Origin of the sequence: Salinisphaera sp. C84B14, from assembly GCF_040361435.1 — a bacterium.
Taxonomy (GTDB): Bacteria; Pseudomonadota; Gammaproteobacteria; order Nevskiales; family Salinisphaeraceae; genus Salinisphaera.
The window spans coordinates 1-105,874 of record NZ_APNL01000015.1 but is presented as its reverse complement, the minus strand read 5'-3'; the positions used below and the strand labels follow the sequence as shown (position 1 = coordinate 105,874).

General features: G+C 63.5%; 94 protein-coding genes, 3 tRNA genes and 1 pseudogene. 64 read left to right on the top strand and 34 right to left on the bottom strand.

The genetic code is table 11. The features are described from left to right. Window positions 1-109 precede the first annotated feature (109 nt). The 7 genes from C84B14_RS13610 (at window position 110) to C84B14_RS13580 (ending at window position 6,924) form a co-directional block, all read left to right on the top strand. A tRNA-Thr gene (locus tag C84B14_RS13610) sits at window positions 110-185 on the top strand. A 168-nt stretch (window positions 186-353) separates the two neighbouring features. Beyond that, window positions 354-884: a GspH/FimT family pseudopilin gene (locus C84B14_RS13605; RefSeq protein ID WP_353224889.1), complete on the top strand. Its 531-nt coding sequence runs from the start codon at window positions 354-356 to the stop codon at window positions 882-884. Further along, window positions 884-1,396 carry a type IV pilus modification protein PilV gene (pilV, locus tag C84B14_RS13600; protein WP_353224887.1) on the top strand — a complete coding sequence of 171 codons (513 nt, stop codon included), beginning with the start codon at window positions 884-886 and terminating at the stop codon, window positions 1,394-1,396. The genes C84B14_RS13605 and pilV overlap by 1 nt, the downstream gene beginning before the upstream one ends. Beyond that, a complete protein-coding gene (locus C84B14_RS13595; protein ID WP_348765404.1) occupies window positions 1,393-2,154 on the top strand; it encodes a PilW family protein in 762 nt (253 codons plus the stop codon). Before pilV ends, C84B14_RS13595 begins: the two co-directional genes overlap by 4 nt. After that, on the top strand, window positions 2,151-2,768 hold the full coding sequence (locus C84B14_RS13590; protein WP_353224885.1) for a pilus assembly PilX family protein: 618 nt from the start codon (window positions 2,151-2,153) through the stop codon (window positions 2,766-2,768). The genes C84B14_RS13595 and C84B14_RS13590 overlap by 4 nt, the downstream gene beginning before the upstream one ends. 14 nt (window positions 2,769-2,782) lie before the next feature. Next, complete coding sequence (locus C84B14_RS13585) at window positions 2,783-6,496, top strand: pilus assembly protein (RefSeq protein WP_353224883.1); 3,714 nt, start codon at window positions 2,783-2,785, stop codon at window positions 6,494-6,496. Window positions 6,497-6,552: 56 nt separating this feature from the next. Next, window positions 6,553-6,924 carry a type IV pilin protein gene (locus C84B14_RS13580; protein ID WP_502949911.1) on the top strand — a complete coding sequence of 124 codons (372 nt, stop codon included), beginning with the start codon at window positions 6,553-6,555 and terminating at the stop codon, window positions 6,922-6,924. A 415-nt stretch (window positions 6,925-7,339) separates the two neighbouring features. Here the strand turns inward: C84B14_RS13580 and lspA are convergent, their stop codons facing one another. The 3 genes from lspA to murJ are packed head-to-tail and all read right to left on the bottom strand — an operon-like array spanning window position 7,340 to window position 10,352. Then, window positions 7,340-7,849, bottom strand: coding sequence for a signal peptidase II (gene lspA, locus C84B14_RS13575; RefSeq protein WP_348765400.1), 510 nt, complete (start codon window positions 7,847-7,849; stop codon window positions 7,340-7,342). Then, on the bottom strand, window positions 7,846-8,784 hold the full coding sequence (locus C84B14_RS13570; protein ID WP_353224880.1) for a bifunctional riboflavin kinase/FAD synthetase: 939 nt from the start codon (window positions 8,782-8,784) through the stop codon (window positions 7,846-7,848). Before C84B14_RS13570 ends, lspA begins: the two co-directional genes overlap by 4 nt. A gap of 2 nt (window positions 8,785-8,786) precedes the next feature. After that, the gene (gene murJ / locus C84B14_RS13565; protein WP_353224879.1) at window positions 8,787-10,352 is read right to left on the bottom strand and encodes a murein biosynthesis integral membrane protein MurJ; all 1,566 of its coding nucleotides are present in this window, start codon (window positions 10,350-10,352) and stop codon (window positions 8,787-8,789) included. A 240-nt stretch (window positions 10,353-10,592) separates the two neighbouring features. Here murJ and rpsT point away from each other — a divergent pair, with 240 nt between their 5' ends. Then, the gene (rpsT, locus tag C84B14_RS13560) at window positions 10,593-10,862 is read left to right on the top strand and encodes a 30S ribosomal protein S20 (protein WP_293626427.1); all 270 of its coding nucleotides are present in this window, start codon (window positions 10,593-10,595) and stop codon (window positions 10,860-10,862) included. A 113-nt stretch (window positions 10,863-10,975) separates the two neighbouring features. On the opposite strand, the gene proB is transcribed toward rpsT, so the two are convergent. The 4 genes from proB to rplU form a co-directional block, all read right to left on the bottom strand. Then, window positions 10,976-12,115, bottom strand: coding sequence for a glutamate 5-kinase (gene proB / locus C84B14_RS13555; RefSeq protein WP_353224877.1), 1,140 nt, complete (start codon window positions 12,113-12,115; stop codon window positions 10,976-10,978). After that, window positions 12,099-13,184 (bottom strand): Obg family GTPase CgtA, encoded by a 1,086-nt coding sequence (gene cgtA / locus C84B14_RS13550; RefSeq protein WP_353224875.1) that lies wholly within the window; start codon window positions 13,182-13,184, stop codon window positions 12,099-12,101. Before cgtA ends, proB begins: the two co-directional genes overlap by 17 nt. 123 nt (window positions 13,185-13,307) lie before the next feature. Further along, window positions 13,308-13,568, bottom strand: a complete 261-nt coding sequence (gene rpmA / locus C84B14_RS13545) for a 50S ribosomal protein L27 (RefSeq protein ID WP_293626432.1) — start codon at window positions 13,566-13,568, stop codon at window positions 13,308-13,310. A gap of 64 nt (window positions 13,569-13,632) precedes the next feature. Further along, the gene (gene rplU, locus C84B14_RS13540) at window positions 13,633-13,947 is read right to left on the bottom strand and encodes a 50S ribosomal protein L21 (protein WP_293626433.1); all 315 of its coding nucleotides are present in this window, start codon (window positions 13,945-13,947) and stop codon (window positions 13,633-13,635) included. A 163-nt stretch (window positions 13,948-14,110) separates the two neighbouring features. On the opposite strand from rplU, the gene C84B14_RS13535 reads away from it, so the two are divergent. Together C84B14_RS13535 and C84B14_RS13530 are read left to right on the top strand one after the other, a co-directional pair. Further along, window positions 14,111-15,079, top strand: coding sequence for a polyprenyl synthetase family protein (locus tag C84B14_RS13535; RefSeq protein WP_353224872.1), 969 nt, complete (start codon window positions 14,111-14,113; stop codon window positions 15,077-15,079). A 2-nt stretch (window positions 15,080-15,081) separates the two neighbouring features. Next, window positions 15,082-15,158 (top strand) — tRNA-Pro (locus C84B14_RS13530). Window positions 15,159-15,307: 149 nt separating this feature from the next. Here the strand turns inward: C84B14_RS13530 and C84B14_RS13525 are convergent. Next, window positions 15,308-15,751: a hemerythrin domain-containing protein gene (locus C84B14_RS13525; RefSeq protein ID WP_353224870.1), complete on the bottom strand. Its 444-nt coding sequence runs from the start codon at window positions 15,749-15,751 to the stop codon at window positions 15,308-15,310. 154 nt (window positions 15,752-15,905) lie between these two features. Between C84B14_RS13525 and pilB the strand changes: the two genes are divergently transcribed. Further along, the gene (gene pilB, locus C84B14_RS13520; RefSeq protein WP_353224869.1) at window positions 15,906-17,639 is read left to right on the top strand and encodes a type IV-A pilus assembly ATPase PilB; all 1,734 of its coding nucleotides are present in this window, start codon (window positions 15,906-15,908) and stop codon (window positions 17,637-17,639) included. A gap of 31 nt (window positions 17,640-17,670) precedes the next feature. Here the strand turns inward: pilB and C84B14_RS13515 are convergent, their stop codons facing one another. The 4 genes from C84B14_RS13515 to C84B14_RS13500 form a co-directional block, all read right to left on the bottom strand. Next, a complete protein-coding gene (locus C84B14_RS13515) occupies window positions 17,671-18,087 on the bottom strand; it encodes a VOC family protein (protein ID WP_353224867.1) in 417 nt (138 codons plus the stop codon). 329 nt (window positions 18,088-18,416) lie between these two features. Further along, window positions 18,417-19,028, bottom strand: coding sequence for a DUF2845 domain-containing protein (locus tag C84B14_RS13510; RefSeq protein WP_353224866.1), 612 nt, complete (start codon window positions 19,026-19,028; stop codon window positions 18,417-18,419). Beyond that, window positions 19,028-19,852, bottom strand: a complete 825-nt coding sequence (locus C84B14_RS13505) for a general secretion pathway protein GspB (protein ID WP_353224864.1) — start codon at window positions 19,850-19,852, stop codon at window positions 19,028-19,030. Before C84B14_RS13505 ends, C84B14_RS13510 begins: the two co-directional genes overlap by 1 nt. A gap of 3 nt (window positions 19,853-19,855) precedes the next feature. Beyond that, window positions 19,856-21,676, bottom strand: a complete 1,821-nt coding sequence (locus C84B14_RS13500) for an AAA family ATPase (RefSeq protein WP_353224862.1) — start codon at window positions 21,674-21,676, stop codon at window positions 19,856-19,858. A 132-nt stretch (window positions 21,677-21,808) separates the two neighbouring features. Between C84B14_RS13500 and gspC the strand changes: the two genes are divergently transcribed. From gspC to C84B14_RS13435, 13 genes are all read left to right on the top strand, one after another. Beyond that, a complete protein-coding gene (gene gspC, locus C84B14_RS13495; RefSeq protein ID WP_353224860.1) occupies window positions 21,809-22,666 on the top strand; it encodes a type II secretion system protein GspC in 858 nt (285 codons plus the stop codon). Beyond that, window positions 22,667-24,751, top strand: a complete 2,085-nt coding sequence (gene gspD, locus C84B14_RS13490; protein ID WP_353224858.1) for a type II secretion system secretin GspD — start codon at window positions 22,667-22,669, stop codon at window positions 24,749-24,751. It begins immediately after the preceding gene. 287 nt (window positions 24,752-25,038) lie between these two features. Continuing rightward, on the top strand, window positions 25,039-26,589 hold the full coding sequence (gspE, locus tag C84B14_RS13485; protein WP_348767486.1) for a type II secretion system ATPase GspE: 1,551 nt from the start codon (window positions 25,039-25,041) through the stop codon (window positions 26,587-26,589). Continuing rightward, window positions 26,589-27,803 carry a type II secretion system inner membrane protein GspF gene (gene gspF / locus C84B14_RS13480; RefSeq protein ID WP_353224856.1) on the top strand — a complete coding sequence of 405 codons (1,215 nt, stop codon included), beginning with the start codon at window positions 26,589-26,591 and terminating at the stop codon, window positions 27,801-27,803. The genes gspE and gspF overlap by 1 nt, the downstream gene beginning before the upstream one ends. Before the next feature lie 88 nt (window positions 27,804-27,891). Beyond that, entirely contained in the window at window positions 27,892-28,350 is a 459-nt protein-coding gene (gspG, locus tag C84B14_RS13475; RefSeq protein ID WP_348767488.1) for a type II secretion system major pseudopilin GspG, read from the top strand. An 18-nt stretch (window positions 28,351-28,368) separates the two neighbouring features. After that, window positions 28,369-28,908, top strand: coding sequence for a type II secretion system minor pseudopilin GspH (gene gspH, locus C84B14_RS13470; protein ID WP_353224854.1), 540 nt, complete (start codon window positions 28,369-28,371; stop codon window positions 28,906-28,908). Next, entirely contained in the window at window positions 28,905-29,372 is a 468-nt protein-coding gene (gene gspI, locus C84B14_RS13465) for a type II secretion system minor pseudopilin GspI (protein WP_353224852.1), read from the top strand. Before gspH ends, gspI begins: the two co-directional genes overlap by 4 nt. A gap of 5 nt (window positions 29,373-29,377) precedes the next feature. Then, on the top strand, window positions 29,378-30,028 hold the full coding sequence (gene gspJ / locus C84B14_RS13460) for a type II secretion system minor pseudopilin GspJ (protein ID WP_353224850.1): 651 nt from the start codon (window positions 29,378-29,380) through the stop codon (window positions 30,026-30,028). Continuing rightward, window positions 30,025-30,969 carry a type II secretion system minor pseudopilin GspK gene (gspK, locus tag C84B14_RS13455; protein ID WP_353224848.1) on the top strand — a complete coding sequence of 315 codons (945 nt, stop codon included), beginning with the start codon at window positions 30,025-30,027 and terminating at the stop codon, window positions 30,967-30,969. Before gspJ ends, gspK begins: the two co-directional genes overlap by 4 nt. Before the next feature lie 215 nt (window positions 30,970-31,184). After that, window positions 31,185-32,396 carry a type II secretion system protein GspL gene (gene gspL / locus C84B14_RS13450; protein ID WP_353224846.1) on the top strand — a complete coding sequence of 404 codons (1,212 nt, stop codon included), beginning with the start codon at window positions 31,185-31,187 and terminating at the stop codon, window positions 32,394-32,396. Beyond that, on the top strand, window positions 32,393-32,893 hold the full coding sequence (locus C84B14_RS13445; RefSeq protein ID WP_353224844.1) for a type II secretion system protein M: 501 nt from the start codon (window positions 32,393-32,395) through the stop codon (window positions 32,891-32,893). Before gspL ends, C84B14_RS13445 begins: the two co-directional genes overlap by 4 nt. Further along, window positions 32,890-33,642, top strand: coding sequence for a type II secretion system protein N (locus C84B14_RS13440; protein ID WP_353224842.1), 753 nt, complete (start codon window positions 32,890-32,892; stop codon window positions 33,640-33,642). The genes C84B14_RS13445 and C84B14_RS13440 overlap by 4 nt, the downstream gene beginning before the upstream one ends. 41 nt (window positions 33,643-33,683) lie before the next feature. Further along, window positions 33,684-35,111 (top strand): Na+/proline symporter, encoded by a 1,428-nt coding sequence (locus C84B14_RS13435; RefSeq protein WP_353224841.1) that lies wholly within the window; start codon window positions 33,684-33,686, stop codon window positions 35,109-35,111. Here the strand turns inward: C84B14_RS13435 and C84B14_RS13430 are convergent. Continuing rightward, complete coding sequence (locus C84B14_RS13430) at window positions 35,081-36,322, bottom strand: class I SAM-dependent methyltransferase (RefSeq protein WP_353224839.1); 1,242 nt, start codon at window positions 36,320-36,322, stop codon at window positions 35,081-35,083. The genes C84B14_RS13435 and C84B14_RS13430 overlap by 31 nt on opposite strands. 196 nt (window positions 36,323-36,518) lie before the next feature. Here C84B14_RS13430 and C84B14_RS13425 point away from each other — a divergent pair, with 196 nt between their 5' ends. Further along, the gene (locus C84B14_RS13425; protein WP_353224838.1) at window positions 36,519-36,959 is read left to right on the top strand and encodes a universal stress protein; all 441 of its coding nucleotides are present in this window, start codon (window positions 36,519-36,521) and stop codon (window positions 36,957-36,959) included. Window positions 36,960-37,073: 114 nt separating this feature from the next. Here C84B14_RS13425 and C84B14_RS13420 read toward each other — a convergent pair whose 3' ends face one another. Next, entirely contained in the window at window positions 37,074-37,844 is a 771-nt protein-coding gene (locus C84B14_RS13420) for a CDP-alcohol phosphatidyltransferase family protein (protein ID WP_353224836.1), read from the bottom strand. A gap of 201 nt (window positions 37,845-38,045) precedes the next feature. Here C84B14_RS13420 and C84B14_RS13415 point away from each other — a divergent pair, with 201 nt between their 5' ends. The 5 genes from C84B14_RS13415 to C84B14_RS13395 are packed head-to-tail and all read left to right on the top strand — an operon-like array spanning window position 38,046 to window position 42,319. Then, window positions 38,046-39,026 (top strand): zinc-dependent alcohol dehydrogenase, encoded by a 981-nt coding sequence (locus tag C84B14_RS13415; RefSeq protein ID WP_353224834.1) that lies wholly within the window; start codon window positions 38,046-38,048, stop codon window positions 39,024-39,026. 38 nt (window positions 39,027-39,064) lie between these two features. Continuing rightward, window positions 39,065-39,463 (top strand): 6-pyruvoyl trahydropterin synthase family protein, encoded by a 399-nt coding sequence (locus tag C84B14_RS13410; RefSeq protein ID WP_348765985.1) that lies wholly within the window; start codon window positions 39,065-39,067, stop codon window positions 39,461-39,463. Further along, window positions 39,460-40,503 carry a glycosyltransferase family 4 protein gene (locus C84B14_RS13405; protein ID WP_353224832.1) on the top strand — a complete coding sequence of 348 codons (1,044 nt, stop codon included), beginning with the start codon at window positions 39,460-39,462 and terminating at the stop codon, window positions 40,501-40,503. Before C84B14_RS13410 ends, C84B14_RS13405 begins: the two co-directional genes overlap by 4 nt. Next, entirely contained in the window at window positions 40,500-41,345 is an 846-nt protein-coding gene (locus C84B14_RS13400) for a class I SAM-dependent methyltransferase (protein ID WP_353224830.1), read from the top strand. The genes C84B14_RS13405 and C84B14_RS13400 overlap by 4 nt, the downstream gene beginning before the upstream one ends. Next, window positions 41,342-42,319, top strand: coding sequence for a lysylphosphatidylglycerol synthase transmembrane domain-containing protein (locus C84B14_RS13395; RefSeq protein WP_353224829.1), 978 nt, complete (start codon window positions 41,342-41,344; stop codon window positions 42,317-42,319). Before C84B14_RS13400 ends, C84B14_RS13395 begins: the two co-directional genes overlap by 4 nt. 308 nt (window positions 42,320-42,627) lie before the next feature. On the opposite strand, the gene C84B14_RS13390 is transcribed toward C84B14_RS13395, so the two are convergent. Continuing rightward, on the bottom strand, window positions 42,628-43,467 hold the full coding sequence (locus tag C84B14_RS13390; RefSeq protein WP_353224827.1) for a RibD family protein: 840 nt from the start codon (window positions 43,465-43,467) through the stop codon (window positions 42,628-42,630). A 174-nt stretch (window positions 43,468-43,641) separates the two neighbouring features. Here C84B14_RS13390 and ribA point away from each other — a divergent pair, with 174 nt between their 5' ends. Then, entirely contained in the window at window positions 43,642-44,790 is a 1,149-nt protein-coding gene (gene ribA / locus C84B14_RS13385; RefSeq protein ID WP_348765980.1) for a GTP cyclohydrolase II RibA, read from the top strand. 100 nt (window positions 44,791-44,890) lie between these two features. On the opposite strand, the gene C84B14_RS13380 is transcribed toward ribA, so the two are convergent. Together C84B14_RS13380 and C84B14_RS13375 are read right to left on the bottom strand one after the other, a co-directional pair. Further along, the gene (locus C84B14_RS13380; RefSeq protein ID WP_353224825.1) at window positions 44,891-45,691 is read right to left on the bottom strand and encodes a creatininase family protein; all 801 of its coding nucleotides are present in this window, start codon (window positions 45,689-45,691) and stop codon (window positions 44,891-44,893) included. Window positions 45,692-45,787: 96 nt separating this feature from the next. Beyond that, window positions 45,788-46,381: a DUF2946 family protein gene (locus C84B14_RS13375; protein WP_353224823.1), complete on the bottom strand. Its 594-nt coding sequence runs from the start codon at window positions 46,379-46,381 to the stop codon at window positions 45,788-45,790. A gap of 124 nt (window positions 46,382-46,505) precedes the next feature. On the opposite strand from C84B14_RS13375, the gene lhgD reads away from it, so the two are divergent. Together lhgD and C84B14_RS13365 are read left to right on the top strand one after the other, a co-directional pair. Beyond that, complete coding sequence (lhgD, locus tag C84B14_RS13370; RefSeq protein WP_353224822.1) at window positions 46,506-47,696, top strand: L-2-hydroxyglutarate dehydrogenase; 1,191 nt, start codon at window positions 46,506-46,508, stop codon at window positions 47,694-47,696. Window positions 47,697-47,767: 71 nt separating this feature from the next. Then, window positions 47,768-48,394, top strand: coding sequence for a flavin reductase family protein (locus C84B14_RS13365; protein ID WP_353224820.1), 627 nt, complete (start codon window positions 47,768-47,770; stop codon window positions 48,392-48,394). 8 nt (window positions 48,395-48,402) lie between these two features. Here C84B14_RS13365 and C84B14_RS13360 read toward each other — a convergent pair whose 3' ends face one another. Continuing rightward, window positions 48,403-50,475 carry an AsmA family protein gene (locus C84B14_RS13360; RefSeq protein ID WP_353224818.1) on the bottom strand — a complete coding sequence of 691 codons (2,073 nt, stop codon included), beginning with the start codon at window positions 50,473-50,475 and terminating at the stop codon, window positions 48,403-48,405. Window positions 50,476-50,741: 266 nt separating this feature from the next. Here C84B14_RS13360 and C84B14_RS13355 point away from each other — a divergent pair, with 266 nt between their 5' ends. Further along, a complete protein-coding gene (locus C84B14_RS13355) occupies window positions 50,742-51,119 on the top strand; it encodes an MliC family protein (RefSeq protein ID WP_353224816.1) in 378 nt (125 codons plus the stop codon). A gap of 127 nt (window positions 51,120-51,246) precedes the next feature. On the opposite strand, the gene C84B14_RS13350 is transcribed toward C84B14_RS13355, so the two are convergent. Beyond that, window positions 51,247-52,389, bottom strand: a complete 1,143-nt coding sequence (locus C84B14_RS13350; RefSeq protein WP_353224813.1) for a tetratricopeptide repeat protein — start codon at window positions 52,387-52,389, stop codon at window positions 51,247-51,249. A gap of 279 nt (window positions 52,390-52,668) precedes the next feature. Between C84B14_RS13350 and C84B14_RS13345 the strand changes: the two genes are divergently transcribed. The 7 genes from C84B14_RS13345 (at window position 52,669) to C84B14_RS13315 (ending at window position 58,966) form a co-directional block, all read left to right on the top strand. Beyond that, complete coding sequence (locus tag C84B14_RS13345) at window positions 52,669-53,760, top strand: M42 family metallopeptidase (RefSeq protein ID WP_348765972.1); 1,092 nt, start codon at window positions 52,669-52,671, stop codon at window positions 53,758-53,760. A gap of 121 nt (window positions 53,761-53,881) precedes the next feature. Then, on the top strand, window positions 53,882-54,241 hold the full coding sequence (locus tag C84B14_RS13340; RefSeq protein ID WP_353224811.1) for a hypothetical protein: 360 nt from the start codon (window positions 53,882-53,884) through the stop codon (window positions 54,239-54,241). A gap of 27 nt (window positions 54,242-54,268) precedes the next feature. Next, window positions 54,269-54,613 (top strand): CidA/LrgA family protein, encoded by a 345-nt coding sequence (locus tag C84B14_RS13335; RefSeq protein ID WP_348765970.1) that lies wholly within the window; start codon window positions 54,269-54,271, stop codon window positions 54,611-54,613. Window position 54,614: 1 nt separating this feature from the next. Further along, on the top strand, window positions 54,615-55,334 hold the full coding sequence (locus tag C84B14_RS13330; protein WP_348765969.1) for an LrgB family protein: 720 nt from the start codon (window positions 54,615-54,617) through the stop codon (window positions 55,332-55,334). Window positions 55,335-55,516: 182 nt separating this feature from the next. Then, window positions 55,517-57,943 carry an endopeptidase La gene (gene lon / locus C84B14_RS13325; protein ID WP_353224809.1) on the top strand — a complete coding sequence of 809 codons (2,427 nt, stop codon included), beginning with the start codon at window positions 55,517-55,519 and terminating at the stop codon, window positions 57,941-57,943. Between the two features lie 142 nt (window positions 57,944-58,085). Continuing rightward, the gene (locus tag C84B14_RS13320) at window positions 58,086-58,427 is read left to right on the top strand and encodes a winged helix-turn-helix domain-containing protein (RefSeq protein WP_353224808.1); all 342 of its coding nucleotides are present in this window, start codon (window positions 58,086-58,088) and stop codon (window positions 58,425-58,427) included. Next, window positions 58,424-58,966: a hypothetical protein gene (locus C84B14_RS13315; protein ID WP_353224806.1), complete on the top strand. Its 543-nt coding sequence runs from the start codon at window positions 58,424-58,426 to the stop codon at window positions 58,964-58,966. Before C84B14_RS13320 ends, C84B14_RS13315 begins: the two co-directional genes overlap by 4 nt. A 33-nt stretch (window positions 58,967-58,999) precedes the next feature. Here C84B14_RS13315 and C84B14_RS13310 read toward each other — a convergent pair whose 3' ends face one another. Next, complete coding sequence (locus tag C84B14_RS13310) at window positions 59,000-59,578, bottom strand: gamma-glutamylcyclotransferase (RefSeq protein ID WP_353224804.1); 579 nt, start codon at window positions 59,576-59,578, stop codon at window positions 59,000-59,002. 12 nt (window positions 59,579-59,590) lie between these two features. Then, complete coding sequence (locus tag C84B14_RS13305; protein WP_353224802.1) at window positions 59,591-60,514, bottom strand: recombination-associated protein RdgC; 924 nt, start codon at window positions 60,512-60,514, stop codon at window positions 59,591-59,593. A 333-nt stretch (window positions 60,515-60,847) separates the two neighbouring features. Between C84B14_RS13305 and C84B14_RS13300 the strand changes: the two genes are divergently transcribed. The 4 genes from C84B14_RS13300 to C84B14_RS13285 are packed head-to-tail and all read left to right on the top strand — an operon-like array spanning window position 60,848 to window position 63,818. Then, window positions 60,848-61,942: an ABC transporter substrate-binding protein gene (locus tag C84B14_RS13300; RefSeq protein ID WP_353224800.1), complete on the top strand. Its 1,095-nt coding sequence runs from the start codon at window positions 60,848-60,850 to the stop codon at window positions 61,940-61,942. After that, entirely contained in the window at window positions 61,942-62,754 is an 813-nt protein-coding gene (locus tag C84B14_RS13295; protein ID WP_353224798.1) for an ABC transporter permease, read from the top strand. Before C84B14_RS13300 ends, C84B14_RS13295 begins: the two co-directional genes overlap by 1 nt. Then, window positions 62,751-63,494, top strand: a complete 744-nt coding sequence (locus tag C84B14_RS13290) for an ABC transporter ATP-binding protein (protein WP_353224797.1) — start codon at window positions 62,751-62,753, stop codon at window positions 63,492-63,494. The genes C84B14_RS13295 and C84B14_RS13290 overlap by 4 nt, the downstream gene beginning before the upstream one ends. A gap of 18 nt (window positions 63,495-63,512) precedes the next feature. After that, complete coding sequence (locus C84B14_RS13285) at window positions 63,513-63,818, top strand: DsrE family protein (RefSeq protein ID WP_348765960.1); 306 nt, start codon at window positions 63,513-63,515, stop codon at window positions 63,816-63,818. Between the two features lie 191 nt (window positions 63,819-64,009). Here C84B14_RS13285 and C84B14_RS13280 read toward each other — a convergent pair whose 3' ends face one another. Together C84B14_RS13280 and C84B14_RS13275 are read right to left on the bottom strand one after the other, a co-directional pair. Next, window positions 64,010-64,789 (bottom strand): EAL domain-containing protein, encoded by a 780-nt coding sequence (locus C84B14_RS13280; RefSeq protein ID WP_502949910.1) that lies wholly within the window; start codon window positions 64,787-64,789, stop codon window positions 64,010-64,012. Window positions 64,790-64,919: 130 nt separating this feature from the next. Continuing rightward, complete coding sequence (locus C84B14_RS13275) at window positions 64,920-65,420, bottom strand: MOSC domain-containing protein (protein ID WP_353224793.1); 501 nt, start codon at window positions 65,418-65,420, stop codon at window positions 64,920-64,922. A 155-nt stretch (window positions 65,421-65,575) separates the two neighbouring features. Here C84B14_RS13275 and C84B14_RS13270 point away from each other — a divergent pair, with 155 nt between their 5' ends. Together C84B14_RS13270 and C84B14_RS13265 are read left to right on the top strand one after the other, a co-directional pair. Then, window positions 65,576-67,921 (top strand): bifunctional acetate--CoA ligase family protein/GNAT family N-acetyltransferase, encoded by a 2,346-nt coding sequence (locus tag C84B14_RS13270; RefSeq protein WP_353224791.1) that lies wholly within the window; start codon window positions 65,576-65,578, stop codon window positions 67,919-67,921. A gap of 132 nt (window positions 67,922-68,053) precedes the next feature. Beyond that, window positions 68,054-68,641 (top strand): DUF924 family protein, encoded by a 588-nt coding sequence (locus tag C84B14_RS13265; protein ID WP_353224789.1) that lies wholly within the window; start codon window positions 68,054-68,056, stop codon window positions 68,639-68,641. Window positions 68,642-68,685: 44 nt separating this feature from the next. On the opposite strand, the gene C84B14_RS13260 is transcribed toward C84B14_RS13265, so the two are convergent. Both C84B14_RS13260 and C84B14_RS13255 read right to left on the bottom strand, forming a co-directional pair. Further along, a complete protein-coding gene (locus C84B14_RS13260; RefSeq protein ID WP_353224787.1) occupies window positions 68,686-69,108 on the bottom strand; it encodes a cytidine deaminase in 423 nt (140 codons plus the stop codon). Window positions 69,109-69,497: 389 nt separating this feature from the next. Then, window positions 69,498-69,574 (bottom strand) — tRNA-Arg (locus tag C84B14_RS13255). 292 nt (window positions 69,575-69,866) lie between these two features. Here C84B14_RS13255 and C84B14_RS13250 point away from each other — a divergent pair. The 3 genes from C84B14_RS13250 to C84B14_RS13240 all read left to right on the top strand — a co-directional run bounded on the left by C84B14_RS13250 (window position 69,867) and on the right by C84B14_RS13240 (window position 72,139). Next, window positions 69,867-70,421 (top strand): TetR/AcrR family transcriptional regulator, encoded by a 555-nt coding sequence (locus C84B14_RS13250; protein WP_353224785.1) that lies wholly within the window; start codon window positions 69,867-69,869, stop codon window positions 70,419-70,421. Window positions 70,422-70,911: 490 nt separating this feature from the next. Continuing rightward, entirely contained in the window at window positions 70,912-71,361 is a 450-nt protein-coding gene (locus tag C84B14_RS13245; RefSeq protein WP_348767435.1) for a hypothetical protein, read from the top strand. A 76-nt stretch (window positions 71,362-71,437) separates the two neighbouring features. Continuing rightward, on the top strand, window positions 71,438-72,139 hold the full coding sequence (locus tag C84B14_RS13240) for a hypothetical protein (protein ID WP_353224783.1): 702 nt from the start codon (window positions 71,438-71,440) through the stop codon (window positions 72,137-72,139). Window positions 72,140-72,319: 180 nt separating this feature from the next. Here the strand turns inward: C84B14_RS13240 and C84B14_RS13235 are convergent, their stop codons facing one another. Further along, a complete protein-coding gene (locus tag C84B14_RS13235) occupies window positions 72,320-73,294 on the bottom strand; it encodes a hypothetical protein (protein WP_348767433.1) in 975 nt (324 codons plus the stop codon). 66 nt (window positions 73,295-73,360) lie between these two features. Next, the gene (locus tag C84B14_RS13230) at window positions 73,361-74,758 is read right to left on the bottom strand and encodes a hypothetical protein (protein ID WP_353224781.1); all 1,398 of its coding nucleotides are present in this window, start codon (window positions 74,756-74,758) and stop codon (window positions 73,361-73,363) included. 690 nt (window positions 74,759-75,448) lie between these two features. Here C84B14_RS13230 and recC point away from each other — a divergent pair. From recC to C84B14_RS13190, 8 genes and pseudogenes are all read left to right on the top strand, one after another. Next, window positions 75,449-78,829: an exodeoxyribonuclease V subunit gamma gene (recC, locus tag C84B14_RS13225; RefSeq protein ID WP_353224779.1), complete on the top strand. Its 3,381-nt coding sequence runs from the start codon at window positions 75,449-75,451 to the stop codon at window positions 78,827-78,829. Window positions 78,830-78,967: 138 nt separating this feature from the next. Then, a complete protein-coding gene (locus tag C84B14_RS13220) occupies window positions 78,968-80,041 on the top strand; it encodes an endonuclease/exonuclease/phosphatase family protein (protein ID WP_353224777.1) in 1,074 nt (357 codons plus the stop codon). A gap of 130 nt (window positions 80,042-80,171) precedes the next feature. Next, window positions 80,172-83,801, top strand: a complete 3,630-nt coding sequence (gene recB / locus C84B14_RS13215) for an exodeoxyribonuclease V subunit beta (RefSeq protein ID WP_353224775.1) — start codon at window positions 80,172-80,174, stop codon at window positions 83,799-83,801. Between the two features lie 904 nt (window positions 83,802-84,705). Continuing rightward, on the top strand, window positions 84,706-86,622 hold the full coding sequence (gene recD / locus C84B14_RS13210) for an exodeoxyribonuclease V subunit alpha (protein WP_353224773.1): 1,917 nt from the start codon (window positions 84,706-84,708) through the stop codon (window positions 86,620-86,622). 21 nt (window positions 86,623-86,643) lie between these two features. Beyond that, window positions 86,644-86,975 (top strand): annotated as a pseudogene (locus C84B14_RS13205) (type II toxin-antitoxin system RelE/ParE family toxin). 2 nt (window positions 86,976-86,977) lie between these two features. Beyond that, window positions 86,978-87,310 carry a helix-turn-helix domain-containing protein gene (locus C84B14_RS13200; protein WP_353224771.1) on the top strand — a complete coding sequence of 111 codons (333 nt, stop codon included), beginning with the start codon at window positions 86,978-86,980 and terminating at the stop codon, window positions 87,308-87,310. A gap of 1,142 nt (window positions 87,311-88,452) precedes the next feature. Next, the gene (locus C84B14_RS13195) at window positions 88,453-89,646 is read left to right on the top strand and encodes a reverse transcriptase family protein (protein WP_353224769.1); all 1,194 of its coding nucleotides are present in this window, start codon (window positions 88,453-88,455) and stop codon (window positions 89,644-89,646) included. Continuing rightward, on the top strand, window positions 89,630-90,382 hold the full coding sequence (locus C84B14_RS13190) for a retron Ec48 family effector membrane protein (protein WP_353224767.1): 753 nt from the start codon (window positions 89,630-89,632) through the stop codon (window positions 90,380-90,382). Before C84B14_RS13195 ends, C84B14_RS13190 begins: the two co-directional genes overlap by 17 nt. A 206-nt stretch (window positions 90,383-90,588) precedes the next feature. Here C84B14_RS13190 and C84B14_RS13185 read toward each other — a convergent pair whose 3' ends face one another. After that, the gene (locus tag C84B14_RS13185) at window positions 90,589-90,891 is read right to left on the bottom strand and encodes an AcvB/VirJ family lysyl-phosphatidylglycerol hydrolase (RefSeq protein ID WP_353224765.1); all 303 of its coding nucleotides are present in this window, start codon (window positions 90,889-90,891) and stop codon (window positions 90,589-90,591) included. A 608-nt stretch (window positions 90,892-91,499) separates the two neighbouring features. Between C84B14_RS13185 and C84B14_RS13180 the strand changes: the two genes are divergently transcribed. Beyond that, window positions 91,500-93,014, top strand: a complete 1,515-nt coding sequence (locus tag C84B14_RS13180; protein WP_353224763.1) for a DUF5666 domain-containing protein — start codon at window positions 91,500-91,502, stop codon at window positions 93,012-93,014. Window positions 93,015-93,967: 953 nt separating this feature from the next. Here the strand turns inward: C84B14_RS13180 and C84B14_RS13175 are convergent. The 4 genes from C84B14_RS13175 to C84B14_RS13160 all read right to left on the bottom strand — a co-directional run bounded on the left by C84B14_RS13175 (window position 93,968) and on the right by C84B14_RS13160 (window position 99,297). Further along, entirely contained in the window at window positions 93,968-95,107 is a 1,140-nt protein-coding gene (locus C84B14_RS13175; protein WP_353224761.1) for a GGDEF domain-containing protein, read from the bottom strand. A gap of 840 nt (window positions 95,108-95,947) precedes the next feature. Next, window positions 95,948-96,433, bottom strand: a complete 486-nt coding sequence (locus C84B14_RS13170) for a pyridoxamine 5'-phosphate oxidase family protein (protein WP_353224759.1) — start codon at window positions 96,431-96,433, stop codon at window positions 95,948-95,950. Window positions 96,434-96,863: 430 nt separating this feature from the next. Next, window positions 96,864-97,637: an SDR family oxidoreductase gene (locus C84B14_RS13165; protein WP_353224757.1), complete on the bottom strand. Its 774-nt coding sequence runs from the start codon at window positions 97,635-97,637 to the stop codon at window positions 96,864-96,866. A gap of 166 nt (window positions 97,638-97,803) precedes the next feature. Further along, window positions 97,804-99,297: a protein adenylyltransferase SelO gene (locus C84B14_RS13160; RefSeq protein WP_353224756.1), complete on the bottom strand. Its 1,494-nt coding sequence runs from the start codon at window positions 99,295-99,297 to the stop codon at window positions 97,804-97,806. Window positions 99,298-99,554: 257 nt separating this feature from the next. Here C84B14_RS13160 and C84B14_RS13155 point away from each other — a divergent pair, with 257 nt between their 5' ends. From C84B14_RS13155 to C84B14_RS13140, 4 genes are all read left to right on the top strand, one after another. After that, on the top strand, window positions 99,555-100,505 hold the full coding sequence (locus C84B14_RS13155; RefSeq protein ID WP_353224754.1) for an alpha/beta hydrolase: 951 nt from the start codon (window positions 99,555-99,557) through the stop codon (window positions 100,503-100,505). Window positions 100,506-100,684: 179 nt separating this feature from the next. Next, the gene (locus C84B14_RS13150) at window positions 100,685-101,563 is read left to right on the top strand and encodes an MBL fold metallo-hydrolase (RefSeq protein ID WP_353224752.1); all 879 of its coding nucleotides are present in this window, start codon (window positions 100,685-100,687) and stop codon (window positions 101,561-101,563) included. A gap of 17 nt (window positions 101,564-101,580) precedes the next feature. Further along, entirely contained in the window at window positions 101,581-102,441 is an 861-nt protein-coding gene (locus tag C84B14_RS13145) for an endonuclease/exonuclease/phosphatase family protein (RefSeq protein WP_353224750.1), read from the top strand. Between the two features lie 25 nt (window positions 102,442-102,466). Then, window positions 102,467-102,682: a hypothetical protein gene (locus tag C84B14_RS13140; RefSeq protein ID WP_353224749.1), complete on the top strand. Its 216-nt coding sequence runs from the start codon at window positions 102,467-102,469 to the stop codon at window positions 102,680-102,682. 177 nt (window positions 102,683-102,859) lie between these two features. On the opposite strand, the gene C84B14_RS13135 is transcribed toward C84B14_RS13140, so the two are convergent. Together C84B14_RS13135 and C84B14_RS13130 are read right to left on the bottom strand one after the other, a co-directional pair. Next, window positions 102,860-103,762 (bottom strand): GGDEF domain-containing protein, encoded by a 903-nt coding sequence (locus C84B14_RS13135; protein WP_353224747.1) that lies wholly within the window; start codon window positions 103,760-103,762, stop codon window positions 102,860-102,862. Window positions 103,763-103,908: 146 nt separating this feature from the next. Then, window positions 103,909-104,928: a GGDEF domain-containing protein gene (locus C84B14_RS13130; protein ID WP_353224745.1), complete on the bottom strand. Its 1,020-nt coding sequence runs from the start codon at window positions 104,926-104,928 to the stop codon at window positions 103,909-103,911. Between the two features lie 366 nt (window positions 104,929-105,294). Here C84B14_RS13130 and C84B14_RS13125 point away from each other — a divergent pair, with 366 nt between their 5' ends. Continuing rightward, complete coding sequence (locus C84B14_RS13125) at window positions 105,295-105,852, top strand: lipocalin family protein (protein ID WP_353224743.1); 558 nt, start codon at window positions 105,295-105,297, stop codon at window positions 105,850-105,852. Window positions 105,853-105,874 lie beyond the last annotated feature (22 nt).

Here is a 105,874-nt window from a genome sequence, read left to right as displayed (position 1 = left end):
CGGCCCGCCATCCGTTGCAATTGTTGACGGTGCTGCACCGCCTGCAGTCAAAGCAAGCATTGTTTGCGGGCAAACCTTTCTCTATAATCCGCGCCTTGCCGAATTCGGAGCCGGGGTAGCTCAGTCGGTAGAGCAACTGATTCGTAATTAGTAGGTCGGAGGTTCGATTCCTCTCCCCGGCACCATCGGCCTCTCATGACGCATTCCCCCATGCGTTGACGGGCCGGTCGAAACCGACCCATGGCCGACCGACCTGAGATTTGCCGGCGACAGCCGCTGCCGTTCATCGGCCCCTCTTTTACGCCGGTCGGCGCATCCGCAATAAACCTCTTCGGAACGCCGATACTGCAATCATGCGTAATCTGCGTTCGTCTGCTCCGACCTCAAACCGCGGCTTCACCCTGCTGGAACTGCTGGTGACCATCGCCGTGGCCGCCATTCTGCTGGCGATCGCCATTCCCTCCTATCTGGGCATGGTGCAGCGCAATACGATCGCGGCAAACGCGAACGACCTGGTGGGCGACTTCAACTACGCCCGGAGCGAAGCCGTGACGCGTGGACGTCCGGTCCATGTTTGTCCGAGTTCGGACCAGACGAATTGCGGCAATGGCGGTTGGAACGACGGCTGGATCATATTCGCGCCGGCGGCCGGCGCCAGCGCGGCGACCAATGACAATATCCTGCGCGTGCATTCTCGCCTCGACGGCACCATTAACGTGGGTTTCAGCCGCGGCACCGGCACACCGGTGGTCTTCGATGCCAACGGCTTCGCCCGTACGAGCAACGGCACCTTCACCGTCACCTCCAACGACACCAGCGACAGCACGCAAATCCGTATCGCGACCAGCGGACGTATCGAACGTCTGGAAGCCCGGGGCTCGTGATGAACCATCCTATTCATAACGCCGGATTCACCCTGCTGGAAGCCTTGGTCACGATCGTGATCGTTTCCATAGGCCTGCTTGGCCTGCTTGGCTTGCAGACGGTAAGCATCGTCAATACCCAGGTGTCTTCGGCTCGAACCCAGGCCACTTTCGCCGCCGATAATATCGCCGACCGCATGCGCGCGAACCGGGCCGGGGTTGCTGCCAATGCATATAACAACGTGAACAATCCCTCGGCTGGCTCGCCACCGACACTCTGTGAAAACGGCACCGCCTGCACGCCCACGCAAATGGCCACCTACGACGCTTATGTCTGGGACCGATCGCTGGGCGATCAGAGCGCAAGCGGACAGGGCCTGCTGCCGGGCGGGCGCGGCGCGATCAACTGTGTACAGAACGACGGCACCGCATGCCTGCGCTACCAGGTCACCATCACCTGGCAGGAGCGCGACGACACCAGCGGCTCTACTGCGCCGACGAGCCGCTCCTTCGTAACGGAGGTGCGCCCATGAAGCCCTTGCAACCCAACCGTAGCGCGGGCTTCAGCCTGGTCGAGCTGATGGTGGCCCTCGTCGTCTCGCTCGTGCTGCTCGCCGGCGTGCTGCAGATTCTTTTAAGCAACCGCAACAGCTTCAGCTTTCAGCGCGATATGGCCGGCCTGCAGGAAAACGCTCGGCTGGCGTCGTTTGTGATCGAAAACGTGGTGGCACACGCCGGTTATCGCGTGGAGATCGACACCCGCGACCTGTTCCGCGCCAGCTCACCATTCGCCAACCTTGCATTCGTAAGCTCTACCAGCGGCGGCGCGGACGGGAATGACTCGCTGCGTCTGCGCTTCCAGGCGGGCTCCAGCCACGACGGCTGTAACGGTCCGGACGCGGGCGTGGCCGAATTGCCACTCAGCAACCTGAGGATGGCCGACCTGGAGCTGTACGTGAACGACCAGAACAGCCTTCTGTGCCGCGATCGTTCGTCCGGTTCGGTGCCGCAGCCGATCGTAGAGAACGTGGCCCGATTCAAGGTGACCTATGGCATAGATACCGACCGGGATGGTTCGGTCAATACCTACGCCAACTCGGTGGGCGGCGCCAATGCCGACAACGTAGTGAGCGTTCGTCTGCAGCTGTTGCTGGAAAGCGAGGACAACATCACGCCCACCGCGACGAGTCACAACTTCGCTTTCGCCTACGGCAACAATTTCAGCGCTACCAACCGTCACGCATACCAGCTGGTCGACCAGGTCGTCGCTCTACGCAACGCGATCCCATGAAACATACGATCAAGCTACCGAAACCCCGCACCGAAAACGGCTTCGTGCTCGTGACGAGCCTGATCTTTCTAGTGGTCATTACCCTGCTCGCCGTTTCGGCGATCAGCTCTTCGACGTTGCAGGAACGCATGGCCTCCAACCTGCGCGAAAAATCGCAGGCCCGTCAGGCGGCGGATGCGGCCCTACGCGCCGCCGAACTGCGGCTGTCGCCCGCAGTGACGCCCGACCTGCAGACGCGCGCCTGCTCTTTCGATGCCAACAGCGGCAATAACGACAGCGCGAATAATCCGAACACGCTCGTGGTCTGTCAGGCGCGCGTATTCGATGGCAACAGCGGGGCGGATTACTTCGACCCGGCGATATGGGATTCGGGTTCTGCTGCGATCCAGACCTATTCTCCGCCTGCCGCAGCGGGCGGCAGTTCCACACCGGCGCCGACGGTGCGCTACGTCATCGAAGACGTCGAGGAGTGCGAAAGCAGCGTGCTCGTCGGCGTTTGTGGGACGGAAGAAGGGGACGGCTCGATTCGCTACCGCATCACGGCGTTCGCGCGCGGCGCCAATCCGGCCGCCATCGCTGTTACTCAAAGCATCTACGAACGAACCCCACGTTAAGTCGAGGCGATCTCATGCTTACTAAATCTCGCATACTTCGCCTGGGCCTGTTCTGGATCGCATTCGCGCTCAGTACGAGCACGGTGTTCGCACAGAACCTCGATCTGGCCGATCGCCCGCTTCTGTCCGGCGTGAATGTGCCACCGAATATTCTGGTCGCGGTCGACGACTCGGGCTCGATGGATTTCGAAACGCTGTTTCCCACTGACAGCGGCCTGCTGTACTGGGATGGCAACCGCAGTTCGACGTGGACCGGCAGCGGCTTCGTCCAGAGCAGCAACAACGCCTACGCCTATCTTTTCCCGAACGGTTACAACGGCTCCGATCGCGACCGTCGTATCTATTCGAACTACTACGCGGCCCCGCCCATTCCGGCCTTCGCGTTCGCGCGCTCCCCGGCTTACAACAGCGCTTATTTTGACCCGTCGGTGCCTACATACGATCCGTGGCTTGGCAAGCCTAATAGCAGCCCCACGAACGCACCGGCCGATCCTGTCACCGGCAGCCACAGGCTCAACCTGACCCAGGTGCTTGAGCGCACGGACGACGGCTATACCTTCGCCGTGTTCAATAACACGCCGTTCGGCAACGTCCGGTATGCCGATCTCGTCTGCGTACGCTTCAGCTTTTTCGGTTGTCGCGAATACGGTTACGAATGGAAGACCAGCTCGAGCACGGCGACATTCAACAACAACCAGCTTGTCCCGATCTCCTACTTTCCCGCGACGTTCTACCTGCCTTCTAACATACCTCTGCCTGCTTCTTTCGGCTGGAAATCCGGCTCGCCCACCCGCGTCGGCCATGCCCCCAACGGCGACAAGACCCTTACAGGCTACGAGATCAAACCCGGCAATTTCGTCAGCACCGCGGCCTATAACAAGGCCATCCAGAATTTTGCCAACTGGTATACCTATTACCGCAAGCGTCATCTGGCAACCCGAGCCGGCGTAGTCGCCGCGTTCGACGAGATCAGCGGCGTGCGTGTCGGTGCCTGCACAATCAACCAGGCCAACCAGAACAGCTCGGCCAACCTGGTCATGCGCAACCTGGGTATCGAAAACAGCTCTCAGCCCGATGGACGCGCCGATTTCTACAGCCAGGTCTTCAATACCGACTTTTCACAGGCCCGCGGCACCCCGAACCGCCCGGCGTTGAAGTACCTGGGCGAACAGCTGCGCAACAACTCGAACATTATCCAATCCGCTTGTCAGCGCAACTTCGCGATTCTGTTCACCGACGGTTACAACACTTCTTCGGTCAGCGGCGTCGACAATGCCGACCTCAACAGTCGTGCCAATGCCCGCTACGGCGCGCCGTTTGGCGACAATGAGTCGAACTCGATCGCCGACGTTGCGATGCAATACTACGAAAACCTTGGCCGCGTCGGCAGCTTTGAGCGCAACCAACTGCGGGTGCCCGCCGGTTGTGGCGATGCCCGTCCGGACCCCTGGCTCGATTGCGAAACCGACCTGCATATGGTCACGCTCGGCGTGACCCTCGGCCAGCGCGGCGTTCTGTTCGACCCCAACCAGAACTACACCGACGAACGGATTTATCGGGACAACAAGCCTAACTGGTCCGCCCTGCCCAACCTGAACAACTTCGGCAGCGAACAGATCGACGACCTTTGGCACGCCACCATCAATTCGCGCGGCAAGCTGCTCAACGCGCGCACGCCGGTGGAGGTCGCAAGCGCCTTTACCGGCGCCCTGGACGAAATTCTCAACCAGGACGGCTCGTTCGGCGGCGTTGCGCTTAATTCGCGCAGCCTGTCGTCCGAGAGCCTGGCTTTTCAGGCCACTTACTCGGGCAGCGACTGGTCAGGCGATCTCAAGACGTTCCGGCTTTCCAACAGCGGTGTCGCACAAACGCCTGTATGGAAGGCATCGGAAAAAATACCCAGCCCAGGCAATCGAGTCGTACTGACCGCGACCGCGAACGGCGGCAAGTACACCGGCAAGGCGTTTCGTCCCAGCGTACTCGAATCCTTGTACGCCACGCTCAATCTGAACGCCGACAAGATCAACTATCTGCGCGGCGACCGAACTCAGGAAAGAAGCAAGGGCGGGCCGTTTCGCAATCGCGGCGACCACGTTCTGGGCGATATCGTCCAATCCACCCCGGCCTATGTCGCCGAACCGAAGTTCGTCCGCTACCCGACCGTTTGGAAAGACAAACACCTGGAAGGAAACGCGGGCCGTTTTCCTGAAAACGGGAGCGCGTACAGCAATCCGGGCGGCAACGGCTTCGCCCAGCAACAAGCCAATCGCACACCCATGGTTTATGTGGGTGCCAACGACGGCATGCTGCACGGATTCGAGGCAAGCAGCGGCGTGGACGGCGGCGTGGAGCGTCTGGCGTATGTGCCGGGCACCCTGCTCGACGACGTGGGTGCGCTGACCCAGCCGGAGTATACGCATCGCTACTATGTCGACGGTTCCCCAGCGACCGGCGACGCGTTCTTCGGCGGCAAGTGGCGCTCGGTGCTCGTCGGCGGCATGAACAACGGCGGTAACGCGATTTATGCGCTAGACATCACCGATCCGGACAACTTCAGCGAAGCCAACGCCTCAAGCACGGTTCTGTGGGAGTACACCGCGTCCGGCGCACTCGGCCAGACCTACGGCAAGCCCTCCATCTCGCGTCTTCATAACGGCGACTGGGCTGCCCTGTTCGGCAACGGCTACAACAGCGCTGGCCGCAGCGCGTCTCTCCATATCGTACGGATGGCCGATGGCGAACCGATTCGTAGCGCCATCGATACAAATTCCGCGCCGGCGGCCAGTGCCTACCCGAACGGTCTGAGCGAGGTCACGCCGATCGATGTCGATAACGATTTCATTATCGACTACGTCTATGCGGGCGATCTGTACGGCAACATGTGGCGGTTCGATCTGACGTCGAAATCGTCTTCCGAGTGGTCCGTGAAAAAGCTGTTCACGGCCAGGGGCCCGGGCGGCAGCGTACAGCCCATCACCATGGCGCCCCAGGTCGGCGTTCACCCCTACGGCCCCGGTTATGGCGTGATGGTGTACTTCGGGACCGGCAAGTATCTGGAAAAGACCGACGCCCTGTTCAACGCGGGCGCACGAAACAGCTTCTACGGTGTTTGGGACGCCGACGTATTCAGCTACCGTGAAAGCAGCGCTGCAAAGAAGCCGAGCCCGTCCGCCAACTTCACGCGCGCCAACCTTCAGCAGCAGACGGTGACAAACGTCAAATCCGGCGACACGACCTACCGTGTCGTCAGCGATAACCCGGTCAGCTACGACACCGGCAGCAGCGGCGGCGACGGCCAGCGTGGCTGGTTTATGGACATGCCTTCGGGCAGTGGGGAGCTGCTGATCAACACGCCGACGCTTGTGGGTGATCTGGTAGTGTTCACTACCCTGGTCCCGCCGGAGCAGACGTGCACTTTGGAAGCGACCGGCGCGATCATGGCCGTGCGGGCCGATACGGGCGGACGGACAGAACGTCCCATATTCGATCTGGACGGAAACCGAAAGCACGATAGCGCCGATCTGATCGGCGGGGATAACGATAAGGTCGCCCCTTCCGGCATCGTGCTCGGGACGTCGTCGCCCGTCGGTGGCCTGGGGGTGAGCATTAACGATGACGGGACTGTGCAGGTGAATTCCAACACGAGCGATGGAGGTAATATCGCCTGGCTGCTGGATGCCGGCCAGAACACCAACCAGCGCGTCAGCTGGCGCGAGATCAGGCGATAGATAGGCGATAGACCATGCGACAACGCAAAACATACGGCTTCACGCTTATCGAGCTCATGATCACGGTGGCGATCGTCGGCATTCTGGCCGCGATCGCCTACCCCTCTTATCTCGACCAGGTGCGCAAATCGCGACGGGCGGATGCGCAGAGCGCGCTCTTGCAGGCCGCGAATCGCCAGGAGCGCCTCTACACCACTCAGTACAGCTATACCCAGAACCTCGCCGATCTCGGCATGGCCGCGGAAACAGAGAATGAGGCTTATACGCTCAACATCGACAGCGCCGACGCGAATGGCTTTCAGATATCTGCCAACGCCCAGAACGATCAAACCAACGACGACTGCAGAAAGCTGACTATCAACCAGCGTGGGCAAAAAACCGCGAACGATGCCGCTGTTGGCGCTGCGATCAGCCAACAATGCTGGTAGATGGGAAGTCAGGCGCCTGTCGCAAGGCTATAGCAGCACGGTATCGGTCATCGTCAGCTAGCGGTCAAGGTAGTCCGGGATAGCAATCAGGCCGAAGTGCAGCGGGGCGCGGCTGCGGGTTGCCTAACAAGCAAACGGCCGTCAGGCGGCGGACCTGTAAGAAGTCCTAGCCCGTTGCCATCAACTTTTACCGACCGGTCTGGGCTTTAGGCAGACACAACACCCAGCCCAATAATTAGGCGACCACGCGCCCTGGCGGTCTACGCGTGCCTGACACAAGCGTCGTCCGAGCCCACGATTTCCAGCGAGCAAACGCTCTTGTCGACCGGCTGTCGAAGTCAGCATGGCTCACTGCAAGACGAGAATTATCGGACTGCCGCGCTCGCTGCCCGCGCGGCGTATACCTGGCGATCTTCTAATGCCGCCGGGGGCGCAGCATATCGATGCCCATCAGAATCGCACCGAGCACGATCGCGCTGTCGGCCACGTTGAATGCCGGGTAGTGCCAGCCGTAGATATGAAAATCGACGAAGTCGACGACATAGCCTCGCGCGGCGCGGTCGATGGCATTACCGAGCGCGCCGCCCATGATCAGGGCCAGCGCGCTGGCAACCAGCCGCTCGCCGTGGGGGTGGCGGCGCATCCATACGAGAATGCCGACCGCCACGACGACGCTCAACCCTACGAAGAACCACGGTGTGGCGCCGGCGAATATGCTGAATGCGGCGCCGGTGTTGTGCATCAGGGTGAGGTTCAGCCAGCTGAACAGCGGGATGCGGTCGAACAGCTCGAGGTTGTTCACCACCAATTGCTTGGTGATCTGGTCGACGGCGATTACCGCCGCCGATAGCCACAGCCAGTGCACGTTCTGTAGTTGGAAGCCGCGCTCGTCGGACGTACGCGTCTTGTCGGTCGATAACGTCATGGGGATTCCGGCTCTTGCAGATGCGACCGCACGCGGGCGACATCGCGATGCATCTGGGCGGTCAAGGCGTCGAGCGAATCATAGCGCTCTTCGGCACGAATGAACGCTTCGAAGGATACGTCAATCCGCTGGCCGTATAAATCGCCGTCAAAATCGAGCACGAAGACTTCCAGCAGCGGCTCGCGGCCGTTCACGGTCGGACGTATGCCAAAGCTCGCCGCCCCGGCCCGGCGCACGCCGTCGGCCATATACACCCAGACCGCATAGACCCCATAGCGCGGCGCGGGCTTGCGTGCGAGCCGAATATTGGCGGTGGGAAAACCCAGCGTCCGCCCGAGCCGCTCGCCCTGAACCACCCGGCCACTCACCCAGTAGGCGTGGCCGAGCAGACGGTTGGCCTGGGCCACGTCGCCGGCGGCGAGCGCGTCGCGCACCCGCGTGGAGCTGACGCGCGCACCGTCGACCTGGACGTCCGGCAGCGGTGCCACCTCCATCTCGCGGTCGTGGGCGAATGCCCGCAGGGTTTCGATATCGCCGGCGCGCTTCTGGCCAAAGCGAAAGTCCTCGCCCACCAACAGATAGTGCGCATTCAGGCGCGCCGACAGCAGATCTTCCAGAAACGCGTGCGGCGACATGCCGGCAAACTCGGCATCGAAACGTGCCCAGGCAAAGATATCCACGCCCAGTGCCTGGGCCATACGCATCTTTTCGCGCGGCGACGACAACCGCGCCGGCGCGCGCTCCGGGGCGAAGAATTCGCGCGGCATGGGCTCGAAGCTCATCAGCACGCTGGGTACGCCTAGCGCCTGGGCGCGCTCGCGCAATTGACGCACGATCGCCTGATGACCGCGATGCAAACCATCGAAATTGCCGATCGTGAGCGCGCAGCCGTGGTCGAGTGCGCTCATGCGGCGAACGTTACGGACAATACGCATGCTTAACCCGTTTCCCGCATGATGAACTGGCGCGGGCGCACCCCGAGCAGCGCGAGTACGAGGAAATACACGCCGATACCGGCACCAATCCATATCAGAAGCCATTCAACCCGGGCCAGCGCGCCGCGCGCGACCCACACGGACAGATCCGCAGCGCCGACCCAAAGCACGCCGCCCATGGCAATACAGCCGACACCGACCTGCAGTATCAGCCGGCCCCAGGCCGCACTCGGTTGGTAGACGTCAGCCTGACGCAAATAGCGGTAGAGCAACCCGGCGTTGATGAATGCGCCCAATGATGTCGCCAGCGCCAGTCCTGCATGCGGCGCCGGCCAGCCCATATAGGTGAACAATCCCACGAACGACAGATTCATCACCATGGCGCCGATCAGCGATATCACCCCACAGCGCACCGGCGTGCGTGAGTCCTCGCGCGAGAAAAATCCGGTAACCAGCACCTTGACCAACGAAAACCCCATGAATCCCAGCGCATAGGCCATCAACGCATACTGACTCATCAGCGCGTCGTGCCCGTCGAACGAGTGATAATTGAACAACGTCGTCACCAGCGGCCCGGCAAGCACGAACATGCCCACCATCGCCGGCAGCCCCACCACGGCCAGCAGCCGCAGCGCCCAGTCCAGCGTATCGGAAAATTCACGTGCCGACTTGCTTGCATGACGCGCCGACAAGCTCGGCAGGATGACGGTGGCGATGGCGATGGAGAAAACGCCGAGCGGAAACTCCATCAAGCGATCGGCATAATAGAGCCAGCTCACGCTACCGGCGGCCAGCAGCGAGGCAATGACGGTATCGAGCAGCAGATTGAGCTGGGCCACCGACGAACCGAACAGAATCGGCAGCATCAGCGACAGAATGCGCCGTACCTGCGGCTCTGACCAACCCCAGCGCGGGCGCGGCAACCGGTCGATCTGCAACAGAAACGGCACCTGAAACGCCAGCTGCACCACGCCCGCCACGAGCACGCCAACGGCAAGCGCCATCTCGGGACGCGCGAAATACGGCGCCAAACCGATGGCCGCGCCGATCAGGCATACGTTAAGCAGCACCGGCGTGAACGCCGGCACGCTGAAACGCCCATACGTATTGAGAATCCCGCCTGCCAGCGCGGTCAGCGAGATGAACAGCAGATAGGGAAAAGTGAATCGCAGCAGATCGACGGCGAGCTCGAACTGTTCCGGCTGCTGTGCAAAGCCCGGCGCGAACACATAGATCAACGCCGGCGCGGCCAACACGCCCACCACGGTAATGCCGAAAAGAATGAGCCCCAGCGTGCCGGCGACCACATCGATGAGATGCTGGACATCAGCCCCGGTATCTCGGCTCTTGGTCGCGGACAGCACCGGCACGAACGACTGCGCGAAGGCGCCCTCGGCAAACAGTCGGCGCATGAAGTTGGGGATCTTGAAGGCGACGAGAAACGCGTCCATGCCCACGCCCGCGCCGAACATCACCGCGAAAATCACATCGCGCAGGAACCCGAGCACGCGCGATAACAGCGTCATCACACCGACCGTGCTCGTGGATCGCGCCAGCGACGAAGCCATGGATATCCTAGGAATGCGCCAAAGTGCGGCGCACTATAGCGGTATTGCCGAATGCTGTGAAAGCGGACCGCAAAGCCCGCGCCGTACCGTGCCCGGTAAAACGCGGGAATTGGCTGTTATCGCCATGCGACCGTCGCGCACTGTTCGTGGCGCCCGCCGCAATAGTTGACAAACGCGCCAAGAATCATAATAATCGCGCGCCTGCCAACCTTACATTCAACGAATTCGAGGAGCCGCTCAGTGGCGAACTCTCCGCAAGCCCGCAAGCGCGCCGAACAGGCCGTGACCCGTCGTGAACGCAACATGGCGCAGCGCTCGCTCGTGCGCACCCACATCAAGAAGGTGCAGAAAGCCATCGCCGCCGGCAGCGAAGCCGACGCCCGTGCTGCTTTCCAGGCCGCGGTCCCGATCATTGATCGTATGGCCGGCAAGGGCCAGATCCATCGCAACAAGGCCGCACGCCACAAGTCGCGCCTGAACGCGCAGATCAAGGCTTTGGCAAGCGCCTGATAGTACCCTATGGGCCGCCACCCGGCCCGTAATGAAAAAGCCCGCCGAGTGCGGGCTTTTTTGTGGCTGCGAGAATTGCGGCGGCCGTGCTCCGCGCGTGCCGATCGCCGCTGCTAACCCTCGCGAGACAGGACGAGATTATTGCGGTGGATGAACTCCGCGTCGCCGCCGTAACCCAGCAGCGCCTCGATCTGATCGCTGGATTGACCGACCAGCTGGCGCACCTCTTTCGCATCGTAATTGGCCAGCCCCTGGGCGATTTCTTCGCCGGCCGGTCCAATACAGGCGACCAGATCCCCCCGCCGGAAGTTGCCATCGACCGCCGTGATCCCGATCGGCAACAGGCTACGCCCGGCGCTGCGCAAAACGTTGACCGCGCCGGCATCGAGATGGACCGAACCACGCACCTGGCGCTGGCCGGCGATCCAGTTCTTGCGCGCGGCACGGCGAGCGCCCTGGCCGGGCGTAAGAAGCGTACCGATCGACTCGCCGCCCATGATGCGTGCCAGCACATCAGGCGCCAGGCCATCGGCGATGATCGTCGCCGCCCCGGAATCGGCTGCCTGGCGCGCGGCGAGCACTTTCGTGCGCATACCACCGCGGCCCAGCGCGCCGCCGGTGCCGGCAGCGGCCGCCAGTAGCGCGGCGTCGTGGGCATCGCATTCGCCGATGCGCTTTGCATCCGGCACCTGGCGTGGGTCGGCGTCGTACACGCCGGATTGATCGGTGAGGATGATCAGCCCGTCGGCGTCGAGCAGGTTCACCGCCAGGGCGGCCATGGTGTCGTTATCGCCCACCCGGATTTCGTCGGTCGCGATCGCATCGTTTTCGTTGACGATGGGCACAACGCCCAGCCCCAGCAACGTCATCAACGTACTGCGCGCGTTGAGATAACGACGCCGGTCGGAGACATCCTCGTGGGTAAGCAGTACCTGGGCGGTGCGCAGCCCGTGGGTTTCGAAACAGCGCGAATAGGCTTCCACCAGACCGGCCTGGCCGACCGACGCCGCTGCCTGCACCGCGCTCAGGCTCGACGGGCGTTTGCTCCAACCCAGCCGTACCAGCCCTTCGGCCACCGCGCCGGACGATACCAGCACGACCTGACAGCCGGATTTCTGTAGCGCGGCGATCTGAGCCGCCCAGCCGGCCAGTCGTTCGCGGTCGAGCCCGCGACCGTCAGCGGTCAGAAGCGCGCTGCCGATCTTGACCACCCAGCGCCGGGCGCCGGCCAGATCCTCACGAGTCGAAATCATCGCCTTCGCCGTCGCTATCGTTCACGTCGCTTGCTGCCTCCGGCTCGGACTCACGACGCGCCTGCTCGGCATCGAGATGATCCATGGCATCGCCCAGCAGAACGCGCAGCGTGTCGGGCTTGATCGCCGATACGGTATACACCGGTCCGTCCCAGCCCAGGGTTTGTACGATGCGATCGCGCAGCGACGCGACTTCCTGGGCGTCGAGCACTTCGATCTTGTTGAGTACCAGCCAACGCGGACGTTCGGCCAGCTGCGGGCTGAACCGGGCCAGCTCGTCGGCAATCATGCGTACGTTTTCAGCCACGTCGCCCTGGTCGAAATCGAGCAGATCGACGACATGAAACAGCAAGCGGGTACGCTGAATATGGCGCAGGAAGCGATGGCCCAGGCCGACACCTTCGGCCGCGCCTTCGATCAGACCCGGCAGATCGACCAACGTAAAGCTGCGCAGCGCGCCCACGCTCACCACGCCTACCTGCGGGTTCAGCGTCGTGAACGGATAATCGGCAATACGCGGGCGCGCGCCGGAAACCGCGGCCAACAGCGTGGACTTGCCGGCATTGGGCATACCCACCAGACCGACGTCGGCGAGCAGCTTGAGCTCGAGCCGCAGCTCCCGGATTTCGCCGGGCGTGCCGTCGGTGGTCTTGCGCGGTGCCTGGTTGGTGCTCGACTTGAACCGCGCATTGCCCAGACCGTGAAAGCCGCCCTGTGCCACCAGCTGCGTGTCGCCGTCGTGGGTGAGATCGCCGATCAGTTCGCCGGTTTCGCGCGCATAGCACAGCGTGCCCACCGGTACCGGCAGATAGCGGTCCTCGCCCTTGGAGCCGGTGCGGTTCTTGCCCGCCCCGTTGCCGCCGCGCTCGGCCTTGAACACGCGGCTGACGCGGTAGTCGTAGAGCGTATTCAGGTTGTGATCGGCCACCATGTAGACGCTGCCGCCGTCGCCGCCGTCGCCGCCGTCCGGCCCACCGTGGGGGACATATTTTTCCCGACGGAAACTCAGGCAGCCATGGCCGCCATCGCCTGCCTCGACACGCAGATTGGCTTCATCGACGAACTTCATGCCGTTCTCTCTTGGGCTGGTGACCACAAAGGGCGTGCGCGCTACAACCACACCACCCCGATTGTCGGACAAAAAAAAGCCCCGCGCTCGGCGAGGCCTTTTTCGCGATTTACGCGCGCGTCCTTACTCGACAGCCTGAATCGAGACGAACTTGCGGTTACGCGGGCCTTTAACGGCGAAATTCACGATGCCATCAGCGTTGGCATACAATGTGAAATCACGGCCCGTGCCCACGCCGTCACCGGCATGGAAAGTGTTGCCGCGCTGACGCACGATAATGTTGCCGGCCTTGACCTTCTGGCCGCCGAATTTCTTCACGCCCAGGCGTTTCGATTCGGAATCGCGACCGTTGCGGGTACTGCCGCCTGCCTTTTTATGTGCCATGAGTGCTGTCCTCTAACCTGATCGGGTGAGCCTAGCGCGAAAGCGCTGTCAAATCGAACGGCGCTCAGGCGCCCGGGATCGACTTGATCTTGAGCTGCGTGTAGTGCTGGCGATGGCCGTGGGTACGACGATACTTCTTGCGACGCTTGAACTTGATCACCTGGATCTTGTCATGCCGCGCATGCGTCATCACTTCGGCGGAAACCGCCTTGCCATCGAGTACCGGCGTGCCGATCTGGACGTTGTCGCCGTCCGAAATCAGAAGCACGTCGCTCAGATCGATGGTGCTGCCGGCTTCAACATCCAGCTTCTCGACGCGCAGAATATCGCCTTCTGCAACTCTGTACTGCTTACCGCCGGTGCGTATAACCGCGTGCATGACCACTCCACATCGCGTAAAAACAAGGGCTGATGCCCGTTTGAAGAGCGCGAATGATACGTTTTCGAACGCCCCCGGTCAACGACTGAATACAGCGATGGCTGTTCTTGACAGCAAACGGGCACGCGCCTAAGTTTGCCGCTGTTTTCCCAGCCCTTGCCCCATGAGTATCCAGCCGCTTCTCAAGCCGGTCGATAAAGATATGCGCGCGGTCGACGCGCTCATACGTGCACGCCTGAATTCCGACGTCATTCTCATCAATACGCTGGGCGAATACATCATCTCCAGCGGCGGCAAGCGGTTACGGCCTGCTCTCGTGCTCCTGGCCGCGCGTGCCAGCGGCTATGCCGGCGACAAGCACCACCTGCTGGCCGCGATCATCGAGTTCATCCATACCGCCACCCTGCTGCACGACGACGTGGTGGACGAATCCACCATGCGCCGCGGTCAGGAAACGGCAAACACCGTATGGGGCAACGACGCCAGCGTATTGACGGGCGACTTCCTCTACTCGCGCGCCTTCCAGATGATGGTCGAACTGGAAAGCTTCGACGTGATGCGCGTACTGGCCGATGCCACCAACCGTATCGCCGAGGGTGAAGTCATGCAGCTGATGCATGCCCACAACCCCGACCTCGCCGAAGCCGACTACCTGGAAGTGGTGGATCGCAAGACCGCCAGCCTCTTTTCCGCCGGCTGCCGACTCGCGGCACAGCTGGGCGGCTGCAGCGCCGAACAGCAGCAGGCCATGGCCGACTACGGCCGCCACCTCGGCGTGGCCTTTCAGGTCATCGACGACGCGCTGGACTACGGCCGCGGCGATGGCGGCTACGGCAAGAACGTCGGCGACGATCTCGCCGAAGGCAAGGCCACCCTGCCCGTCATCCGTGCCCTGGCCTGTCTCGACGCGGATCGTGCCGCCCCGATTCGCACCGCACTTCGCGACGGCAACCTCGATGCGATGAATTCAATCATGAAAGCGATTGAATCCACTCAAGCGATGGAATACACTTGCCGCCGCGCTGAGGAGGAGGCCGACAAGGCCATCGCCTCACTCGCCGCTTTCGAAGAGTCCGAAGCAAAGCAAGGACTCGTCGAGCTGGCCCGGTTCTCGGTCCAGCGACGACACTGATTCGGAGTATAGCTCAGCTTGGTAGAGCGCCACCTTCGGGAGGTGGAGGTCGTAGGTTCAAATCCTGCTACTCCGACCATTATTCGTCATTCCCGCTGCATTCAGCCCCTGCGTTAACTACGGCCTGCCTGGCCGCGGTGTCGACCCGTGCCCCTGCATGGTCGGTCGTGGCATGCATGAACACCGGGCGCCGTGGCACCCGGTGCTATCGGGTTCGCAGGCGGGGCTCTACGCGCCGGCCTGTTCTTCCATCATCTCATCGTAGGTTCGGGCCAGCTCGGTTTTCTCGCTGTCGCTGAGCACTTTACCGGCCACCTGGAAGACTTCCTGCTCTTCCTCTTCAAGATGGTGGGTCACCAAATGCTGCAGTTTCTTGGCCGATGCCAGCCAGCCCGGTGAGCTGTAGTCGGTCTGCTCCAGCGTTTCGACGAGCTCGTCGATTTCGTGGTGTTCCGCCACGCTGTGACGCGCCTTCTCCTGAGTCTGGTCGTATTCCATCAGCGGCACGTAAAAGTGACGCTCTTCTGCGGCCGCATGGTGATGGAGTTCCGCCTTGAGCGCGGCGAACAGGCCTTCGCGCTTGTCGGTATCCCCGTGCGTATCCGTCAATGCATCGAGCAGGCGTCGTTGTTTGTCGTGGCTTTCACGCAGGGCCTGGAAAATGTTTTTCACTATTGATCCTTATCTATCTCGGTGGTCTTCACGGCGTTGATGGTACCTTGGCGGCATACGCCATAAAATCCTGTTGCCGTGACGGTGCCCTGCCGCGATTCGCGCGCCTGCCGATAACATGCACGGTGGATACGACCGATTTCGAGAACACCCTATGGCCACAAACAAGAACACGCTTGCCACGCCGGCGCTGGGCGGCCTGGCTCGCCAGCTCGTCGAGGATGGGCTGATCGACGCCGACAAGGCGCGCGACATTCAGCAGCAGGCATACCAGGAGGACGAATCCTTCGTGGCCCGCGTGGTCAACAGCGGGGTGCTGTCGGCGGCGGTACTGGCCAAGGCCGCCTGTGAAGAGTTCTCGATGCCGCTGCTCGATTTGCGCGCGGTCAACGTCGACCAGATGCCGATCAAGAAGGTGCCGGAGAACCTGATCCGCAAGCATGGCGTACTGCCGCTCTACCAGCGCGGCCGTAATCTGATGGTCGCCGTGGCGGACCCGACCAACCTGCAGGCGCTGGACGAGTTCAAGTTCAGCACCGGCCTGAATATCGAGCCGATCCTTGTCGAGCAGGACAAGCTGGCCAAGGCCATTCGCAACGCTTTCAGCGCCATCGACAGCGCGATGGCCGGCCTGGACGACGTCTCCCTCGACAGCATCCAGTTCGACGACGCCGGCGAAAACGCCGATGCGCAGACCGACGCCAGCCGGGTGGATGCCGACGATGCGCCCGTGGTGCGTTTCGTCAACAAAGTGATGCTCGACGCCATCAATCGGGGCGCCTCGGATATACATTTCGAGCCCTATGAAAAGACTTATCGCGTACGCCTGCGCCAGGACGGGGTGCTGCGCGAAGTCGCCGCCCCGCCGGCAGGGCTCGGCATGCGGCTTTCGGCACGCCTGAAGGTGATGGCAAGGCTGGACCTGGCCGAACGCCGGGTGCCGCAGGACGGGCGCATCAAGCTCAATCTGACCAAGAACCGCGCCATCGATTTTCGTGTCTCCACCTGCCCGACCCTGCACGGCGAAAAGATCGTGCTGCGTATTCTCGACCCCACCAGCGCACAGATGGGTATCGAGGCCCTGGGTTACGAAAACGATCAGCGCGAGCTGTTCGAGGAAACCATCCACCGCCCCTACGGCATGGTGCTGGTTACCGGTCCCACCGGCAGCGGCAAGACCGTGTCGCTGTATACGGCGTTGAACATGCTCAACACCGCCGACCGTAATATTTCGACGGCCGAGGACCCGGCCGAAATCAATCTTCCCGGCATCAACCAGGTCAACGTGCATCCCAAGGTCGGGCTGACCTTCGCGAGCTGCCTGCGCGCCTTCCTGCGCCAGGATCCGGACGTGATCATGGTGGGCGAGATTCGTGATCTCGAAACCGCGGAAATCGCCATCAAGGCCGCGCAAACAGGCCATATGGTGCTGTCCACCCTGCATACCAACGATGCGCCGCAGACCCTTACCCGTCTCGTCAACATGGGCGTGCCGGCCTACAACATCGCCGCCTCGGTTTCTTTGATCATTGCGCAACGTCTGGCGCGCCGGCTATGCCCCCAGTGCAAGCAACCGGCACAGATCCCGCGTGAAGAGCTCGTCGCAGAAGGTTTTCGCGAGGACGAACTCGACCAGCTGGAGCTGTACGAAGCCAACCCGGACGGCTGCGACAACTGCACCAACGGCTACAAGGGGCGTATCGGCATCTATCAGGTGATGCCCGTGACCGACGAAATCGGACAGATCATCATGGAAGGTGGCAACGCGGCCGATATCGAACGCCGGGCCAAGCTCGATGGCGTGATCGACCTGCGCGAAGCCGGCCTGCAGAAAATGCGCGCCGGCGTGCTCAGCCTCGCCGAAGTCAACCGCGTCACCGTCGACTAGTGGCGCCCGCGGGCGCGCTGTCGCGCTCGGGTCAGTAGTTAGGCCATATGCCGCGGGTGACCAGTTCGAGCAAATGGCCATCCGGATCGCGGAAATAAAGGCTCACCGCGCCCTTTGGCCAGCGGGTGCGGCCTTCGATGGCGATATCGTGCGCGTCCAGATGTTGCTCCCAGGCCGCGAGCGCCTCGTCTTCAATGGCAAAGGCCACATGCTGCCGGCCCGCGCCATCGTGCGGCGGGATGGTGCCCATATCGCCCGGTAACTGCACCGTCTCGCTGGTTTCGCCGACAGCAAACAGCAGCAGCATGTTCCAGTCCAGCGCATAGGCGGTAAAGCGATGATCGGCCGTATGCGCGGAAAACCCCATCACGGATTCGAAAAACTCACGCGCGGCCGCCATGTCGCGGGTATAGAGAACAGTTTCAATTACGCCGTTGAGTTTGGGCATGGCTTAGGGAACCTCTGATCTATTCATCCACGGTCGCGTTTGAGTCGCAAAAGGCCACGATACAAGGCGCATGGCGCCGCGTCATAGCCACTCTATGATCCAGCCTGCAAACGCCTTAGCGCGGCCTCTTGGGCCAAACCGCTTAGCGGCCGGGCTTTTGCGCGCGCCTGAGCGGCGTTGCCGCTCGCTTATGTGCATTCAGCAAACGGCGCTCGCGGAGGCTTGTCAGACGCGCGCAAAAGACACCGGCGCGACCGTAGATGAATAGATCAGGGGTTCCTTAGCTCTTCGGGCACGCTCGGCGCGCCGTAGCGCGAGCCGCATACCGGCTAGTCATCGTAGCCGCGATCGAGCGTATCGGTTTCGACTACCACGGCGTTTTCGAGCGTGACCTCGCGCAACAGTCGGCTGCTGCCGAAGTTGTATATCCACTGCTCGCGATAGACAGGCACCACGCCGCGACGGCGGTAGTCGAGCACGCCCTGCGAACCGCGCGTGCTCAGCACATAGCCGCCGCTTTTCTGAGCCGGCTGGCCACAGGCAACCAACAGCCGATATTTGCTCATGCCGCGGGTAATGCCGGCCGGCTGGCATTCCCCCGACCCCGCCGGCACACGAAACCCGTACCCGTCCTCGCGGATGCGATCCAGCCGTCCATCGCGAAATACCAGCACCTGCAGCAAGCGCCCCGGCCCACGGTTGTAGGTCCAGGCTTCCATGTTCGGTACCGCGCCGTAGGCGATATCCACACCCCCGATCCAGGGGTCGACGAAGTCAGGCTCGCCGCAGTTCGAACGCACGGCCGCGGCCGGATCGCCCTTCTGTACCAGCGAACCACCACAGCGCAGGCTGTCAGCGCGTGCAGGCGTGGCCGACACGGCAGCAACCACAAGCAGTATCGCTGCCAGACCGACTTTGCGAATCGAGTGGGTCGTGTTCATCAGCCGGGTCCCCGTACGTGGTAGCGCTGGCCGCGGTAGTTGAGCGTGGCACCGCCGGCATCGATGCTCTCCACCGCGGGGCCTGCCACCAGGCGCTCGCCTTCGTGGTAGCGCTGGCCGCCCACCAGTATAAAGCTGCGGCCCGGTACGGAACTGTACAAATGGCCGTTGATCGCCACATCGGGCGCCCCGGGCGGCGCCGTGTCGCTTACCGGCGCGGCGCGTGATTCATCCTCTACGTAATCCGATGCGTCGTCCAGCGGCGTGGCCGAATACGTGACCTGGCCGCGCCGCGCTGAACCGTTCTCGCCGGCTAACGCCTGGGCGGAACCATCGAAACGGTCGTCGGCGGGCCGCGGGTCGGCCGGCGGCAGCGTCGGGCTCGAAGGCGTGTCCTGCACGGGCGTGTTCGGCGCACTCTGCGTGGTCACCGCCGGCGCCGGGGCCGGATCCGGCGACCGCGTTGGCGTCGGCGTCGGGTCGGACGTCGAGTCCGGCGCGCTCGTGGATACGCTCGCCTGTGGCCGAGCACGGTCGGCGTTGGCCACGGGTTCGTTCTTGTCCACTGCCACCGCCGGCGCTGAAGCCCCCGTATTTTCTACGCGCGCCGCGCTTCCGGTCACCGCACTGGAGAGCGCGCTCGGCAGGAACAGATAGATCAGCAGCGCGGCGTTGCAGGCGATGAGCAGCCCCACCAGCCAGCGCAACGCGCTACCACCGTGGCCGGACGCAGGACCGCCCCCGGCGAGTGAGCGCAGGTCGGCGCGCTGGTTTTCGTGGCGTTCGCGCTCGGCTTTCTTCAGCGCATCGACAAGATACGACACGGCCTACTCCTGTTCCACCGGGGTCAACGCCGGCGAACCCGGGGACGGCACCGCGCCGTTCAGCATCATCTGCGTCCGCGGGCCGGCGATGCCGTCGACCTTGAGGCCGTTCGCGGTCTGGAAGGCACGCAGGCGACGTTCGAGCGCATCGTCGTAAACCGGCGAAGCCGGCCCCAGCCGGGTTTCCGGATTCTGGCCGTCGATTCGATCCAGGCGCTTGCGCAGCCAGACCACCGCAGAGCCGACCGCGCCGGGCTGAATCATGCCTACCCCGGAGTCGGCGCGCCAGACCACTTCGAATTCGCCGGTCCATAGCTGCGTCAGCGCGGCCTGGGAAATACGCCGCGTGCCGTCACCGCCAACCAGCGTCGCGTCGCCCTCTTCGAGCGAGCTCAGCAGAACCTTGTGGGTACGCCCGTCCCGCCGAATCGTCAGCAGTGCGGGCCGGTTGTAACGCTTGATAATAGCGAAGTCGCCGCTATCGGCCAGACAGCGCAGATCGCCGATACGCAGGTTCGCACAGCCGCTTCGCACCTGGGCGCCGAATACGCCCCAAAGTCTTAGCAGCTGGGTGATCGTGGCATCGCCGGTAGGCACGCCTTCCAGCGCGGCCGCATCCCGGGCACTCATACCGCCGCCGCTATCGCTACTGAGCTGGGTGGCCTCGTCCGCGGGCTTCGGCTGGCTGTCCTCGGCAGCAGCGGGCGCATCGGTCGGCTCTGCGGCCGCCACCAATGGCGAGGCCTCGCCGTCAGCCTGGGCCGGCGTCTCGGCGTCCGGCCGATAGCTGTCGCCGCCGTGACCGCGCTGCTCGGCCTCACGATCGGCCTCGTTGGATGCTGCGGCGTTCGCTTGTTGCGGGGCCGAATCGGACCGGGACAGATGCGATGACTGAACCCAGTCGGCCGCCCGGCCGAGCTCCATGCCCGGATACCAGGCCAGCGCCCCGGCGAGCGCTAGCGCAGACAGGCTCAGCGCCGGCACGGCAACGCGTAGCCAGCGCGAACCGCGCTCGCGCGGTAGCGTTTCGGCTGCTGCACGCAGCACCATCGGTGCGCGGATGCGCGCACGCGCGTGCGCGTAGCCGCCCATGAGCGCGCGCTCACAAACCATGTTGATCAGCCGCGGAATCCCGCCGGTGGCCTGGCGCAGTGCGACCAGCGCCGTACCGGTAAAAATATGCTGGGAACCGCCCGCCAGGCGCAGGCGATGCTGCACGTAAGCCCGCGTCTCGGCGTAGCCCAGCGGCTTGAGCTTGAAGCGTGCGGTGATGCGCTGGGAGAGCTGGCGCAGGTCATGGCGCGCCAGCAGCTGTTCAAGCTCGGGCTGGCCCACCAGGATGATGCGTAGCAGCTTGTGCTTGTGTGTTTCCAGATTCGTGAGCAGGCGCAGCTGTTCGAGCACGCCGCGACTGAGATTCTGGGCCTCGTCGATGACCAGCACGGTACGGCGGTTGTTGGCATGGGTGGCCAGCAGGTGCTGGTTGAGCCGATCGACCAGATCCTTCAGCGAGGTGTCCCGGCGCGCGTCGTAGGGTGCGCCCAGCTCGTCGCAGATGGTCGCAACGAACTCGCGCACTTCCAGATGCGGGTTCCAGCACAGGGCGATATCGAGGTCGGGCATGTCGTTTTCGACCAGTGCCCGAATGAGCGTGGTCTTGCCCGTACCCACTTCGCCAATCAGCGCAACGAAGCCGCTGTGCTCGCCCGCGCCATACAACAGGTGCCCGAGCGCCTCGCGGTGGCTGGCACTCAGGTACAGGAACGCCGGATCCGGCGTGACCGAAAACGGATAGTCGTCAAAGCCGTAATAGCGCAGATACATGCGTAGGAAACTGGGAAGGCGGCAACCCGGCAAGTCTAACCTTCACCCGCGGTCGCGCAAACTGGCTTGTTCACTCATGAAATTCTTAGCGTCGCAACCGCAGACGCTTTCTGCTGGGGTAGACTTGCCCGCATGGCCGTTGAACTCTCACGCGACGCCCAGCGCTGGCTTGGCCGGCTGCCGGAAATCGTCAACATCCTGCTCGTGATTCTCATCGCGTTGTCGCTGGCGCGCCTGTTTTGGCTGGCCTGGCCGGCCGATGAAAACGAGCTCATGCCTGCCACCACCACGCGTGCCGATGCCGCGGCACAGGACAGCGCCGTGGATGTGGACACCATCGCCAGTGCCCACCTGTTCGGCGAGCAGTCGGTCACCGACCGTGCGGCCGAGCAGCGCGAGATTATCGACGCGCCGGAAACACGACTGAACCTGGTGCTCACCGGCATTATTTCCGAAGCCAACGGTGACCGGTCCCGGGCGCTCATAAAGAGCGGGCGCAACGATCAGGACAGCTACGCGGTTGGCGGCGACATCGGCAACGGCGTGAAACTGCATGCGATCTATGCCAATCGCGTGATCCTGGACCGCAGCGGCCGCTACGAGACGCTGACGCTCGAAAGCGTGAAACAAGCCCGTAACATGACCGGCGTACAACGCACCCAGGCCGTCTCCAGCGAGCTGGCCGACGACCTCGGTGAAGTGCGCGAGCAGATCCTGGCCAACCCGGCCAACGCGCAGCGTTACATCCGCTTGCAGCCGGAACGACAAAACGGCAACCTCGTCGGCTACCGGATCTATCCGGGGGCCGACCGAGGGCTTTTTGAAAAGGCCGGCCTTAAATCGGGGGAACTGGTCACCGCCGTTAACGGGCAGCCGCTCGACAACCCGGCCGCGTCGCTCAAGCTGTTGAGCAACCTCGCGTCGGCGAGCAGCGCGTCCGTAACGCTCGAACGCGATGGCCAGCAACGTACCGTTACGGTGAATTTCTAGATGACAGCTATTGTTCTGCGCCGGTTCTGCCTGTTGGCATTTCTGCTTCTTGCCGTAAGTCAGGGTGCGGCGGCCCAGTCGGCCACGACTGGCTCGGGCGATGCGTTCACGCTCAACCTCAAGAACGCCGATATCACAACGCTGATCGCTACCGTCAGCGAGGTCACCGGCCGCAATTTCGTGGTGGATCCGCGGGTCAAGGGCGATGTCACGGTCTTGTCGACCGAGCCGATGACGCCGGACGAACTCTACGAGACCTTTCTGTCGGTGTTGGAAGTCCATGGCTTTGCGGCGGTGCCGTCCGGCGAGATCACCAAGATCATTCCGCAGATCAACGCCAAGCAGGACGGTGGCTTCGGGCGCAGCGGCGGCTCGACCCGCGAAGATATCGTCACGCGCGTGATCTCGGTGTCGAACGTGCCCGCCGATCAGCTGGTTCCGATCCTGCGCCCGCTGGTACCCCAATACGGCCACCTGGCGGCATACTCGGCCTCCAATACGCTGATCATTTCCGACCGCGAAGCCAACGCGCAGCGCATCGCCGAAATCGTCAACAAGATCGATCGCAACGGCCTGCAGGACGTGGAAACCATCCGTCTGCAGTATGCCAGCGCGCCGGAAGTGGCTCGGGTGATCGACCAGCTCAAAGCCGGCTCCAGCGGCAACGCGGCCGCGGTGAATTTCAGCGTGATTCCCGACGAACGCACCAACAGCGTGATCATCAGCGGCGGGCGCAAGGAACGTCTGCGCCTGCGTGCCATCATCGCCGATCTGGACACGGCCACCGAACAGACCGGCGGCACCCAGGTCGTCTATCTCGACTACGCCGACGCCGAATCCCTGGCCCCCGTCCTGCAGAACTTCGCCAGCGGCAACGGCGCGACGGCAAGCAGTGCCAGCAACCCGACCTCGGCCAGCGGTAGCAGCGCGGCCACGCGCTCGGCCGGCGGCGCGAGCGCCAACGGCGTCACCGTAATCGCCGAGCCGGCGTCCAATGCCCTGGTTGTGACCGCGCCGGCGGATATGATGCGCGAGATCAAGCAGGTCATTAGTCAGCTGGATATCCGCCGCGGCCAGGTGCTGGTCGAAGCCATCATCGCGGAAGTCACGCTGTCGCGTTCGCGCCAGCTGGGCGTGAACGTGGCCGCGTTTGAAGACGGTGGGCCGGCAGCGGCCAGTATTCTGGATCAGACGACGCTTAGAGCCATTCCTTCGCTCGCGCTTGATGGCACGCCGCTCGATCTCGTCCAGCAGGGCATCAATCTAGGCTTAGGCACCATCAACGACAGCGGTACCAGTTTTGCGGTGCTCGTGAACGCCCTGTCCGGCAATACCAACACCAATGTGCTCTCCACGCCGTCGTTGATCACCCGCGATAACGAGGAAGCCGAAATCAAGGTCGGCCAGGAAGTGCCGTTCGTGACCGGCAACTACACCAGCGGCACCACCGGCGGCGGCGCGACCAACGGCCTGACCAACCCGTTCCAGACCATCGAACGCAAGGACGTGGGCCTGACGCTGGGCTTCACCCCGCAGATCAGCGCGGGCGATACCATCCAGCTGACCATCGACCAGGAAGTCTCGAGCATCGCCCAGGGCTCGAGCCAGACCGGGGCGGTGGACCTGATTACCAATAACCGCACGCTTACCACGTCCGTAGAAGTGGAGAACGGCCAGATTCTGGTGCTGGGCGGCCTGATCGACGATCAGGTCGTCGAGACGGAACAGAAAGTGCCGGTGTTGGGCGATATCCCGATCCTTGGTGCGCTGTTCACCAATCGCACCGTGCAGAAGAACAAGCGCAACCTGCTCAACTTCATCCGTCCAACCATTCTGCGCGGCGGTGGCGAAGCCGACTACTTCACCCGCAAGAAATACAACTATATTCGCTCGCTGCAGGAACAGCAGGCCGAAACCAGCATTCCGCTGATGGGTGAAGAACAGCGCCCGCAGCTGCCCCCGATCGAGGACTACGACGATCGCGACTCGTTCTCGCGGGATTCGGGCGTCAGCAGTAATGAAAGCAGCGTACGCGACAGCGAGCGCGATAGCGGCGGCGAAAAACGCCGCGGTGACGATTTCTAGGGCTGTTAACACTCACGCCAATCGTCGCGTTGCCTTTCAGAAATTCGCCAGGCAAGGCGCGAGGAGAGATGTTTGGTGACCCAAATGAACGACGAGCATGGCCTTAAGGTGGATTTCTGGACCCAACCCGTCGCGACGCCGACCATTTGTGCATCATCCGGCGTTCCAGCTCGCCCAAGTCGCAAAGCAACGCCCCGCGCGCCGCGCATTGTCTTGCACAACATCGGCCGCGGCGCCGTGGTTTGTTTCGCGTTAACAGGTTCTAGCCGCAACCGGCAGGAGCGAACATGAGCGACAGCCTCGAAACGCTCAGCCTTGAACCGATCGTCGAACACGATCGTGATGCCGCGCCTGCCTCGGGCGCCGGCAGCATCGACCGGCTGCCGTTCGCGTTTGCCAAGCGCCACGGCATTATGCTCGCCGGCGAACGCGACGGCGCGGTGCAGGTGACCGTACGCAGCCCCGTAAACCAGACCGCGCTGTCGGAAGTCCGGCGCTATTGCCGACGTCCGCTGGCCATCGAACGCGTCGATGCCGGCTCGTTCGATGCCCTGCTCCAGCACGACTACGAAGGCAAGGCCAACGAGTCCATGCAGATCGTCGAGGGCATGGACGAGGACATGGACCTGACCGATGCCGCGCGTGCCCTGTCCGAGCCGGCCGACCTGCTGGAATCCTCGGACGACGCACCGATCATCCGTCTGATCAACGCCCTGCTCACCGAAGCGATCAAGGAAAACGCGTCGGATATTCATATCGAGCCGTTCGAAGCGCGACTGACCGTGCGCTTTCGCGTGGACGGCGTCCTGCGCGAGGTGCTCAACCCGCCGCGCCAGCTCGCCCCGCGGCTGATTTCGCGCGTTAAGGTGATGGCCAAGCTCGACATCGCCGAAAAACGCGTGCCCCAGGACGGGCGTATTTCGGTACGTATCGCTGGTCGCCCCGTGGACGTGCGTGTATCCACCATCCCCTCGGGCAACGGCGAACGCGTGGTGATGCGTCTGCTCGACAAGCAGGCCGGCCGGCTGGATTTGCCCCAGCTGGGCATGCCGGCGGATACGCTCAGCGCGATCGACGAACTCATTCACAAGCCGCACGGCATCATGCTGGTCACCGGCCCGACCGGCTCGGGCAAGACCACCACGCTCTATGCCGGGCTCACCCGTATCAACGATCGCACCCGCAACATCATGACCGTGGAAGACCCGATCGAGTATTACCTCGACGGCATCGGCCAGACCCAGGTCAATTCCAAGGTCGACATGAGCTTCGCGCGCGGGCTGCGGGCAATTCTGCGCCAGGATCCGGACGTGGTGATGATCGGCGAAATCCGCGATCTGGAAACCGCCGAGATTGCGGTCCAGGCCTCGCTGACCGGCCATCTGGTGCTCTCCACGCTGCATACCAATACCGCGGTGGGCGCGATTGCCCGCCTGCGCGACATGGGCGTGGAGCCGTTCCTGCTGTCGTCGAGCCTGATCGGCATCATGGCGCAGCGCCTGGTGCGCACGCTCTGCAAGAGCTGTCGAGCGCCCTACGAGGCCAACCGGCGCGAATGCGAACTGCTGGGGGTAGATCCGAACACGCCGCCGACGCTGTACAAGCCTGCCGGCTGCGATGCCTGCAACCAGTCGGGTTTTCGTGGACGTACCGGCGTCTACGAGCTGGTGGTCGTTGACGACGAAATGCGCAACCTCATCCACGAACAGGCCTCGGAACAGAAGCTGGAAAAACACGCCCGCCAGAGCACGCCCAGCATTCGCGCGGACGGCGTGGCCAACGTACTGGCCGGCAACACCACCCTCGAGGAAGTGCTGCGCGTCACGCGTGAAGGCTGATGGGCGCCTACGAATACACCGCACTCGACGCCCGCGGGCGCGAAAAGAAAGGCATTCTCGAAGGCGACGCCGCTCGCGCCATTCGGGCCCAGCTGCGCGAACAGGGGCTGACCCCGCTCGAAGTCAGCGAAGTATCCGACCGCAAGAGCGGCGGCTCGCGCAGCATTTCGTTCCGGCGTGGCATCAGCGTGACCGAGCTGTCGCTGTTTACCCGCCAGCTGGCGACCCTCACCCATGCCGGCCTGCCCATGGAAGAAGCCCTCAAGGCGGTGGCCGAACAGACGGACAGCGACAAGGTCCGCAAGATCATCGTCGGCGTGCGTTCGCAGGTCGTGGAAGGCCATACGCTGGCGGACGCGCTGGGCGAGTTTCCCAACAGCTTCGACGAGCTCTATCGCGCGACCACCGCCGCAGGCGAACAGTCCGGGCGGATCGACGAAGTGCTCAACGGCCTGGCCGACTATGTCGAAGACCAGCAGTCGATGCGCCAGAAAGTCATGGCTGCACTGATCTATCCGGCGTTTCTGTCGATTGTGGCGATCGCTATCGTGATCGCGCTGCTGACCACCGTCGTCCCCGATCTGGTGCAGGTGTTCGACAGCGTCGGCGCCGACCTGCCGGCGCTGACCACCGGCCTGATATCGGTGAGCGATTTTCTGCGTGTCTGGGGCTGGCTGCTCGCCCTGCTGATCGCGGCAGCCGTCACCGCCTTTATCTATGGCATGCGCCAGCCCGCGTTCAAGCGCGCGGTACAGGCCCGTATCCTCAAGCTACCGCTGATCGGGCGCTTCGTGCGCGGCGTGAACACCGCCCGCTTCACCCGCACGCTTTCGATTCTCACCCGCAGCGGCGTGCCGGCGCTGGATGCCATGACCATCGGTGCCGATGTGGTAACCAACCTGCCCATGCGCGATGCCATCAAGCGCGCCTCCACCCGGGTGCGTGAAGGCGATGCCATCCATCGCGCGCTCGGGCGCGAGCGGCTGTTCCCGCCGATCACCCTGCATATGATCGCCAACGGCGAAATCTCCGGCGAGCTGGATATGATGCTCGGCCGCGCGGCCGAACATCAGGAACGCGAGGTGGAAACATTACGGCAAGGTGTCATGGGCATACTGGGCCCGGCGGTGATCCTGCTCATGGGCGGCCTGGTGCTGATTATCGTGCTCGCGATCCTGCAGCCGGTATTCAACCTCAACCAGCTGGTCAAATAGCCCGCGGCCCGCGTTGCACGGGCGCCCGTGCGGCGCGCGTACACTCATACATCGACCCGAACCGATAGCCACCGAGGAGTAGAACGACATGAAACGACAAGGGCTTCACGCCGCAACGCCGCGCGCACAGGGCGGTTTCACCCTCATCGAGATCATGGTCGTGGTGGTCATCCTGGGCATTCTCGCCGCGCTGGTCGTCCCGCAGATCATCTCGCGCCCGGACGAGGCCCGCGTGGCCAAGGCCCGCCAGGACATTCGCGCGGTGGAATCCGCGCTCAAACTCTATCGCCTCGACAACTTCCAGTACCCCACCACGGAACAGGGTCTGGCCGCGCTGGTGGACAAGCCGACCACCCAGCCCGAACCGCGCAACTGGAAGTCCGGCGGCTATCTTGACCGCATTCCGACCGACCCCTGGGGCAACGTCTATCACTATCGCAACCCCGGCGAACACGGCGAGATCGACGTCTACACGCTCGGGCGCGACGGCCGTCCCGGCGGCGAGGATTCGGACGCCGATATCGGCAACTGGGCGCTGGACAGCTAGCGCTAGGTTGTTTTGCAGGTGCCGGCACGGGGTCAACAGCGCGGCTTCACGCTCATCGAGGTACTCGTCGTTGCCCTGATCATCGGCGTGGTGCTGGCTTTCGTGTCGCTGTCGATCAACCCGACCGGCCCGGCCGACCGGCTCGATACCGAAGCCGATCGGCTCAACGCCCTGCTGCAGACCGCCGCCGACGATGCGATTCTATACGGCCGCGAGATCGGCCTGGATATCACCCGCGGTGGTTACCGCTTCCTGCGCCTGGGTGACGACGGCTGGCAGCCGCTGAACGCGCCGGACACGCCGCTGCGTCCACGCGAGCTGGGCGACGCCATCGTGCTGGTACTGGTGGATCGCGGCGATGACCGCCCACGCCTGGTACGCGCCGACGAGGATGAAGAAGAGGAAGATCTCGTACGCCCCGAGGCTGTATTGCTGTCCAGCGGCGAGTTCGTGCCGTTCGAACTCGAGCTCTACGCCAACGACGTGGACTATCGCTACCGCATCACCGGCGAAGCGGGCGGCACGCTCGAAATGAATCGGGTGGACGGGCCGCGATGAAACGCGAACACGGCTTCACGCTGGTCGAAGTGCTGGTGGCGACCGCCATCATCGCGCTGGCGCTGGGCGCGTTCATTTCCGGCGGCGCCCGCTATGCCGACTACGCCCGCTATATTCACGACCGCACGATCGCCCAGTGGGTGGCCCGCAATCAGCTGGTGCAGTACCAGATCGCCGAACAGTGGCCCGGCACCGGCACGGAAGACGGCGACACCGATATGGGCGATACCAACTGGCACTGGGAAGCCGAAATTCAGGAATCGCCCGATCCCGACGTACGCCGTATCGATGTTCGCGTATTCCGTATCGACCCCAACAGCGGCGAACCGGAAACCGACTCGACCGCCCTGCTCAGCGGGTTCGTTACCCAGCACGTCGCACTCCAGAACGCGCCGGCCAACGCCGACGACGACGCGACAGAGGCCGACGCCGATAGCGCCCGCGATTACGGGTCCAACTTCTGATGACGATGCCGGCAAGAAGCCGCGGCTTTACGCTGATCGAGCTGCTGATCGCGATCGCCGTTTTCGTGGTGATGGCGGCCATGGCGTACGGCGGACTATCGTCGGTGATTTCGACCCGGGAAACCGTGACCGCCGCGCTCGATCGCAGCAAGACGCTGCAGATGGCGGCATGGCGCATGCGCAACGACCTCGAACAGATCGTCAACCGGCCGATTCGCGACAGCTTCGGCGATAGCGAACCCGCGCTCTACGGCAGCCCGGATATCGGCCTGCAGTTCACCCGCAACGGCTGGCGCAACCCGCTCGGCGATATCCGCAGCAACCTCCAGCGCGTGGCCTATCGGATCGACGAAGACAACAACCTCGTACGCGTGCACTGGCGGGTGCTCGATCGAGCCCAGGACAGCGCGCCGGTCGAGTCGGTGCTGCTCGAGGACGTATCCAACCTGGAGTGGCGTTTTCTCGACGGCGACCGCGAATGGCAGGACCGCTGGCCGGCGAATAGCTCGATCGGCGCAGCCACGTCCGCGCTCCAGACCTCGGCCGGCACCATCGCCGCCAGCTATGATCCGCCGCTGGCGATCGAACTGCGGGTAACCACCCCGACCTGGGGCGACCTGCGCCTGCTGTTCATGGTGCCCGGAGCCGAGAAATGACGATCGTGCATCGGCACAACCAGGGCGGCGTGGCCCTGCTCACCGCGATGCTCATCGTCGCCCTGGTAGGGATTATCGGTGCCGGCATGCTCTCGCAGATGAACCTCGCCCTGCATCGCAGCGGTAATATCTGGCAGTCCGAGCAGGCCTGGTGGTATGCGGTGGGTATCGAGAACTGGCTGGGCAAGCTGCTGCGTCAGGATGCCCAGAACAGCGATATCGACAGCCTCGAAGAAGCCTGGGCGCAGCCGGTGGATTATCTGCCGCTGGACGGCGGCGCGCTGCAGGGCCGTATCATTGATCTACAGGGCCGTTTCAACCTCAATAACCTCAACGGCTCGGACACCGAAGCGGCACAAGAGCAATTCCAGCGGCTCATCGAGCTGGTCGCCGATACCGATCAGGTCACCGCGCGCACCATCGCCGCCGCCACCCGCGACTGGATCGACGCCGATATCAACCCGACGCTGCCGGACGGCGCCGAAGACGATTATTACCTGGGCCTGACACCGGCCTATCGAACCGCGAACACGCTCATGGCCAGCGCCAGCGAGCTGCGCCTGGTCAAGGGCGTCACCCCCGCGATCTATGCCGCGCTGGAACCGTATATCACCGCGCTGCCGCAGGTCACGCCCATCAACGTGAATACCGCGCCGGCGCCCGTGCTTGCCACCATCGTCCCGGAACTGCCGCCAAGCACCGGCGAGGCACTGCTGAAATCCCGCGCCGACGAGCCGTGGAAATCAGTCGATGCGTTTCTGCAGGATCCAGCCCTGGCCGGGCTGGAGATCGACGCCAATCGCCTGGACGTCATGACCCACTATTTCCTCGCCAGCGGCCAGATCACGGTCGATCGTGCTCAGGTCCAGTTCTTCAGCGTGCTCGAGCGCGGTGACAACGGCGCCGTTCGTACCGTGCGCCACAGCACCAATGTCGATTGATCCCGCGCCGCGACGAGACCGCATGGGCAGGCCTGTGCGCGGCCAGCTCCCGGCAGGCCGGGCGGGCGCGACCCGGGCCCCGGCCATCCACGGTCTGCAGACGTTAAAAGCGCTGTCGATTCAGGTAGACTGGCCGCGGATCGTCACCCGCGGGGCCCGTCATCGCCTGGGGTCGCCGCATGGGTCACGGTCCACGATTCCGGGGGTATGTTTTCGTGGCTGAACGATTCATCGTGCATTTCGACGGCGAACACGCCGCCTGGCTGAATGCGGCCGATGAACTCGTGCGCGGTCCGCTCGACGAGGCCGCACGGGCCGCGGACGGGCGTGAATGCACGCTGCTCGTGCCCAGCGAAGATGTACTCATCACCCGGGTCGCGCTGCCGCCCATCCGCCAGGCCAAGCGCCGCCTGCAGGCCGCGGCCTTCGCCCTGGAAGATCGCCTGGTCACACGGGTGGACGATCTGCATTTCGCCCTTGCCGCCAAGGCCGCCGACGATGGCGATACGCCGGTTCTGGTCATCGACCGCGCCCTGCTTCAGAGCCTGCTCGACGCCTGCACGGCTGCGGGCCTGGATATCGTACAGGCGGTGCCGGACGTATTCGCCCTGCCCAACGCCGAGCAGAGCTGGCATGTGGCCGTGATCGACGAGCGCGTGCTCACCCGAACCGAGAGCGGCCACGGCTTTGCCTGCGAACCCTCGCTATGGCCGGTGCTGGCCGGCGGCTGCACGCCGCCCGCGCGGCTGTGCGTCGAAGCGGCCGAAAACAGTGCCATCACACAACGGTTGCGCGACGAACGGACCCTGGAGCCGGCGCCGGAGCTGGAATCGATCGAACACGGCGACGACGACACCGTCTTCGCCCAGCTTCTGGCCCGAGCCGATGCCCATGCGCGTACCGGCATCAACCTGCGTCAGGGCGTGTTTGCGCGTGCCTCGGCGATGCAGGCCTGGTGGCAGCCGTTTCGGCTCACCGCAGGCCTGGCAGCCGCCTGGCTGCTGGTTGCCCTGGCCGCACGCGGCATCGAAAGCTACCAGCTCCACCAGCGTATCGACGCCCTCGAAGCGCGCAGCGAAAGCGTGTTTCGGGAAACCTTTCCAAGGGTCGGCACCATCAACGACCTGCGCGTGCAGGCCGAACAGAACATACGCCAGCTGCGTGGCAGCGGCGGCAGCGGCGGTGTGTTTCCGCTGCTCCAGGCTACGGCCGAAGTCACCGGCCAGGCCGGCAACCTGACCATTCAGTCGCTGCAGTATCGCGATGGCGCGCTGTATCTGAGCCTGCGCGGCGACAGCGTGCAGTCGCTGGAAGCCCTGCGCGCCGGCTTTGCACGCAAGCCTGGCACCACCCTGAACGTCGAAAGCGCCGACGCAGCCGCCAACGGTGTGCAGATACGTGCCAGCGTCAGCGCGGGGTCCTCATGAACGCATTACGCCAGTGGTACGAAGGCCTGGCTCCGCGCGAGCGTGTGGCGGTGATCACCTGTGCGATCGTCGTAACGATCGCCCTGTTCTATTACGCGCTGTGGCGTCCGCTCAACACCAGCGTCGAGGAAGGCCGCCTGCGCCTGACCGCACAGGCAGACGAAACACGCTGGATGCTGGGTATTCGCGACGAAGCTCGCCTGCTGCAGGCCGACAATACCCAGCGCCGTATTCAGGGCCGCAACGATTCACTGCTGTCGATCGTGGACACGACCAGCCGTGATAACGGCCTGGGCGAGGCAGTACGACGCATCCAGCCGGACGACGATGACCAGGCCACGGTCACCCTCGAAAAGGCCAACTTCAACCAGATGCTGTTCTGGCTGCGCAGCCTGCAGCGCGACTACGGCGTGGCGGCACAGCAGATGACCATCACACGCGATGAGGAGGCCGGCACCGTGCAGGCACGACTGACGCTCGCGCGAGGCAACCCATGATGCGCGCACTTCGCTATGGCCTGATCGGGCTCGTCGCGTTCGTGATTGGCCTGGTCGCCTTCCTGCCGGCTAGGGTGGCGGCCGGCTGGGCGCAACAGATGGGCCCCATTTCCATGGGCGGCGTCAGCGGCACGCTCTTCGACGGCCGCGCCAGCTATATTTCCGGGCCCGACGGCGCCATCGAGAACGTTGCCTGGCAGTTGGAGCCCGCGTCGCTGCTGCTCGCGCGTATCAGTGCGCGCCTGCAGATCGACTCCGACCTCAGCGGCTTCGATGCCGATGTCTCGCGTTCGTTGTTCGGACAAACCACCATCAAGAACGTGACCGGCAGCGCCTCGGCAGGCTGGCTGGCCAAACTCGGCGGCTATACCTTCCTGCCGCTGTCGGGCGATGTCCGGGTGAATATCGACGAAGCGGTGTTCGACGACGAACTGCACTTCGACGCCCTCGCCGGCCAGATCAGCCTGGTGAACACGCGCTGGCAGCTGTTCAACCCACCGGTGCCCCTGGGTCGCTTCACGGCGGCCCTCGCCCACGCCGATGAGGGCCTGCGTGCGACGGTGGTGGAAAGCGAGGGCCCGCTTGCGATCGACGGCGGACTGACGCTCGATGCGACGCGGCGCTATCTGCTGGACGTACGTTTGCGCGCGCGTGCCGGTGCCGATGAACGCCTGCCGCAGATGCTCGACCAGCTCGGCCGTGCCGACGGCGACGGCTGGCATCCGATCCGCGAACAGGGACGACTCTGAATCACCTGCTGACCGGCGCCCTGGCGTTCACGCCATGGCTGGTGTTCGCGGCTTATGCCCTGATCGTGCTTCGGGCTACCCCGCGTGCCAGCGGGCCGATGGGGTTTTTTGGCGGGCATTCTCTGAGCGGGCGCAGCCCCGGCGTGTGGCTGCTCGGCGCGTCGGCGGCCATCTCCTGGGTGATGGCCAAGAGCGTCGACAACGCCATGAACCTGACCGCCGCTTTCGGCTACTGGGGCGGCATCGGCTATGCCAGCTACTGGCTGGCCTTCGTGGTGGTGGCCGTTGCGGTCTACTTCATCCGCCGCTACGGCCACGACAATTCGCTGGCCGCATTTCTCGAACGTAAGTACGGCGCGACCGCGACCCGGCTGTTTCTGGTCGTGATCGGCATTCGCCTGTTCAACGAGATCTGGTCGAACACCAAGGTCGCCGCCCTCTATTTCGGCAGCGAAGGCAGCACGCCCTACTGGGTGGCGGTGATCGCTTTCACCGGCCTGACCCTCTACTACGCCCGCCGCGGCGGGCTGCGTTCCTCGATCGTGACCGACGCGGCCCAGATGGTGCTGATTGCGCTGCTGCTGGTCGTTACTCTCGTGGTATTGGCGCCGGGCCTGATCGGCGCCACGGGCACCGGCGCCGCAGCACCGCTGGTCGGCGCCGAGATGCGCATGCACGGTATTACTTTTGCCGTGCTGGCCCTCGTGCAGACGCTGTCGTACGGCTTTCACGATCCGGTACTTACCGACCGCGCCTTCGTCAGTCCGCCGCACAAGATGGTGGCCAGCTTCGTACTCGCCGCGCTGCTCGGCGGCGCGCTGATTGCCGGCTTTAGCGTAGCCGGCCTTTATGCCCTGGCCGAAAACATCCCGGCAACGCCGTCGGTCGCCGTGGCCGTACCCATGGCGCTGGGCCTGGGCATGATGCTGCTGTTCAACGCGGTAATGCTGGCCAGCGCCGGCTCGACGCTCGATTCCACCTTCGCCTCCACCGCGAAGTTCACCGCCCGCGACTGGCGCGTCGCCCGTGCCGTGCCCACCCATAAGGACCAGCAGCGCGGCCGCCGGGCGATGTGGATCATAGCCCTATTGGGCAATCTGCCGCTGCTGTCTCTGTATATCAAAGGCGTCGGCCCGGCCGTGATCGCCGCGACTACCATCAGCGGCACCGCCATCATGGGTCTGGCGCCGATCTTTCTGCTGGCCTGGCTGCCCGGCGCCGGTCGACTGTCGTTTCACGTGGCCCTGTGGCCGGGGGTGGTGATCGGAATTGCCCTGGCGCTCGAACGCCTGGCCGGCCTCGACCTGATTCCTGACGCCCTGTCGCTGGGCAGCGGCCCGTATGCACAGACGCTCGGCATCAACGTCTGGGGGCTGGCACTGTGTACCACGCTGTTTCTGGCGACCACCATCGCCGCGCGCCTGCGTTCGGGCAGCATTCAGCCGGTGCGGTCGAACTCGGTATCCTGAATTCGACGCGGCGCCTCGAGTCGAGCGCGGTAGAGATAATCGCGGGTCACGGGCACCACATCATTGCGCTGGGCAAGCTGGAGATGGAACACCACGAGCTCGCCCCAGCGAAAGATGGCCTGGCAGCCCAGCAGATAGAACTCCCACATCCGGCAGAAGCGTTCGCCCAGGCGGTCTCGAAACGCCTCGCGATGCTGTTGAAAGCGCTGATTCCAGCAATCCAGCGTGCGCGCGTAGTGCAGCCGCCACACTTCGACGTCCGCCAGACTCATGCCCGTCTTCTCGATACAGGGCACAACCTCTGACAGCGAAGGCACATAGCCGCCGGGGAAGATATAGCGCTCGATCCAGCCGTGGGTATCCTCGATCGGCGGGCCGTTTCGCCCGATCGTATGGATCAGGCTGCGCCCGCCGGGGTTGAGCAAACGCTGCACCTGATCGAAAAAGATCTGAAACTGTGGCCGGCCGACATGTTCAAACATACCCACGCTCACGATGGCGTCGTAGCCATCGCTTTCCTGGCGCTGGTGTTCGCGATAGTCCTGCTTGAGAAAACGCAGGCGATCGGCCAGCCCTTCATGCTGGGCGCGCGCCTGCGCATATTCGTACTGGTCGTCGGAAAGCGTCAGCCCGGTGACGGTCACGTCGTAATGCCGGGCAAGATAGCGCGCCAGTCCGCCCCAGCCGCAGCCGATATCGAGCACGCGATCGCCCGGCTCGAGACAGAGCTTGCGCGCGATATGGCGACACTTGGCCTGCTGGGCTGCTTCCAGGTCCATGTCGGGGCTTTCGAAATAGGCACAGGAATAGTGCATCTCACTATCGAGAAAGCGTGCGAACAGTTCGTGATCGATATCGTAGTGGTGCCTGACGTTGCGTCGTGAGCGCAGCCGCGAATTGGCTTCGCGAAGCCCGCGCAGCGCATGGCGCGCCAGATCGAGGATGGGGTTGGAACCGAACTTGTCCGCGTTCGTGAAATACAGCTCGAAAACTGCCAGCAGGCCGCCCTCGCCCGGCCACCAGTCACCGTCCATATAGGCTTCGCCGAAAGCCATTTCCGGATCCGAGAGCAGCCGCGCCAGTACCTTGCGTTCGCGCAGATGGATATGCGCTGTAGGCGGCCCCTGGCCGATGATCCGCGTGTTTGTATCCGGGAAGTGCACGACGAGCGTGCCTTGAGCGATCAACCGGTCGAAAAACCGTGTCTTCATGATGTCCCCGCCCTGGCCGGACGACGCATGCGCGACGCCCGACCGCGTTCTCATGCCTGCATAAATATTACACAGCTATCCTTTACCTGCATATTACACAATCATAAAACATGCCCGCTTTCCATTGCGCACACGCTTTTCATGCACGCTCGGGCGTGTACTCTGGAGCCAAGCCGGTTTCACAAGGAGAAAGATGATGTTCAACGCCATCGTCGTCGCGGTCGACGGCTCCGAGCACTCGAAACGCGCCATCGATATCGCAGCCGATATGGGCCAGCGCTACGACGCTGCGGTGCACGTGGTGCATATTCCCCAACATACCGGGCACGAAAAGACGCTCGCGCTCGGCGGCGCGGCGATTACCCTGCAGCCTTCCCGGGCCGAACTGGAAGCCGCGGGCGAATCGGTCGTAGCGGCCGCGCGCGGCCTGCTCGAGGCCGCCGGATGCAAGAAAATCGAAACCGAGATACTCGGCGGAGACCCGGCCCAGCAGATCGTAGCCGCTGCCAAGCGCGTCGACGCCGATCTGATCATCATGGGCCGCCGTGGACTCAGCGATTTCACCGGCCTGGTGATCGGCAGCACGTCGCACAAGGTCGCGCATCTGGCGCCCTGTGCCTGCCTGACCACGCGTTAGACAAAACTTATCCGGCGGCTGCGCGCCGCAAGGCGCATGGGACAGCGCGGGTTGCCAAGCCCGGGCGGCCCGCGGTCGCTTGCGTGCTCGTCGGCCTGGGCGTTCGAATCAGGGCTAGTCGGCGCCGGCGATGGGCGCATGCGCACGGCGCAGCAGCCAAAGGATATCCCGCCCGAACGACAGCAACAGTAGCGCCAGCGCGACTAGCAGCGCCACGCGGGCCACGGGCGGCGTGACCACCGGCAACAGACAGAGCATGAGCGTCGCGCCCGGCCATACGCAGCCGATCTTGCGCAGCACAGAAGGCGGCAACGGCCGTTTGAGCGCCGGGAACAGCATCTGCGCCGCTATGAAAATATAGCGCGCCAGCCCAATCGCCAGCACCCAGGGCCCGGCCTTGCCCAGGGCAACCACCACGAGCGACAAGACCAGCAGGAAGAACGCATCGAGCTCCATATCGAAACGGGCGCCGAAGGCACCGCTGCTGCCGGTGCGGCGCGCCACCCAGCCGTCTACCCCGTCCAGCAGCAAACAGCCTATCGCCATGGCGACAAATACATGAACGTGTTCGCTCAAGAACGTGGGGAACAGGCCGGCACCGGCGAGAAGCATGACGATCGCGCCGCGTAGCAGCGTAATCCGATTGGCCCAGCCGAACGGCCGTGGCCAGGCCGAGCGGCGGACATAGAGCAGCGCCGCCAGGGCCAGATAAAGTCCAGCTACGGTCAAGCGAAGCGCCGCCGGGCCTGCCAGCGCGTAAAGCAACACCTCCATGACCACGCCAAGCGCGGTGAAACCGAACAGCAACTCGATTACCGCGGCGCGCGTATCGTCGCCCTGCGAAGACAGCATGCGGCCGTGCTCGCGCACGTGGGGCCCGGCCACGCGCGGGCTTCCGGGGACCCGCGGAAAAGTCGCTGGTCGCTGCAAAGGCGTGATGCGGGTTACATTTCGCACTTGGGTTCTTACTCGTGGGCAGCGCACAGGGGCGCCGGTAGGCCTTTCGCGGGGCTGGCGCAACCCACCCGCCGCGTTGACGAGTTTACGTAAACCTGTCTCTTTTCGTTGCAATTGTATGACATACGCATGACCGACCGTTTTGCCCGTGCCCTATGGCTGGAGCCGCCCAACGCCTGTGCGCTGCACCGGCAGCCGTTGCCCGAACGCGCGCCCGGGCAGCTGCTTGTACGCAGCCGTTACTCGGCGGTAAGCCGCGGTACCGAAACACTGGTGTTCTCCGGCGCGGTGCCTGAAAGCGAATACGAACGCATGCGCGCACCGTTTCAGGCCGGCAGCCTGCCGGGCCCCGTCAAGCATGGGTATGCCAACGTCGGCGTCGTCGAAGAAGGCCCCGAAGACTGGCTGGGCCGCGAGGTGTTCTGCCTTTATCCGCATCAGACACGCTACGTCGTGGACGTCGACGCGGTCGTAGCGTTGCCTGCCGACGTGCCCGCAGCACGCGCCGTGCTCGCTGCGAATATGGAAACCGCGGTGAACGCCCTCTGGGACGCCGGCATCGGCGTGGGCGACCGCGTCAGCGTGATCGGCGCAGGCGTAATCGGCGCGCTGATTGCCGGTCTTGCGGCCGGCATCCCCGGCACCGCCATCGAACTGGTCGATATCGACCCCGACAAGGGCGCGCTGGCGCAGGCCCTCGGCGTAGCCTTCCGACGGCCCGACGCAGCGACTGGCGATCGCGACGTGGTCGTACATGCCAGTGCGAGCAGTGCAGGCCTGGACACGGCGATTGCGCTGGCCGGCTTCGAAGCCACGGTGCTGGAAATGAGCTGGTATGGTGCTATGCCGGTGACCGTGGGTCTGGGCGGCGCATTTCATTCCCAGCGGCTGACGCTGCGTTCGAGCCAGGTGGGGGCGGTATCGCCCAGCCGGCGTTCGCGGCGCGATCACGGCTCGCGTCTGGCGCTGGCCGTCTCGCTGCTTGCCGATGCCCGCTTCGATGCCCTCTTTGAAGCCGAGGACGCCGCCTTCGACGATCTGCCGTCGGTCATGCATCGTCTGGCATCGCCGGCCGATAACAGCCTGTGCCAGCGCATCCGCTACGACTGACCGGGCGTTTTCTCTAGCAACCAAGATAAGGACTGAATATGTTCAGCCTGACCGTTCGCGATCATTTCATGATCGCCCATAGTTTTACCGGCGAAATCTTCGGCCCGGCCCAGCACACCCACGGCGCGACCTATGTGGTGGACGTATCCTTCATGCGCGCCGAACTCGACGAAAGCGACCTGGTCATCGATATCGGCCTCGCCAGCGACGCCCTCAAGCGGACCCTGGCGGAGCTGAACATGCGCAACCTCGACGACGTCGACGAATTCAACGGCCGCAATACCACCACCGAATTCCTGGCCAAGGTCGTATTCGATCGGCTGCGCAGCGCCATCCATGCCGGCGAGCTGGGCAGCACGGCCACCGCCCTTGCCGCCATGCGCGTCACCCTGGCGGAATCGCATATCGCCTGGGCGAGCTACGAGGGCAACGTGTGAGGCAGGTTTCGTTCCTGGTGGCCGGCGCGATCGACCAGCCCACCGGCGGCTATTTCTACGATCGCGCCATCGTCGGGGGCCTCAGGTCGGACGGCATCGACGTCGACGTTATCGAACTCGACGGCGTATTTCCGGTTCCGGATAGCGCCGCGATAAGCGCCCTCGACCGGGCGCTGGCGGCCTGTGCGCCGAATACGTCGATCGTTATCGACGGCCTTGCCGCCGGCGGGCTGCCCGAGGTGGTCGAACGGCATGCCGCCAACCGCTCGCTCGTGGTGCTGGTACACCATCCGCTCTGCGACGAGACCGGGCTGGCAGCCGATACCCGGCAACGCCTGCTTGAGGCCGAACGTCGCACGTTGGCCTGCGCGGCCCGTGTGGTGGTCACCAGCCAGTTCACCGCGCGCCGGCTGGTCGCCCTCAACCTCGCCGAAGAAAGCCGTATCACGGTCGTCGAACCCGGTGTGCGGCCGGCCATACAGGCACGAACCGCCTCGCAAGGGCCCTGTCGTCTGCTATGCGTGGCCAGCCTGACCCCGCGCAAGGGCCATCGCCTGCTCGTGGAGGCGCTGGCTCAGGTCGCCGATCTCGACTGGCGCTGCGATTTCGTCGGCGACGATCAGCGCGACGCCAACGAAGCCCGGGCCGTGCGCGAAGCCATCGAGCACCACGGCCTTGCCGAGCGCATTCGCGTGCACGGCCCGCAGGATAGCGAGTCAATAGACGCGCACTATGCCGCTGCCGATGTCTTCGTGCTCGCCTCCTACTACGAAGGCTATGGCATGGTCATCGACGAAGCCGTGGCCCACGGGCTGCCGATCGTAACCACCACCGGCGGCGCGCTGGCCGATACCTTTCCCACCGGCGCGGGCATGTCGGTGGCGCCGGGCGATGCGAACGCGCTGGCACAGGCGCTGCGCACGCTCATCGACGACGCCGAACAGCGGGGCTGCGCGGCGGCCGCCGCGCGCAGCGCGCGCGCACGTCAGCGCGATTGGCCCGCGGTCGCGCGCCGATTCGCGGCGGTGCTCGCGTCATGACCGAATCCACCCCGCACAGCCACTTCGAAGCCGACTGGCTGAGCTTGCGCGAGCCCGTCGATCATCGAGCCCGTGCCGAATCGCTCACCGAAGCCGCTGCCCACTGGCTGGCCCAGCGCGCTTCGAGCGAACACCGGATCGTGGACCTGGGCGCCGGGCGCGGGTCCAACCTGCGTTATCTCGCCTCGCGGCTGGCGCGATCGCAACACTGGCGGCTTATCGATCACGATCCCGCCTTGCTCGGCGCAGCACAGCGCGACGGGGCCACGCTCGTCGACCCGGCCGGCGCGCCCATCACCATCGAAACCGATACGCTGGACCTCAATCACGCCCGTTTCGAAGCCGGCCTCGACGGCGCCGAGCTAGTCACGGCCTCGGCATTGTTCGACCTGGTCACCCGCAAATGGATCGAGCGCCTCGCCCGTGCCTGTGCCGACCGCTCGGCGGCGGTCCTGTTCGTGCTGAGCATCGACGGGTGCATCGACCTCACGCCCGCGATCGCCGACGATGAGTTCGTCACTGATCTTCTGGCCGCCCATCAGCGCCGGGACAAGAGCTTTGGCACCGCCCTCGGCGCCGACGCGCCCACCGTGCTGCGCCAGGCGTTCGAAGCCCTGGGCTACGATGTACGTCTGGCCGCCAGCCCATGGCATATCGATGCCCGCGACGCCGAGCTCGGCGCGGCGTTGATCGAGGGCTGGCGCAGCGCCGCGCGTGAACAGGCGCCCGATGCCGGCGCCCGGATCGATGCCTGGGCGCGCGCACGTACAAGCGCGCTCAGGGCGAACGCGCTGGTCATCCGTGTCGGCCACCAGGATCTGTTCGCCACGCCCGGGCCATGAGCCGTTCGGCTTGGAGTACCGGGCTGCGTGCGCTGACCACGCTTATTGTACTTGCGGCGGTACTCTGGCAAATCGACGCGGGCGCGGTAACGCGGCAACTCCACGACCTGCGCTACCCATGGCTTGCCGCCGCACTCGCACTCACCGTGCCGCAGGTAGCGATCTCGGCCTGGCGCTGGCGACTTACGGCCGGCTGCATGGGGCTGACCCTGTCGCTGGGTGCAGCGATTCGCGAATATTATCTTGCCACCTTCTTGAATCAGATCCTGCCGGGCGGCGTGCTCGGCGACGCCAATCGTGCCTGGCGCCACGCGCGCGGCGATGCCGACACCGTCGCCGCCTGGCATGCCGTATTCATCGAGCGCTTTTCCGGCCAGCTGTCGCTCGTGCTCGTTACCGTGGCGGCGTTCTGGCAGTCGCCGCTGCTTGCCCGGGGCATGGCAGCGCGCTTTTCGACGGCCCCCATCAGCACGCCGTCGGGCATGGCCGTGGCCGTCACGATTGCGTTGCTGATCGCGGCGAGCGCCGCGCTGGCCTGGCGTAATGCCCGTGTCGCTGCAGCAATCAACGCCTTCGCAATAAACCTGCGGCGTAGCCTGCTCTCGCGCCACGTCTGGCCCGCGCAGTTCGCCAGTTCACTGATCGTAGTCGCAAGCTATATCGGCGTATTTCTGCTCTGTGCCCAGGCCATCGATCTGGCCACACCGGTCAGCACGCTGGTCTGGCTGATACCGCCGGTGCTTCTCGTAATGGCGCTGCCGCTTTCAATCGCCGGATGGGGGCTGCGCGAGGGCGCGGCCGCGCTGGTCTGGTCACTGGCCGGTCTGCCCGCCCACGAGGGCGTCGCGCTGTCGCTGTGCTACGGCGTGCTGGTGCTCGTGTCCAGCCTGCCTGGCGCGCTCGTGCTCGCCTGGCCCAACAATGGTCGGCTGAATGCTGGCCGTCCGCAAACCAAAGCGGATCTTCGCAAATAAGGCCGATGCCGATGGCGGGCTAATCCTTGCCCCCAGAGAAGTCGTGGCGGTGCCTCGTGCCTGGATTCAACGGCTTCGTCCGGAAGAGCAACCGCGGATCACAGCGATGAACAAGCGCGGCGTGTACGCCAGGCGACGACGAACAACCGCAAATGGCTTTCTTTGATCTGCGTGATCTGCGGACCTTTCCTTACCGGCCGGTGCTACCCAAGACAACTCGCCGAGGCGGTCGATTGCCCACCACGGCCAAATCAGTACATCGGGCGTAATCGGCGGATAAAACGGCGGTTATTCGCGTTGCGAGGTTTCTAGCCAGGCGATGCGGGCGTGCGCAGATCCAGATCGAAAAACATATCGTCGCCCATGACCTGATGTCGGCAGCTCGGCCGCAGCGCGGTGTCGAGGCGCATGATCGGTTCCAGCGACAGCGCCGGGCGCCCCGAGCCGATGAGCATGGGGGCGACCACCACATGCAGGCGGTCCAGCAGGCCGGCGTCGAGAAAGCGCGAGATCGTCACCCCGCCGCCCTCTACGAGCACGCGAGTCAGGCCACGTTCGGCGAGCATGGCGAGCACCGCGGCCGGGTCCATCGCCTGCGCCGGGCAGTCGAGCACCACGCGCTCTACGCCGGCCGGGCTGGGCCCGGCCTCGGGGCCGACGACATGCAGCGTAGGCGTCTCGGTATCGGCGAAAAGACCGCGATCTGCGTGCAGGCGCGCCCGGGGATCGAGCACCACGCGCACCGGATTCGTACCGTCCACGTGTCGGACCGTCAGCTGCGGGTCGTCGGCGGCGACGGTGCCAGCACCCACGATCACCGCGTCCACCAGCGCGCGCAGTCGATGCAGATGAATACGGCTGGCGTGGCCGGTGACATAGTGGGAGTGTCCGCTGTCGGTGGCGATTCGCCCATCCAGGCTCTGACCGAGCTGTGCGATCACGAAGCGCGGCCCGCCCAGCGCGACCGGCAGCAGCGCGTCGAGCAGCGCAGCGGCCGAGGCCGAACACTCGCCCTCGAACTGCCATGCCTGGCGTTCATCTATTATGATGGGCCACTGTTGCGCCTTGCTATCGGCAAGCGTGGTCGGCGCGACGCGCGCTTCGCTGCGTGCATCCTGAATCAACCGCCAGGCGTAATCGTCGTCCATCACAGGCATTTTTTGCTCGCCGCAATCCTTGGTCCAACGCGGCGCGGAAAACCGCGCGGGCCACAGACTCTAGGATATTGCGTCGCCCTATGCGAACGCCTGTGAAGCGACGATCACGCATGCCCGGCGCATGCGGCTTGATTTTTACGTACAGGGACCGGATTGAGAGACAGTATGCGACAGGTGGAACGATCGATATTCGATTTGCGGCGCGGCTTGCCCGTACTCATCCGCAGCAGCAGCCCACAGACCGATAACTCGCATCCGGCCACCCTGGTCGCCCCGCTGGAAGGCATGAGCGACGATGCGCTCAAGCGCCTGGCCGAACATGCGGGCAACCCCTGTTCCCTGATCGTGACCCGCCACCGTCTGGAAGTGCTGGGCATCGATACAGAGCACGAAAGCATGGCCTTGCCGATTGGCGAGCACGACAGCGCGGCCCAGGTCATTGACTGGGCTTGCGCACGGCATCCGAAATCCCAGCCCGCAGCCGACGAGATAGCGAACGCCTGCGACGGCGATGTCGCCGGGCTATCCCTCATGCGCCGAGGTCTGCTCATTCCGGCCGCAATCACCGCTCCGGTCACCGACGAGCGCCTCGCCGCGATCGAGGCCCGGATTAAGGACGGCAGCCTGCTGGCCATCGATACCGACGCCGTGGCCGACTACGAAAACAACGCGCCCTATTTTCTCAAGCGCATCAGCGCCGCCGACGTCCCACTGGACGACGCACCGCGCTCGCGCTTCGTGCTGTTTCGCGAAGCCGACGGCATGCGCGAGCATCTGGCCATCGTCATCGGCGATCCGGAACAATGGGCGGACGCCGTGCCGGTACGCCTGCATTCGGCCTGCCTGACCGGCGATCTGTTCGGCAGCCTGCGTTGTGACTGCGGCGAGCAGCTGCGCTCGAGCGTAGCCAAGATCGCCGACCACGGCGGCGGCGTGTTGCTCTATCTGGCCCAGGAAGGCCGCGGCATCGGGCTGGCCAACAAGCTGCGCGCCTACAGCCTGCAGGACGAAGGGCTGGATACGGTCGATGCCGACCATGTTCTGGGGTTCGGCGACGACGAGCGCAGCTACAACGTGGCGCTGGAAATGCTGGCACAGTTGGAAATCCGGCGTATCGAGCTGCTGACCAACAACCCGACCAAGATCGAGGCCATGAGCCGTGGCGGCGTCGAAGTCGTCCAGCGCAGCGGCGTCTACGGCCGGGTCACCCATCAGAACCGGCGTTACCTCACCGCCAAGGCCACCCGCGCCGGCCATTGGCTGGACCAGGTGCTGGGCGCCACGCCGGAAGACGCAGAAGCCGCCGATCGCTGATCCCTGATCGAAAACAACCGGCCTGTTGTCCTATCGGCCTGTAATCGCGTTCGTTCGCGGACAGCCCGCCTTGTGCCGTTCGTCGGACGCCGGGCGCGTACTACGCGCGGTGGCCGATCGTTTTCAGATCAAAGGCCAGCGTTTCGGCCATGATCTCGACCAGGCGCGCGCCAAATTGTGCGGCCAACGCGGCGCCGTGCTCGGCGCTGGCCAGACGCGCATCGCCGGCCACGCCGGCCGGATGTAGATCCTCGGCCATCCAGGCAAAGCCGGCATCGCCTTCCGGTAGGAGTGTGGCTCCCGCCTCGGCCCGACGCGCGCCAATCGGCTTGAAGTCGGCGATATGCGCCCGGCGTACGGCCTCTGGCGCGAAATGCAGCATGAGCGAGGTTTCCAGCGCCCCGCCGTGCAGGCCATGGGCCATCTCATGCGCTGCCAGGCTGTTCGCCGGTGCCGCAAACCGGAAATAGTTGGCCTTGACCACCAGTATGTCGCGGGCGGCGCGCAGCTTGAGCGCGGCCAGATCGAGCACCGCCTTGTTGCCGCCGTGGCTGTTGAACAACAGCAGCCGCCGTACCCCTGCACGGGCCAGCGCCGCGCCGATCGATTCGATCGTGGTGATCGCGGTTTCCGGCGCGACGCTGAGCGTGCCCGCATAGTTCGTATGTTCCAGGCTCGCGCCGATGGCCAGCGTGGGCAGCACAAACACCGGCGCACTGTTGTCGGGCAGGCGTTCGAGCGCCGCGCTCAGCAGACCTTCGCCAATGGTGACGTCGGTGGCCAGCGGCAGGTGCGGGCCGTGTTGCTCGATCGCGGCGACCGGCAGTACGGCCAGAGCGGCGTCGTCGGCCAGCGCGTCCAGCTCGGGGCCGGTCAGGTCTTGCCAGTAGTACCAGGCCATGCTCAGGCCTCGACCACGTGCAGTCGTTGGCTTGTGGGTTTGTCGAACGCGTTGATCGCTTGATTCATGATCGCTCGTCGTCGCCTGAGAAAGGCTCTAGTTGCTGTTTTCGCCGTCGCGCGGCGCCGGCTCGGCCACGAACCCCAGGGTCGTGGGCATGTCGGCCCGGTCGCAGCGATGAACCGGCAGGCGTTCACCGGCAAAGACGAGCTCCAGACCCGTGGGGCGACCCGGTGCGGCTTCCAGCGCCTCGGCAAGCGCCGCCTCTTCCACCTCGGCGTCGCTACCGCTGGCACGCAGGTGTTCCAGCACCCAGGCCAGATCCGCGCCCTGGATAAGCACCGCGCCGGCGTCGCTATCGAGCACGGCGTTACTGTCTTCGTCCAGATACAGGCCGCGCGCCTTGTCGATCGGCTGACCGGTATGGGTAACGAGCCGGTCGTCGGCCTGCACGCGCGCGATCAGCGGCGCGTATTCCAGCGTGATGTAGCCGCGCTGCGGGCCATTCTGAAAAAACCAGCGCCCGTATTCGTCCACGCCGTAGTTGCGCGCGATGGTGTCCACGATCCGTCGGTGGCGGATCACCTCGCCCTGAATCAGCCATTCGCCTCGGCGGTTCAGCCCCAGCCAGCCGAACAGTGCAGGTACGTTCGGCATGCGCGCCATCGCGCGTTCTACCCAGTCATCCATGGCTTTCGCTCTTCGGTTCGAGACCGGCGATCATACGATGCACCCGGCATGGCGCGACAGGCCCGGCATCCGGGCCGGGCGTTCGCGAGTGGCGTGGGCGACCCCGATCTGCTGCAATCGCCGCATGTACGATCGTATCGTCATCGGCGGCGGTATCGTGGGCCTGGCGACCGCCCGCGAACTGCTGCGCCGCGAGCCCGGGCAACGGCTGGTGGTGCTGGAAAAGGAGCCCGAGCTGGGCGTCCATCAGACCGGTCACAATTCGGGCGTGATCCACGCGGGGGTCTATTACGCGCCGAATTCGCTCAAGGCCCGTTTCTGTATCGCCGGCAATACGGCGACGAAAGCGTTCTGCGCGGCGCACGCCATCCCCTTCGACACGCCCGGCAAGCTGCTGGTGGCCACAGCGCCGGAAGAGTGCGCGGGCCTCGAGACCCTGTTCGATCGTATGGGCACCAACGGCATCGAGCGCCACTGGCTCGACGCGGATGAACTGGCCGAACGCGAGCCGGCGGTTCGCGGCGTGGCCGCCATCCATGTGCCCAGCAGCGGCATTGTCGACTATCGTGCGCTCTGCCATGCCATGGCCGCCGATATCGAAGCCGGCGGTGGCGAGATCCGCTGCAACGCCAGCGTATGCAATCTGCGGGAATATGCCAGCGAGGTCGTGGTCGAGACTGATGGCGACACGCTGCACGCGCGCCAACTGGTCGCCTGCGGCGGACTGATGGCCGATCGACTGATACGCATGCTCGATATCGAGCCGGGTTTTGTCATCTGCCCGTTTCGCGGCGAGTATTACCGCCTGCGCGAGAGCCGCCATGACCTGGTGCGGCATCTGATCTATCCGGTGCCCGACCCGGCCATGCCGTTTCTGGGCGTGCACCTCACGCCCATGATCGATGGCTCGATCACCGTCGGGCCGAATGCCGTGCTCGCCACCGCCCGCGAAGGCTATCGCGCCCGCGACTTCAGCATGCGCGACACCGCCGAAATGCTCGCCTTTGCCGGCGTACGACGCATGCTCGCGCGCCATGTCCGCCCCGGCCTGCACGAGCTGCGAAACTCGTTATCCAAACGCGCCTATCTGGCACGAATACAACGCTACTGTCCGCAGCTTGAACTCGACGATCTCGAAGCCCACCCGGCCGGCGTGCGTGCCCAGGCGGTCGCCCGTGATGGCACCCTCATCGGCGATTTTCAGTTCGTCGATACGCCGCGCACCCTGCATGTCGGCAATGCGCCCTCGCCGGCTGCCACCTCGGCGCTGCCGATCGCCGCGCATATCGTCGATCGCCTGTTGGCGCGCGATTGAGCAGACGGCTGTCTTGCACACGCAGCCCTACGGGTTAGCATCGCCTGCTACGCCCGCGCCAAGGAAAATCCATGAGCGATCACGACCCGTTTCACTTCTACGAACCCCGTAACGGCCACGGCCTGCCGCACGACCCGTTTAACGCGCTGGTCGCGCCGCGGCCGATCGGCTGGATTTCGTCCAGGAGCGCGAACGGCGTGCTCAACCTCGCGCCCTACAGCTTCTTCAACGCCTTCAACTACACGCCGCCGATCATCGGCTTTGCCAGCGTGGGCTACAAGGACAGCGTGGCCAATATTCAGGAGACCGGCGAGTTCGGCTGGAACCTGGCGACCGAGTCGCTGGCCGAGCCGATGAACCAAAGCTGTGCGGCGGTTGACCCGGAGGTGGACGAATTCGAGCTGGCCGGGCTCACGCCGGCGCCGTCACGCGTGATCGACGTGCCCCGCGTTGCCGAAACGCCGGTGTCGTTCGAATGCCGGCTCAGCCAGGTTCTGCGCCTGACCGGCGCCGACGGCGCCCAAACCGATACCTGGCTGGTGCTCGGCGAAGTGGTGGGCGTGCATATCGAACGGCGGCTGCTCGTCGACGGCGTATACGACACCGCCGCCGGCGAGCCGATACTGCGCGCCGGCGGCCCGGCAGACTATTTCACCATCGGCGCCGAGACACGTTTTCGCATGCGCCGGCCGCGCTGAGGCCGCGGTCACTGGCCGCCATCGTCCTCGCCGGCATCGCGAATACGCTCGATCACCGGCCCGCACTGGTTCTCCTCGCCGCCGGTCGGCGAAACCAGGGCCAGCAGCGATGCCGCGGGCGTTGCGGCCACGCCCAGGGCGACGGCCGCGGCACCGCGTGCCAGCAGCGGACCGGCCTTCACCCCGGGCGACGGATCAGCAAAACTGCCGCGCACGTACAACGGCGAGCGCAGCGTAAACAGCCGCGGGCCCTTGCTCTTGGGGGTGATGGTCAAATCCAGCGACTCGGGCCCGAAGTCGATATCGCCGGTGATGTTGACGATGGCGTTCTCCGTATCGAACACGAACACGTTGGGCGTGGCCAGACCTTCCTTGATGGGAATATCCGCGGCCGCACAGTTGATCTTGACCAGTTCGTCACCGAACAGCTTGCCGACCACGTAGTTGCCCACGTTCAAGCCGGCCAGCTCCATGAGGTTGCGGCTGATCGCGCCGCGATCGATGAGCACCGTCAGCCGCCCGTCGGCACCGCCGAGCAAGGCCGCTACCGAATTGCCGGTGCCGGTGAAGCTGGCATCGGCGTTGATTTCGCCCAGACTGCCATCCAACGCCTCCACCGCCGGCACGATCTCATCCAGCTGCAGACGGCGGGCATGCAGATCGGCACGGGCGGCCAGCGGCGATTTGTTGCCTTCCAGTCGCAGGGTGGTATTGAGTTCGCCCTTGGCCACGCCAAAGCGCAGCGGATCGAGCAGGATCTCGCCGTTGTTGAGCACCAGATGCGTATACAGATCGTTGAGCGGCAGCGTGTCGCCGTGCTGGATGCGTTGGGCGGTGAACTTGACGTCCGCATCCATGGCGGCCCAGCTGTCGGTATCGAATTCCTCGACCGGCAGGACCTTGTCTGCCGGCTGACGAGTGGATTCGCCGCGCTCTGCCTTGTGCTCGTTCGAATCGGCCCCGATCAACGGGGCAAGATCGGCGAACAACAGCTGCTTGGAGACGAGCTCGCCCGTGAGCTTCGGGCGCTCGCCCTTCTGGTCGAAGGTCAGATCGCCGGCAATGTCGCTATCGCCGATCTGGCCGGCGAAGTTGCGATAGGCAAACGTGGAGCCCTTCTCGTGATCGATCTCGGCGGTCAGATGGCCACGCGTTGAATACGCCGGCGTGGGCGGCAGCGTCACCCCGGTCAGCCGGTAGAGGTTGTCCAGGCTGGCCCCGGAAAAAGCGACGTCCAGGTCGGCGCCGCCGAAATTAAGCGGCTGGCTGATCGTGCCGGCGATCTGCACGCGCGTACTGCCCGAACTCACATCGGCCTGGACGGGAAAAGGCGTGGTTTCGCTCTTGAGCGCGAGCACGCCGCCGATTTTGCCTTTGCCGGATAGCGGCGCGCCGCGATAACGCCCGTCGATGCTCCAGCCGAATACGTAGTCGCGTACCGCGTCCGCGTCGGCCTTGACCGCGCTGTCGTCGCCGGTGACCTGGGCGAACGGTATCGCCGCCCCGAGGGGTTCCACGGCGAGGCGGATATCGGCATCGAGGGTGGCGTCGCGGTAGCGGACCTGGCCCTTGTCGAAGGCGATTTCGTCGACGTTCACTGTCCAGCCGCTGCCTGCGGTATCGCCTGCGTCGGCGGCGGAATCACCGCCGAGATCGAAGGTCCAGTTATCCCGCCCGTCGGCCTGGCGTATGAGCGTGGCATCGGCGCCCTTGAAGGCGATGCGCGGCAGCGACACGCGCTTGCCAAACAGCCCCAGCGGCGCAAGCCAGGCATCGACGCGCGCAATTTCTGCCATCGTGTCGCCCTCGAAACCGTCGGCGTTCGCCAGGGTTATGTCTTCGGCATGCAGGTGCGGCCAGGGGATCCAGGCTGCCAGGCCATGCTCGTCTTCGGGCCGGTCCCAGTCGAGGCCGAGATCGCCATTGATGGCGAAATCGCGCCCCAGCGCGGCCGACACCCGTTCGTTCACGGTGGGCTTGAGATAATTGAAGTCGAATAACACGACGAACAGAACGACCATCAAAAGCAGAACGACGAGACCGCCGGCGATACCGATTCCGATTTTTGGCGCACGTTTCATCGCAAACTCCTCAAAGCACCCCGGCCTTGCTGATAGATAAAGCACCGCTGAACTCCAGCGTTGCCGACGACGCGAACACGCCGGCCGGTCTGGCTTCGCGGCGGGTTCGGCGCCGCCAGCTCGTCGCTTGACGCCACCCCGACATAGCCGCCGGGGACGATGTCTGCGAGCTGATTATGGCGGTAAACGTCGCCGACATGTGTCGGTAAGCGGCGCTCATCGCGACAAATATGCGACGCTATTACAGTCAATTGATGGAGCCCGTCATGTTTTCTATTCCGCGTTCGCTCACCCTACTCGGCACGCTGGCGGCCGCCAGCTTCCTCGTCGCCGGCTGCGCCACCAGCGGCGATTCCACGACTTCGGCCGCCGCCGACTCGGCCGGCAGTGGCGTCAAGCTGCTGTCGTATCGCTGCGAAGACGGGCTGCAGATCAAGGCGAGCTATCCGACCGATTCCGTGGCGCTGCTGCGCTTCAACGAGCAAACCCACCAGCTGCGTGTCGTGCCTGCGGCCAGCGGCGTGCGCTACGTTGGCGAGACCATCGAATGGTGGACGAAAGGCAACGGCGCGGGGTCCACGGCGCTGCTGTCACAGCCCCACGCCGACAACGCCACCCAGACCTGCGAGCAGGTGGCGGTATAAACCGACCCGCGCATGGCCGCAGGCCGGATTGATCTGACCCGCCAACGCCAGCGCGGCCGCCACCCGGCTCACGGATGCCCGGCGACGGGGCATCTCGCATGCTGTTACGCCTGCTGATCCGACCGGGTCAGTCCAGATCCGCGCGCGCGACATAGCCCAGCCGCGGGCCGTCGGGCGCGGCATACACCGCCACCCAGCCATCGGCGGCGGCCTGTACCGGCCATACCTTGTCGCCCGCGGCCAGCGTGGCATCGACCCGCGCATTCGTATCGGGTGCTTCGCGCAGGGCGGTCTGCTGGCCGACAGCGCGGCTGGCAATCGTATCTAGCGCCTCGTCGAGCGCCTGTTGCGCACGCGGCATACCGTCGATGGCAGCGATCGCATAGTTGAGCACCGCCATCTGGCCGTCGCGTTGCACGCCATCGCCGTCGGCATACAGCTGGCCGAGGTTGTAGTTGGCGGTGGTATATCCCTGGTCGGCGGCGCTACGGTAATGGTCCGCCGCGAGCTGCGCATTGCGCTCGACACCCTTGCCCAGCTGATACAGCTTGCCGATGTTGATCTGGGCCGGAGCGTAGCCCTGGTCGGCGGCGACCCGATACCAGTGGGCGGCCTGCTCGATATCCGCGGAAACGCCGGTGCCGTGCTCATAAGCAAGGCCGAGCGCGCCTGCCGCTTCCGGGTAGCTGGCAGCCTGCGCCTCGAGTAGCGGAATCGCACGCTCGGGGTCGGCTGCGCCGCCCTGGCCGTTGATCAGCATCAGGCCGAGATTCAGCTTCGCGGCCTCGTCGCCGGCGTCGGCCGCACGTTCGAACAGCGCACGCGCCTGCGGCAGGTCTTGATGACGCTCACCGAACGCGCCGGCACGGATTTCGCCCAGGAAACGGGTCGCACGGTGATAGCCCTGGGCATCGGCTTTTTGCAACAGCGCGACAGCGCGGTCGATATCCGCCGCCACGCCTTCGCCGTGGGCGTAGGAATAAGCCAACCCGTACTGGCCCTCGGCGTCGCCCTGGGCGGCCGATTTTTTGTACCAGGCCAGCGATTGCGTCAAGTCGACCGGCATGCCCTGCCCGAGTGCCATCATCCGGGCATACTTGGCCTGGGCACGGGCGTCGCCCTGTGCCGCCAAAGGCCGAAACTCGGCCAGCGCCGTCGCATAGTCGCCATGTTCGTAGGCGTCCATGCCGCGCTCCAGATCCGCCGCCGATGCCGACCAGGCAGCCACGCACAACAAGCCGGCGGCCACCGCCCTGGTCCGTTTGTTCATCCTTGAGTTTCCTTTATCAAGCGTGTTTCGGGCCGACGTACCGCCCAGTGCGTGCACGTCGGCGCATGGTAGGCGACGGCAATCTGCGGGCGCCGGCACGCCGGTGCCGCATCAATTTGCTCAAGCACTTGAGTGCTTAAAGATAGACATTTTAAATCAATTGCTTAACTTCGGGTAATAGAGGCTTGAACGTAATCATGCACAAAGCTTGAAGGCGACCTGCACGAAACCGATAATCACCGGCTCAACTTTCGATGCCGACGCGCACAAGGATTTCCCATGGCCAAGACACAATCCATCCTTACCGAGGATTCGCTGGATTTTCTCGAGCGCTACCTGAACAACGCCGCACCCACCGGCTATGAAACGCCGGGCCAGAAGCTGTGGATGGACTATCTCGCGCCGTATGTCGACGAGTTCATTACCGACGCCTATGGCAGCGCGGTGGGGGTGATCAACCCGGACGCCGATTACAAGGTGGTCATCGAAGGGCATGCCGACGAGATTTCCTGGTATGTGAACTACATCACCGACGATGGCCTGATCTACGTGCTGCGCAATGGCGGCTCGGACCATCAAATCGCGACCTCCAAGCGCGTCAACATCCATACCAAGAACGGTATCGTGGACGGCGTGTTTGGCTGGCCGGCGATTCATCTGCGCGACCCGCAGAAGGAAGAAACGCCCAAGAAGGACAATATCTTCGTCGACGTGGGCGCGACTTCGAAAGAAGACGTCGAGAAGATGGGTATCCATGTCGGCTGCGTGATCACCTACCCGGACGAGTTCTTCGTGCTCAATGGCGACAAGTTCGTCTGCCGCGCCATCGACAACCGCATGGGTGGTTTCATGGTGGCCGAGGTCGCGCGCCTGATCCATGAGTCCGGCGAGCGCCCGAACTTCGGCCTGTATGTGGTGAACTCAGTCCAGGAAGAAGTCGGCCTCAAGGGCGCGGGCATGATCGCCGAGCGCATCAAGCCGAACGTGGCGATCTGTACCGACGTGACCCATGACACCACCACGCCGATGATCGAAAAGAAGAAGACCGGCGTGGCCAAGATCGGCGCCGGCCCGGTGATTACCTATGCCCCGGCGGTACAGAACCGCGTACGCGAGCATCTGATCGCCACCGCCGAAAAACACGAGATTCCGTTCCAGCGGCTGGTCAGCGCGCCGGCGACCGGTACCGACACCGACGCCTTCGCCTACAGCAACCAGGGCGTACCCTCGGCCTTGATCGCGCTGGCGTTGCGCTATATGCACACCACGGTGGAAATGGTGCATCGCGACGACGTCGAGAACGTCATTCGACTGATTTACGAATCGGTACGCAGCCTGGAATCGGGCACGACGTTCAACTATTTCGACTAAGCACTAGCGAGCGGCGCGCGCGATGTTGAAAAAGATACTGATCGGTTTCGGTGTCTGCTTCATCGCGCTCGTGGTTTTGTATGCGGGTTTGATGGCCTGGCTCTTCTGGCAGACCTCTGCCGTGAGCCAGGACATCAGCCCCTACGTCGAGCGTGTACTGCCGGAGATCGCGACCTGGCAATATCAGTCCTTTGAGCAAGAGCTGACCCCCACGCTGCGCGAGCAACTATCCACGCCGAAAGGCGACAAGCTCCTGCGCCAGTTCGCCACGCTCGGCGCGCTGGAGTCGCACGAACCGATACAGGTGATACGAACCGAACGCGGCGTCAATTTGAGCGAGGGTCGCTATAACCGTGCGGTCGTATTGATTCCCGCCCATTTCGCCGCGGGCGATGCAGAGATTCAGCTGGCGTTGGATCGCGTCGCGGACGGCTATGCCATCACCGGCATACACATTTCATCCGATGTATTCCTCGATTAGTCTGGCACCCATTGAGAGGGCTGCGTCTTGATTGGCAGCCTTGCCACCCTGCTGCTGTTTCAGCTCGCGGGCGAAATCATCGTGCGGCTGACCGGCGCGCCGCTGCCCGGCCCGGTGCTGGGCATGATTCTGCTGTTCCTGGCCCTGGTTCTGCGCGGACGCACGCCGTCGGTTTTCGCCGATACCAGCCGTGGCCTGCTCAACTATCTGGCCCTGCTGTTCGTGCCCGCCGGTGTCGGCATCATCAGCTATCTGGGCCGCGTAGCCGACGAATGGCTGGCGATCACCGTCACGCTCGTCGCCAGCACGGCGCTCGCAGTGGTCGTGACCGCATTCACGCTGCGCGCGCTCACCAGCCGGGGTCGCAACTGATATGGATCGCCTGACACAGATCTGGGTCTATATCGAGGAAACACCGCTGCTGTGGCTCGCGCTCACGCTGTGCGTGTTCTGGCTGGCGCAGCAGCTTTATCGGCGCCTGGGCAGCTTTGCCCTGCTCAACCCCGTGCTCGTGAGCGTGATCGTGCTGGTAATCGTGCTCAAGGCGACCGGCACGCCGTACGCGGATTACTTCGACGGCGCCCAGTTCATTCATTTCCTGCTCGGCCCGGCCACGGTCGCGCTCGCGGTACCGCTGGCGGCACAGGCCGCGGAGCTGCGCCGCTACTGGCTGCCGATCACCATTGCGCTGACCGCCGGCTCGCTCACCGCGGTGGCCAGCGCCATGTGCATCGGCTGGGCGCTGGGGCTGGATTCACAGACACTGCTGTCGATGCTGCCCAAATCCGTGACCACGCCAATCGCCATGGGCGTGGCCGAACAGATCGGCGGCCTGCCCTCGCTCACGGCCGTGCTGGTCATCCTGACCGGCATTACGGGCGCGGTGATCGGTATTCCGCTGCTGCGATTGCTGGGCCTGCACGACCCGGTGGCCAAGGGTTTCGCCATGGGTGTCGCTGCCCACGGCATCGGTACCGCCCGCGCCTTCGAACACAGCGAACGCGCCGGTGCATACTCCGGTCTGGGTATGGGGCTTAACGGCGCGCTCACCGCGCTGCTCGTGCCGTTGCTGGTGTGGCTGTTCGGGCTATAGCCCCGTGGTCTTGTCTCGCGCTGCGGCTGTACCCATGCTCGTTGATATGACGATTCACGCCAGAGCGAACCGGCCAGCGCGCTCGCGCCCATAGGCCGCCCCGACCGACCCGCGCATGCCTTGCCGACCCGATGGGTGGCAAGCGCACGGCGTTCGCAGATCTGGCCCCAAACAATAACGCTATGAACGACGAAACCAACGCAGGCACCCAGCCGAACGAAACGCGCAGCCATCACGCCGACGAGATCAGCCATACGCTGGTCCACAGCGGCCCGGCGCCCAAGCCGGAGGTGATCCAGATCCTGCCGATGCGCGAAACCGTGCTCTTTCCGGAGCTGGTCATGCCGGTGGTCATCGACCAGCCGGGGGCGATTGCCAGCGCCCAGCATGCGACCCGCAACAAGCAGCCGGTGGGCCTGCTCCTGGCGGCGGCCGACAGCGACTCCGGCGACAACGGCGATACCCCCGGCAACGGGCTGCACCGTATTGGTACCGGCGCCAACATCATGCGCTATGTCACCAGCGGCGATGGCGAGCACCACCTGATCTGTCAGGGCATTGCCCGCTTTCGCGTGCGCGAGTTCATCAAGGACGAAGAAGGCCGGCTGAGCGCAAAGGTGGCATGGCTCGACGAGCCCGCCCCTGAAGGCGACAAGCACGTCGACGCGCGCATGGACAACCTGCGCAACAGCGCGCTGGAAGCCATCGAACTGATGGACCAGCCGTCGCGCGAACTCGCCCATGCCATTCGCTCGATCACCTCGGCGGCCCTGCTGGCCGATGCGGTCGCGGGCTATCTGGGCCTCAAGGCCAAGGAAAAACAGCAGATTCTGGATGCGGTGGATCTGGAATCGCGCCTGGATCGTGTGCAGTCGTTCCTCGATTACCGGCTGGAGGTCATGCGCCTGTCGCGCGAGATCAACCAGCAGACCCAGCAACGCATGGGCGAGCACCAACGCAAGGCCATGCTGCGCGAACAGATGCGCTCGATCCAGCGGGAACTCGGCGAAGACGAAACCGTGGCCGAGGAGGTCGAGCGCCTGCGCGAATCCCTCGACGAGGCGAAGCTGCCCGAAGAAGCCGCCGAGCAGACCGAGCGCGAGCTGCGCCGGCTGTCGCGCATGTCGGACGCCTCGGCCGAGTATTCGATGGTGCGCACCTATCTCGAGCTGATGGCCGAGCTGCCCTGGTCGAAGCTGTCGACCGACCGTATCGATATCGACGAATCGCGCGAGATTCTCGACGAGGACCACTACGGCCTGGACAAGATCAAACGCCGTATTCTCGAACACTTGGCGGTGCACAAGCTCAACCCGGAAGGCAAGGCGCCCATTCTGTGCTTAGTCGGCCCGCCCGGCGTGGGCAAAACCTCGCTCGGGCGTTCGATCGCGCGTGCCATGAACCGGGAATTCGTACGTGCCTCGCTGGGCGGGGTGCATGACGAATCCGAAATCCGCGGGCATCGGCGGACCTATGTCGGCTCCATGCCGGGCAGCATCATCAACCATCTGCGCAAGGCCGGCACCCGCAATCCCGTATTCATGCTCGACGAGATGGACAAGCTCGGCGCCTCGGCCCACGGCGACCCGGCTTCGGCGCTGCTGGAAGTACTCGACCCGTCGCAGAACGACAGCTTCAACGACCACTACCTCGGCGTGCCCTTCGATTTGTCGAAGGTGATGTTCATCGCTACCGCGAACGTGCTCGATGCCATCCCCGGGCCGCTGCGCGACCGTATGGAAGTCATCGAGGTACCCGGCTATACCCGTGAGGAGAAGCTGCAGATCGCCAAGCGCTATCTGGTGGATCGCCAGCTGGAACAGGCCGGCCTGAAGCCCGAGCAATGCACGATCGGCGACGACACGCTGGAAGCGCTCATCTCGGATTACACCCGCGAGGCCGGCCTGCGTAATCTCGACCGCGAGATCGGCGCCATCGTGCGCCATGCCGCGGTGCAGGTCGCCGAAGGCAAAGCCGGCCCGGGCACGATTACGCCCGAGGATCTGGCCGATATCCTCGGGCCCAAGCGCGTAGATAACGAAATCGCCATGCGCACCAGCATCGCCGGCGTGTCCACCGGCCTGGCCTGGACGCCCGCGGGTGGCGATATCCTGTTTGTCGAAGCCTCACGTTCACCGGGCAACGGCAAGCTCACGATCACCGGCCAGCTCGGCGACGTGATGAAGGAATCCGCTCAGGCCGCGCTGAGCCTGGTCAAGGCCCGCGCCAAGGATCTGGGCATCGAGCAGAAGCGCCTGGACAAGTCGGATATCCATATCCACGTGCCGGCCGGCGCGATCAAGAAGGACGGGCCCAGCGCCGGCGTGGCGCTCTACACCGCACTCGTATCGCTACTCACCGACCGCAAGGTACGTGCGGATGTCGCCATGACCGGCGAAATCAGCCTGCGCGGCCAGGTTCTGCCCATCGGCGGCGTGAAGGAGAAAACGCTGGCTGCCCATCAGGCCGGCATCAAGACCGTGATGCTGCCGCACCGCAACCGCAAGGACGAAGAGGATATCCCCGAAAACGTGCGCGGCGCGCTGGATATCCGCTATGTATCCCACGTCGACGAGGCGATCGAGATCGCGCTATCCGAAATCGACTGAGCGAAGCAACCCGGAGTCGAGTTGATCGCCGCTTGTGATGACGCACCAAATGGCAGTCCAAGCAATAACGACTCAATCCAAAAGTAGCGAAAAGCAGTCTTTAAGGACTACTATATAGTTTATAACGACTACTTAAAGCGCTATGATTGAATCCATTCTGGGTAGTGTAGCGGCAGAAAAAACGCTGCTTTGGCTGGATCGTTTCGAAACGGGCTATGCGAGCGAAATCGCTCGCTACAGCGGCTTGAGCACGAGTCAGGTCACCAAGCAGCTCGCGAAATTCGAAGACTCGGGCCTGATCAAGGCAAGGCCCGCAGGGCGGACGCGTTTGTATGTGTGGAACCCGTCCAACGCTTTGGTTGCCCCCTTGCGTGATCTGCTTTCGCGAACGTACGACCTCTTGCCGGAGCGTGAACGCAGCGTCTACGAGATACCGAGACGACGCCCGCGATCACGCGCCAAACCATTGACACCGATCGCGTGAAACATTTGGACGAGCTCACGCAGCTCGCTGCGACCATCTCCGAAGCGCTCGCCCGCGAAGAGATCGAGGCCGTACTCTCGGGTGGTGCTGCCGTACAAATCTACTCCGACGGCATCTACGTATCGAAGGATCTGGACTTCGTAACCGCCGCGTCGAACAAGGAAATCGGCGCTGTATTGGGCCGTCTGGGTTTTGAAGCGACGACCTCACGTCGACTGTACCAGCGCGAAGGTACGGAGTATCTGGTGGAGTTCCCGTCGGCCCCTCTAGCGCTTGGCAGAGAACTCGTGCGCGAATGGCACCAACTGCGTACAGCGTACGGGACGATACAGATATTGTCGCCGACACAGTCGGTCAAAGATCGACTAGCCGCCTATATTCACTGGCGGGATTTACAAGCTTTGCGGCAAGCGGGCGAAATCGCGCTGCGCCACGCGGTTGACCTCGTGGATATATTCTCGTGGCTGAAAGGCGAAGGCGCTGCCGAGCGGGACATAGAGGCCGTGCGCAAAGTTCTAGCGCCGGAGCCGGCTAGCTGACACTGCTTTAGCTACTCCGCCTCGATTTAAGGCTTAGCCCCCGTGTTCGGCTTCGATCTCGCGCAGCCGTGCCTCAATGGCGAACACGTGGGCGTCGTCAGCATCGAGCGCGCGCAGCGCCTCGGCGAGGTTGAGCAGGTAGTCGCGGTTGGGCCCGCTCGGGCCGTGTGACGCCGAGATCTGGCGGGCGATGGCGTCAATGGGCGCATCGCCCAGCCACGCTTCGTTGTCGGCCGTAGCGATATACACCAGGCCTTCGTCGTGGCTGCCGTCGGCGAAGGTCATGGCGGTGGAAAACCGCAGATAGCCGTTCTTCTCGCGATGATCGAGATGTCCGAACACGGCCGGGGTAATACGATAGGCCATGCCGGCGCACACCGCCCCCGGTGCTTCCACGAGGGTGGCCACGCGGCCCGGTGCGGCGGGCGTGCCGCGGTGATCGTGCGACCCCTGCCAGAAACGCCGCTGCCAGCCCGTGATCGTGGCCGGCTTTCGTTCGATATAGTCGAAGCCGGCCTTGTAGATCAACGAGCCGTAGCCGAACAGCCACAGCTCGTCGCGATCGGCGAAACGCCCGGCGTTGCGGTTAGCGGCCGTCGTGTCGAACGACATGCCCGGCCCCGCTCAGGCCGCCTGGGTATCGGTCTCGCCGGCCACGCCGAAATGCGTGTAGAGCCGGTCGAGCACGCCGCGCAGCGCCTCGCCCTGAAGTGCGACGCGGGCCGTGAGCTCGGCCACGGCATCGCCGGCGTCAAGCGAATCCAGATCGTCCTGAATCAGGTCGAGCGCACGGATACGCTTGAGGTCCAGGTTTTCATCCAGATCGAACTCGATGGCGTCGTCCACGGCCACGTTGAGCTTGACCACCTGCATACCGGCCGCGAGATGGGCGAGCACTTCCTCGCGCTGCAGATCCATGGCGGTCACCCGCACGCTCGATTTGACCTCGTCGGTGGTTTCGAACACGCAGCGATCGCCGCATTCGAAGCCGTTGGGCAGCGCGTTGACGTCCTCGAGCCAGCGCGACATTTCTTCCGGCGGACGCAACTTGGCATCGGGACGAGCCACCGGCAGGCTACCCAGCGCTTCGCGCAACCGCGCGACCACGTCCTCGGCGCGTTTTTCCGAAGACGCGTCGACCCACACGCGGTGCGCACGCAGATCGATGATCAACGGTGTGCGCTTGGAGCGGGTGAACGCACGCGGCAACAGCTCGAAATGCGCCTCGTCCTTGATATCGGCCTTCTCGCGGCGGCTGACCTTGCGCCCTTCCGAGGTTTCGATACGTTCGACTCGGTCGTCGACTTCCTCGGCCAGTACGGCGTTGGGCAGCACGCGGGTGATCTCCTGATGCACGCAGATGGCCAGCCCGTCGACCGCGTGCACCATGGCGTGTTCGCCCTTGATCGGCGGCACGAAACCGTCGACGCGCGTGGCCTGATCGCCGCAGTCGGGGCACAGCGCCTCGGCGAGTTTTTCATCGAGCTCGGCGGCGCTCCAGGGAAAGGATTCGGTGCCGAGAAACACACAGAGATTACGTATCCACATAGCCTGAGATAACCCATGGTCGGACAGGATGACGCGAGACCGCGCCGGCACGGCGGCATATATCCAGCGCCGCGTTGGAGCGCGACCTTACCCAACCCGGCAGGCCGCCTCAAGCATCGGCCCGAGCGGTACTGTCCGAGTGCGTGGCTGTTGCTCACGGGCGCGCTGTGGCAACATTCGCGCGCACTACGGGCCAGCGTTCCACGAACGCACGAGGATCTTCGCTAGACGCGGTCCGAGCCTGTTCAAGCGGTCGATCGCCGCGGCAAACCCCCGTGTCCCGTGCGATACGGCCGGCGATCGTTTCCCTCAACCCAAGTCAACGACACGCTCATGTATCCAACCCGGTTCATCGCCCGCCTGCGCACCGCCGTTGTGCTCGTCGCCGCACTGGCCGCGCTGTCGGCCTGTTCGTCGGACAACGAAAGTGGCGCCGACAGCGACAACGCCGCCCAGCCTGCCGAAACCGTACAGGCCGAAATTGGCTATATGCCGATCCTGCCGGACGCACCCTTGTTCGTCGGCCTGGAGGACGGTTCGATCGCGAACGCCGGCATACAGCCCAAACTGGTTTCGTTCCAGAACGGGCCGGCGATGGTGCAGGCGCTGCTGGGCGGCCAGCTCGATATCGCCTATTTCGGCATCGGGCCCACCATGGTCGCCCGCGGCAAAGGGGCAGATATCAAGGTGGTCGCCTCCAACATCATCGAACAGATCAGCTTCGTGGCGCTGGGCGAGCTCGCACCCTATTTCGAGGACGGCGACGCCGCCACCGCCTTTGATCGCTTTGCCCGGGACAAGGGGCGCAAGGCACGGATCTCGACATTCCCCGTCGGGTCGGTGCCCCAGACGGTGCTGGCCTACTGGCTCGACAAGCAGCTCGGCGTCGACAGCGACGCGATCGACGTCATCTACCAGGGCGCATCACAGGTACAACAGTCGTTGCTCACCGGCGCGGTCGACGGCGCGGCGATTCTGGAACCGGTGGTGAGCATCGTCAGAAATCGTCGTGACGATGCGCGCGTGGTCGCCCAGGGCGAAGCCATGTTCCCGGGGCAGCCCGGGGCCGTGCTCGCGGTACGAGCCGAGTTCATCGAAGCGCATCCGCAGATCGTCGAACGACTGGTTGCCGCGCATGTTCGAGCCACAGAGCAGCTCAGGGCCGGCGATCAAGCCGCGATCGACGCCGTGCATCAGTACGTCGGCGGCGGTCGCCTGCCACGGCCGGTGGTGGCCGAGGCCGTGGCCGAGTCGGCCGACAACTTCGTGGCCGACCCGAATCGCATTATCGACGGCACCCGCCGGATGCGCGACTTCCAGCAGGCCCAGGGCACGCTCGGCGCCGATACCGATATCGATGCCCTGTTCGAGACGCGGTTCTACGACGCGCTCGACACCCGCGGCTCGGCCGAGCCCTCGACGCCGTAATGGTGCAACGCCCCGCAAGCGCCCACCCCAACTCCCTCCCCGCGCCACGCCGGGCCGGCGCCACGCGGCTGCGGCGTGTCCTGCTGGGGCTCGTCGGCGTGGCCGCCTTTATCGCGCTCTGGAAGCTGGCCTATGTGTTCAACTGGGCGCCGCGCGGCACCATCCCGGACCCATTCGTGGTGCCTGCCGCCCTGTGGCGCGAATATTCCGGTGGGCGGCTGATTCCGGCGATTGGCTCCAGCCTCGTTCACTATGTCTGGGGGCTGGGCATCGGCACGCTGCTCGGCTTTGGCGTCGGCCTGCTCGCCGCCAGCCTGCGCGTATTCGACGACGCCCACTACATGCTCGCGCGCATTCTGCGCCCGATCCCGCCATTGGCCTGGGTGGTGTTCGCGATCGCCTGGTTTCAGGTCAGCCATGCCGGCGCCGCCTTCGTGATTTCCATCGGCGTGTTCTGGGTGAACTATTTCGCCACGGCATCGGGCGTGCGCGACGTCGACCCGCGCTATTACGAGCTGGCGCGCGCCTTCGGCCACGGCGGCTTTTTCAAGCGCATTACCAGTATCACCCTGCCGGGCGCGGCGCCGAGCATTCTCTCGGGTGTGCGCACCGGCGTCGGTCAGGCCTGGATGACGCTGATCGCAGCCGAATTGCTCGGCGTGCCGGGCATGGGCCAGGAAATGAACTCGGCCGCAGGCGTCGGCGCCTACGATGCCGTCGTGGTGTACATGCTCGCGATTTCGCTGATTTATACGCTCTCGGACGGGCTGTTCGCTCTTGTCGAGAACCGGGCGCTGAGGTGGCGGCCATGAACGCACGCCGCAAGGCCCTGCTGACGCTGGACGATGTGGGCTATCGCTATCCGGGCAGCGATCGGCTGGTATTCGAGGGGCTCGACTTCAGCATCGGCGCCGGAGAATTCGTTGCCCTGGTCGGCGGCTCGGGCGTGGGCAAGTCCACGGTGCTGCGCTGCGTGGCGGGGCTGATCGAGCCCGGCGTGGGCCGTATCGACACGCCGTCTCGTACCGACCACGGAACCCGCCCCAGCGCGGTCGTATTCCAGGACACCCGCCTACTGCCCTGGCGGTCAATCCGCGCGAACGTCGGCTACGGTTTAAGCGGGCTTGGCCTGTCGCGTGCTGAGCGCGATGCGCGCATTGACGAAGTGCTTGAGTTGATCGGCATGGCCGAGCTCGGCGGCCGCTGGCCCCACGAAATTTCCGGCGGCCAGGCGCAACGGGTGGGCCTTGCACGGGCCCTGGCCGTACGCCCGCATATCCTGTTGATGGACGAACCGTTTTCGGCGGTGGATGCGCTCACGCGCACGCGCCTGCAGGATGAACTGCTCACGATCTGGCAGCGGCTGAACATGGCCGTGCTGTTCGTCACCCATGATATTGCCGAAGCCGCTTATCTGGCCGAGCGCGTGTGTGTGATGCGCGGCACGCCCGCGCGGCTGGTTTTCGATGAAGCGGTGCCTGCCCCCTACCCGCGCGAGCGCGACGATCAAGGCCTCAACGCCTTCGCGCAGCGCGTCGCAGCAGCGCTTTGAACCCTGGGAGCCTGATTGATGCAAGGTAAACCGCTTAAATTGATCATTCACGCGGCCGACGCGCCGTCGCTCGCCCGTGCCCGCAGCAATGCCGCCAACTTCATGGCGGCGGCGCCGGATGCGCAGGTGGAAATCGTGATCAACGCGGATGCGGTCGCCGCAGCAATCGACAGCCCTCACGCCACCGACACGTATCTGCGCGTATGTGCCAACACGCTGGCCAACAAGCAGATCTCGGCCCCCGAAACACTCACTCGGGTCCCGGCCGCGGTGGTTCATGTCGCCGAGCGCCAACGCGACGGCTGGGCCTATATGCGTGCCTGACACAGGCCTGGATCTCGGCAGCTGAATCGACCCGCGCAGCTCGGGCCCAGTCCCGAGGCCCCGACTACGTCGCCGCGACACTTTCGTCACGGCGGGCTGCGCCTTTAACTTTTCGCCGCAACAAGCTCATGCCGTGCGATAGCCCCCGCAAGGGCGCGAGCGGCGCTGACGCACGGCGCGGTTAAACCAGCTTAGTTGCCGCCGCGAACCTGTGCGATCAGTTCGCTCGGGCACGGCGAAATCGTCTCGATTGCCGGACGCGCGAATACATAGCCCTGCTGCAGCGTGATGCCGCGCTGGTAGAGCCAGCGGGCCTCGGCGAGCGTTTCCACGCCTTCGGCGATCAGGCGAATACCCAGCCGGTCGGCCAAGGTCACAAGTCCTTCCATGATCGCCTGACGGCGTTCGTTCTGGTCGACATCGATGATGAGATTGCGATCGGCCTTGATCACATCCGGACGGATATCCACCAGCAGCTCCAGATTGGCGAAGCCGGAGCCGAAATCATCGATGGCGGTCAGAAAACCCATCGCACGATAAGCCTCGACGATCCGCTGAAGATGATGACGATCACGCACATATTCGGTTTCGGTCACCTCGAACATGATGTTGTGCAGCGGCCAACCCACTTCACCGGCCAGCTTCAGCGTCGCCTGAATACAGGCGTTCGGTTCGTAGACTGCGTTCGGCAGAAAATTAATCGAAACCGGCTTGTCGCAGCCGAGTTCGTGGGCCAGCTGAATCGCGCGGATACGGCAGCCCTGATCGAAGCGATACAACGAAGCCGGCGTGACCCGCGACAGGATCTCGCCCGCCGACTCACCTTCGATGCCGCGTACCAGTGCTTCGTGGGCAAATATCTCGCCCGCGGTGATATCCACGATCGGCTGAAACGCCATCGTAAAATCAAAATCAAGGCTCTCGTCACAACGGCGACATTGGCCGTGATCGTCTCGAAGACATTGGGACATGCGTGTTCTAACTGGACTCAGGCCCGTGTTCGGGCGTGGGGAGACAGGGTTTGATATCGGCAGGCCGGCCGCCGACTAGACCCCCAACTTGATATTTTTTCGACTTTTTTCGCTTTGCACCGCCAATCATTCAAAGTCGCCGGGTGGCCTGCTCGACCACTACGACCTCGCCCTTCACGAGCATGCCACCCGCGGCTATGCGCCCGCGCATACCTCCAATATGCGAAAGACCCCGGCGCATGTCCATCGCCAATAGTCGCGAGAGATAATTACAGGGTGGACAGCTGGCGAGAATTTCCAGTCGTACTTCGCCAATGCGAAGCGTTTGCCCTCGCAGGTCTGTCTCCGACAATCCCGCGATCACCAGATTACGACGCAGCATGCCGGCATCCACCGGCCGCGCGAGCCGACGGCTGCATTCAGCGATCGCGCTGTCGTGAATGAGCGAAACTTCGCGCACGCCCGGCTTGACTTCATAGCGGCCGGAAAACGTACCCGTGCCAGCGTGGTAGCGGTCTCCCACCAGGCCGCGCCCGGGCTCGGCCCGCACTCGCTCGCAGCGTTGCATCGCCGCGCCGCGGCTCGGGGCGGTCCATATCTGTGCCAGGTGAGCACTTAACGATGTATCCATACGCCAACCGGGGAAAGCATCCGAACAAGTCATTCTGGCAGCAGTGAACCGGGTTCCTGGTTGAGCGATTCGCTCAATCCTGCTGTGATGTCGCGGATGCGGGCAATATCCATACAACCTGATGCCGCCGCGACCGCCTGCGGCGGGTACGCGCCATGACACTGCGCAATATCGACGCGCTGTTTCACCCGCGCGGCGTGGTGATCTACGGCGCCGCCGACGGCGAGGCGCAATCTCAGCTGCTGCGCAATATCGAAGCCAGCGTCGCGCCCGATCAATACCGACACGTCACCTCGCGGGCCGGCCTGGCCAAGATCGACGACTTCGAAGCCCGACTTGCGGTGATCATGGATGCCAGCTGGGGCACCGAAGCGCGTATCGACGCGCTCGGCGCGCGCGGCTGCCGTGCCGTACTGTGGGCCGCCAACCGTCGTATATCCGGTAAGGTCCTGCGCGCCGCGCAGCCGTATAACCTGCGCCTTCTGGGGTCACGCACCGCCGGCATCGTACAGACCCGCCTGGGGAACAATTTCAGTACGCTCGCGCTGGAGCCACGGCCCGGCAAAGTGGCCCTCATTACCCAGTCGCAGTCGCTGGCGGCCGCCTCGCTGGACTGGGCGCTCGGGCGCAATATCGGCTTTTCCTGGCTTGCCTGCAGCGGCGCCGAGGCGGATATCGATATCGCCGATCTGCTCGACTATGCAGCGCTCGACCCGCGCACCCGTGCGATCGTACTGCAGGTCGGCCAGATCCGATCGCCGCGCAAGTTCATGTCTTCGGCGCGCGCGGCAGCAAGGGTCAAGCCGGTGCTGGTATTGCAGACCCGACGTGCGGTCGACGACGGCCCGCTCGGGCCCGATCCGGTGCGCTCAGCCGCGTTCGCCCGCGCCGGCCTGGTCGAATGCGAGAACCTGGGCGGGCTGTTCGACGGGCTCGCAGCAATGGAGCTGCTGCCCACGGTGGGCAGCCATCGCGTGGTGGTCGTTGGCAACGGTGCCGGTGCCTGCGCGCTGGGGACCGATGCCATGTTCCGGCACGCCATCGAGCCTGCACGGCTGTCCAGCGAAAGCCGCGAAACCCTGACCACGAAGGCGCCGCAGGCAGCCGATCTGGGCGTGGCCATCGATATCGGCCGCTCGGACCTCAAGGACACGCTCAGCGCGCTGGCGCATATCTGTCGCGACGACAACGTCGACGCCGTGCTGTTCGTGCACAGCCCGATCGCGGGCCAACCCCACGAGCCGATGGTCAAGGCCATTGCCGAAGCCGAATTCTCGCACCGGCTCATGACCGTATGGCTGGGTCTGCACACGGCACTGGCCGCGCGTGCCGCCAGTGCACAGGCACGCCTGGCCACCTTTGCCTCGGCGGACGACGCGGTACGGGCGGTGCGATACCGTGCCCGCTACCAGTTCACCCGCGAGCTGCTCACCGCTACGCCGCCGCCGGACCCGACGGTCACCGCCGACGTCGACAGCCTGCGCGAGCGTTTGACCATGCTGGCCAGCGGCGGCGTGGAATGGCTGTCCAGCGACGAAGCCAGCCACCTGCTCAGCGCCTACGGCATCGCCGGCGAAACACCGGCGGAAACCGCCGTGCGGGTACGTGTGCGGGTGTATCGGCATGCCGAATTCGGCATGGTGATGAGCGTGCGCGATGAAGCCCTCGGCATCGACCCGGCCTATGGCTTCGCGCCGCTGGATGCGTTGCTGGCGCGTCGCATGCTCGAAGGCGCGAGTGCCGGTCGTCTGCGCGGCACTCGGGCCGCGTTCGAGGCGCTGGCCCAGGCTCTGGTGCGCCTGGGCAAGATGGTGGTCGATCTGCCGCAGCTCGCAGGCCTGGATATCCGGGTGGCAGCCGGACCGCGCGGGCGCCTGCAGGCGCCGGCCGACAGCCTGATCGAAATTACCGACAAACCGATCGCCGAGCGCGACCGCCTGGCGATGTCGCCCTACCCGGCGCGTATGCGGCATATCGTGTCGCTACGCGGCGATACCCGCTATATCGTGCGCGCGATCCGGCCGTCGGACGAACCGCTGGTGCTGGACCTGCTCGAAAGCCTCAGTCCGGAAGAGATTCGCCTGCGCTTTTTCAACTTTATCCGCCACTTTTCGCACGACATGGCCGCGCGTATCACCCAGGTGGACTACGACCGCGAAGTGTCGCTGGTGGTCAGCCCCTACGACCGGCCCGATGCGCTGGCCGGCATGGGTACGCTGATTGCAGACCCCGACAACGTGGAAGCCGAATTCGCCATTCTCGTGCACCGCGACCACACCGGCGTGGGCCTGGGCCGACACCTGCTCGACTGCCTGCTACGCCAGGCCAGCGCTCGCGGTACCGAAATCGTCTATGGCGACGTGCTTGCCCAGAACCGACCCATGCTGCAACTCGCGCGCAGTCTGGGCTTCAAGGTGAAACGCTCGCTCGACGACGCCAGCAGCGTACGTGTGGAAATCCCGTCCCGCGACTACCACAGCCCGTCGAAAGGCACGGGCTAGCGCACTCCCCGCATAGGTACCGCATCGCGCATCGAGCCAGCGACGGCCTGATGATGTACGCAGTTCAACCTGGCGCGTGGATATCAGACGACTTGAGCGAAGCCAACCGGGTTTCATGGATAATGAAGAGCGATGACGAACCCAGCAGACACACCCCGCGACGCCCAGCCGACGGGTATTGCCAGCCCTGACGAGGTCGTCGCGTTCTGGTTCGACGAACTCGCACCGCGCGAGTGGTTTCGAAAATCGGCCAAGCTGGATCGCATCATCGGCGAGCGTTTCGGGGCCACACTCGCGGCCGCGACCCGTGGCCGGCTGGACCATTGGCGCACGCGCCCGACCGGACGACTGGCCGAAATTCTGGTGCTCGATCAGTTCTCCCGCAATATCCATCGCGATACACCGCAGGCCTTCGCAGGCGACCGGGCCGCGCTCGAACTCGCACGCGAGACAATCGCTGCAGGCGACGACCGGTCGCTTACACGCCAGCAACGCGCCTTCGTTTATATGCCGTTCATGCATAGCGAAGCGCTGGGCGATCATGAAGTGGCCATGTCCCTGTACCAGTCGCTCGGTCTCACGGGGCATCTCAAGGCCGAGCGTGAGCACTACGCCATCATCGAACGCTTCGGGCGCTATCCGCATCGCAATGCCGTGCTGGGGCGGGAAAGCACCCCGGCCGAAGTGGCCTTTCTGCGCGAGCCGGGTTCGTCCTTTTGAAACGGCATACGCCGGGCGCTAGCCGACGACCGCCACCCGGTCTGCTAACAGGTGTGGGACGTGGACGAGAAAGCCGCCGCCCAGTACCAGGGCTGTAGATCTTGGAAGGATACCGATCGCCACTGTGACGGGTTATCGGTGACGGGCACCGCAACCGCTACGGATTCCCGCCAGATAGCCAGTCGCTCCCGGCATATGCCGCAGGGCGCGACTACAACGAATGGCGCGTTTTCATGCTCACGAATCACGCAAACCGAGGCGACCACGGTCTTGCCCTGACGATAGGCCTCGCAATAGGCACCGGTCTCGTAGCAAAGGTTTGCTGCCTCGTTAGGCGAATCGAACCCCACGCTTGTCAGAATGGAGCCGTCGCAGAGGTAAACTGCCGCCGCACCGCCTTCGCCCGAGGGGAAACGGGCCCTCGCCTGGGCCTTGGCTGCGTCCACCAGCGTTTGATCTACAGGCACGGCGATTCCTCATTCAACAGGGCGCGCGTTTTCGTTGGGGCTATCGCAAAACGCATGCATCAGCGGCTCGCGCCGCTCACCCTACGGGGTCGTCGCTGCGCGAGGATTCGGCATCGCTGCGCGAAGCCGTCGAACCATCATTGTTTGTCTGTCGCAGGTTCGACCTTCGTTCAAAAACCATTTCACCAACCGGCACTTCGGCCGGTTACTGAAATGGTGCCCCGAGCAGGAGTATTCGCGGCCGGCGCCGCTCACCCTACGGGCTCGTCGCTGGCGCGACGATTCGGCTTCGCTGCGCGAAGCCGTCGAACCATCATTGTTTGTCTGTCGCAGGTTCGACACATCTTGGAAAGACCATTGCTAAACCCGGCGGGTGCCGGGTTTAGCAATGGTGCCCCGAGCAGGAGTCGAACCTGCGACCTGCCGCTTAGGAGGCGGCTGCTCTATCCTACTGAGCTACCGGGGCGCGCGATTGTCGTGCGGCGCTAGACTACCGCAAGACGCCGCATATCTCGACCGCGCTATGCCGAACTGCTGCCCGGCTTCGCTTTATACATCCTGGACCAAGCGCCTATTAGACCGTAATCATAATTACTATTGCGCTCGACGGGTGTTCAGAGTCTTGACGGCGTTGACTAGAGTTTTACGGCGCAGCTAGCATGAGCGGCTTATGACCCACCAACCGTATCGTCGTGGCTGCTAAGCAAAAGCCATCGTTCAAGCCAACGACCGCGCGTGGCGAAGCAACGCGACAAAAGTTGCTGACCGCCGCCGAAGACGCCTTCGGCAACACCGGCTTTTTTCGCGCTTCGATAAGCGATATTACCCGCAGTGCCGGCGTTGCCCAGGGCACCTTCTATATCTACTTCAAGAACAAGGAAGATGTGCTGGCCGAACTGGTACGGCATATGGGGCGGGAATTGCGGCGCATGCTCACGCACGCGATACCGACAGGCATGTCGCGGCTGGATGCCGAGAGGGAAGGCATGGCGGCCTTCATTCGCCTGGTCGCCGAACGCCCCAACCTGTATCGGGTAGTTCAGGAGTCTCTGTTCGTGGATGAACAGATCTACAAGGACTACTACATGGACTTCGCCCGCGGCTATATCAGCGCGCTCGAGAAATCGGTCGAGAAATACGAGATCCGCGATGGCGATCTGGATGTGTGGGTATGGATACTCATGGGCACCGCGCATTTCCTCGGGCTGCGCTACGGCCTATGGGAAAACGACGGCCTCAACGAGGCCGAGCTCGATTCCGTCATGGATTTCATTCGTAACGGCATTGCAGTGGCCCCCAGCCGCGCGACTTAACACCGCGACCCGCTAAGCGACGTAGCGTCTATAGGCGCTACGCATAGCCAACACGAACGCTCAAACCGTTGTAGCCATACCGTACTGCTTCGCGGCCCGTTCCGGATACCGCGCATAAGAACGATGACGATCTGGCGTCGTCGCCGCGGGATTACACCAAGCCCCGACTTACCGCGGTGTTTGCGGCGTTTGAGCATCCGCACAAAAACGCTGGCGACTGTCGCCAGAGGCAACGCAGCACGGCGGTTCACCTGCCCGAAAACGCGCAAAAGCCGTTTTAGTCTCGCTTTATTCATGTACCACGCATATTTATAGAAAATATTTTCCGCTATTAATTAGGGGGTTAATCGCGTCTCGGAAAAATGTTGCACCGCATTCCTTGAATATACAGCTATCGAACCCTACGATTAGCCCATCGCTGAATAGCAATACGACTTTGGTTTAACCCCGCGCTAATCAGCGCGACAATGTCTTTAACGAGGAACGCACCATGAACACCGCTATCGCTAAAACCACCCTTTCCGCGGCCCTGATCGCAGGTCTGGTCGGATTCTCTTCGCTCGGCTTTGCCCAGTCGGAAGCAATCGAAGACATGAACGCGCGCAATGCGCAGCCGCAGGAAACCGCCAGCGTCGAAACGCATCCGATGGCTGACCAACTCGCCGCGGATCTGGATGCGTTCAACCGTCAGCACACTCAGGACCGGGTTGTCGGCCAGCAGTTGCCGCAGGACTACGAGCCGGCACAGGTATCGCAGACCGCGATGCAGCTGAGCGATGCGATCGAAAACTACAACGCCCAGGCGAGCCAGGGGTTGGTGCCGGAAACCAGCATGCCGGCCGATGCCACGCCGCATAGCTACCCGCAGACCGAGGCGCTGGCCGCCGATCTGACCCGCTACAACGAAACCGGCGGCAACCTGAACGCGCTGAGCTTCTAACCCGGGCCTATGCCCGCAAGGCGGGCATCTGCCAGCAAGAAAGCCGGAAGCAAGTCTATTGCTTCCGGCTTTTTTTGTGGCCGATATGGGTATAATCGAGTACGCGCTTATTTCGAATTTGACGGCACAGTACAGAAAACCGCCGTACACGAGCGTGAAGCATAATAAAGGCGGCCCTAGAACCCGCCGACCATCCAGGAGAAAGCAAATGCACAGACCGGGAAAAACACGTTACGCACTGCTCTGCGGGTTCGCTCTCGCCGGCGCGGCGGGCAGCTTTGGCGTTGCCCATGCACAACAGGACATGAACAACGAAACGTCGCGTGCACAGGAATTGTCGCAGGACATCAAAAAATTCAATCAGAACCGCGGTTCGTTGAAAGAAGAAAGTGCGGCCCGGGCGGGCACGCCGACCGCCCATATCGACGCTGACGGGAATCCGACCCAGCCTATGCCGGCGGATCACGAACGCGCCGACGAACTGGCAAATGAGGTTCGCGGGTTCAATCGTAGCGGCGGCTCGCTGAACAGCGACAACGCAGCCCAGGATCACAGCCAGCACCCGGCGGGCACCCCGACCGAGCACCCGCGCGCCGACGAACTCGCGAACGAAGTACGAGACTTCAATCGCAGCGGCGGCTCGCTGAATCGCAACAGCGCGGCCGATAGCCAGGTCAACGACGAACTGCCTGCTTCGCAGCACGAACACGGCGGCGCAAGCGCCACGGCACAAGAGCTCGACCAGGAAGTGACCGAACACAACAACAACGAGAACTAGTCCACCCACCCGAAACGGGATCGGAGGATTCAAGGCGCCGGAAAGCGAAAGCCTTCCGGCGCTTTTTTATGCAAGGCGCCTGCGCATTGACGACATCCAGTCGTACTTCGACCGGCCCGTGGCCGGCCCGAAACAAAAACGCCGGCGCGAGGCCGGCGTTTTGCTCAAGGCAGGAAACACTCAATCAACGTAGGTGAGTCGATCCTTGGGCTTGGGCATCTCGCCCGATACCTGTTCGGCAAGCGCAATGTTCTCGCCGACGAATTCCTTGACGCGCACGCGGCCCACCTCCGGCCCCGGCTCCCAGGCAATGACCTGACCACTGGGCGAACGCACCAGCGAACCCTCGCTATGAATCGCGAGTTCGTCGCCAATTTTCAGGCCGGCGGCGCTGCCGGCGTTGATGTACATATCCTCGCCCTTGAGCGCGAAGGTATGCGTGAACCAGGGGGCTACGCCGATACGATCGGCTGCGGTATCCAGAATACGGTCGCTCCAGATATCAACATCCGAGTTGGTGCCGTCTGAAACCTGTACACGCGTGGATAGGGGCTCGTAGCGAATATCGAAATCCGGATCCATCATGCGCGATTCGAGCGTGACCGTGTCGCCGCTGCCACGCTGATCGACGACCAGCAGGCCGCGAATGCCCGGAAAAATCGCCAGCAGCCGCGGGCAATCGAGCGGACTTTCCGAGCCGCAGGCATCGGAGCCGCCCACGGCTTCATCGAGTTCGTTCGGCTTGATCAGAGTCAGACCATGCCGCGCAGCATTACGCTCGAGCGCAGAGATCAATCGATAGGATGTCATCGATTCACGCGCATCCTTGGCGATGTACAGGCCGAGTTTGGGCTTGAGGCCGGTCGAGTCCACCGACGTTGCCGCCGACGTCGTTGCCACGGCCGTTGCCGGCGCCTGCCCCGAGCGTACCGCCTCGGCACGCCCCTCTTCCCGGGCGCTGTCCAGCCATTTATCCCAGAACGGTTTGCCCCAATCGGTCTGCTCGTAGCCGAAAGCGGCCTCCGAATCCGCCAGCGGCGCATCGCCGTTGCCGCCCGCCGGATTGGCCGGCCCGGAGGCACAACCCGCCACTGCCGTCACGGCGGTCGCCGCCAGCACCATCGATTGAAAGCGTTTGAAACGATTCGACAACACAGCAACTCCAGATAAAAAGAAGGGGTCTTCGCCACCCGGCGAAGACCCCTGACAGCTTACGGCGCCTTAGAACTGTACGCCAAGGTTCACGCTGCCGGCGATCACACGATCATCGGCGAAACTGCCCTGATTGGGGGTGGCCCCGACGAGGCTGTTGCCGCGCAGAATACCGACGTCGTTCTCCTTGAGCATGCCCAGCGTCGCCCAGGTGCGTACCGCTTCATTGAGCTGATAGCTGGCCTGCAGATCGTAGACCGTGCTGGTATCGCTGGTTTCGCCCGCGACCGCGGCCGAATCCGGCACCTCGATATCGAGGAAGCCCACCGCGCCGCGCAAGGCGAACTTCTCGGTGACGTTCATGCCGATACTGGCGATGTAGAGCGACTCGTCGAAGCCTTCGCGGCCCAGGAAACGCCCCATCTGATAAAGGCTGGTCGGGTTCGCCGTCGATTCCGGACTGGAGTTGATGAGGCTGGAGTAGGTATCGAAGCCCGTCGAGATCAGGCCGCCGTCACGCGTGGCCACATACTGCGCCTTGAGCTCGAACATGCCTACGTCGGCGCCGACACGGAAGTAGCCGGAATATGCGTCGTCGTTGAAGTAGTCACCACCTTCCGGGGTCTGGTTCGCATTGACGTTGCCGCCTTCCAGCCAGTTACCACCGAAGGAGATATCGAGCGGCCCGAGACTGCCCTGCATGTACGGAGAATAGATGTTGGTGTTGGACAGAACGTACGCGTTACGAGGCGCGCCGGTCGGCCCGATCAGGTCGCCGTTGTAGTTGTTCAACCAATGTACATAGAGGAAGCCGAGCGACCAGCCGGATTCACCCAGCGGCGCCACGAAGCCCGGAAAGATCTGGTTGCCGTTGTCTTCGTTATTGAAGGTCGTGTTGTCCTGGCGACGGTCATAGCCGATGAAGGCGTTGACGTTACCCAGCTTGGTCAGGAACAGTGCACGGTCGCGACGGTCGTCGCAAACCAGCAAACAGTTGTTCCAGTTGGCTTCCTGACGGCCCACGCGCAGCAGGCCGAACTTGAACGGAATCTGCACGAAGCCCAGGTCGAGACGAACGTTATCGCCGTTGTTATCGCCATTGAAGGCATTGCCAGAGGTCGTGTCGTAGTTGCGCGCATCGCCGCTCCAGCGGTCGCCGGCCAATTCGACTCGGGTATGCACCGATACGCCGGTTTCTTCGTGCTTGAAATCGGCCTTTACACGCAGGTAATTCGCGAAGCCGTTATCGCTATCGGTTGCGGCCTCGTTCGCGGGCGAATCGAAAGAGTCCGATTCGACGTAAAAACCGGTGGCGCGATAATCCACGCCCACATCCGTCTTCATCGTGGCGTTGGCGGTACCCGCAAAGCCCAGAGCGGCCAGTGCGGAAAGTCCGATCACGCGGGTGAGATGTCCCCGACGGCCCGGCTGCTTCGCCTCGATTGCTTTATTGATATCGCGGATCATTTGTTATTTCTCCCCTTTTCATTACTACGGGAACGCATGGCTGGTGTTCTCGAGTACTCGCACACTGGCATGGGTATCGATCGACCGGTCCGCGCTCCTGGCCCGCCCTGTCTTCATCGGTTGCACCCTGTGGTCGCACAAGCCCGGGCCGTCTCGGTGACCGGCAGGCTCATGGCCAACTTGCTCGATATTGAATACTCCCCCTGGGTGACTCGTGAGTCATAAGTCACGAGTGTCTGTTTATAGTATTTTTTTTTACCGTGCAAGCCGTTCATGAACGAGTATTTCATTTTTATGGACGCAACTTGAAAGGCATCTTTTCCCATTGCCCCAACGCTACCCTAAACGTATGTTTATTAACGCTTAACAGACCGAAGGCAAGACAAAGCAACAGCGCACTCGACTTTCATCGAATGCTATATACAGGCGCCGATGTGCATTGCAGCATGCGCAAAAGCCTGCACGTCAGCCAGGCCATACAAACCCATAAAAAGTGGGTACGAAGCAGGTGATGCCGCGTCGTTTTTCGTTACCGTGCCGCCGCAGGGCCCAAACGAGCCGTGCCACATGAGCGGACCCGCGCTGAGCTATTCCAACCCGTAGGCAATGCCGTTAGCCAAACGCCCTGTTGGGCGCGCGCGCAGGAGCGCCTAGACTCTGCCCTTTGTGCGCGCCAGGGCCTGCGGCGGAATGTTCTATCTCTATCACCACAACGACCTGTCACGGCTGGCCGAACTGTTCGGCGCGCTGCGACGGCATCGCCCGGCCCCGCCGCTGTCACGCGACACGGTGCTTGCACCCAACGCCGGTATCGGCCGCTGGCTGCGCATACAGCTGGCCCACAGCGAAGGAATCGCAGCGAATATCGATGGCCGCCTGCCCGGCGAGTTCATCTGGGCCCTGCTGCATGCGGTGATCGACGACGCCGACGCGGGCGATCATTTCGAAGCCGATCGGCTGCCCTGGCATCTCTATGTGGCGCTGCCGAGCATGGCCGCCGACATTCCGGCGGTGGCCGATTATCTGGGCGCGCCGGTGGACGAGGTACGCCGCTATCAGCTGGCCCGACAGCTGGCCGACGTGTTCGACCAATACCTGGTCTATCGCGCCGACATGCTCGCCCGTTGGGAAGCGGGCGACACGCCGGCTACCAATCCTGGCCGCTGGCAGGCCCAGGTCTGGCGCTGGCTGACCCGCGAGGATCGGCTCGGCGGCCGGCACCGGGCACGCGTTCTAACCGATTTCATCCAGCGGCTGGGCACCGATCGCGCTCTTCAGCAGCGGGTGATGGAGCACTGCCCGAACCCGCTCTACTGCTTCGGGCTGGTGGCACTCGCGCCGGATCACCTGCGCCTGCTGTATGCGCTGGCCGAACATATCGACGTGTATTTCCTGCTGCCCAACCCCAGCGAAGCGTATTGGGGCGATATCCCCGCCGGGCGCCTGCCGCTGGAGCTGCCCGGCATGCAGGCCGAAGACGACGACGCCCTGCTGCCCCGCGAGGCACTCGTTGAAGCCGGCCACCCACTGCTGTCGGCCCTGGGCCGGATGGCACGGGATACCGTGCGCGTGCTCTATTCCGACGAGTTCGCGGGCATGATCGAGCCGGAACTGGGCGATCTGATGGCCTATGACGTGCCCGACGACGACAGCCTCCTGCATCGCGTTCAGGCCGATATCGTGCGTCTTGACTGTAGCCACGCCATGCAAGGCATCGCCGACGACGACACCTCCTTCGAGGTCCATGCCTGCCACAGCCCGCTGCGCGAAATCCAGGTGCTGCAGGACCAGCTGCTCGATCGCCTCGCGGCCGACGACAAGCGCGTGGCCGCCGGCGAGATCGAACCCGGGGACCGGCTGGCCCCGCGCGACATCATCGTCATGCTGCCGGACGTTGCCGCCTACGCGCCGGCCATCCAGGCCGTGTTTGGCGGCGCCCCGGCCGATCGCTATCTGCCGTTCGGGCTGGCCGATCGTGCCCGTTCGGCCGCGCATCCTATCGTGACCTGCGTGTCCGCACTGCTCGATCTGCCGCTGTCGCGCTGGCAGGCCAGCACCCTGCTCGACCTGCTTGCCGTGCCGGCGGTCATGCGCCGCTTCGGCCTGTCTGCCGGTGAGCTGGATGCGATCACCGACTGGGTGGGCGCAGCCGGCATTCGCTGGGGCCGCGATGCACGCCACCGCGACGCACTCGGCGCAGGTGCCTTCGAACAGAACAGCTGGCGCTTCGGGCTCGACCGGCTGCTACTGGGCGTCGCCCAGTCCGACGACGAAACGCTTACCGCCGGCGTTGCCCCATGGGCCGACCTGGAAGGCGGCATGACGGCTGCCCTGGGCAAACTCTGGCGCTTCGAACGCACCCTGGCAGATACGGCCGATGCATTGGCACAGTCCGCCACCCCCGCCCAATGGCAGACCCGGCTCAACGCTATGCTGGATGCGCTGATCCTGCCGGCCGCCGACGCGCCCGACGAACAACGCGCCGTGGACGGCCTGCGCGGCGTGTTCGCGCGTTTCGAAACCGCGGAAAGCTGCACCCGCGCGCGCCCGCTCGCCGACGACCGCCGTATTTCCTGGCCCGCGGTACGCGACATGCTGCGCGCCACGCTCGAATCCGCGGCCGAACGCCAGCCCTTTCTGGCCGGCGGTATCACCTTCTGCGGCATGGTGCCGCTACGCGCCGTGCCGTTTCGCATGGTCTGCGTGCTGGGCATGAACGACGACGCGTTCCCGCGTCAGGACACTGCCCGTGCCTTCAACGTGATGTTCGACGCCCCGCGCCTGGGCGACCGTAATATTCGCGACGACGACCGGCTGCTGTTCCTGCAGGCGCTCACTGCCGCAGGCGACAGCTTCTATATCAGCTATCTCGGCCAGGACATGCACAGCGGCGAAAGCCTGCCGCCCTCCCCAATCGTGGGCGAGACGCTGGAATTCGTGCATCGCACCTATTTTCGCGACTACAGCGCCAAGGCCTTTAGAGCGCGGCTCGTACATGAACAGCCCATGCAGCCGTTCTCGCCACGCTATTTCAACGCCGACGAGCCGGATACGCGCGTTTTCACCTTCGCCGGCGACTGGGGCGACGCGACCCGTGCCGCGATCAGCCCGCGGGCGACACGTACGCCGCTGCTCGACGGCAGCGAAGCTCCGCCAGCCGAGGCGCTGGAAACGATCGATCTGGAAAGCCTGAAACGCTTTTTCGACCATCCGCCGCGCGCATTCTTTCGCGAACGGGTGAAGCTCGATCTGGATATCGACGACCACCGCCTCGACGACGCCGAGCCGATCGCGCTCGATCCGCTTGCCGCCGCCGCGCTGCGCCAGCGGCTTTTCGACAGCGCCGATGCCGGCGCGCTGGATGCCATCGATCTCGAACCCACCGCCCTCGAACGCGCCCGTGGCACCCTGCCACCACCGCCGCTGGCCAACCTCGATTACGCCGACCAGGCCCAGGCCGTCAATACGCTTCTGCCTATCTGGCAAGCTTGGAAGACCGAGGGCGCGCCCACCACCGTGGATATCGATCTGGGCATCGATGGCGTACGTGTGACCGGGCGGGTGCCGCAGCTCTGGCCGCAGGCGCTGCGACGCCTGCGAACCGGCAAGCTCAAGACGCGTTTTCGTCTGCGTTACTGGATCGACTATCTCGCCGTGGTCGCCGCAGGCCACGACGTCGCGCTCGAGATGGCCGGCTTCGCGGCGAAGAAAAAGACCCTCGAGGTCGCCCACTATGCCGGCCGTATCGATGCGCAGTCCGCCACCGCCGCACTCGCCGAGCTGATCGCGGTATACCGGGCCGGGCAACGCCGACCGCTGCCTTATCACCCTGACCTGGACGACGAATACGACCCCGATCAGAACAAGGCATTCGACAACGTCAGCTATCGCTTCAAGCCGGATGCCTACTTCCCGCACCACCTCATGCGCGACCCGTATTTCCTGCGCCTGCTGGGCGACGACGATGCACCGCTGGGCGAAAGCGCCGAACAGAGTCCGTTCATCCAGGCCATCGAGACCATCAGCGGGCCCATGAAGGCGGCGCTGTCCACCGTCGAGCCGAGTGCCTGACCGATTGCCAACGCACAATCGCCCGCCGCCACGAGTCAAACCACGCCCCCTGCGCCATTGGGTAATGCCGCGCATTCCCCTGGGTCGCCCGACGCGTTACCGTGCCGCGCCATCGCAACCAAGAGAGCGGCCGCGGGCGTGAAATATTGTCGAATGCTGGCGTTTCTGATGATCGCCACCGCCGGGCTTGCCCTGGCGCTGGCCAACCTGCTGTCGCTGATTCCCAGCGATATCTGGTGGATTCGCATCACCGACTTTCCGCGCCTGCAAAGTGCGGCGGCCCTGGGCGTACTGATCGCAGGCGCGGCCTGTTTTCTGCGCTGCTACCGGCGCGCAAGCATGGCGCTCATTGCCGTCATGCTGGCAACGCTGATCTACCACGCGGCAGTGCTGTTGCCCTATACACCGCTGCACGGTGCGCTGACCGACAATGCCTGCACGCCCGACCGGCGGCTGACGGTGATGGTTGCCAACGTGCGCCTGCGCAACGACCCGGACGGGCGCCTGATCGAACAGGTTCGCCGCTACCAGCCCGACGTATTCGTGGTGCTCGAAGTCAACGACTCGTGGCTGGACGCCCTCGCCCCGCTCGAACAGAGCATGCCGCACACCATCCACCGGACCACCGGCTCGTATTTCGGCATCGCGCTGTATTCGCGCCTGCCCCTGCATTCGAGCGAGATCCGCTATCTGGCCGGACAGGACACCCCGCAGATCGTCACCGAAGTCGAACTGCGCACGGGCGAACGCGTCGATTTTCTGGGCATTCATCCGCGCCCGCCGCATCCGTCGCAGTCCGCGCTCGGGCGCGACGCGGTGCTGCTCAAGGCCGGGCTGTTGCTGCACGACAGCGACCGCCCCGGCGTGGTCGCCGGCGACCTGAACGCCACCCCCTGGGAACGGGCCGTCACCCACATGCGCGAAATCGGGCGGCTGGTCGATCCGCGCCAGGGCTACGGGTTTTTGCCGACCTACGACGCCCAATCCTGGTGGATGCGCTGGCCGCTCGATCATGTGTTCTACGAGGCCGGCTTCGACGCCGTCGAGCTGACTCGTGGCAACGATTTCGGCTCGGACCACTTTCCCTACGTCGCCCGCCTGTGCCGGGTCGATCAGGCTGAAAGCGAAACCCGCGACCGGCCGAACGACGCCACGATTCGCGCCGCGCGGGATACCATCGAACGCGCGCGTGCACAGAGCAGCGACGGGTAAGCACTCGCCAGCCCGTAGCCGAGACGCTAGCCTACAACGCGATACGCTCGGCGCCTGTCGCACGGCAATGCTTTGGGTTGCCGTGCGCCCCGTGTCGCCCCCGTCGTTGCCCGGCCATGAATACAACCGCATGAGCACCCGCCAGCCTTTCGATGCCGCCACCCTGCCGCTGAACGGCCTGCGCCTGATCGAAGCCAGCGCCGGCACCGGCAAGACCTTCAGCCTGGCCGGGCTCTATCTGCGCCTGATTGTGGAGGAACGCGCCAGCGTGCGCGAGATCCTGGTGATGACCTTCACCCGTGCGGCGACCCAGGAGCTGCGCGAACGCATCCGTGCCCGCCTGGCCGATGCCGCCCGTATCGCCCACGCGCCGGAACATGCCGTTGCCGGCAACGCCGAACACGACTTCACCCGCCGCATTCTCGACCACAGCGACGAAGCGCCTGCCGCGCTTGCCCGGCGGCTGGCGGACGCCGCCGCGCGCGTGGACGAGGCCACCATCGTCACCATCCACGGCTTTGCCCAGCGCGCGGCCAGCGAAAACGCCTTCGAATCCGCCCTGGCCTTCGATCGCGGCGAGCCCATCGACGACCCGTCGATCTACCGCGAAGCGGCCGCCGACTACTGGCGCGAACACGTCTTCGGCAGCCATGCCAACGCCGGCGACACGCTCGCCCTGTGGCCCTCGCCGGACGCACTCTACGCTGCGCTGGCCCCGCTGCTCGCCCGCCCGCACGTGCGCCTGGCCGGTATCGACCACGACCGCCTGGCCACACTCGGCGCCGAACTCGCCCGCCTGTGGCCCGGCAGCGCCGAGACGCTATCGAAAACGCTCACCGAGGCGCTCGAAGCCGACGCCCTGCTCAAAAGCGGCACGCTTTATAAAAGCCTGGCGACTATCGACGATATCGACGCCGAACTCGCGGCGCTGGATCAGCGTATTCAAGACGCCATTGCCGCGGGCTCGGTGCCGGCGCTGCCGGAATGGCTGCGAGCACTGGCTACGCCCGCGCCGCAGTTCAAGAAGGCCGCCAAACATCAGGCGTTTGCCGAACCGCTGGCCGAACTCGCCGTGCTGCCCGTTCTGGCCGAGCTGCAGCCGCTGGCCCGGCTGGTGGCCATCGAAGCCGCCGCCCGTGCCGTGCGGGACCGCGCGGCGCAACGCAAGATCGAACGCCGCCAGTACAGCTTCGACGACCTCATCGCGGCCCTGCACGCGGCGCTGCACACGCCCGGCACCGGCGCCACGCTCGCCGACGCCCTGCATGCACGCTGGCCCTATGCGCTGGTGGACGAATTCCAGGATACCGACCCGCTCCAGTACGCCAGCTTGTCGCGTATCTATCTCCACACACCGCGCGAACGCGGCGCGCTGCTGCTCATCGGCGACCCCAAGCAGGCCATCTACGGCTTTCGCGGCGGCGATATCTATGCCTACCTCGCCGCGGCCCGCGCCGCCGACGAGGCCCGCTATACGCTCACGACAAACTTCCGCTCTACCCAGCAGGTCCTCGATGCCATCGAAGCCCTGTATTGCGTGCCGGAAGATGCGCCGTTTCTGGTGGAAGACATCGATTTTCCGCACGTCGACGCCGGGCGCGCGGCGAACGACAAACGCATCGTCGACGGCAACGGCCAGGAACTCTCGGCGCTCACCGTCTGGCAGCTGAGCGGCGGCAAAGGCACCAAAGGCGAAGACCGGCCGCTGCTCATCGACCACACCGTGACCGCCGTCGCTGGCCTGCTCGACGGCAGCACGCGCTGGCAATACGCCACCGGAAAGGAACAAGCCATCGCGCCGCGCGATATCGCCGTGCTCGTCAACAACCATGGCGAGGCTACGTCCATCCAGGCCGCGCTCGCCGCCAAGGGCATCATGGCCGTCTGCCAGCACCGCGATTCGGTATTCGCCAGCGAAGAAGCCGACGACCTGCGTCTGGTGCTGCGGGCCATGGCCGCGCCGGACGATGCCATGGCCGTACGCGCCGCCCAGCCCACTGCGCTCATCGGCAAGCGCCTGGCCGATCTCATCGCGCTGGCCGACGACGACCACGCCATGCAACAGGCCATCGAACGCTTTCATGTGCTGCACGAAGCCTGGGCCAGCCGCGGTGTGCTCACCGCGCTGGAGCGGCTGTTCGTGGACTGTGCGCCGGCCCTGCTGGCGCTCACCGACGGCGAACGGCGCATGAGCAATTACCTGCAGCTGGGCGAACTGCTCGCCAACGCCGAGGCCGAATGCTTCGGCATGGCCAGCGTCGTGCGTTGGCTGGACGAACGCATCGCAGCCGCTGTCGAGGGCACGGCGAGCGCGGTGGACGACGACAGCCAGCTACGGCTGGAATCCGACGCCGATCTGGTACGCATTACCACCGTGCACGCGGCCAAGGGGCTGCAGTACCCGATCGTGTTCATGCCGTTCGCGCTGTGGCTGGGCACGGCCGGCGCGCCGGACAAGCCGCCGCTGATCTTTCACGACGACAACGGCCATGCGCTGATCGACCTCGTGGGCGACGACGACGCCCACCGCGAACAGGCCGTGCTGGAAGCCCGTTCGGAAGCGTTGCGCCTGCTCTACGTCGCCCTGACCCGTGCGGAACAGGCCCTGGTGGTGGGCTGGCGTGATGCGCCCACGACCCGCGGCAGCGCCCTGGCCAGCCTGCTCGCCCGCGGCGAACAAAGCGCCGATGCCGCCCTGGAACAGCTCGCCGCCGACCTGCCCATAACGCTTGAAACGGTGGACGCGGAACGCGCCGCCCCGGACGTCGAACGCGGGGCCCCGGCGGCTGCCGATACGCTCGCCGACGCCCGCAGCGACCTGCCCACGCCGCGCCTGCGCTGGTCTACCTACAGCTTCTCTCGGCTGGCCCATGCCCCGGCAGACAACCGCCCCGCCGAACTGCCCGAAGCCGGCGCCGAGGACGAACTGGCCAGCGCCGCGGTCGAGGCGCTCGAAGCAGACCCCGAAGGCACCCTGCCCAAACTGGACGAACGGCTGTCCGGCGTGCGCTTCGGCTCGGCGGTGCACGACGTGCTCGAAGAATGGGTAGGCAATACGCAGCGCAGCAACTGGCCCGCGCCCGGCGCGCCTCTCGACGAGGACCAGCGCGACTTTCTGCTCAAGACGCTGCGCCAATACGGCCTCATCGGCGAGGAAGAACGCGACCCGCGTATCGACGACACCGCCGCGCTCATCGCGCGTACCGTGCATACCCCGCTGCCGGAGCTCGGCCCGTTGGCCGAACTGAACCCGCGCCAGACGCTCGCCGAAATGGAGTTCATGCTGCGCCTGCGCGGCAACCGCCTCGGCGCGCTGGTCGAGCTGCTGCGCGAGGCCGGCTACCTGCCCGCCGCGCTCGGCGGCGCCCCGCAGCAAACGCTCTACGGGCTGATGCAGGGCTTCATCGATCTGGTGGTCGAAAACGACGGCGCCTATTACGTGCTCGACTACAAGACCAACCGCCTCGGCGACACGCCGGCCGCCTACAACGCCGCCGGCCTCGAACGCGCCATCGGCCGGGCCCACTACGACCTGCAATACCTGATCTACACCGTCGCCCTGCACCGCCATCTACGCCAGGCGCTTGGCGACACCTACGACCCGGCCCGACATCTGGGCGGGGTGCAGTATCTTTTCGTGCGGGCCATGGATGGTGATACCGACGCCGGCGTGTTTACCGACACGCCGCCGGTCGAGCTGATCGAATCGCTGGATGCGCTGTTCGACGCCGAATTGACGGGTGAAGGTCTGCCGGCATGAGATCGCAACCGTACGCAGCCCACGTAGGTCGGCTTAGACCAAAGGCCGTAAGCCGACATGCCGACGACGCGCTCCTCGCTCAAACCGGAGAGAGCCGCGCCTCGTCTACACGTAAATCGACCGCCTGTCGGTTCTCACGAGTTAATCGGACCTTTGGTTTCGCGCTGCAGCGCGACCGACTTTCGTTTGCTTGTCCAAACGAAAGTAGGCAAAGGAAAAGACACCCGGGTTACGCGTCCGCGCTGCGCGCCGAACCACTGCGATGCGCGGGCCGAAGGGTGTGGCCAGAACTCGGATCGCTTTGGCGATCCTCAAACAGGCTGGCCACATCGGCGCAGTGCGCCGAGCGCCCTTCGGCCCTGTGCTTCTCGTTCGCTCCATACGTGACCCAATACAGGCGCCTAGCCCATAGCGTCGAGTCGCTACGACTACACGCCGGAATCGGGGCAGTTGGTTACGTTCTTGTCGGATTACGCCCTTGGCTAATCGGACCTACAAAAGCCGTGACCTTGAGCGAGCGCCCGCGAGCTTGTCTGTATTCGGGCCCCTTGGGCGCAGCGCCGAGCAGCGCGGAGCGCGAGCGGAAAAAGACGGCCGGGTGTCTGAGCGTCAGCGAGTTTCCGGCCGTCCCGCTCGCGATTCGTGATGGGAGGGAACCGATGCGTAGCATCGGCGCAAGACAGGGTGTCCTTTCTCTTGGGTACTTCTCTTTGGACAAGCAAAGAGAAGTACCTCGCACAGCAGTGCGAAACCCAGAGTACAAATTTACCCGCACAGTTGATCCCGCAACGCCGCACGTCCGCATCGCAATCGCTTTGCAGCTCGAAGCGCGCCCTCGAATTACCCCATTCGGGCGACCCGCCTTACCCACGACGCATCCATGCAAAAGCGATCGAGGCCGCCGATGAACGATTCCCGTACAGGCGACCTGTTCGCTGACGAGCCGGCCCCAGCTGAACCGGCCAAGCCGGCAAAGCCAGCCGACGCGCCAGAGTCCGCAAGGCCCGAAGCCGCCGAAGAAGCAAACCTTTCGGATCTCGACCTGGCCCTGGCCGACTGGGCCCGCCGCCACGGCGCCGACCGGCCCGTAGCCCGGGCGTTCGCGCTGGCGAGTTGGGCCGTTGCCCAAGGCCATACCTGCCTCGCGCTGGATCAGATCCCGACGGCGTTGATGAGCGCCGCCAATCAAGCCGGCCTGCCAGAGGCGCTCACCGCCAGCGATCTGGTGACCGTAATCGACGGGGAAACGGGCGAAGACACGCCTACCCGCCCGCTCGTACTGGAAAACGGCCGCCTCTATCTCCAGCGCTATCACGCCTACGAAACCAGGCTGGCCGAACGTCTGATCGCGCTCATGGCCGCCGAGCCGAACCCCGTGAACGTCGACACGCTCAAACCCGGCAACGGCCTGTTCGCAGCCGACGCCGCCAATCCGAACGCTACCAACTGGCAGGCCGTGGCCGCCTTCGCCGCCCTGCGCCACCACTTCACCGTGATCTCCGGCGGCCCCGGCACGGGCAAGACCTACACCATCGTGCGCCTGTTGCGCGTACTCATCGAAGCCGCGCTTCGCGAGGAACAGACACCGCCGCTGATCGCCCTGGCCGCGCCCACCGGCAAGGCTGCCGCGCGCATGCTCGAATCCGTACGCAACGGCCTCGACGACATGGGCGCAGACGCAACCTTCCACAAACAGCGCGTGGAAGAACACGTACCGCAAACCGCCCGTACGCTGCACCGCCTGCTCGGCCTGACCGGCGCCACCACCCGCGCCCGCTTCAATGCCGACAACCCGTTGCCGTATGAGGTGGTCATCGTCGACGAAGCCTCGATGGTTGATCTACCGATGATGGCCAAGCTCGCGGACGCGATACGCGACGACGCCCGCCTGATTCTGCTCGGCGACCGCTACCAGCTCGCCTCCGTCGAATCCGGCTCCGTACTCGCGGAAATCTGTGCCAACGCCGGGGTGAACCGCTTCACTCAAGACCAGCAAACCGCCGCCGGCCACCTGCTCGCCCAGCCCATGCAAGCCGCGAACCACGCACTCGCCGACCACGTCGTCACGCTACAAACCAGCCGCCGCTTCAACGCCGATAGCACCATTGGCCAACTCGCCGCCGCCGTGAACGCCGGCGACGTCGAGGCTACACAAGCGCTGCTCAACGCAGGCCACGACGACCTCGCCTATCACGACCGGTCAGATGCCCGCGCCATCAGCCAACTCATGAACGATCTGGCCGACGATTACGCCACGCTTTGCGAGGCCACCGACCCAACACTCGCCCTGGCGCAACTCGGCAAACAATCCGTTCTAACCGCGGTCCGCCAGGGCCCCGCCGGGAGCGAAACCCTCAACGCCGGCATCACCGAACGCCTGGCCCGCCGCTTCGACTTCAATCCAATCGAGCCCTGGTACCACGGCCGCCCCGTCATGGTTAGACGAAACGACTACAAGACCGGGCTCTATAACGGCGATGTGGGAATTACGCTTCAAAACCAAGATGGGCAACTTAGAGTCTGGTTCGAGGGGGATAACGGCCTGCGTGGGTTTTTGCCAAGCGCGCTGCCCGCACACGATTCCGTGTATGCGATGACGATCCACAAGAGCCAGGGTTCGGAGTTTGATTCCGTGACGCTCGTGTTGCCGGATTACGACGTGCCGGTTTTGACGCGGGAGTTGTTTTATACGGGGTTGACGAGGGGACGGGAGCAGTTGTCGATTTACTCGCAGCGAAACGCGCTTGAGCAAACCGTTACCCGTCGCGTCTTGAGAGTATCTGGGTTAGCAGAGCGCATCGCCCAACCTGGCGAAAAGTAATCCATTGGCGTACCACCTCGTATGCAGACCGTAGCCGAGACGCCGGAGTTCGCGCGCAAGATTCGCAAGTTGATCGGCGATGCTGACTACCAAGCGCTGATCGCGTATCTGGCAGAACATACAAAAGCCGGCGACCTCATGCGAGGCACCGGCGGCATACGAAAGCTTCGATGGGCTCGAGACGGATCCGGCAAAAGCGGTGGCGTTCGTGTCGTCTACTACTTTCACGACGAACGCATACCCTTTATCTGCTCACGATTTTCGGCAAGAACGAAAAGACCAATATCTCTCAAGCTGAACGCAACGCACTTGCTCAGCTTGTCGCACTGCTCACCAAGGCAGCAGGAGTCTAGACATGAGTGACGCGTTTGAAAGTATCAAGGCCGGCCTCGAACAGGCGATCGCGCATCAAGCGAATAAGCCGAACGAGGTCGTCGTTCATGAAATGTCGGCTACAGACGTTAAGGCCGTACGCGATAAGGTTGGCATGACCCAGCACGAGTTCGCTGCTTCGTTCGGTATCAGTCTCGAGACATTGCGGGATTGGGAGCGTGGGGGTAGGCAGCCGCACGGCCCCGCTCGGGTTTTGCTCAATGTGCTTGACCGGCGGCCTGATGCTGTACTTAGCGCGCTTACAGAGGCCAATGTCATTGCGGCGGCGCACGATGCAAGACCTGACCCTAACTAGATTTCATCGGCCTGGCCGCGCTCACCGTCCCGCATATGTTGCTTGACGCCGTGCTGCAGCGCGCCCATCGAATCCACAGCCGGTGCGGACGAAACGCAACCGTCGCGCGATATCCACACCCCCGTCCGCCGCAATAAGCCCGGTCCGCCTTACCAGGCCGCTTTCGCAGAACATCGCACGTGCCACATTACGTCCACTGGCTTGATCGAACCGGCTGTGTGCACTTAACCACAGCGGCGCGAATGAGCAAATGTTCGGTTCGCTCAGGCCCGGCGCCGTTATATCTATCGGAATACGGCGTTTCAGCACAGCCGGCTCGTCATGATTAAACGAAATGACTATAAGACCGGGCTCTCCAACGGCGACGTAGGTATTGCGCTCAAAAACGCGGTCGGGCAACTTAGGGTCCGGTTTGAGGGGGACAACGGCCTGCGAGCATTCTTGCCTAGCGCATTACCCGCGCACGACACCGTTTACGCGACGACGATCCACAAGCGGCAGAGTGGGAGTTCGATTCTGTCACGCTCGTGCTGCCAAGTTACGACGTGCCGAATCCGACTCGCGAGTTGTTTTATACGGGATCGGCGCGCGTTCGGAAGCTTTCGCAGAGCATGGAGGTGTAGAACATTTCGTTGGAAGACAGGTCGCCCGAACTTCCGGATTGTCAGAGCCGCTTGACGCACAATGCAAGACCTAACCCCGGGCGGATCCGGCGGGACTCGGGGCTCGCCGGACGTATTTGTTTTCGGAAAGCCCATGATGCGGTTAGCGAGGACGCGATACACTTTACAAACCCCGACATCAATTAATCCTGTTACTTGCTATATCTTCGAAAAACCGCTTGAACTTTGATTCACGATAGTGCAGGATCAAACCGTCATGAGCGAACCGCTCATTCGCGGCAGCCTAAGTTACAAACACTACTGTATTTCCGCCTAATTTTTGATTAGGTGCTCACATTTGTGAGCTTTGAGTCTGCACGGCGGTAGCATCCCGCCCCTCCTACCTAGAGGAGGCGACCAAGGGGTAGGCCTAGAGGCAGATATAACCGATGCCTACAGTAGTTTTAGGTGTAAGCGAGGTTATATCTCCTGACCTTCGTGGAGGACCTAGGCCTACACTTCTATCGTTTGGGGGGAACGATGGGATACGAGCCCCAGCTAAAAAAAACTTTTCGCGTAAAAAGTTTTGCGAAGCTTAAAGAGCTTCTTGGGCTAACGACCGCAGACTTTTTGGAAGCGCTTCGTTTGCCTATCGATCAGCAGTACCGACGCAAAGTTATTCCCAAAAAGTCTGGTGCTGACCGCATTGTTTACGATCCCCACCCAGCTCTGCGAAAAATACAAACAAAATTTAAAACTCGAGTTCTAAAAAAGCGAAACATCATCTCTTGGCCGCATTATTTATTCGGGTCGATCCCCAATCCCGCGCCTTATGAAAAAGATATGCTCGCTAAGGACTACGTTACCTGCGCCGCCCAACACGCTAACGCCGGAAGCGTACTCACGTTGGACCTCGAAAACTTTTTTGACAATATCACGCTGTATCAGGTTGAAGAGTTACTAAAAGGATTCTTCCGGATTGAGCCTTTTAGCGCGCGCATTCTCGCTCGAACGTTCTGCCGCGGTGACAGGCTCGTTCAAGGGGCGATAACTTCTAGCTATATCGCTTCGCTAATTCTTTATAGATACGAAGGCGACGTAGTTCGTCGTCTAGAACGCAAAAATATAAGATACACGCGCTATGTCGACGACATAACTGTTTCGACAAAAGTCGCTGATCATAACTTTTTCTGGGAACAGAAGATAATTACCGATATGGTTATCTCGGCTGATCTCAGTCTTAATGCGGCTAAGACGGAAACACAAACTATTTCTACCGCACCAATAATGGTGCACGGTTTGCGAGTCGGGTTCGAACAACCACGACTTTCAGCCGAAGAACTTTCAAGAATACGATCCGCCGTAAAGGGCTTAGAACTTCTAGCGGAAATCCCTAACTACCGAACCACGAAAAATTACAGACATGAATATAACCGCACCCTGGGCCGCGTTAATAAGTTAAAGAGGGTTGGACAACCGAAGCATAAAAATCTAGTGCTTAGGTTAAATCGTATAAAGCCACTTCCGCATCCTGGGGAGATGCGGAGGCTTTCGAAGCGTATCGCTTGGCTTGAGAATTACTATAAGCGCAACAAAGAGCTAAACTACTATCGCCGCAGCTTTTATAAAACTTATCAAGACTTGAATATATTGAAACGTTCTTTCGGCCGTACCGCCGCTATATTGCGCGCGCGTTTGAGGGCTATCAGGCCACCAAATGCTGAACTCGATTAAAAACCTAGTAGGGCTCGTTTCCGCGCTCTCGCCTCTTAAATCGTTCCATTGCTTATTAGCGCTAATGGGCTTCCTATGCGGTATAGGTTTTCTAATTTTTACAGTCGTTTTCGGCATTACGCTGTTTTCTGCCCCGGTAAATAATACGTCGATGTGTTTCGACAGTGCCTGTGTAACGAACTTCTTTAACCTCTTTTCTGGTAGCTTCATAGTCCTAGAAGTTCTTGGGGAATTTTTGACGCTCCTCGTTACCATTGGCGGCGTCCTCATCGCACTTTTAAATTACTTGCAAAGCGTTGAGTCTTCTACCCAGAGCAACTCGATTTCGCACATGAATCTTTTCCTTTCGCAGGTCGAACGAGAGATTGCTATTAAGGAAAGGCTTTCTCCACACTCTTTCGATCTTTTCGTTTGGTACGATCTCGCGTTCTCCGACGCCGGTAACGGCCGCAAGACATTATCGCAGCGATACGTCGATGCGCTAGGACAAATCAATGCTGAAATAGAAAAGACTAATGGCGAACGTAAAGACGAGCGCCTCAGGCTCGATCTCATTGACCATCAAACCCGTTTGAAAAAAGCGTTACGACCTCTCGGAATCACGATCACTTCTCACCCGAAAAATGATTACCTAGTAATTGAGGATCAAATTCTTGATCTCATTACTCGAATAAATCGATCTTTCTGTAACGCTCGCTATACGAAGATTCAGCTTTTTGCGAGAGATTATAGATAGGTTTGGGAACGATTAGCGGGGACAACGGGGGATCCAGGTCGATCCGGTCGATCCGGTCGATCCGGGGACAGTATTTGTATCTTGACTTTTCCGCTCGGCAAGCGTTCTTACTACAGCCCTGCAGCCATGATCCAATATCGCCCGACGCTCAGGCCAAAGAATCATAGCGAGCGCCGTCTACCCCAACGCCCGACTCCGGCAAATCCTTAACCACCGTTAGGCTGTTCGTTCGCAGCGATGCGCTGCTGCAAGCGGTCCGCAAGTCGCTCGTATTCATGATTGAAGTGGTGCCCACCCGGCAATGCGATGACGTTCAGACCTGCGGCTTGAAGTTCTTGGCATATCGCCTCCGGGTCGTCGATACCGTAGATGCATGTGGTGCGATCGGCCGGCAGGCGTCGGGCCTCGGGTAATACCGCTTGGCCTTGCGGGCCCAGGCCGAACCACGAGAGCGGGTGATACTCGAACGTGATGTGGCTGGCCAGGCCCAGCAGTACGATAGGGATCACGGGACAGTATACGCAACTCGCCAGTGCGGCTTCGCTATACGCCAGATCTCGCGCGAGCCGAATCTAGGTGTTCTGTTGTCGATGCTGGCTGGCGAGTTTAACTACCACCGCAAACGCACTACCTGCTCCAGCCCTACTTCCGCTAATTCGACCCGCCACATCGCCCGCCTGAGGCAGAACGGCCACTGTCCTTTGCCTTTTCGCGGTTTCCGTCTGCGACATCGCGCCGTCCGAGCCGCTATCCACGCGTGGGCGTGATGGCCACGCCATACCCCCATGGGCCTTAGCACGGCCCTTTGCGCCAACCGTGCTAGGCGTCGACTATTACCGCACGCGTTGCGGGACATTTGGACTCAGACCGCGCATCGCGAACACGACACATTATTGGCTTCAAAACTTACACGCAACGCTACTGAAACGCTCGATTCAAGGCCCGCCGGGTACCGCCGATAGTCGATTAAGTTGCGTGCAAGCGATCGCCTTAATCGTCGGCAGAACAATCGCTTGACCATGCAACGAATGTGCTGATCCGAGGTTCGCTCGCCTGCGTGTCGCGTTCCGGAAAGGCCGGTGCCCTTTCGTTTAATCGATTGTTTTGGAGAATTATAATGGTTCGAATCGACCTAACCCATCCGGACGCATCGCGTGCCGCGCGCTGGGCCTCCCGTACGACGCTGGCTGCGGCCTGTGCGATTGCTTTGGGCCTGGCCGGTTGTGGCGGTGGTAGCAGCGGCGGTGACGACGACGGCAGCTCCACGAGCACCACCACCGGCTCGACCAGCGACAGTGTGTTCGCCCGCGGGCCGGTGACCGGCTTCGGGAGTGTGGTGGTCAACGGCCGGCGTTTCTCGACCGAAGATGCGGCGATCCTGTTCGGTGACGAGAGCGACGTCGAGGCGCGTCTGCACGTCGGTCAGATCGTGGAGGTCCAGGCACGCCGCAGGAACGGCCTGCTCGTGGCCCAAAGCGTGCGCTACGAGGCCTCGCTCAAGGGCCCCATCACTGCTCTGGCGATCGACAACAACCGCTTCGAGGTCGCCGGCCAATCGGTGAAGGTCGTCGGCGCCACCGTGTTCGACGACGATAACGCGTTGGACACGCTCGCAATCGGCGATGTGGTCGAGATCAGTGGCGAGCGCACGGGCGCCGGTTTCACGGTCGCAAGCTATGTAGACCTCGACAACGAGAGCGACGCGGATGCCGTCACCGTGACAGGTGATATCCGCAATCTCGATACCCAGCTCCGGCGGTTCACCGTGGGCGGTCTGACGATCGACTACGGCAACGCCGAGCTTGAGATCGATCGCGACGGCGGCCTTGCCAACCGATTGCTCGTAAAAGTCGAGGGCCGCCTTGATGCGAACGATGTGCTTCTGGCCGACAAGGTCGAGGACGAATCGTATGACAAGGATTTCTTCGATGACGGCGCCGAAGTGGAATTGTTCGGCCAGATCAGCGAGTTGGCCGGTACGAACGGCTTTGTGCTGCGGGGCGTGACGATCCGCTTTGACGGCAATACCAAGTTCGACGATGGCGGCGTGGTCAATCTCGGAGTCGGCGCAGTAGTCGAGGTCGAAGGCATCGTTGACGATAACGGCATTCTGCTTGCCAAGGAGATTTCCTTTGATGAGGATTTCGGTGATCGGGACGACGACAGTAATGTTGAAGACGACGATCGTCGCGAAGACATCGAATTCGCCGGCCGTGTCAGTTCCGTTGCCAAAAACGCGATCGAACTCTTCGGCGTGACGGTCCGTGTGGAGGATCGCACCCGCCTGCTCGACGAGCGCGACGACCGTCGAACCTTCAGCCTGGCGGATATTCAGCCCGGCGACCGGGTGGAACTGGCTGCGCGTAATGACGACGGCACGTTGTTCGCAAGCCGTATCGAACGTGAGGACGATCAGAAGAGCGATGAAATCGAAGGCTTTATCGATCGCTTCGATGGCGGCCTGCAGGCGCTCGTGGTTTCCGGTGTGACCATCGACGCCACGGCGGCGTCATTCGATAATCTCACCGAATCGGATTTCTTCGCGATGGCGAAGGAAGGCGTTCGTATCGAGATCTCGGGCCGCTTCAACGGCAGTGTCTTCGTCGCCGACGAAATCGAACTCGACGACTAATCCGTTCGCTCATGTCACTGGGTGGGCCTCGTCATCGGCCCCAAGCGAAACGGCCGCGGCGCAATCCGCGGCCGTTTTGTTGCGCCGAAGCTGCGCCCGGCACGCGTCACCCATTGCCATACACTCGGCTGGTGCCGGGTCGCTGGCGGATGACTTACAGCCGGTAGATTGCCTTCGCCCAGCCGGGCATATCGCCCACGGTTGCTTGAAGGTCAGAATATGACGTGGCGGTGCCTTCGTCTTCGAGCTGACGAACACCCGGGCATGGCCGCACGGTGCAACGGCGGCACGAATATACCTTGGGTTGCGTACGTATCGCTCCCGAATCTTATGGTCCGCGCGGGCCAGGGCCTGTATACCTAATTCAAAAATGGTGGCGGTCAGTTCGCGATTCCGCCGCGACAGCACGGCGTTCTGAAACACGACACGGCCAGCAATTAGACAAGTCGCATTACCCCGCGAGGCGGGGTTGGCCGCGTTCATTTAGCCTGCCCAATAGCCCTGCACGTCAACGTAACAAGCCGCTTATTGGCGCCTAAAGCATTGCTGCGAGCGCGGACGTTCCAGACACAGTCAGCCCGCGTCGCCTTCTGCACCGGGCGGATACGGTGCCACGAAAACCCCGCGCAGTGCGCGTTTAAAAAGCGGGTTCAAGGCGCTGACTTGGGCGAATCGACCGCTCGGTTCTTTCGAGGTTTCGAACTGCGCACATGCCTTCAACCACTAAACAGCAACCACGCCGGCGCGTTATCCCCGTGGTGCGCAGTAGCCTCGCCCGATGATTGCTCAGGTTGTGCGATCGCGAGGCATCTCGGTACATCGATCCTCTGCGAATATGGAGCGTTGTACAGGTCCCGACGACGATCCGTTGTCGTTTGCCGTGCATCCTTAGAGACCCAAGGCCTCATCCGGACGCGGTCGTCGTCATCGCGCGTGGTGGTATATCACGCCATCTACGCAAACGCGTCCTTGACCATGTCCCGCAGGCCCTCGTAGTCGTGGCGGCATACGCAGTTGCGCCCCGAACGTTTGCCGTTGTACAGAGCGGCGTCCGCCCGGGCTACGGCCGCTTCGAGGGACTCGGAGAGGTCGGGCAGCATGGCGCTGACGCCGAAGGTGGCGGTTACGGATAATGTTTTGTTGCCTTCGACTGCGTCGGTTTCGATCGCCGTTTCCACGACCGCCGCGCGCAGGTCCTCGGCAATACGTACCGCGGTATCGAGGGGCGCACCGACGAGCATGATGATGAACTCTTCCCCGCCCCAGCGGGCGAGATGATCTGTTTCGCGCAGATTGGATGCGAGCGTTTCACTCACGGCTTGCAGCACGCGGTCGCCCACGTCGTGCCCGTGTGTATCGTTGATCTGCTTGAAATGATCGATATCGCAGAGAATCAGCGACAGGGATGCGCCGGTACTCTCCTGGCGCTCCTTTTCGAATCGCCAGGCGTCGACCATGCTGCGGCGGTTGAGCAGGTGTGTCAGCGAATCGGTGGTCGCAAGCAGGTGCAGTTCGCTTTCTGCTCGTTTGATCAACCAGAAATAGTTGGCGACCATAAAAATGAGAATCGACAACGCAGCAGATAGATTGAAATAGTGCAGTCCGTCCACCACGTGATTGGGCAGTACGTGAACCGGCGCCCGGCTACGAACCAGAATATCCAGGCCGACAACCAGAACGGTGGCACCGATCACGGACAGAATTTTGCTCGGAAGACGTTGGAAATCGGCAACGATCAGTACCGGAATGGCGAGAATCGCGTAGAAATAGAAACCGGTTTCCCAGCCGACCCAGTACGACGCCAGCACTGCGTGGGCGAGCACTTCGAATATCACGAAAAAGAACGCAATCCACGGGGCAAGGCCTCGGCTGAGAAGAAATGCGGACGTTGCGTAAAGCGTCACGCTACCGACGTTCACCAGTGCCAGTGCGGTCACGCCGTTCAAGTAGAACAGAACGACGAACGATAAATGGCACACGATGCCGACAAACGACGTGCCGAGCATCAATCGCCAGAACGAGCGCGCGGCGCGGTGTGTGGAATCCAGCGCGCTATTCGCCATCCGGCGGTTTTCTTCGAGTTCTCTTATCACGAAAGCGAGGCCCCCTGTTCGCAATTCCTGACCGACCCGGTTTCCAACAGGGCCTGCTTGTATCGCGTATATCGGCCGTTACGCTGCGTTTTTGAAGCGAAGTCGGCGCGCCCCAAAATCAGCCACGCCCCGGCAATAGAAATTCCAATTACCTCGCTGTAGCCTATTGCTCATGACAACCGGTGGCCGCGATGGCACGCATCCGAATGCGGAGCTGATGTAGCGATTCGTTGCCAGCGGGATTGATGTCGGCCCACATAGATCGGACGCGGTCACCGGACTCTCGGGCCGGCAGTGCGCCTGCGAAAGACGCCCCTACTTAGCCACCGCGTTCTACGCTATTTACGCGCGCTGAAGGATTCGTGCGATACGTGTGCTCAATGGATGCGCACTGTTTGAGAGCAGATACGCAGCACACACGAATTACGGATTCGCCCTTCCCGACGTGCACGCCGGATCGGCATGTGGTAACCCTTGATACCGCTGGGTAGATTAGCGATACACCGACATCGGGCACGCTGCGCCAGGTTACCGCCGGTGTACGTTTTCGCTGTGCCTCACCAGCGCCGTGGTGTACGAAGTCGCGCGCCATGCTGGACGACGATCATGACTACAAGCGGCGATCCAGTTCGGGCTCCAAGCTCAATGCGGTATCGCAAGAGTCGGAGCTTCAACCCGTCAACGCCTTTTCTCATCCGTCTCCACAGCTATCCCTAACGCGTCGCATGTCGGAGTTACGAAGCCCACGGGGTGTTTGGTCTGCCGGCATCAGACTCAGCCGGCGTCTCAAAAAAAACGCCCGGCGAACCGGGCGTTTTTTTACTTCATCGGTCAGGCTGATCAGCCGCCGAACTTTTCGTTCTCGCCGATATCCGGGGTCTTGTCGCTCTTGATATTGGCCTTGGCCATTTCATAAAGCTGGAAGACCTTGCTTTCCTTGGCCGCCCAGTGCTCGCCCATCTGGATATCGATTTCGAGCATGACGACGTCCGGATCTTCCTTTTCCGGCAGCCAGGCTGCGACGCCCGGGTTCCAGTAGCGGTCGATCTTGTCCTGGTCGTCGGTGATACGCGCGGTGCCGGACATCGATACATACACGCCCTCCTCCTGGTCGGAGAACGTCAGGCAGACTTCGCTGTCACCCTTGGCTTCGAGCACCTTTTCCGAACTCCGGCGGGTGTAGAACCAGATGGTGCCGTCGTAGTCGTCCTGCACCAGGTGCATGGGGCGGGCACGGGGCACGTCTTCATCCAGTGTGACCAGCATCCCGACCTGAATGTCTTTGATCAGGTTCCAGATTTTCTGCTTGTGTTCAGGGCTAGACATAATCTTGCAATCCTTCGAATGCCATAGAAGTAAGTCGAACGCCGCCGGCGAACCGGGCGTTCAATCGTGATACGCAAGCGATCACGCCGGCAAATCCCTGCAGACGTGCGCGTTCGCGATGGCTGACGCCCCGCCCCGGTCGTGCCGGTGCGGTCTTTTGCCAGCATAGCGGGCGCAGGCGCCTGGCGGGCCGCACGGACCGCGGTTTATTTGCGCATCCGGATAACGGTACGCGAACGCAGCTGCCGTGGACGCCGCAAAGCCGGCCAAATGTATCGCACGCCCTGGATGCGGCAGCAGACAGCGTGACCTTTTCGGCTCGAGGGTAAGCAAGCACCCGACCACGCGAGCGTCGCACCGCGATCGATACGGCTGGGCGTTCGATCCACCCTGGCGCTTGCCGGAGTCGCTGCGTGTCGTACCGTGTGGCTTAGCGTGCGATATTCACGCCGCCGTCGACCACCAGCGTAGAGCCCACCACATAATCCCCGGCGCGCGAGGCGAGATAGATCGCGGCAGCGGCCATGTCTTCGGGCTCGCCGATACGACGCGAGGGAATACGGTCGGCGATCTCGTCGCCGTGGTCACGGGCGACCTTGTTCATGTTCGAGGCGAACGCGCCGGGGGCGATGGCGCTGACCACGATGCCTTCGGGTGCCAGACGTACGGCCATGCGCTTGGTCAAATGCGCCAGGCCAGCCTTCGAGGCGTGGTAGGAATAGGTTTCCTGGGGGTTGAGGGACAGTCCGTCGATAGACGCGATATTGATGATCTTCGCGAGCGGGCCGGCCGCGCGGGCTTCGAGCAACATGGGCTTGAACGCCTGGGCCAGAAAGAACGGCGCTTTCATGTTGAGATCCACCGCCTTGTCCCAGCCACTTTCGGGAAAGGTATCGAATTCCGCGCCCCAGGCCGCACCGGCGTTGTTCACGAGGATGTCCAGGCTTTTCTCGTGTTCGCCGTAGGCGGTAAGCAGGCCGTGAATACCGTCCATGGTGGACACGTCGGCCGGCAGCGAGGCACAGGGGCCGATCTCGGAGAGTTCCTTCGCGGTTTCGTCGCAGGCCTCGGCCTTGCGGGCGCTGATATAGACCCGCGCGCCCTGACGCAACAACCCTTCCGCGATCATGCGGCCAATGCCCCGGGAGCCGCCGGTAACGAGCGCACAACGACCTTCAAGCGAGAAAAGAGCGGCGGTATCCATCGCAAATCCTTTTATATGTCTGTTTATTCGATCGGCCTCGCACCCCGTGCACGGGCCAGCCGATCGAGAGTGGCGAAGCGCTTTCCGGGCGTCAAACCCGCGCGGCTATTCGACACACCCGCTCGCTCGAGCCAAACGATCGGCGGCGGCCGCGTCGTGTTCCGGCTCAGGTGCCGCAGAAGGTGCGTTGGACCACTTCCTCCGGCGCCGGCGGCCGTGCGTAGTCGGCGAGCTCGGGATGGTCTTCGAACGGGCGTGCGACCACCGCAAGCAGTGCCTCCAACGGCTGATAGTCGCCGTCCTCGGCGGCGTCGATCGCCTGCTGTATACGGTGATTGCGCGGAATATAGGCAGGATTGACGGCGCGCATGGCCACGCGACGTGCTGCGTCGTCGCGGGTTTCTTCGGCCAGGCGCTGGCGCCAGCGCGCGGCCCAGCCGTCGAACGCGGCCGGGTCGTCGAATAACGCGCGTACGCCATCATCGCGGCTGTCCGACGCCTGACCCAGATCGGCCAAGTGCCGGAAGGTCAGCGTGAAGTCTGCGCCCTGCTCGGCCATGCACTTGAGCAGATCGTAGGCCAGCTCGGTGTCCCCCTCGCGGCGCTCCTGCAGCCCGATTTTGGCGGCCAGACCGTCGTGATACGTATTTTCGAAGCGCTCGATATAACGTTCGAGCACCGCCTGGGCCTGCGCTATGGCTTTCTCTTCGTCGTCGTCCAACAGCGGCAGCAGGCATTCGGCGAAGCGCGCCAGGTTCCACTGGCCGATACCGGGCTGCTGGTTGTAGGCATAACGACCGCCGCGGTCGATGGAGCTGTACACCGTTGCCGGCTTGTAGTTGTCCATGAAGGCACAGGGGCCGTAATCGATCGTTTCGCCGGCGATGGAGACGTTATCGGTATTCATCACGCCGTGGATGAAGCCCACGAGCAACCACTGCGCGATCAGGTCGGCGGTGCGGGCGGCGACCTCTTCCAACAAGGCGTGATAGGGATTGTCGGCATCGGCGACGTGCGGGTAGTGGCGGTCGATGACGTAGTCGGCGAGCGCGCGCACCGCTTCGTTATTGCCCTGCCGATAAAAGTATTCGAACGTACCCACACGCACGTGGCTGGCGGCAACGCGGGTGAGCACGCCGCCCGGCTCGGCACGCATGCGAAGCACCGGTTCGCCGGTCGCCACCATCGCCAGTGCACGGGTTGTCGGAATACCCAGGCCAGCCATGCCTTCGCTGACGACGTATTCACGGATCACGGGCCCCAGGGCGGCGCGGCCGTCACCCCGGCTGGAAAAAGGCGTGCGTCCCGCGCCCTTGAGCTGGATATCACGCCGTGCGCCGTTGCGGTCGATGATCTCGCCCAACAATACCGCGCGGCCGTCGCCCAGCACGGGCGAGAAGTTGCCGAACTGGTGCCCGGCATAGGCCATGGCCAGGGGCTCGGCCCCCTTCGGCACGCGATTGCCGGCCAGAATATCGAGCCCTGCCGGGCTTTCGAGGGCCTGCGCGTCGAGGCCAAGCTGCACCGCGAGGGGCCGATTGACCCGAATCAGTCGCGCCGCCGCTACGGCGGTGGGCATCGCGCGGGCGTGAAATTCGCTCGGCAGTCGGGCATAGCTATTGTCGAGCACGAACGGCTCGGCGGCAGCGGTTTCGGTCATGGCAATGCCTCCGCGGCAAAGGATGTCGCAAGCGTCATGTCGAGCGCTAACTCGACTCGACGTTCTCAACAATGCGGGCCTTGAGCGCGACGTTCAACGGCTGGATATGGGTGTATCAAGGTGTACGTAGTCATCGCGCACGCGCCGCGGCACGTGCGGGCCGCGCCCGACGGCGATCGAAAACCCAGGGCGTGCACGACCTCGAACAATCGTGCTATCAAGCCCGCTGTATACATCCGCCTGGATAAGGACGCCCCATGGCACTCACCCCCGAAGTCGCCCGCGTGGTCGCGAAGATGCGCGAAGCGGAAATCGCGTTCACCGATCTCGGCTTGGCAGAAGCGCGCCAGTTCTATATCGACACGCTGGCGGCGAGCGGCGGCGAGCCGGTGCCGATGGGCGAAGTCTTCGAACATGAGCTCGCGCTCGCCGACTCTCGCCTGGCGGCACGGCGGTACCGCCCGCAAGGCCTGGCCGAAGGCGCGGCGCCCACGCTGGTGTACTTTCACGGCGGCGGCTGGGTGCTAGGGGATCTGGAATCGCACGACCGTATTTGTCGGCAACTGGCCCAGCGCGCCGGCTGCCAGCTTGTAGCCGTGGATTATCGCCTGGCGCCGGAACATCGCCTGCCGACCGCCTCGGAAGATGCGATCGCTGCCTACGGTTATCTGGTGGAGAACGCGGCCGCGTTCGATATCGACGATCAACGCCTCGCGGTGGGCGGCGACAGCGCGGGCGGCCATCTGTCGGCCGTGGTCGCCCTGGCCGCGCGCGACCAGGGCTGGCCACTGGCCCTGCAGGTGTTGATCTACCCCGCCACCGACCTGCGCCAAGCCGCCGGCCAGTATCCATCGAAGGTTCGCAACGCCAACGTGCCGCCGCTTACCGCCGAGCTCATGGCCTGGTTCGGCCAGCGCAGCGCGGATGCCGGTACCGACCCGCTCGACTGGCGGGTGTCCCCGGTTCTGGCGTCGACCCTGGAAGACACGGCGCCGGCGCTCGTCATTACCGCCGGCGCGGATGTGCTCATGGACGAAGGCGTGCTCTATGCCGCGCGCCTGGCCGACGACGGCGTCGACGTCGATCATGCCCACTACCCCGGCGTGATTCATGGCTTTATCGAAATGCATGCCTGGCTGGCAGCGACCGGCGACGCCATGGACCGCGTCGCCGCGGCGGTTCGTGCCCGTCTGGGCATCGTCGGCTAGACCCTTCATCACCGGGCCACCGACGGTTTCGTTCGCGACAACTTGCGCCCCACCCAGCGGCTCGGCTTTGCATGGCTGCCAGGCCGCGACCCATTGCGACGCGCTATCTGTGCCGGCTAGACGCGGCGAGCACGGCGCGGGTTAAGATCGGCCTGTCGACCCAACCGCCTCGATTGCCGATGAGACCGCCCGCCCTGTTTCGCGCGAGCCTGTTCTTGGGCCTGCTGTTCGCCGCGTGTCAGGGGCTTGCCGCGGAATACGTCATCGAGCGGATGAAGGACAACGTGTATCGCTTCACGGCCGGCAACTATCGCTCGGCCTTCATGGTGACCGATGCCGGCATTATCGCCACCGATCCGCTCAACCCCCGGGCCGCGGCCTGGCTGAAGGACGAACTGGCCCGGCGCTTCGATGTGCCTCTGCGCTACGTGATTTACAGCCACAACCACGTCGATCACAGCTACGGTGGGCAGGCGCTCAATGGTGACGGCGTGTATTTCGTCGCCCATCGGCTGGCCCGCGCCGACCTGGTACACACCCGGGCGGACACACGCATTCCCGATATCACCTTCGACAACGAAATGACGTTGTACCTGGGCGAGGCCCGCGTGGCGCTGCGCTACCACGGCGTCAACAACGGCCGCGGCTCGGTGAGCATGCACTTTCAGCCCGCAAACGTGATGTACGTCGTCGACTGGATCGTGCTTGGTCGCATGCCCTACAAGAACCTCAAGGGCTACGATATCCAGGGCATGATCGACAGCACCGAGGATATTCTCGCAACCGACTTCGAGCTGTTCATCGGTGGCCATGGCGACGCCGGCGACAAGGCAGACGTTGCCCGCTATCTCGCTTATCTGAACGCGCTCTACGACAGCGTGCGCGACGGCATGCTCGCAGGCCGTTCGCTGGCGCAGCTGCAGGACGATATCCGCCTGCCCGAATTCAACGAGCTGCGCATGTACGACGCCTGGCTCAAGCTCAATATCGAAGGCGTTCACGACACGCTCATCGATAAGTCGTATTTCGATATGCGCCCTGATGTGCCCGCCAATTGAGCCCAAGCCGCGTGCGCATGGCAACGGCCCTGATCGGCCTGACATTGATCCTGGCCGGCACCGGCTGCGTGTCGGTGCCGCCCACGCATGTGATCAGCGGCGACGGCTTTTCTGCACCGGCCTTGGCGCCTGAGCGCATCGCGCTGATCAGCTGGAACATTCAGAAGCACAAGGGGACAGGCTGGCCCGCCTTCGCCAGGCAGGGCCCGGCGGCAAAGCGGTTCGAGACGACCAGCCTGCTGTTGCTGCAGGAGGCCTGCGAGCCGCAGCAAAACCCACAAGACGCGCTCGGCGCGGCCTTTGCGGCGGCCGACCTTGGCTGGGTGTTTGCGCCGAGCTTCCGGTCTCGCTTTCTCGGCTGCGGCGGCGACCAGGCAACGGGCGTACTGACCGCTTCCTCGGCAAGGCCGGTCTCGCGTACTGCCCTGCTGAGCCAGAATCGAGAATTCGGGATCACGCCCAAGTCCACGCTAGTTACACGCTATCGGTTGGCCGGTTCGGCGGATACGTTGCTGGTGGTCAATACCCACCTGCTCAACTTCGAGTGGCGCAGCCTGAACGATTACACACAACAGGTCAGCGCCATTGGGCAGGCGATTGCGGCGCACGACGGGCCCGTCATCCTGGCCGGTGATCTGAACACCCGCAACGCCGCCCGCCAGGCCATCGTGGACAGGATGGTCGCCGCGCACGGTTTGAAGCCCGTCTTCGGCAAAGACCTCGCGGGCCGCACGAAAGCCATCATCGGCGGCGATCTGGCGCTGGATCACATCTATTACCGCGGTCTTCGCGTCGTCGAAAATGGCGTTGTGGGTCACGAGTCCGACGCGGACATATCGGACCACAACAGACTGTCGGTTGGTTTTACGGTCGATTAGCAGCGCGACTAGAGAGCACGCCCCGATGCCCACGAGCAAGCTACCGCTCGCTGCCAGAGAGCCTGCTCCGATCAACGATCCCATAAACGCGCTGGCGCTGAGTTACTGGACGGTGATCGTTGTCAGCGTCTTCGTCGCCGCTGCCTGTATCTGGCAAAGTCGAAGCAACCCGCTTGCCAAGGTGATACTGACGTTGCTGCTCGCCGGCGCAGTACAGCTCGCGGTTGAATTTCGCCCCTGACGCATCCGAGCCGCTTGTATGGCCAATGTCTGCCGGCGATTTCATATCCAACGCTATGCCTTCTCCCCCTGCCCCTGCCCCTGCCCCCGCTTTGGCTTTGGCTTTGGCTTTGGTTTTGGTTTTGGCCGCGCGCGATTCAACATTTTAGGCTCGTTTGCGTGCCGAGCCGAGTCGGGCTTAGTGGCAGTCTTCTGCCAGAACCACGCGATTGCGCCCACCCGTTTTGGCGATATAAAGCGCAGCGTCGGCCTGGCTCAGGAGGTCGTGGCTGCGGCGCCGGTTGGGGCCGGCCACGCTCACACCGATGCTTACCGTCACCCCGGGCGTTTCTCCAGGCTTCGCCTCGAAACAGACTTCGGCGACGGTCTTGCGTAAACGTTCCGCGACCGTAAGTGCCTGCACCGCGGTGATGTCGTATAGAACCGTGGCGAATTCTTCGCCGCCGAGTCGGGCGAACAGATCACGACGCTTGATACGCGCACCGCAGGCGCTGGATATGGCACATATCACCGCGTCTCCTACCGGATGGCCATAGCGGTCGTTAATCGTTTTAAAGTGATCGATATCGAGAAGCAGTAACGCTATGCGGCTGTCGTGCGTCTCGTATTGGACCAAGGCTTCGTTGAGTGCGGCCATCAGGCGACGACGGTTCGGAAACCCGGTCAGTTCGTCGGTTTCGCTCAAGCGCCGCAGCCGCTGCTCCATCTCGTGGCGGCTGGTGATATTGCTTGCCAACCACAGCACCGCGCGCTCCCCGTTGACGAGCGAGCGTAGCGGCTGCACCCGCCCTTCGAAGCGAATGGGCGCAGCCGGTCCTTCGCTTGGGTCAACGCCGGCCACGTCGGCGGCTGCCAACTCGTATTCGACGATACGCAGACAGTCCGCGGCCAGCGTCGCCCGGATTTCGGCCAGAAACCAGTCGGCCCGGGCCGGCGGCAACACGTCGTAGAGACTGAAGTCCACGAGACAGGAGCCGTCGTGATAATGATCGCGATCCTGTCCGCCAAAGATCGCGGCATAGCGACCGCTCTCGGTGAGCACAAGAACAGGGTCCGGCAGCGCGGCAAGCGCCTCCTCCATGAGTTGCGTCGTCCGCCGGTCGAGATTTTTGATGTGGATACCCCGAAGGTTCAGATACCTGAATCTGCCCCCTCTTCGATCCGTCTGCAAGTAGCGCGCCCGCTCGCTTTCCTCGGGCGCGCCTCCACCCCGTTGCGGGGCATGCGCTAACCGACGACCCGGTTGCGCCCGCTGGACTTGGCTTGGTAAAGCTTTTCGTCGGCGATGTGCAGCATGGGGTCGAGCTGTTCGCCCGGGCCGGTAGAGCTGGCGACGCCGATGCTGGCGGTGAGATAAAGCACGCAGTCGTTGTGTCGACAGCGCAGCGCTTCGATCGCCTCACGCAGACGTTCGGCCAGCTGCCTCGCCGCGCCGTTGTCGGTATGCGCCAGCAGGACACAGAACTCCTCGCCGCCAAGACGGCAGGCCACATCTTGCGAGCGCGTGTGTTCGCTTAGCGTCCGGCCGACTTCCCGTAGCACCGCGTCGCCCGTGGCATGGCCGTAGTCGTCGTTTATGCCCTTGAAGTGATCCAGGTCGAGCATCAATACGGATACCGGATATGCACCTGCGTTTGCCAGGCGCCGGAACGACTGCTCCAGCTGCGCCCGGTTGGGCAGCCCGGTCAGTGAATCGGTGAGCGCCTGCTGCGAGAGCTGTCGTTCCGCGGACTCGCGGCTCGCCTCGTAGAAGTAGGAGAACAGGTAGGTCCAAACCGTCACCGCCGCGATATTCGCCGTGGCGCCGGGGGCCTCCACGACCGAATCGACGCCGAAGCGCCACAGGAACAGGCCCGCCGCAATCGCCAGATACAGCCCGGAGGATAGGCCGCCCAGCCGGCGACCGAGCAGCAGATGGGCGGTGAGCGGCATGACCATCACCCAACTGAATACCGTAACCGACGTGGTGGGCAAAGCCAGCGCATACAGCGTAGCCGCGTAGATGGATACCAGATAGCAAAGACACCAGCGGCGCAGGTGGTGGGTAGTACGAACCACGGGCAGCATGGCCACCGCCAGCACAGCAATGGCCAAATCCACTGCCATCAGGCCATAGCGCCCGGCGTTGAGGTTCACGACAAAGAAAACCAGACCGAACAGCGCCGTAACCGTTAATAGCAGGCGCAACAGATGACGGCGATGGCGATACGACAGCGGCATGCCGTAATCGGGCGAGGCTGGGCTCATGGCTATCCCTGGCGATACACGGCGCATATGCGCGTCCCGGTATAACGCGTCGGTTATCGGCCGTCGGCGCGATTGTTTAAGTTTTTCATCGGTAAGGAACAATGCCCGCTGCGGGCAACACAGACGGCGATTGCGGGTGTGAATCGCCCGCAAATGCCGGAAGCGACGTTTTGACCTACCGGAAAACGGCACGAACGCGGCGATCGCCGAGCATGTCTATCGCCAGATCCGGCCCTCGCCGTTCAGCCGGCCACGGACCATCATCGAAGCGTCGATGCTGATACCGTCGGCGGACGCCGGGGTGGCCCACGGCGAAAAAAGAGCCGGTAGAATCGCGCAATCGCCCGCCTGCCCCGTATCCCGACCATGCCTTACCGCCATTGCCCTGTCTGGCTCACCCTGCTCGTCGCTGCGAGCCTGCTTGCCGGCTGCGTGGGCATTCCCAAGGGCACAAGCGCGGTTGAACCCTTCACGCTGGATCGCTATCTCGGCCGCTGGTACGAAATCGCGCGCCTGGATCACGGCTTCGAAGAAGGTCTTGACTGCGTGACGGCGACTTACAGCACCCGCGACGACGGCGGTGTCCGGGTCGTCAACCGCGGCGTGGACCTCGACGAGGGCAAGCCCGACGAGGCGATCGGCCGAGCCTATTTCGTGGACGGCGAAGACCGGGCGCGCTTGAAAGTCAGTTTCTTCGGCCCGTTCTACGCCGGCTATAACGTGCTCGCACTCGACGACGGCTACCGAACCGCCATCGTGGGTGGACCGAATCGCGACTATCTCTGGATCCTCGCGCGCCGGCCGGAACTGCCCTCGGTTGAACGCGACGCCTGGGTGAGCCGTGCCCAGGCGATGGGTTTCGACACCGCAGCGCTCGTCTACCCTGAACAGGGCGAGGTCTGTGCGCCCTATCGCGAGTCCTAGGTGTGATCTTTCAGTAGGTTGT

Coding starts and splice junctions, on each gene's coding strand:
- C84B14_RS13310 (WP_353224804.1), bottom strand. CDS start 59,578: ATGTCGTTCGACACGACGGCCGCTAACCGCAACGCCGGGCGTTTCGCC.
- ribA (WP_348765980.1), top strand. CDS start 43,642: ATGCGACAGGTGGAACGATCGATATTCGATTTGCGGCGCGGCTTGCCC.
- C84B14_RS13605 (WP_353224889.1), top strand. CDS start 354: ATGCGTAATCTGCGTTCGTCTGCTCCGACCTCAAACCGCGGCTTCACC.
- C84B14_RS13160 (WP_353224756.1), bottom strand. CDS start 99,297: ATGACCGAAACCGCTGCCGCCGAGCCGTTCGTGCTCGACAATAGCTAT.
- C84B14_RS13280 (WP_502949910.1), bottom strand. CDS start 64,789: ATGTCCCAATGTCTTCGAGACGATCACGGCCAATGTCGCCGTTGTGAC.
- C84B14_RS13570 (WP_353224880.1), bottom strand. CDS start 8,784: ATGCGTATTGTCCGTAACGTTCGCCGCATGAGCGCACTCGACCACGGC.
- C84B14_RS13400 (WP_353224830.1), top strand. CDS start 40,500: ATGACCGAATCCACCCCGCACAGCCACTTCGAAGCCGACTGGCTGAGC.
- gspG (WP_348767488.1), top strand. CDS start 27,892: ATGAAACGACAAGGGCTTCACGCCGCAACGCCGCGCGCACAGGGCGGT.
- C84B14_RS13410 (WP_348765985.1), top strand. CDS start 39,065: ATGTTCAGCCTGACCGTTCGCGATCATTTCATGATCGCCCATAGTTTT.
- C84B14_RS13180 (WP_353224763.1), top strand. CDS start 91,500: ATGGTTCGAATCGACCTAACCCATCCGGACGCATCGCGTGCCGCGCGC.
- murJ (WP_353224879.1), bottom strand. CDS start 10,352: ATGGCTTCGTCGCTGGCGCGATCCACGAGCACGGTCGGTGTGATGACG.
- rpmA (WP_293626432.1), bottom strand. CDS start 13,568: ATGGCACATAAAAAGGCAGGCGGCAGTACCCGCAACGGTCGCGATTCC.
- C84B14_RS13395 (WP_353224829.1), top strand. CDS start 41,342: ATGAGCCGTTCGGCTTGGAGTACCGGGCTGCGTGCGCTGACCACGCTT.
- gspJ (WP_353224850.1), top strand. CDS start 29,378: ATGCCGGCAAGAAGCCGCGGCTTTACGCTGATCGAGCTGCTGATCGCG.
- C84B14_RS13270 (WP_353224791.1), top strand. CDS start 65,576: ATGACACTGCGCAATATCGACGCGCTGTTTCACCCGCGCGGCGTGGTG.
- C84B14_RS13140 (WP_353224749.1), top strand. CDS start 102,467: ATGCCCACGAGCAAGCTACCGCTCGCTGCCAGAGAGCCTGCTCCGATC.
- C84B14_RS13430 (WP_353224839.1), bottom strand. CDS start 36,322: ATGAAGACACGGTTTTTCGACCGGTTGATCGCTCAAGGCACGCTCGTC.
- C84B14_RS13585 (WP_353224883.1), top strand. CDS start 2,783: ATGCTTACTAAATCTCGCATACTTCGCCTGGGCCTGTTCTGGATCGCA.
- C84B14_RS13265 (WP_353224789.1), top strand. CDS start 68,054: ATGACGAACCCAGCAGACACACCCCGCGACGCCCAGCCGACGGGTATT.
- C84B14_RS13305 (WP_353224802.1), bottom strand. CDS start 60,514: ATGTGGATACGTAATCTCTGTGTGTTTCTCGGCACCGAATCCTTTCCC.
- C84B14_RS13300 (WP_353224800.1), top strand. CDS start 60,848: ATGTATCCAACCCGGTTCATCGCCCGCCTGCGCACCGCCGTTGTGCTC.
- C84B14_RS13245 (WP_348767435.1), top strand. CDS start 70,912: ATGAACACCGCTATCGCTAAAACCACCCTTTCCGCGGCCCTGATCGCA.
- gspE (WP_348767486.1), top strand. CDS start 25,039: ATGAGCGACAGCCTCGAAACGCTCAGCCTTGAACCGATCGTCGAACAC.
- C84B14_RS13390 (WP_353224827.1), bottom strand. CDS start 43,467: ATGGACGACGATTACGCCTGGCGGTTGATTCAGGATGCACGCAGCGAA.
- C84B14_RS13150 (WP_353224752.1), top strand. CDS start 100,685: ATGAGACCGCCCGCCCTGTTTCGCGCGAGCCTGTTCTTGGGCCTGCTG.
- pilV (WP_353224887.1), top strand. CDS start 884: ATGAACCATCCTATTCATAACGCCGGATTCACCCTGCTGGAAGCCTTG.
- lspA (WP_348765400.1), bottom strand. CDS start 7,849: ATGACGTTATCGACCGACAAGACGCGTACGTCCGACGAGCGCGGCTTC.
- C84B14_RS13230 (WP_353224781.1), bottom strand. CDS start 74,758: ATGATCCGCGATATCAATAAAGCAATCGAGGCGAAGCAGCCGGGCCGT.
- gspF (WP_353224856.1), top strand. CDS start 26,589: ATGGGCGCCTACGAATACACCGCACTCGACGCCCGCGGGCGCGAAAAG.
- C84B14_RS13375 (WP_353224823.1), bottom strand. CDS start 46,381: ATGGATGACTGGGTAGAACGCGCGATGGCGCGCATGCCGAACGTACCT.
- C84B14_RS13535 (WP_353224872.1), top strand. CDS start 14,111: ATGAGTATCCAGCCGCTTCTCAAGCCGGTCGATAAAGATATGCGCGCG.
- C84B14_RS13425 (WP_353224838.1), top strand. CDS start 36,519: ATGTTCAACGCCATCGTCGTCGCGGTCGACGGCTCCGAGCACTCGAAA.
- C84B14_RS13380 (WP_353224825.1), bottom strand. CDS start 45,691: ATGGCCTGGTACTACTGGCAAGACCTGACCGGCCCCGAGCTGGACGCG.
- C84B14_RS13155 (WP_353224754.1), top strand. CDS start 99,555: ATGGCACTCACCCCCGAAGTCGCCCGCGTGGTCGCGAAGATGCGCGAA.
- gspD (WP_353224858.1), top strand. CDS start 22,667: ATGACAGCTATTGTTCTGCGCCGGTTCTGCCTGTTGGCATTTCTGCTT.
- C84B14_RS13365 (WP_353224820.1), top strand. CDS start 47,768: ATGAGCGATCACGACCCGTTTCACTTCTACGAACCCCGTAACGGCCAC.
- C84B14_RS13125 (WP_353224743.1), top strand. CDS start 105,295: ATGCCTTACCGCCATTGCCCTGTCTGGCTCACCCTGCTCGTCGCTGCG.
- C84B14_RS13445 (WP_353224844.1), top strand. CDS start 32,393: ATGAACGCATTACGCCAGTGGTACGAAGGCCTGGCTCCGCGCGAGCGT.
- C84B14_RS13330 (WP_348765969.1), top strand. CDS start 54,615: ATGGATCGCCTGACACAGATCTGGGTCTATATCGAGGAAACACCGCTG.
- C84B14_RS13355 (WP_353224816.1), top strand. CDS start 50,742: ATGTTTTCTATTCCGCGTTCGCTCACCCTACTCGGCACGCTGGCGGCC.
- C84B14_RS13415 (WP_353224834.1), top strand. CDS start 38,046: ATGACCGACCGTTTTGCCCGTGCCCTATGGCTGGAGCCGCCCAACGCC.
- gspI (WP_353224852.1), top strand. CDS start 28,905: ATGAAACGCGAACACGGCTTCACGCTGGTCGAAGTGCTGGTGGCGACC.
- C84B14_RS13580 (WP_502949911.1), top strand. CDS start 6,553: ATGATCACGGTGGCGATCGTCGGCATTCTGGCCGCGATCGCCTACCCC.
- C84B14_RS13200 (WP_353224771.1), top strand. CDS start 86,978: ATGAGTGACGCGTTTGAAAGTATCAAGGCCGGCCTCGAACAGGCGATC.
- C84B14_RS13145 (WP_353224750.1), top strand. CDS start 101,581: ATGGCAACGGCCCTGATCGGCCTGACATTGATCCTGGCCGGCACCGGC.
- C84B14_RS13130 (WP_353224745.1), bottom strand. CDS start 104,928: ATGAGCCCAGCCTCGCCCGATTACGGCATGCCGCTGTCGTATCGCCAT.
- cgtA (WP_353224875.1), bottom strand. CDS start 13,184: ATGAAGTTCGTCGATGAAGCCAATCTGCGTGTCGAGGCAGGCGATGGC.
- C84B14_RS13195 (WP_353224769.1), top strand. CDS start 88,453: ATGGGATACGAGCCCCAGCTAAAAAAAACTTTTCGCGTAAAAAGTTTT.
- recB (WP_353224775.1), top strand. CDS start 80,172: ATGAGCACCCGCCAGCCTTTCGATGCCGCCACCCTGCCGCTGAACGGC.
- recC (WP_353224779.1), top strand. CDS start 75,449: ATGTTCTATCTCTATCACCACAACGACCTGTCACGGCTGGCCGAACTG.
- gspC (WP_353224860.1), top strand. CDS start 21,809: ATGGCCGTTGAACTCTCACGCGACGCCCAGCGCTGGCTTGGCCGGCTG.
- C84B14_RS13595 (WP_348765404.1), top strand. CDS start 1,393: ATGAAGCCCTTGCAACCCAACCGTAGCGCGGGCTTCAGCCTGGTCGAG.
- C84B14_RS13135 (WP_353224747.1), bottom strand. CDS start 103,762: ATGGAGGAGGCGCTTGCCGCGCTGCCGGACCCTGTTCTTGTGCTCACC.
- pilB (WP_353224869.1), top strand. CDS start 15,906: ATGGCCACAAACAAGAACACGCTTGCCACGCCGGCGCTGGGCGGCCTG.
- C84B14_RS13350 (WP_353224813.1), bottom strand. CDS start 52,389: ATGAACAAACGGACCAGGGCGGTGGCCGCCGGCTTGTTGTGCGTGGCT.
- C84B14_RS13190 (WP_353224767.1), top strand. CDS start 89,630: ATGCTGAACTCGATTAAAAACCTAGTAGGGCTCGTTTCCGCGCTCTCG.
- lhgD (WP_353224822.1), top strand. CDS start 46,506: ATGTACGATCGTATCGTCATCGGCGGCGGTATCGTGGGCCTGGCGACC.
- C84B14_RS13320 (WP_353224808.1), top strand. CDS start 58,086: ATGATTGAATCCATTCTGGGTAGTGTAGCGGCAGAAAAAACGCTGCTT.
- gspK (WP_353224848.1), top strand. CDS start 30,025: ATGACGATCGTGCATCGGCACAACCAGGGCGGCGTGGCCCTGCTCACC.
- C84B14_RS13170 (WP_353224759.1), bottom strand. CDS start 96,433: ATGTCTAGCCCTGAACACAAGCAGAAAATCTGGAACCTGATCAAAGAC.
- C84B14_RS13360 (WP_353224818.1), bottom strand. CDS start 50,475: ATGAAACGTGCGCCAAAAATCGGAATCGGTATCGCCGGCGGTCTCGTC.
- rplU (WP_293626433.1), bottom strand. CDS start 13,947: ATGCACGCGGTTATACGCACCGGCGGTAAGCAGTACAGAGTTGCAGAA.
- proB (WP_353224877.1), bottom strand. CDS start 12,115: ATGATTTCGACTCGTGAGGATCTGGCCGGCGCCCGGCGCTGGGTGGTC.
- C84B14_RS13440 (WP_353224842.1), top strand. CDS start 32,890: ATGATGCGCGCACTTCGCTATGGCCTGATCGGGCTCGTCGCGTTCGTG.
- C84B14_RS13295 (WP_353224798.1), top strand. CDS start 61,942: ATGGTGCAACGCCCCGCAAGCGCCCACCCCAACTCCCTCCCCGCGCCA.
- C84B14_RS13590 (WP_353224885.1), top strand. CDS start 2,151: ATGAAACATACGATCAAGCTACCGAAACCCCGCACCGAAAACGGCTTC.
- C84B14_RS13275 (WP_353224793.1), bottom strand. CDS start 65,420: ATGGATACATCGTTAAGTGCTCACCTGGCACAGATATGGACCGCCCCG.
- C84B14_RS13515 (WP_353224867.1), bottom strand. CDS start 18,087: ATGCCCAAACTCAACGGCGTAATTGAAACTGTTCTCTATACCCGCGAC.
- lon (WP_353224809.1), top strand. CDS start 55,517: ATGAACGACGAAACCAACGCAGGCACCCAGCCGAACGAAACGCGCAGC.
- C84B14_RS13345 (WP_348765972.1), top strand. CDS start 52,669: ATGGCCAAGACACAATCCATCCTTACCGAGGATTCGCTGGATTTTCTC.
- C84B14_RS13500 (WP_353224862.1), bottom strand. CDS start 21,676: ATGTATCTGCGCTATTACGGCTTTGACGACTATCCGTTTTCGGTCACG.
- C84B14_RS13285 (WP_348765960.1), top strand. CDS start 63,513: ATGCAAGGTAAACCGCTTAAATTGATCATTCACGCGGCCGACGCGCCG.
- recD (WP_353224773.1), top strand. CDS start 84,706: ATGAACGATTCCCGTACAGGCGACCTGTTCGCTGACGAGCCGGCCCCA.
- C84B14_RS13165 (WP_353224757.1), bottom strand. CDS start 97,637: ATGGATACCGCCGCTCTTTTCTCGCTTGAAGGTCGTTGTGCGCTCGTT.
- C84B14_RS13510 (WP_353224866.1), bottom strand. CDS start 19,028: ATGAACACGACCCACTCGATTCGCAAAGTCGGTCTGGCAGCGATACTG.
- C84B14_RS13290 (WP_353224797.1), top strand. CDS start 62,751: ATGAACGCACGCCGCAAGGCCCTGCTGACGCTGGACGATGTGGGCTAT.